The organism is Helicobacter sp. MIT 00-7814 (assembly GCF_003364115.1).
Lineage (GTDB): Bacteria > Campylobacterota > Campylobacteria > Campylobacterales > Helicobacteraceae > Helicobacter_F.
The window spans coordinates 1-115,343 of record NZ_NXLL01000002.1 but is presented as its reverse complement, the minus strand read 5'-3'; the positions used below and the strand labels follow the sequence as shown (position 1 = coordinate 115,343).

The 115,343-nt window shown below is 40.6% G+C and carries 103 protein-coding genes, 6 tRNA genes and 6 pseudogenes; 49 read left to right on the top strand and 66 right to left on the bottom strand.

Annotated elements, in window-relative coordinates; translation table 11 throughout:
• Nucleotides 1-197: 197 nt before the first annotated feature.
• From CQA49_RS01345 to CQA49_RS10405, 3 genes and pseudogenes are all read right to left on the bottom strand, one after another.
• Nucleotides 198-1,328 (bottom strand): UDP-N-acetylglucosamine--N-acetylmuramyl-(pentapeptide) pyrophosphoryl-undecaprenol N-acetylglucosamine transferase, encoded by a 1,131-nt coding sequence (locus tag CQA49_RS01345; RefSeq protein ID WP_115574163.1) that lies wholly within the window; start codon nt 1,326-1,328, stop codon nt 198-200.
• Nucleotides 1,328-1,891: pseudogene (locus CQA49_RS10410) on the bottom strand (rhodanese-like domain-containing protein); the annotation flags it as partial. The pseudogene CQA49_RS10410 and the gene CQA49_RS01345, both read right to left, overlap by 1 nt.
• A 279-nt stretch (nt 1,892-2,170) precedes the next feature.
• Nucleotides 2,171-2,833 (bottom strand): annotated as a pseudogene (locus CQA49_RS10405) (DedA family protein); the annotation flags it as partial.
• Between the two features lie 104 nt (nt 2,834-2,937).
• Between CQA49_RS10405 and CQA49_RS01335 the strand changes: the two are divergent.
• The 7 genes and pseudogenes from CQA49_RS01335 (at nt 2,938) to CQA49_RS10655 (ending at nt 8,588) form a co-directional block, all read left to right on the top strand.
• Nucleotides 2,938-3,591, top strand: a complete 654-nt coding sequence (locus tag CQA49_RS01335; RefSeq protein ID WP_115574161.1) for a carbonic anhydrase — start codon at nt 2,938-2,940, stop codon at nt 3,589-3,591.
• A 24-nt stretch (nt 3,592-3,615) separates the two neighbouring features.
• On the top strand, nt 3,616-4,437 hold the full coding sequence (kdsA, locus tag CQA49_RS01330; RefSeq protein WP_115574177.1) for a 3-deoxy-8-phosphooctulonate synthase: 822 nt from the start codon (nt 3,616-3,618) through the stop codon (nt 4,435-4,437).
• Nucleotides 4,438-4,467: 30 nt separating this feature from the next.
• Nucleotides 4,468-4,938, top strand: coding sequence for a 6,7-dimethyl-8-ribityllumazine synthase (gene ribH, locus CQA49_RS01325; RefSeq protein ID WP_115574160.1), 471 nt, complete (start codon nt 4,468-4,470; stop codon nt 4,936-4,938).
• Between the two features lies 1 nt (nt 4,939).
• Nucleotides 4,940-5,590: a transcription antitermination factor NusB gene (nusB, locus tag CQA49_RS10590; protein ID WP_115574159.1), complete on the top strand. Its 651-nt coding sequence runs from the start codon at nt 4,940-4,942 to the stop codon at nt 5,588-5,590.
• Between the two features lie 23 nt (nt 5,591-5,613).
• Nucleotides 5,614-6,306 carry an orotidine-5'-phosphate decarboxylase gene (gene pyrF, locus CQA49_RS01315; RefSeq protein ID WP_115574158.1) on the top strand — a complete coding sequence of 231 codons (693 nt, stop codon included), beginning with the start codon at nt 5,614-5,616 and terminating at the stop codon, nt 6,304-6,306.
• A 296-nt stretch (nt 6,307-6,602) separates the two neighbouring features.
• Nucleotides 6,603-7,412, top strand: a pseudogene (locus tag CQA49_RS10660) (cache domain-containing protein); the annotation flags it as partial.
• Nucleotides 7,413-7,415: 3 nt separating this feature from the next.
• Entirely contained in the window at nt 7,416-8,588 is a 1,173-nt protein-coding gene (locus tag CQA49_RS10655; RefSeq protein ID WP_408938895.1) for a methyl-accepting chemotaxis protein, read from the top strand.
• 180 nt (nt 8,589-8,768) lie between these two features.
• Here the strand turns inward: CQA49_RS10655 and CQA49_RS10650 are convergent, their stop codons facing one another.
• The 4 genes from CQA49_RS10650 to CQA49_RS01290 form a co-directional block, all read right to left on the bottom strand.
• Entirely contained in the window at nt 8,769-9,416 is a 648-nt protein-coding gene (locus CQA49_RS10650; protein WP_408938894.1) for a methyl-accepting chemotaxis protein, read from the bottom strand.
• 668 nt (nt 9,417-10,084) lie between these two features.
• Nucleotides 10,085-10,873 carry a polyphenol oxidase family protein gene (locus CQA49_RS01300; protein WP_115574155.1) on the bottom strand — a complete coding sequence of 263 codons (789 nt, stop codon included), beginning with the start codon at nt 10,871-10,873 and terminating at the stop codon, nt 10,085-10,087.
• Between the two features lie 85 nt (nt 10,874-10,958).
• The gene (locus tag CQA49_RS01295) at nt 10,959-12,182 is read right to left on the bottom strand and encodes an MFS transporter (protein WP_115574154.1); all 1,224 of its coding nucleotides are present in this window, start codon (nt 12,180-12,182) and stop codon (nt 10,959-10,961) included.
• A complete protein-coding gene (locus tag CQA49_RS01290) occupies nt 12,179-12,595 on the bottom strand; it encodes a MarR family winged helix-turn-helix transcriptional regulator (protein ID WP_115574153.1) in 417 nt (138 codons plus the stop codon). The genes CQA49_RS01295 and CQA49_RS01290 overlap by 4 nt, the downstream gene beginning before the upstream one ends.
• Nucleotides 12,596-12,943: 348 nt before the next feature.
• Here CQA49_RS01290 and nrfH point away from each other — a divergent pair, with 348 nt between their 5' ends.
• From nrfH to CQA49_RS01275, 3 genes and pseudogenes are all read left to right on the top strand, one after another.
• Nucleotides 12,944-13,453, top strand: a complete 510-nt coding sequence (gene nrfH / locus CQA49_RS01285; RefSeq protein ID WP_115574152.1) for a cytochrome c nitrite reductase small subunit — start codon at nt 12,944-12,946, stop codon at nt 13,451-13,453.
• 31 nt (nt 13,454-13,484) lie between these two features.
• Nucleotides 13,485-15,344, top strand: a pseudogene (locus tag CQA49_RS01280) (ammonia-forming cytochrome c nitrite reductase subunit c552).
• A gap of 158 nt (nt 15,345-15,502) precedes the next feature.
• Nucleotides 15,503-16,654 carry an ATP-binding protein gene (locus CQA49_RS01275; RefSeq protein WP_115574151.1) on the top strand — a complete coding sequence of 384 codons (1,152 nt, stop codon included), beginning with the start codon at nt 15,503-15,505 and terminating at the stop codon, nt 16,652-16,654.
• A gap of 93 nt (nt 16,655-16,747) precedes the next feature.
• On the opposite strand, the gene CQA49_RS01270 is transcribed toward CQA49_RS01275, so the two are convergent.
• Entirely contained in the window at nt 16,748-18,109 is a 1,362-nt protein-coding gene (locus CQA49_RS01270) for a patatin-like phospholipase family protein (protein WP_181882571.1), read from the bottom strand.
• Nucleotides 18,110-18,254: 145 nt separating this feature from the next.
• Between CQA49_RS01270 and CQA49_RS01265 the strand changes: the two genes are divergently transcribed.
• A complete protein-coding gene (locus tag CQA49_RS01265; RefSeq protein WP_115574149.1) occupies nt 18,255-18,758 on the top strand; it encodes a MerR family transcriptional regulator in 504 nt (167 codons plus the stop codon).
• Between the two features lie 19 nt (nt 18,759-18,777).
• Here CQA49_RS01265 and CQA49_RS01260 read toward each other — a convergent pair whose 3' ends face one another.
• From CQA49_RS01260 to CQA49_RS01235, 6 genes are read right to left on the bottom strand one after another with little or no spacing between them, the layout of a single operon-like run.
• Nucleotides 18,778-19,476, bottom strand: a complete 699-nt coding sequence (locus CQA49_RS01260; protein WP_115574148.1) for a 1-acylglycerol-3-phosphate O-acyltransferase — start codon at nt 19,474-19,476, stop codon at nt 18,778-18,780.
• Complete coding sequence (locus CQA49_RS01255) at nt 19,460-20,632, bottom strand: SH3 domain-containing protein (RefSeq protein ID WP_115574147.1); 1,173 nt, start codon at nt 20,630-20,632, stop codon at nt 19,460-19,462. Before CQA49_RS01255 ends, CQA49_RS01260 begins: the two co-directional genes overlap by 17 nt.
• Nucleotides 20,632-21,324: a phosphoribosylformylglycinamidine synthase subunit PurQ gene (gene purQ / locus CQA49_RS01250; protein WP_115574146.1), complete on the bottom strand. Its 693-nt coding sequence runs from the start codon at nt 21,322-21,324 to the stop codon at nt 20,632-20,634. The genes CQA49_RS01255 and purQ overlap by 1 nt, the downstream gene beginning before the upstream one ends.
• 9 nt (nt 21,325-21,333) lie before the next feature.
• Nucleotides 21,334-21,573: a phosphoribosylformylglycinamidine synthase subunit PurS gene (purS, locus tag CQA49_RS01245; RefSeq protein ID WP_115574145.1), complete on the bottom strand. Its 240-nt coding sequence runs from the start codon at nt 21,571-21,573 to the stop codon at nt 21,334-21,336.
• A gap of 23 nt (nt 21,574-21,596) precedes the next feature.
• Nucleotides 21,597-22,310: a phosphoribosylaminoimidazolesuccinocarboxamide synthase gene (purC, locus tag CQA49_RS01240; protein WP_115574144.1), complete on the bottom strand. Its 714-nt coding sequence runs from the start codon at nt 22,308-22,310 to the stop codon at nt 21,597-21,599.
• A 28-nt stretch (nt 22,311-22,338) separates the two neighbouring features.
• The gene (locus CQA49_RS01235; protein ID WP_115574143.1) at nt 22,339-23,679 is read right to left on the bottom strand and encodes a S41 family peptidase; all 1,341 of its coding nucleotides are present in this window, start codon (nt 23,677-23,679) and stop codon (nt 22,339-22,341) included.
• Between the two features lie 189 nt (nt 23,680-23,868).
• Between CQA49_RS01235 and CQA49_RS01230 the strand changes: the two genes are divergently transcribed.
• The gene (locus tag CQA49_RS01230; RefSeq protein WP_258864142.1) at nt 23,869-24,660 is read left to right on the top strand and encodes a phosphatidate cytidylyltransferase; all 792 of its coding nucleotides are present in this window, start codon (nt 23,869-23,871) and stop codon (nt 24,658-24,660) included.
• A gap of 12 nt (nt 24,661-24,672) precedes the next feature.
• Nucleotides 24,673-25,908 (top strand): 1-deoxy-D-xylulose-5-phosphate reductoisomerase, encoded by a 1,236-nt coding sequence (locus CQA49_RS01225; protein ID WP_115574141.1) that lies wholly within the window; start codon nt 24,673-24,675, stop codon nt 25,906-25,908.
• 11 nt (nt 25,909-25,919) lie between these two features.
• On the opposite strand, the gene CQA49_RS01220 is transcribed toward CQA49_RS01225, so the two are convergent.
• Nucleotides 25,920-28,613: a valine--tRNA ligase gene (locus CQA49_RS01220; RefSeq protein WP_115574140.1), complete on the bottom strand. Its 2,694-nt coding sequence runs from the start codon at nt 28,611-28,613 to the stop codon at nt 25,920-25,922.
• Nucleotides 28,614-28,683: 70 nt separating this feature from the next.
• Here CQA49_RS01220 and CQA49_RS09965 point away from each other — a divergent pair, with 70 nt between their 5' ends.
• The 11 genes from CQA49_RS09965 to CQA49_RS01165 all read left to right on the top strand — a co-directional run bounded on the left by CQA49_RS09965 (nt 28,684) and on the right by CQA49_RS01165 (nt 36,266).
• On the top strand, nt 28,684-30,042 hold the full coding sequence (locus CQA49_RS09965) for a hypothetical protein (protein ID WP_181882570.1): 1,359 nt from the start codon (nt 28,684-28,686) through the stop codon (nt 30,040-30,042).
• Nucleotides 30,043-30,114: 72 nt separating this feature from the next.
• Complete coding sequence (gene fliW, locus CQA49_RS01210) at nt 30,115-30,525, top strand: flagellar assembly protein FliW (protein WP_115574139.1); 411 nt, start codon at nt 30,115-30,117, stop codon at nt 30,523-30,525.
• A gap of 42 nt (nt 30,526-30,567) precedes the next feature.
• On the top strand, nt 30,568-32,601 hold the full coding sequence (locus CQA49_RS01205; protein ID WP_115574138.1) for an ATP-dependent helicase: 2,034 nt from the start codon (nt 30,568-30,570) through the stop codon (nt 32,599-32,601).
• Nucleotides 32,602-32,668: 67 nt separating this feature from the next.
• A tRNA-Lys gene (locus CQA49_RS01200) sits at nt 32,669-32,744 on the top strand.
• Between the two features lie 71 nt (nt 32,745-32,815).
• Nucleotides 32,816-32,890, top strand: a tRNA-Glu gene (locus tag CQA49_RS01195).
• A gap of 15 nt (nt 32,891-32,905) precedes the next feature.
• A tRNA-Val gene (locus CQA49_RS01190) sits at nt 32,906-32,981 on the top strand.
• A gap of 37 nt (nt 32,982-33,018) precedes the next feature.
• A tRNA-Asp gene (locus tag CQA49_RS01185) sits at nt 33,019-33,095 on the top strand.
• A 347-nt stretch (nt 33,096-33,442) separates the two neighbouring features.
• On the top strand, nt 33,443-34,774 hold the full coding sequence (locus tag CQA49_RS01180) for an outer membrane family protein (protein ID WP_115574137.1): 1,332 nt from the start codon (nt 33,443-33,445) through the stop codon (nt 34,772-34,774).
• Between the two features lie 30 nt (nt 34,775-34,804).
• Nucleotides 34,805-35,368, top strand: coding sequence for a GTP cyclohydrolase I FolE (gene folE / locus CQA49_RS01175; protein WP_115574136.1), 564 nt, complete (start codon nt 34,805-34,807; stop codon nt 35,366-35,368).
• A 59-nt stretch (nt 35,369-35,427) separates the two neighbouring features.
• Entirely contained in the window at nt 35,428-35,751 is a 324-nt protein-coding gene (locus CQA49_RS01170) for a methyltransferase domain-containing protein (RefSeq protein WP_115574135.1), read from the top strand.
• Between the two features lie 20 nt (nt 35,752-35,771).
• On the top strand, nt 35,772-36,266 hold the full coding sequence (locus tag CQA49_RS01165) for a methyltransferase type 11 (protein ID WP_115574134.1): 495 nt from the start codon (nt 35,772-35,774) through the stop codon (nt 36,264-36,266).
• A 1-nt stretch (nt 36,267) separates the two neighbouring features.
• Here the strand turns inward: CQA49_RS01165 and CQA49_RS01160 are convergent, their stop codons facing one another.
• The 5 genes and pseudogenes from CQA49_RS01160 to leuC all read right to left on the bottom strand — a co-directional run bounded on the left by CQA49_RS01160 (nt 36,268) and on the right by leuC (nt 40,830).
• Nucleotides 36,268-37,320: a hypothetical protein gene (locus CQA49_RS01160; protein WP_115574133.1), complete on the bottom strand. Its 1,053-nt coding sequence runs from the start codon at nt 37,318-37,320 to the stop codon at nt 36,268-36,270.
• Between the two features lie 196 nt (nt 37,321-37,516).
• A pseudogene (locus CQA49_RS01155) lies at nt 37,517-37,747 on the bottom strand (glycosyltransferase family A protein); the annotation flags it as partial.
• A 96-nt stretch (nt 37,748-37,843) separates the two neighbouring features.
• Complete coding sequence (gene leuB, locus CQA49_RS01150) at nt 37,844-38,914, bottom strand: 3-isopropylmalate dehydrogenase (RefSeq protein ID WP_115574132.1); 1,071 nt, start codon at nt 38,912-38,914, stop codon at nt 37,844-37,846.
• Nucleotides 38,915-38,916: 2 nt separating this feature from the next.
• Nucleotides 38,917-39,408, bottom strand: coding sequence for a 3-isopropylmalate dehydratase small subunit (gene leuD / locus CQA49_RS01145; RefSeq protein WP_115574131.1), 492 nt, complete (start codon nt 39,406-39,408; stop codon nt 38,917-38,919).
• A 153-nt stretch (nt 39,409-39,561) separates the two neighbouring features.
• Nucleotides 39,562-40,830, bottom strand: coding sequence for a 3-isopropylmalate dehydratase large subunit (gene leuC, locus CQA49_RS01140; RefSeq protein WP_258864141.1), 1,269 nt, complete (start codon nt 40,828-40,830; stop codon nt 39,562-39,564).
• A 130-nt stretch (nt 40,831-40,960) separates the two neighbouring features.
• On the opposite strand from leuC, the gene CQA49_RS01135 reads away from it, so the two are divergent.
• Nucleotides 40,961-42,436: an apolipoprotein N-acyltransferase gene (locus CQA49_RS01135; protein ID WP_115574130.1), complete on the top strand. Its 1,476-nt coding sequence runs from the start codon at nt 40,961-40,963 to the stop codon at nt 42,434-42,436.
• An 85-nt stretch (nt 42,437-42,521) separates the two neighbouring features.
• On the opposite strand, the gene CQA49_RS01130 is transcribed toward CQA49_RS01135, so the two are convergent.
• Nucleotides 42,522-43,796 (bottom strand): hypothetical protein, encoded by a 1,275-nt coding sequence (locus tag CQA49_RS01130; RefSeq protein ID WP_115574129.1) that lies wholly within the window; start codon nt 43,794-43,796, stop codon nt 42,522-42,524.
• Between the two features lie 91 nt (nt 43,797-43,887).
• Here CQA49_RS01130 and CQA49_RS01125 point away from each other — a divergent pair, with 91 nt between their 5' ends.
• The 3 genes from CQA49_RS01125 to coaE are packed head-to-tail and all read left to right on the top strand — an operon-like array spanning nt 43,888 to nt 46,559.
• A complete protein-coding gene (locus tag CQA49_RS01125) occupies nt 43,888-45,060 on the top strand; it encodes a glutathionylspermidine synthase family protein (RefSeq protein WP_115574128.1) in 1,173 nt (390 codons plus the stop codon).
• A gap of 3 nt (nt 45,061-45,063) precedes the next feature.
• A complete protein-coding gene (locus CQA49_RS01120; protein ID WP_115574127.1) occupies nt 45,064-45,897 on the top strand; it encodes a spermidine synthase in 834 nt (277 codons plus the stop codon).
• Nucleotides 45,898-45,902: 5 nt separating this feature from the next.
• Nucleotides 45,903-46,559, top strand: coding sequence for a dephospho-CoA kinase (gene coaE / locus CQA49_RS01115; protein ID WP_115574126.1), 657 nt, complete (start codon nt 45,903-45,905; stop codon nt 46,557-46,559).
• A 37-nt stretch (nt 46,560-46,596) separates the two neighbouring features.
• On the opposite strand, the gene CQA49_RS01110 is transcribed toward coaE, so the two are convergent.
• The gene (locus CQA49_RS01110) at nt 46,597-47,199 is read right to left on the bottom strand and encodes a hypothetical protein (RefSeq protein ID WP_115574125.1); all 603 of its coding nucleotides are present in this window, start codon (nt 47,197-47,199) and stop codon (nt 46,597-46,599) included.
• Nucleotides 47,200-47,288: 89 nt separating this feature from the next.
• Here CQA49_RS01110 and der point away from each other — a divergent pair, with 89 nt between their 5' ends.
• The 4 genes and pseudogenes from der to CQA49_RS01090 all read left to right on the top strand — a co-directional run bounded on the left by der (nt 47,289) and on the right by CQA49_RS01090 (nt 51,219).
• Complete coding sequence (der, locus tag CQA49_RS01105; protein WP_115574124.1) at nt 47,289-48,806, top strand: ribosome biogenesis GTPase Der; 1,518 nt, start codon at nt 47,289-47,291, stop codon at nt 48,804-48,806.
• Between the two features lie 88 nt (nt 48,807-48,894).
• On the top strand, nt 48,895-49,824 hold the full coding sequence (locus tag CQA49_RS01100; protein ID WP_115574123.1) for a ribose-phosphate pyrophosphokinase: 930 nt from the start codon (nt 48,895-48,897) through the stop codon (nt 49,822-49,824).
• A gap of 29 nt (nt 49,825-49,853) precedes the next feature.
• Nucleotides 49,854-50,133 (top strand): annotated as a pseudogene (locus CQA49_RS01095) (glycosyltransferase family A protein); the annotation flags it as partial.
• Nucleotides 50,134-50,445: 312 nt separating this feature from the next.
• Nucleotides 50,446-51,219, top strand: coding sequence for a hypothetical protein (locus CQA49_RS01090; protein ID WP_147288638.1), 774 nt, complete (start codon nt 50,446-50,448; stop codon nt 51,217-51,219).
• Nucleotides 51,220-51,263: 44 nt separating this feature from the next.
• On the opposite strand, the gene CQA49_RS01085 is transcribed toward CQA49_RS01090, so the two are convergent.
• The 16 genes from CQA49_RS01085 to CQA49_RS01010 all read right to left on the bottom strand — a co-directional run bounded on the left by CQA49_RS01085 (nt 51,264) and on the right by CQA49_RS01010 (nt 63,196).
• The gene (locus CQA49_RS01085; RefSeq protein ID WP_258864140.1) at nt 51,264-51,809 is read right to left on the bottom strand and encodes a YceI family protein; all 546 of its coding nucleotides are present in this window, start codon (nt 51,807-51,809) and stop codon (nt 51,264-51,266) included.
• An 84-nt stretch (nt 51,810-51,893) separates the two neighbouring features.
• A complete protein-coding gene (locus CQA49_RS01080; protein ID WP_258864146.1) occupies nt 51,894-52,304 on the bottom strand; it encodes a diacylglycerol kinase in 411 nt (136 codons plus the stop codon).
• A 98-nt stretch (nt 52,305-52,402) separates the two neighbouring features.
• Nucleotides 52,403-53,419, bottom strand: coding sequence for a hypothetical protein (locus tag CQA49_RS01075; protein ID WP_115574118.1), 1,017 nt, complete (start codon nt 53,417-53,419; stop codon nt 52,403-52,405).
• 2 nt (nt 53,420-53,421) lie between these two features.
• A complete protein-coding gene (gene lpxD, locus CQA49_RS01070) occupies nt 53,422-54,420 on the bottom strand; it encodes a UDP-3-O-(3-hydroxymyristoyl)glucosamine N-acyltransferase (protein WP_115574117.1) in 999 nt (332 codons plus the stop codon).
• Between the two features lie 53 nt (nt 54,421-54,473).
• Nucleotides 54,474-54,851 carry a 50S ribosomal protein L19 gene (rplS, locus tag CQA49_RS01065; RefSeq protein ID WP_115574116.1) on the bottom strand — a complete coding sequence of 126 codons (378 nt, stop codon included), beginning with the start codon at nt 54,849-54,851 and terminating at the stop codon, nt 54,474-54,476.
• Nucleotides 54,852-54,867: 16 nt separating this feature from the next.
• Nucleotides 54,868-55,620, bottom strand: coding sequence for a tRNA (guanosine(37)-N1)-methyltransferase TrmD (trmD, locus tag CQA49_RS01060; protein ID WP_115574115.1), 753 nt, complete (start codon nt 55,618-55,620; stop codon nt 54,868-54,870).
• A 3-nt stretch (nt 55,621-55,623) separates the two neighbouring features.
• Nucleotides 55,624-56,271: a ribosome maturation factor RimM gene (rimM, locus tag CQA49_RS01055; RefSeq protein WP_115574114.1), complete on the bottom strand. Its 648-nt coding sequence runs from the start codon at nt 56,269-56,271 to the stop codon at nt 55,624-55,626.
• On the bottom strand, nt 56,234-56,524 hold the full coding sequence (locus CQA49_RS01050; protein WP_258864139.1) for a KH domain-containing protein: 291 nt from the start codon (nt 56,522-56,524) through the stop codon (nt 56,234-56,236). The genes rimM and CQA49_RS01050 overlap by 38 nt, the downstream gene beginning before the upstream one ends.
• A 40-nt stretch (nt 56,525-56,564) precedes the next feature.
• Complete coding sequence (rpsP, locus tag CQA49_RS01045) at nt 56,565-56,789, bottom strand: 30S ribosomal protein S16 (protein ID WP_115574112.1); 225 nt, start codon at nt 56,787-56,789, stop codon at nt 56,565-56,567.
• Between the two features lie 88 nt (nt 56,790-56,877).
• A complete protein-coding gene (gene ffh / locus CQA49_RS01040) occupies nt 56,878-58,227 on the bottom strand; it encodes a signal recognition particle protein (RefSeq protein ID WP_115574111.1) in 1,350 nt (449 codons plus the stop codon).
• 24 nt (nt 58,228-58,251) lie between these two features.
• Nucleotides 58,252-58,650: a GtrA family protein gene (locus tag CQA49_RS01035; protein WP_258864138.1), complete on the bottom strand. Its 399-nt coding sequence runs from the start codon at nt 58,648-58,650 to the stop codon at nt 58,252-58,254.
• 56 nt (nt 58,651-58,706) lie between these two features.
• A complete protein-coding gene (locus CQA49_RS01030) occupies nt 58,707-60,542 on the bottom strand; it encodes a glucosyltransferase domain-containing protein (RefSeq protein ID WP_115574109.1) in 1,836 nt (611 codons plus the stop codon).
• A 212-nt stretch (nt 60,543-60,754) separates the two neighbouring features.
• Nucleotides 60,755-61,870: a glycosyltransferase family 2 protein gene (locus CQA49_RS01025; protein ID WP_115574108.1), complete on the bottom strand. Its 1,116-nt coding sequence runs from the start codon at nt 61,868-61,870 to the stop codon at nt 60,755-60,757.
• Nucleotides 61,871-61,953: 83 nt separating this feature from the next.
• The gene (locus CQA49_RS01020) at nt 61,954-62,793 is read right to left on the bottom strand and encodes a UDP-N-acetylmuramate dehydrogenase (RefSeq protein WP_115574107.1); all 840 of its coding nucleotides are present in this window, start codon (nt 62,791-62,793) and stop codon (nt 61,954-61,956) included.
• Nucleotides 62,794-63,060 carry a flagellar biosynthesis protein FliQ gene (gene fliQ, locus CQA49_RS01015; RefSeq protein WP_066387492.1) on the bottom strand — a complete coding sequence of 89 codons (267 nt, stop codon included), beginning with the start codon at nt 63,058-63,060 and terminating at the stop codon, nt 62,794-62,796.
• 38 nt (nt 63,061-63,098) lie between these two features.
• Nucleotides 63,099-63,196, bottom strand: a tRNA-Sec gene (locus tag CQA49_RS01010).
• A gap of 104 nt (nt 63,197-63,300) precedes the next feature.
• Here CQA49_RS01010 and selA point away from each other — a divergent pair.
• From selA to CQA49_RS00970, 8 genes are all read left to right on the top strand, one after another.
• Nucleotides 63,301-64,767 (top strand): L-seryl-tRNA(Sec) selenium transferase, encoded by a 1,467-nt coding sequence (gene selA / locus CQA49_RS01005; protein ID WP_115574106.1) that lies wholly within the window; start codon nt 63,301-63,303, stop codon nt 64,765-64,767.
• Nucleotides 64,768-64,866: 99 nt separating this feature from the next.
• On the top strand, nt 64,867-65,097 hold the full coding sequence (locus tag CQA49_RS01000; protein ID WP_115574105.1) for a hypothetical protein: 231 nt from the start codon (nt 64,867-64,869) through the stop codon (nt 65,095-65,097).
• On the top strand, nt 65,094-66,749 hold the full coding sequence (purN, locus tag CQA49_RS00995) for a phosphoribosylglycinamide formyltransferase (protein WP_115574104.1): 1,656 nt from the start codon (nt 65,094-65,096) through the stop codon (nt 66,747-66,749). Before CQA49_RS01000 ends, purN begins: the two co-directional genes overlap by 4 nt.
• A gap of 9 nt (nt 66,750-66,758) precedes the next feature.
• Entirely contained in the window at nt 66,759-67,712 is a 954-nt protein-coding gene (locus tag CQA49_RS00990; protein WP_115574103.1) for an AraC family transcriptional regulator, read from the top strand.
• Nucleotides 67,713-67,731: 19 nt separating this feature from the next.
• On the top strand, nt 67,732-69,009 hold the full coding sequence (gene eis, locus CQA49_RS00985; protein ID WP_115574102.1) for an enhanced intracellular survival protein Eis: 1,278 nt from the start codon (nt 67,732-67,734) through the stop codon (nt 69,007-69,009).
• 188 nt (nt 69,010-69,197) lie between these two features.
• Nucleotides 69,198-69,851, top strand: coding sequence for an asparagine synthetase B (locus tag CQA49_RS00980; RefSeq protein WP_115574101.1), 654 nt, complete (start codon nt 69,198-69,200; stop codon nt 69,849-69,851).
• Nucleotides 69,790-71,109, top strand: a complete 1,320-nt coding sequence (locus CQA49_RS00975) for an asparagine synthase C-terminal domain-containing protein (RefSeq protein WP_309544432.1) — start codon at nt 69,790-69,792, stop codon at nt 71,107-71,109. Before CQA49_RS00980 ends, CQA49_RS00975 begins: the two co-directional genes overlap by 62 nt.
• A gap of 206 nt (nt 71,110-71,315) precedes the next feature.
• Entirely contained in the window at nt 71,316-72,170 is an 855-nt protein-coding gene (locus CQA49_RS00970; RefSeq protein ID WP_115574099.1) for an ATP-binding protein, read from the top strand.
• Between the two features lie 116 nt (nt 72,171-72,286).
• Here the strand turns inward: CQA49_RS00970 and CQA49_RS00965 are convergent, their stop codons facing one another.
• A complete protein-coding gene (locus CQA49_RS00965) occupies nt 72,287-73,327 on the bottom strand; it encodes a YeiH family protein (protein ID WP_258864137.1) in 1,041 nt (346 codons plus the stop codon).
• A gap of 134 nt (nt 73,328-73,461) precedes the next feature.
• Between CQA49_RS00965 and CQA49_RS00960 the strand changes: the two genes are divergently transcribed.
• Nucleotides 73,462-75,126, top strand: a complete 1,665-nt coding sequence (locus tag CQA49_RS00960; RefSeq protein ID WP_115574098.1) for a glycosyltransferase — start codon at nt 73,462-73,464, stop codon at nt 75,124-75,126.
• A gap of 6 nt (nt 75,127-75,132) precedes the next feature.
• Here the strand turns inward: CQA49_RS00960 and CQA49_RS00955 are convergent, their stop codons facing one another.
• The 5 genes from CQA49_RS00955 to CQA49_RS00940 all read right to left on the bottom strand — a co-directional run bounded on the left by CQA49_RS00955 (nt 75,133) and on the right by CQA49_RS00940 (nt 78,860).
• On the bottom strand, nt 75,133-76,074 hold the full coding sequence (locus CQA49_RS00955) for a hypothetical protein (RefSeq protein ID WP_115574097.1): 942 nt from the start codon (nt 76,072-76,074) through the stop codon (nt 75,133-75,135).
• Nucleotides 76,071-77,255, bottom strand: a complete 1,185-nt coding sequence (locus CQA49_RS00950; protein WP_115574096.1) for a replication-associated recombination protein A — start codon at nt 77,253-77,255, stop codon at nt 76,071-76,073. Before CQA49_RS00950 ends, CQA49_RS00955 begins: the two co-directional genes overlap by 4 nt.
• 2 nt (nt 77,256-77,257) lie before the next feature.
• Nucleotides 77,258-77,599, bottom strand: a complete 342-nt coding sequence (locus CQA49_RS00945) for a heat shock protein transcriptional repressor HspR (RefSeq protein ID WP_066389062.1) — start codon at nt 77,597-77,599, stop codon at nt 77,258-77,260.
• 154 nt (nt 77,600-77,753) lie between these two features.
• Entirely contained in the window at nt 77,754-77,900 is a 147-nt protein-coding gene (locus CQA49_RS09960; protein WP_181882569.1) for a hypothetical protein, read from the bottom strand.
• 63 nt (nt 77,901-77,963) lie between these two features.
• Entirely contained in the window at nt 77,964-78,860 is an 897-nt protein-coding gene (locus CQA49_RS00940) for a DnaJ C-terminal domain-containing protein (protein WP_115574095.1), read from the bottom strand.
• 199 nt (nt 78,861-79,059) lie between these two features.
• Here CQA49_RS00940 and CQA49_RS10645 point away from each other — a divergent pair, with 199 nt between their 5' ends.
• Nucleotides 79,060-80,490 (top strand): hypothetical protein, encoded by a 1,431-nt coding sequence (locus tag CQA49_RS10645; protein ID WP_115574094.1) that lies wholly within the window; start codon nt 79,060-79,062, stop codon nt 80,488-80,490.
• A 159-nt stretch (nt 80,491-80,649) separates the two neighbouring features.
• Nucleotides 80,650-80,727 (top strand) — tRNA-Pro (locus CQA49_RS00930).
• 366 nt (nt 80,728-81,093) lie between these two features.
• Here the strand turns inward: CQA49_RS00930 and CQA49_RS00925 are convergent.
• The 22 genes from CQA49_RS00925 to CQA49_RS00820 all read right to left on the bottom strand — a co-directional run bounded on the left by CQA49_RS00925 (nt 81,094) and on the right by CQA49_RS00820 (nt 110,406).
• Nucleotides 81,094-82,344, bottom strand: coding sequence for an integrase arm-type DNA-binding domain-containing protein (locus tag CQA49_RS00925; RefSeq protein ID WP_115574093.1), 1,251 nt, complete (start codon nt 82,342-82,344; stop codon nt 81,094-81,096).
• An 11-nt stretch (nt 82,345-82,355) separates the two neighbouring features.
• Nucleotides 82,356-85,385: a hypothetical protein gene (locus tag CQA49_RS10380; RefSeq protein ID WP_258864136.1), complete on the bottom strand. Its 3,030-nt coding sequence runs from the start codon at nt 85,383-85,385 to the stop codon at nt 82,356-82,358.
• Nucleotides 85,361-90,418 carry a hypothetical protein gene (locus CQA49_RS00915; protein WP_115574092.1) on the bottom strand — a complete coding sequence of 1,686 codons (5,058 nt, stop codon included), beginning with the start codon at nt 90,416-90,418 and terminating at the stop codon, nt 85,361-85,363. Before CQA49_RS00915 ends, CQA49_RS10380 begins: the two co-directional genes overlap by 25 nt.
• The gene (locus CQA49_RS00910; RefSeq protein WP_115737580.1) at nt 90,418-91,002 is read right to left on the bottom strand and encodes a TrbC family F-type conjugative pilus assembly protein; all 585 of its coding nucleotides are present in this window, start codon (nt 91,000-91,002) and stop codon (nt 90,418-90,420) included. Before CQA49_RS00910 ends, CQA49_RS00915 begins: the two co-directional genes overlap by 1 nt.
• Entirely contained in the window at nt 90,996-92,030 is a 1,035-nt protein-coding gene (locus tag CQA49_RS00905; RefSeq protein ID WP_115574090.1) for a TraU family protein, read from the bottom strand. Before CQA49_RS00905 ends, CQA49_RS00910 begins: the two co-directional genes overlap by 7 nt.
• Nucleotides 92,020-92,610, bottom strand: a complete 591-nt coding sequence (locus CQA49_RS00900; protein WP_115574089.1) for a hypothetical protein — start codon at nt 92,608-92,610, stop codon at nt 92,020-92,022. The genes CQA49_RS00905 and CQA49_RS00900 overlap by 11 nt, the downstream gene beginning before the upstream one ends.
• Complete coding sequence (locus CQA49_RS00895; RefSeq protein ID WP_115574088.1) at nt 92,607-92,888, bottom strand: hypothetical protein; 282 nt, start codon at nt 92,886-92,888, stop codon at nt 92,607-92,609. Before CQA49_RS00895 ends, CQA49_RS00900 begins: the two co-directional genes overlap by 4 nt.
• On the bottom strand, nt 92,885-93,484 hold the full coding sequence (locus CQA49_RS00890; RefSeq protein ID WP_115574087.1) for a hypothetical protein: 600 nt from the start codon (nt 93,482-93,484) through the stop codon (nt 92,885-92,887). Before CQA49_RS00890 ends, CQA49_RS00895 begins: the two co-directional genes overlap by 4 nt.
• 4 nt (nt 93,485-93,488) lie before the next feature.
• Nucleotides 93,489-94,082: a hypothetical protein gene (locus CQA49_RS00885; protein ID WP_115574086.1), complete on the bottom strand. Its 594-nt coding sequence runs from the start codon at nt 94,080-94,082 to the stop codon at nt 93,489-93,491.
• A gap of 9 nt (nt 94,083-94,091) precedes the next feature.
• On the bottom strand, nt 94,092-94,751 hold the full coding sequence (locus tag CQA49_RS00880; RefSeq protein ID WP_115574085.1) for a hypothetical protein: 660 nt from the start codon (nt 94,749-94,751) through the stop codon (nt 94,092-94,094).
• Entirely contained in the window at nt 94,748-96,499 is a 1,752-nt protein-coding gene (locus tag CQA49_RS00875; RefSeq protein WP_115574084.1) for a conjugal transfer protein TraH, read from the bottom strand. Before CQA49_RS00875 ends, CQA49_RS00880 begins: the two co-directional genes overlap by 4 nt.
• A 17-nt stretch (nt 96,500-96,516) precedes the next feature.
• Nucleotides 96,517-97,662 carry a hypothetical protein gene (locus tag CQA49_RS00870; RefSeq protein ID WP_115574083.1) on the bottom strand — a complete coding sequence of 382 codons (1,146 nt, stop codon included), beginning with the start codon at nt 97,660-97,662 and terminating at the stop codon, nt 96,517-96,519.
• A 3-nt stretch (nt 97,663-97,665) separates the two neighbouring features.
• Nucleotides 97,666-98,949, bottom strand: a complete 1,284-nt coding sequence (locus CQA49_RS00865; protein ID WP_115574082.1) for a MoxR family ATPase — start codon at nt 98,947-98,949, stop codon at nt 97,666-97,668.
• A 9-nt stretch (nt 98,950-98,958) separates the two neighbouring features.
• Nucleotides 98,959-100,761: a type IV secretory system conjugative DNA transfer family protein gene (locus CQA49_RS00860; protein WP_115574081.1), complete on the bottom strand. Its 1,803-nt coding sequence runs from the start codon at nt 100,759-100,761 to the stop codon at nt 98,959-98,961.
• Entirely contained in the window at nt 100,761-104,312 is a 3,552-nt protein-coding gene (locus CQA49_RS00855) for an EAL domain-containing protein (protein ID WP_115574080.1), read from the bottom strand. The genes CQA49_RS00860 and CQA49_RS00855 overlap by 1 nt, the downstream gene beginning before the upstream one ends.
• 9 nt (nt 104,313-104,321) lie before the next feature.
• Nucleotides 104,322-104,897: a hypothetical protein gene (locus tag CQA49_RS00850; RefSeq protein ID WP_115574079.1), complete on the bottom strand. Its 576-nt coding sequence runs from the start codon at nt 104,895-104,897 to the stop codon at nt 104,322-104,324.
• 10 nt (nt 104,898-104,907) lie between these two features.
• A complete protein-coding gene (locus tag CQA49_RS00845; protein ID WP_115574078.1) occupies nt 104,908-105,399 on the bottom strand; it encodes a hypothetical protein in 492 nt (163 codons plus the stop codon).
• Nucleotides 105,384-105,593, bottom strand: a complete 210-nt coding sequence (locus tag CQA49_RS00840; RefSeq protein ID WP_115574077.1) for a hypothetical protein — start codon at nt 105,591-105,593, stop codon at nt 105,384-105,386. Before CQA49_RS00840 ends, CQA49_RS00845 begins: the two co-directional genes overlap by 16 nt.
• Nucleotides 105,577-107,187, bottom strand: coding sequence for a TraB/VirB10 family protein (locus CQA49_RS00835; protein WP_115574076.1), 1,611 nt, complete (start codon nt 107,185-107,187; stop codon nt 105,577-105,579). Before CQA49_RS00835 ends, CQA49_RS00840 begins: the two co-directional genes overlap by 17 nt.
• A gap of 2 nt (nt 107,188-107,189) precedes the next feature.
• On the bottom strand, nt 107,190-108,737 hold the full coding sequence (locus CQA49_RS00830; protein ID WP_115574075.1) for a UvrD-helicase domain-containing protein: 1,548 nt from the start codon (nt 108,735-108,737) through the stop codon (nt 107,190-107,192).
• A 168-nt stretch (nt 108,738-108,905) separates the two neighbouring features.
• Nucleotides 108,906-109,712, bottom strand: coding sequence for a hypothetical protein (locus CQA49_RS00825; protein WP_115574074.1), 807 nt, complete (start codon nt 109,710-109,712; stop codon nt 108,906-108,908).
• On the bottom strand, nt 109,693-110,406 hold the full coding sequence (locus tag CQA49_RS00820) for a hypothetical protein (RefSeq protein WP_115574073.1): 714 nt from the start codon (nt 110,404-110,406) through the stop codon (nt 109,693-109,695). Before CQA49_RS00820 ends, CQA49_RS00825 begins: the two co-directional genes overlap by 20 nt.
• A gap of 806 nt (nt 110,407-111,212) precedes the next feature.
• On the opposite strand from CQA49_RS00820, the gene CQA49_RS00815 reads away from it, so the two are divergent.
• The 6 genes from CQA49_RS00815 to CQA49_RS00790 all read left to right on the top strand — a co-directional run bounded on the left by CQA49_RS00815 (nt 111,213) and on the right by CQA49_RS00790 (nt 115,234).
• Nucleotides 111,213-111,653, top strand: coding sequence for a hypothetical protein (locus CQA49_RS00815; protein ID WP_258864135.1), 441 nt, complete (start codon nt 111,213-111,215; stop codon nt 111,651-111,653).
• Nucleotides 111,653-111,868: a hypothetical protein gene (locus tag CQA49_RS00810; protein ID WP_115574072.1), complete on the top strand. Its 216-nt coding sequence runs from the start codon at nt 111,653-111,655 to the stop codon at nt 111,866-111,868. Before CQA49_RS00815 ends, CQA49_RS00810 begins: the two co-directional genes overlap by 1 nt.
• Nucleotides 111,869-112,078: 210 nt before the next feature.
• The gene (locus CQA49_RS10375; protein WP_258864134.1) at nt 112,079-113,008 is read left to right on the top strand and encodes an HD domain-containing protein; all 930 of its coding nucleotides are present in this window, start codon (nt 112,079-112,081) and stop codon (nt 113,006-113,008) included.
• A gap of 166 nt (nt 113,009-113,174) precedes the next feature.
• Nucleotides 113,175-113,555, top strand: a complete 381-nt coding sequence (locus CQA49_RS00800; protein ID WP_115574071.1) for a hypothetical protein — start codon at nt 113,175-113,177, stop codon at nt 113,553-113,555.
• A 135-nt stretch (nt 113,556-113,690) separates the two neighbouring features.
• Nucleotides 113,691-114,242 (top strand): hypothetical protein, encoded by a 552-nt coding sequence (locus tag CQA49_RS00795; protein WP_115574070.1) that lies wholly within the window; start codon nt 113,691-113,693, stop codon nt 114,240-114,242.
• A 26-nt stretch (nt 114,243-114,268) separates the two neighbouring features.
• Entirely contained in the window at nt 114,269-115,234 is a 966-nt protein-coding gene (locus tag CQA49_RS00790; RefSeq protein WP_115574069.1) for a hypothetical protein, read from the top strand.
• Nucleotides 115,235-115,343: the final 109 nt, after the last annotated feature.

The following is a 115,343-nucleotide window of genomic DNA, read 5'->3' as shown; positions in this document are numbered from 1 at the left end:
CCTTAAAATAACTAAGAATGGCTTTCATAATTTGCAAAAATTAACAAATTGTAACATTTTCACAGAATCTTATGTAAAAAAATGGGGAAATGCTTAAAAGAATGCTAACAAATTGAGAATTAAAAAATGGCGATGAGTGATTTTATACCTTGCAATCTCTAAGCATGGACGCGCAAAAAGGGAAATAAAAATAGAATCTACAAGGCAGATTCTATTTTAGTGATGATTTCTTTTGCGCCATTTGGGGAAATTGTGGATTGCAGAGTTTGGGAAATTTGAGAAATTTTTGGCGCTAAGTTTTGCAAAAATGCCAAAACCTTTGCAGAATCTAGCTTATCTTCAGTGCAGATTTCCGCAAGCCCCTTTTTTTGGAACTCAAGGGCGTTGAAATACTGATGATTTTTGTGTGCATAAGGATAGGGGACAAAAAAGCAGGGCAAGCCATTTGCGCAGGTTTCCCACACGCTTGAAGCCCCTGAGCGCGAAATGCAAACATCGCTTTGCGCCATAAGCTCGACAAGATTTGGGTTGTAGCTAAAGGCATTCACACGCTCTAAAATCCCCTGCTTTGCGTAAGATTCTCTGACGCGCTCAAAGTCGTTTTTGCCACATTGATGAGAAATTTTTATCCCGTGCTCCAAAAGTTTTGGCGCAAGCTCTAAGGCGAGATTGTTTATCGCGCGCGCACCTTGCGAGCCTCCAAGGAATAGCACGGAATCTATTTTCTCCCTTACGCGCGCTTTGGAAAAAAACTCTTTGCGTATCGGATAGGCGCACTGCACGAAATTGCGCGCTTTGAAAAAGCCTGCGTCACTTTGAGGGAATGAGCTAAAAACTGCCTTTGCAAAGGGAGAAAGAATCTTATTCAAACTCCCGCTCGCCGCGTTTTGTTCGTGGATAAAAAGCGGAATCCTGCAAACTAGCGCGCCAATGCTCGCACCCGCTGCGCTAAATCCGCCAACGCTAATAACTGCGCGCACATTGTGTTTCTTAAAAATCTTGCGCGCTTGCTTTGCGGCGTTTGCGATTTTTAAAAGCGCGCCAAGTTTGGCTAAGCCTCTTTTATTCACCACGCCGGTGCTTTCCAAAAAATAGGTTTTTACAAAAAGCGCCTCGCTTGCGTTACTTGTGTTACTTGTGTCGCCCGCGTTGTTTGCGCTATTTGCCTTGTCTGCACTATCTGCGCTAGATTCCCCAAACCAAAGCTTGTCCTGCCCCAAAGTCGAGCCAATATACACGCAAGGAATATTGCGCGCTTTTAACTCTATGGCAAGTGCCTTTGCGATGGCTAAATGCCCGCCTGTGCCACCACCTGTGATAACAAACATTAGTGCTTGTGCTCGCTGTGGTCGTGTGCTTTATCATGTGCGCTATGTGCGTCGTGGTTATGCGTGTCATGCGCGCCATGCTCACTATGTTCGTGATTTGCGCCGTGTGTGCTGTGGTCGTGTGCCTTGTCATCGCTAAGCTCACAGCATTCAGGCATTTGCGTTGTGATAGGCTTGCCTAGCGCTTTCCACGCGCCAAAGCCCCCCACAAGGCGATAAAGCTCTGTGTATCCTAAATGTTGCGCCCAAAGTATGGCGGTATGCGCGCTCCCAGCGGGCGCAAAGATAGAATCTCCCTCGTCATAAAACACGATTTTTGCGCCCTTATTCGCGCCCAAAAACTCTACAAACTGCTTCATATCGCCATTTTGAGAATCCTCTTTCCAATTCCACTCACTGCCATCTTCATTTAAGCTTAGCGACTTGCTAAAGCCAAAATGTTTCGCATTTGGGATAAGTCCGAGGTTGTAAATCCCGCGTGGCAAAGTAGCGATAATCACAAAATCATTAAGCCCTGAAGCGAGACTTTCAGAATCAATAAGCTTGTAGTTGTTGTTATCCGCGCGCTGCTTGAGCGCGATTGCCTCCTCCATTGATTCTAATTGTGCTTGTGATTGCGCTCCTAATTGCGATTCTGCCGGCGCGCCATTTAACGCGCTGTTTTGCGCGCTAGATTCTGCATTTTTTTGAGAATCTAGCATTTGCAAATACGCCAAATGCAAAGCGACAAATTTATTATTAGAATCTATTTTTGGCGCCTTATTAGAAAGTGCAAAAAACGCTGTCCCACCGATAAATACACCCATCACAAGCACCACACTTATAATTCTTTTTAGCTTGCTTTCTTTAAACTTCTGCCAAAGCACATACGCCACGCCCACCGCACACACAAAAACTAATGTGGCATAGCCGGCAAGTTTTGCGTAGGATTTGATCGTGCTTTGCGCGCCATCAAGTTCTTTTGAAGTGAAAGCGTGGATAATGTTTTCCACCTCAAAGCCCGAGCCAAAAAGCTTGCCAATATACCAGCCAAGGATTGTCAAAATCACCACCCAAATACCCGCGCCAAGGCTTGTGTAAAAGCTAAATTTCGCAAGATTCATTCTTGCGAGTCCTGCTGGAAGCGAGATATATTGCCTAACGCCCATAATAAGCCGCCCAATAAAGGTGCTTACCTCGCCATGCTTTTTGAAGTAATTTTCCATTTTTTGCATTGTGGATTCTGTAAAGAAAAAATATTTACCAAAGCGGATAAGAAAATCCCTGCCAAACTTTATCGCCAAGTAGTAATTAAATAGCGCGCCTGCAAGTGAGCCCGCAATACCTGCAATCACCGCAATCACTGCATTCATCTCGCCTTTATACGCCAAATAGCCCGCAGGTATCATCACCACTTCTGAAGGGAAAGGCACAAAGCTAGATTCCAAAAACATCATCGCAAATATCCCAAGATACCCCGCTGCACTGACAAAATTCACAATAAAATCAACAATTTGCCCAAACATTGCAATCCTTTTTGTAGTTTGTTTAGAAAAATAAAGCCGCTATTATAAATGCTTTTGTTATAATTTAGCTTTAAATTTGCAACTACATTAAGGGTAAATATTTTATGAAAGAATTATTTGAAGGTGCGATTAGATTCCAAGAGGAGGATTTCCTCACGCACCAAGAGCTTTATGAAAGTTTGAAAAAATCTCAAAATCCCCATACGCTATTTATTAGCTGTGCGGATTCTCGTGTGGTGCCAAATCTCATCACAAGTTCTGATCCGGGCGATTTGTTTGTGGTGCGCAATGTGGGGAATATTATCCCACCTTACACAGAATCTAATCTTATGCGTAAGGGCTATCTTGCGACTACTTCAGCGATTGAGTATGCTTTGACGATTTTAGAAGTGCAAAATGTCATCATTTGCGGGCATAGTAATTGTGGCGCGTGCGCGGCGATTTATGAGCCACCACAAAAGCTTGAAAACGCGCCTTATGTCAAAAAGTGGATTGAGCTTTTAGAACCAGTCAAGCAAAAGGTGCTTGCGCTAAAGCCTTCTAGCAAATCAAAGCGTGTGTGGCTGACTGAGCAAATCAATGTCGAGCAGCAGCTTGAAAATCTGCTTACTTATCCTTTTGTGGAGGAACGCTTTGATAGAGGCGAGCTAAATGTATATGGTTGGTATTATATTATCGAAACAGGGGAGATTCTTAACTATAATATGATTAAGCGCGAGTTTAAACCAATCGTGCATAAAGAGAGCAAGAAAAAATAAAATTAAGGGGGTATTTGTATGCAAATGATTCTAATGAGCGGACCTTGCGTTATTGAAAGTTATGAGAATCTAAGCTCCACAGCAAAGGCATTGCAGCCAATCGCGCAAAATGAAAAAATCGACTTTTATTTCAAAGCAAGCTTTGATAAGGCAAATCGCACGAGTTTAGATTCTTACCGCGGACCGGGTTTGGAGAAGGGTTTGGAGCTTTTGGCAGAAATTAAAAAAGAATTTGGCTATAAAATCATTACGGATATCCATGAAAGTTGCCAAGCAGAAGCGATCGCAAAGGTGGCTGATGTGATACAGATTCCGGCGTTTTTGTGCCGACAGACGGATTTAGTAGTCAAAGTTGCAGAAACTGATAAAATCGTCAATATTAAAAAAGGGCAATTTATGAATCCCGCTGATATGCGCTATGTCGTGCTAAAGGCGATAAAAACGCGCGGTGGGAATGAAGCCACTTATGAAGAAAGCAAAAAATATGGTATCTGGCTTACCGAGCGAGGCAATAGCTTTGGGTATGGGAATCTTGTCGTTGATATGCGCTCTCTTGTGATTATGCGCGCGTTTGCGCCGGTGATTTTTGATGCGACACATAGCGTGCAAATGCCTGGAATGGCTGGTGGCAAAAGTGGCGGAGATAGCTCATTTGTCCCATATCTTGCGCGCGCAGCGGCAAGTGTGGGTGTAGATGGATTTTTTGCCGAAACACATTTAGATCCAAAATCTGCCCTAAGTGATGGGGCAAATATGGTCCCAACGGCTAAACTTTTTGGCTTGGTAGATGATTTATTGCGCTTGCAAGAGCTTTTACCAACGCTTAATTCCACACAAAATGCGTAAAAATTAATTTCACTAAAAAGGAGCAAAAAAATGAACATTATCGAAGGGAAATTACAACTACGAGGCGATGAGAAAATCGCAATCATCGCTTCTCGCTTTAATCACCTCATCACGGACAAGCTTATCGAGGGCGCGAAAGACTGCTTTTTGCGCCATGGGGGGAATGAGGAATTGCTAGATTTAATCCTTGTGCCCGGCGCGTATGAAGTGCCTTTTGCATTGCAAAAAGTGCTTTCACAAGGCGATTATGATGGAATCTGCTGTCTTGGTGCGATTATCCGAGGCTCTACGCCACATTTTGACTATGTCGCGGCGGAGGCGACAAAAGGCATTGCCAACACCACGCTAAAATACGGCGCGGCGGTGACTTTTGGCGTGCTTACTACTGATACTATCGAGCAAGCCATTGAGCGCGCAGGCACAAAAGCCGGTAACAAGGGCTTTGAAAGTATGAGCTCGCTTATTGAGCTTGTGAATTTGTATCAGAATCTAGGAGTGTAGTTTGGCGACACGCACGCAGGCGCGCAACGCGGTTATTGGCATTTTGTATGCGTATGATTTAGGAAATGAAGATGCGCTCAAAAATGCCAAAGAAATTTTAGAAGAAAAGAGAATCCGCCACAAACAGCAGGAATTCGCGCTGTGCCTAACTTTGGGCGTGGTGGAGCAAAAAGATGCGCTTGATAGCCTTATAAGTGCGCATTTGAAGGAATGGGATATTGAGCGACTGGGAAACATTGAGCGCGCGATTTTGCGACTTGGCGCGTATGAGATGTGCTACCAAAAAACTGATGTTCCGATTGTCATAAATGAGGCAATCGAGCTTAGCAAGGCATATGGCGATGATAACGCGCCAAAGCTCATTAATGGCGTGCTAGATTCTCTACAAAAAGCGCTCAAAGATAAAGATTTGCAAGAATATTTAAACGAAATAAAAGCCACGCAAAGTGCTTTGAAACAAGCCAGGCTAAATGCGTCGCAAGCGCGCATAGAATCCACGCAAAATTCTAAGCATAAAAAACAAGATTCTAAGCCACAAAAAAGAATCCATAATTCAAATCAATCAAAGAACACAACCCCTAAGCGCACACAGAGTCCAAAGCCTTACAAAAGCTTTAAGCGTGCAGAATCCACAAAACCTAAAAATCCCTAAACATAAAATTTTAAGGAGAAGTTATGCCAAAACTTTGCATCGCGCTAGATTTAGATTCTAAAGATGAGACTTTATCGCTGGTGCGCGATGTGAGGCGCTTTGACAAGGAATTGTGGCTAAAAATTGGCTTGAAAGCGTATTTGCGCGATGGGGCGAGCCTTTTAGAAGAAATCCGCGCTTTGGGGGATTTCAAGCTTTTTTTGGATTTGAAACTTTATGATATTCCAAATACGATGCTTGATGCGGTGTGTGAAATCGCAAAACTGCAGGTAAATATGCTCACAATCCACGCAAGCAGTGGTATCGAGGCGATGAAGCTTTTAAGCGCTCAATCGCGCGCGCAGGATAATTTCCCGCTGATTTTGGCAGTGAGTGCGCTCACAAGCTTTGATACGCAAGGCTTTGAGCTTGTTTATAACGCACCGCTTGCAAACCACGCGCGCAAAATGGCAATGCTCGCAGATTCTAGCGGGATTGATGGCGTGGTGTGCTCATGCTTTGAAGTGAGCGAGATTAAGGCTTACACAAATCCGAATTTTCTCACGCTCACACCCGGAATCCGCCCTTTTAATGAATCTAGCAACGATCAAAAACGCGTGGCAGATTTAGAGATGGCAAAGCGCGTGGGGAGTGATTTTATCGTCGTTGGACGCCCGATTTATCGTGCAAAAGAGCCTTTGGGCGTGGTAGAAAAAATCTTAGAAAATCTCTCATAATTTAAGCCATATGCGTTTATTTGTCTGCTAAAATATCTATCAAGTGCTTGATATTTAGATTTGGCATTTTTGTGGCGATATACAAGGTTTAGATAAATGCCAAGTCGTAGTTCAAAGCCCATGCTTTAAGGCTCACCAGCATGATGATTTAAACATGAAGCTATTTTGCAGTTTTTGCGACAAAAAATTAAGCTAAAATCTAATTAAAGGTTTAGATTCTGCTTAGATAAACAAAGCCTGCAAAACAGCTTTATATCGATGATGTATAGCGGTTTATCAACTTTTAAGGGGTGGTCATGAAAAACATGGGAATGCGACGCAAAATGTCGCTAATCACGCTTATCGCACTAGTGATAAGCTCGGTAATCATCGCAGTAATAAGTTACAACATAAGCAAACAAGGCATCATCGATAATATGACGCACTCAAGGCAGGAAAGTATCAAAGCTGGTATGCTGTTTATAGATGAGTTTTTCTCACCTAAGCACAAAAGTATGAAAGCTCTAGCGCAAAGCATCTCAGAAAAAGGCAATATATCTCGAGAATACACCACTAAACTTTTGCAAGATGTGTTACCGGTGATAGAATTTAGCGAGATTTTTATCGGGTTTGAATCTGATGGTTCTCTTATCAAAATAAGCGAAAGCAGAAACAATCCATACGCATATTTTGACTCTGCCACCAATAAATTTGACGCGCGCACACGCATATGGTATCAAGAGGCAAAAAGCAAGGGCAAATCTGGCTATTCTGAGCCGTATATGAATGTAGATGATGAGCTGGTTATGTCTGTGTATGCGCCTGTGTTTATAGATGATAAACTGGTCGCAGTCGTGGGCGGGAATGTGTTTTTGAGCGATTTGCAGATAGAATTTGATAGACTACGCGGAAGCGAATCGACTAATATTTTCCTAACAGATGACAGCGACAATGTCATATCGCATTCCAATCCTGATCTGATAAACACCGATGATCCGGGCGTGGCTAGCGTGATAAATCTTTTTCGCAATGAGCTAAAAAGTCTAAACACGCTAAGACCTACGGGTGTTATATTATATGAGTTTCAAGGCAGTCGTGTAGGCGTGTGTATCAAAGACAGCAAGGATTGGATGCTTTGCTCTTCTAGCCTTTTTTCTGATTATGATGACGCATTACGCACAACTCTTTATCAGCAAATCATCTCTTCAATTGTGATGATAATCGTGGTTATGGCGATAGTGAATTTTGTATTGTGGTATTATCTGAAAAACCTCCCTATCATACAAAATGGCTTGCATAATTTCTTCGCGTTTATCAACCATAAAAGTAGCGATTGCGATAATATACAAGTCAAATGCGATGGTGAGTTTGCCAAAATCGTCCAAGATATAAATGAAAATGTAGTGCATACCAAAGAATCTGTAAGGCGCGATGAAGAGGCGGTGGAGCAAACTATAGAAGCTGCCAAAGAGATAGAAGCGGGCAATTTTGGCGCGCGTATCTCTTGTAATCCGGGCAATCCGCAACTAAACGAGCTAAAAAATGTGCTAAATAATATGCTAGAGATTCTCGAGCAAAAAATCGGGCGCGATATGAATGACATAAATCGCGTGTTTGACTCGTATAAATCGTTAGATTTTACTAGCAAAATAGAAGACGCTAAAGGAAATGTAGAAATCACAGCAAATATGCTTGGCAAGGAAATTTGCGGAATGCTCGTAGCATCTAGCAACTTTGCCAAAGATCTAGCCAGCCAAAGCGAGCAACTAGCAGAATCTATGAATAAACTTATCTCTTGCTCGCAAACTCAAGCCTCATCGCTTGAGCAATCCGCTTCTGCAATAGAAGAGATAAGCGCATCTATGCAGCAAGTAAGCAATCAAACAACCGAGGCTACAAGGCAAGCAGATGATATACAAAATATCGTCGGAATTATCAAAGATATTGCCGATCAGACAAACTTGCTAGCGCTCAATGCCGCTATCGAAGCAGCGCGCGCAGGCGAGCATGGCAGGGGCTTTGCAGTCGTGGCAGATGAAGTGAGAAAGCTCGCAGAGCGCACACAAAAATCACTAGGCGAAATCGAAGCAAATGTAAATCTGCTAGTCCAAAGCATGAGCGAAATGGCACAATCCATACAAGAGCAAACAAGTGGCGTAAGTCAGATAAATGAGGCTATCACGCAGCTAGAATCCATCACACACGAAAATGTCGAGGTAGCACACGCCACCAACAACATCACAACTAAGGTAAATGCCATCGCTGAAGATATCCTAAGCGATGTAAATAAAAAGAAGTTTTAGCCTAGCGATAAATAATTTTTTAGTTTTATTTGGCAGGCTTGTCAGCAAAGCAATCTCCTAAAACACTAAAATATAAATTTGGTGTTTTGAGATTCTGCTTTGTGCTTTCTTTCCCCAAGCTTCAAGGTGCGCGTTAGAATCCGCCTGCCAAATAGCCATTAAAAAACGAGTAAAGCTATTTTAAACTTTATTACCAAAAAGAGCTATGCCCTTTTCAAGCTCGGCAAAATTGCCTTTAATCTCCTTAGAAATAGCCTTTATATTTTCAGAATTGCTTAAGTTTGTATCAGAAAAATGCACGATTTTTGAGACATCATCACAAACATTTTCCACGAGATTCTTAGCATCGTGGCTATTGGTGATGATGGTTTTAATGCTTTCAAAATTAAGATCAAAAATGTGCTTGAAAGTATTTAGCTTTTGCTCGGCATTTTGATTTTGCGCGATAAGCTCGCTCATCGTTTCTTTATTAGAATCAAGGGCTTGCGTGCTTTGATTTACCTCGCCGGTGATGCTTTTTACATTAGCATTGATTTCATCAAGTGAGTTTTGCGTAGATTCTGCAAGCTTGCGTATCTCATCTGCCACGACTGCAAAACCCCTGCCATGCTCGCCTGCACGCGCTGCTTCGATAGCGGCATTGAGCGCTAGCAAATTGGTTTGATCTGCGATGTTTGCCACGGTTTGCACCATATTTGTAATGGCATTTGTGCTATTTTGCAAGCTTTCAAAATGCTGAAGTAGATTTTCATTATGGTTGAAAAGCTCTTGGATTAGATTTTGTATCGAAGTCAAAAAATCTTGTATTTCTACGGTGATTTCTGACATTTGCCCTTGTCTTTCTTTGGTTTTGTCGATTTCCCCGATGAAATTATCCAAAAACTCATTCACTCTTTTTGTCTCTTGATAAGTTGCGTCAATCTTTTTTTGCATATCTTGGCTGCAAGTATCCAAAGAATTTGAGATAGATTCTAGGCTGTTGATATTTTTTTCGCTATTTTTGGCTGAAGCGATGATAAGCTCAATCACGCGCTTTATGCTGTTTTTGAAATTATCAACAAGCTTGAGTATGCTACCATTTTCCTTGCCCCATGTAGTATTGACATTTAGCTTAGAATCCAAATTCATATGACTTAGCTCTTTTTCCACTGTTTTGGTGAGATTCACACCCCATTTTTTCTCATCTACATCATGTAAAACTAGGGCAAAAACCAAAACCAGCTGTATGACTTGAGAGGTGATTTCCTCTGTGAAAAGAAAAGCATTGACAAGCAAAAGCACTATACCTATGATATGCACCAAACGCATACGAAAATACAAAAAATGAAACATTATTCTACTCCCTTACTTTGTGTTGTTGTGTTGTTTAAAATTAAAAAAGTTGGGATTATAGCTGTGCTTCTTTAATCTTTTGTAAAGGTTTTACTGGATAAATTTGGGTAAATCTGAATAATTTTTGCGTGCCGTTAGAGAAAGTTCTGCGCTAAATTTGGCTTTTAAAGAAGTCGCCCAAAAAGCCCAAAGCGACCTGTTGTGCCTTCACGCCGATAAGAGAAAAAAGATTTATCACAGCAACTACAGCCTTGCATAAATTCACTCTCCCCAACGCCTAGCTCGTGAAATTCAGATTCTAGCATTGCTTGTAAGTTAAGATAAGCTTTGCCCTCGCGCGTGGTGAGAAAAACCCTCGCGTTTTGTGTATATTTAGAATCTCTAGCCATCTGCGCCACATGTGAAGCAATCTCACTCCCCACCTCATAGCAGCACTCCCTAATGCCAACGCCCACAAACGCATACACATCGCGTGCGTGCGTGCCAAAGCGCTGATACATAGATTCTAGCGCATGCGTGCAGATTTTGCCAAAAACTCCCGCGCGCCCAGCGTGAATGAGCGAGAGGGCATTATTGCGCTTATCATACAAAAGCACAGGGTTGCAGTCCGCCACAAGCACGAGCAGTGCGCAATCCTTTCTATTTGTAAGCAAAAAATCGCCCTCGCCCAAATTTACAATCCCGCTTATCGCACTTGAAACGCACACGCCTTGCGTGCTGTGAATCTGCGTGAGATAAGCAAGAGATTTTGCAATCTTGCTACTTGGTTGCAATGCATAAAAGGCGCTAAGTGCGATTTGTAGATTCTGCTCCACAAGGTGCTTTTCATCGCCCACATGGAAGCCGAGATTCAGACTTTCAAAAGGCTTTTTACTCACGCCACCAAAGCGATTGCTAAGTGCAAACGAAACACCACCCGCAGAAGTTTTAATAGATTTTTCAAAAGCAAACACATTATTCCTTAAGAAAAAATTTTAAAAAGTATTATGCAGCCTTAAATTACAAAAACGCCACAAAGCCCTACAGTCCTTAAAGAATCTAACTCTGAAAAATTCTAGCCTTGTATTCTTTTAAGGAATTTCTAAAGCCCTTTTCCTTCCGCATGACAAATATAAAATACACAATAAGAGCTACAAAGACAATGCCAGAGGCGATTTCATAGATTCTTGCAAAGCCTACGATTGGCTCTAGCGTCCCTAAAAAATAAGGGCTTAAACCCAAACCAGAATCTAGCGCGATAAAATAAGTCGAAGTCGCAAGCCCCATTTTGTGCTTTGGCGCGAGCTTTACAGCGAGTGATTGCAACGCTGAACAGGCATTCCCATAACCCAGCGCGCACAGCATGGCAGAGAGAAAGATCATTGCGGAATTGCTCGCATACGCCAAAATCACAAGGCAAGCAATGAAAAACAAAATCGAAGGGATAACCACAAAATCCGCGCCTAATTTATCAAATATTTTCCCAGCTATAGGGCGAGAAAAAAGCGCGATACCAGCATAGATTCCAAAAAATAATGAGCCAGCGGAAGCTAAATTTAGGCTATTTGAATACACGCTAATAAACGCCAAAATAACGCCATACGCGCCACCTATGAGAAAAACGACAGCCGCTACGCCAATGCAATTTTTTTCTATATAGCTGTAAATGCTAAATTTTGAAGTTGTGGAATTTTGCGCTGTGCCTCTTTTTGCGCGCACTTTGAAAATGCTTGCGGCAATGATTGCAGCCACAATGCAACCAAGCGCGCAGGTAAAACTTACAAAAAATGCGCCTTTTGAATCTAGCTTGATAGCGATAAATGGACCGATGGCTGAAGCTAAAATCGCGCTTAAGGCGTAGTAGCCTATGCCAACTCCTAATTTATTGCTAGGGATAAGGCGTGCTATTGCCGCGCCACAGACGCATGAGCACGCGCCAAGAAAGACGCCCGAGACAAAGCGCAAAATAATCAAAACCAACGCTGTGTGGGCAAAAAAGTATAAGATATTTACCAAAAGCATACATGGCAGGATAATTAAAAGAGCTTTTTTAAGGTTGATATTATCAACTATTGAGCCAAAATAAATCCTTGAAAAAAGCGCACCAACAACAAATACACAAGTAACAAGTCCCGCGATACTTGTTTTTTCTCCTAACACATTCAAAGTGTAATCAGAACAGCTAATTGTGCTAAGATAAAACATTGTATAGAGAAAAAAATTCACCAAAAATATACAGATAAAATCGCGGTTAAAAATGTGATATTTTCTTTGTAAGCTCATTGTAAATCCTTTGAGTCAAAATTTTGGTTGATTTTATCAATTATTTGCACTAAAAATTCTCGCTCTTTGGATTCTAAATTATGCAGTATCTTAGCCTCATAATCCCTAATACAAAAATTTACATCATAATAAATCTCCTTGCCTTTTGAGCTTAGGGCGATAATTTTCTCCCTTTTATCTTGGGAATCTAAAAACTCTATAAAACCGAGTTTATGAAGCTTTGAAACTGCCCTTGTAAGGATTGCTTTATCCACACCATAAAATTCACAAATTGGCACAAGCGCGCTACTTTTTGCTTGACTAAGGTATAAAAAAACGCGCCAATCGCTTAGATTGAGACCAAAGGGCTTTAGAAGTTTATTGACATTAAAAACTATCTTGCGATGCAAAGAAGCTATTTTTTGAAAAAACATATTTTGTCCTTTTTGGTAAGTTATTTTTTATTAATTGATATTATCAACCTTTTATGCAAAAGTATAACAAAAATTTTGCGAAAAACTTGATAAACCTTAGAGAATCTTAAAGAAATTTTGCAACCAACCAAAATGCCACGCCAAAAAAATTATCTAAGATTCTAAAATTTATTTCAATTTGTGACTCTAGATTCTCAAAAAGTGTGTAAAAATGTCAAAAAGATTCCAAAAATACGCCAAAAGTAAATGTATTCTAAACAAAATTATATTGCTTTAAGAAAACTCACACTACAATCTTTCTCATATTAGAGCCAACTCTAATAAAACAACACAAATAAGGAGGGTTTTTTGAGTTCATACAACAATCAGCGTTCATCGGCGTTATCAAAGATTTTCGTTCTCTTGATTGTTGTCATACTTGTAAGTGGTGCATATACCTTCTACAACGCCAAAGGCTTTTCATATCTTAGCAATGACCCAGCAGCGTGTAATAATTGTCACATTATGAATGATGTGTATGATGATTATCTCGCTGGACCTCACTCGCAGAAAATCGCGGGGAAAGAAAGGGCGACTTGTGGCGACTGCCATTTGCCACATAGTTTTATTTCTAAGTGGATTGCAAAGGCTGAAAGTGGTGTAGGACACGCGTATGCTTTTACTTTCAAGCTTGATTCATTGCCTGTAAATCTCAGCGCAAATGACAAAAGCAAGAGAATAGTCCAAGATAATTGTATAAACTGCCACATAGACTATGCGGGGAATGCAGTCAATCCCACAACACACGCAGATGGAAAAGCGCAAAGTCTAAGCTGTGTATCTTGCCACGCAGGCGTAGGACATAAGCGTGGATTCTAAGATGACACAAACCACAAACTAAGGAGAAAAAATGCAAAAGAAAAGTAGTTTAATGCCCGTTCTTATCGTGCTAGCTATTGTTATAGTAGTTGGTATTTTTTGGCTCAACAATAGCATCAGTGATAACAAATCAATCACGACTACCGCAAGTAAAGAGTTAGTCGAGCTCACTGATGACAATCCGACTTTTGATTATTGGGGGAAAAACTACCCAGAATACCGCGATATGTATTTGAAAGTGGAGACAGAAGCACCAAAATATACAAATTATGGTGGGAATCTCGCTTACTCTAAGCTTATCCGCTAACCACAGCTTACCGTGCTTTGGGCGGGCTATCCATTTAGCTTAGATGCAAATGAAGAGAGGGGACACTTTTGGATCCAAGTCGATCAAATGGATACAGCAAGGAATAACAAAGACTTCCTAAACGCGCATGGTTTTGCGAAGTTTGGCGGACAACCTGCGGCTTGTATGAACTGCCACAGCGGTTGGACACCATGGCTTTACAAAAACGCAGCTAAAGGCGATTGGGTGCGCTTTAACTCTACGAAATACTGGACTATGATTAAAAATGTGCCAGCAGTAAATGGTATCGAGCCAAATTCTGAAGCACATAGAGGGCCACATGGCGGAACTAGAATGGGTGTAACCTGCGCTGACTGCCATAATCCTGACGGTATGGGACTTAGAATCACACGCCCAGCGCTTATCAATGCGCTTGTAGATTTTAGAGGTTATGAAAGAGATGATTATCAAGGTGTAAAAGCTGACAGAAAAGAGATGAGAACTCTTGTATGTGCGCAATGCCATGTGGAATACTATTTCCGCCCTACAGGCTCTAAAGTCAAAGTTGCAGGTGAAAGCATCGCAAAAGATCCAACCAAAAAATGGTGGAATGGCGAGCAAAAAACTTATGATGAGTTTGACTTGTGGAGAGATGGCAACCAGCCTACAGAAATCGAAGTTGATGGTATCGAGCTAGTGTTCCCATGGAGTGCATGGAAAAAAGGTGAATCTTTTAGAATAGAAATGTTTGATGATCACTATGATGCAGCACGCGAGAAAGGCATTTTTGCATCAGATTGGCAACATAAAATTACAAAAGCACCTATGCTTAAAATCCAGCATCCAGAAACTGAACTCTTTAGCGGTGGTGTGCATGCGCAAAATGGCGTAAGCTGTGCGGATTGCCATATGCCTTACACAAGAGGAGCAGGCGGTAAGAAAGTTACACAACATAACATTACTTCGCCTTTGCAAGACATTAACGCAGCGTGCAAAACTTGCCACTCACAACCAGAAGAGTATATCAAAGCACAAATTGCTGATATCCAACGCTCTGTGGCTTATGACTTAAGAAGTGCAGAATATGCGACAGTGAGCCTTATCCAAGATATCGGTAGATTGAGAACTGAGCTAGGCAAACTAAGCGCATACCAAACTGATGGCAAGCCAGATGATGCAAAAATCTCTAAAGCATTAGCAGAGCCACTAGAATTGCACCGCAGAGGACAAATGAGAGGTGACTTCGTAGGAGCGGAAAACTCTACAGGATTCCACAATCCACGCGAAGCAAGCAGAATGCTTCTCCAAGCGGTAGAAATGGCTAGAATGGGACAAACTAAGCTTGTAGAAATTGCAAATGCAAATGGCATCAAAGGCTTTACAACTTCAAATGTTGGCTTTGAAGAGATTCAAAAACTCAATCCGGGTGAAATCACTTACAAAGTCGATATGAACGGACATAAAGCAGGCGATCGCTACTATGAGCATCACAATGTCAATGGTCCAGCGCCAAAAGAATTGCTCGATCTAGATGCGAATACAAAACCTTATAACTACAAAAAAGTAGATAAGGTAACTTCTCATCTTACAACTTACAAGGATTAATCCTTTAGGTTTAAATCCTAAGCCCGCGTTTTCTCAACGCAGGGCTAGGATTCTTATTTTCCAAACTCACTTCTTTTTTTAAACCTATTTCAACCTCATTTTATTTTTTACACCCCTAATTTTAAATGCTATAATTTCCCAAAAACTCGGAGTTTGCAATGATTTTTAACGCTTTGAAAGAAAATCTTAGTGATCGCACGATTTTGCCCCGCCGTTATGGAATCTTGCCCGGACGCACCTTTCTTTTTGGCGCACCAAAATCAGGCAAAACCTCGCTCGCCCTGCAATTTGCACTCTCTTACAAAAAGCCTATGTATTTGGATTTGGACGATGTGCGGCTAGATTCTACGCAATTGCAAACCTACTTACTTAAAATGTTTTTGGAAAAAAAGCTCGATGTCCTTGTGCTTGATAATTTTAAGCCAACGCTCACTCTGCCAAACTTGCAAAATATTATCCTGCTGGGCGCGCGCGAGAATGCACCTAGTGATTTCACGCCAAAATGCATTATGCCACTTTGCTTTGAAGAGTTTGTGAGCTTTAGCGCGAAAAATTTTTCGCTAAAAAACCTCTTTGCCTTTTTTCTTAAAGATGGCAATATGCCCGAAATGCTAGAAACCCCGCATTACAAAAAAGAGCAGCGCCGAAGGGAAGTTCTCAAGCTTTATTTTGGTGCGGATTTAGAGATTTTTCTTTTTTTACTTCATTTTCAAGCTCAAGCTGTGAGTATTCATAGAATCTACACTGCGCTTAAAAAGCAGACAAAAATTTCAAAAGATAGAATCTATGCTTTGCTAAAAAAATGGGAGGAAAATGGCGTGCTGTTTTTTGTCCCGCATAGCCTTGAGCACACAAATGAGCCTATGCAAAAACTTGCTAAAAAGCTCTATTTTGCGGACTTTAGCCTTAGCTGGGTTGTGAAATTTGAAAACAATATTCCCGCGCAGTTTGAAAATATGCTGTTTTTAGAGCTTGTGAAAATGCGCGAGCTTGGCGGGGGCGCGATTAGCTACGAGGAAGGCATGCTTGTGTATAAGGACTGCGCGTATTTGCCTATCCCCTTTGCTACGCGCGAGCTTTGCGAAAAGCGCTTGCAAAAATGCACGCAAAATACCGCCTATATTATCACGCTTAGTTTTGAAGACAGCGGGGAATTCCAGCACAATGCACGCGGGAGAAAAGAGTATATAGAATCCACGCATAAAGATTCTCAAAAAATAGATCCCCAAAAAACACACGCAGATTCTCAAAAAATTTCTTGGCGTGCAATCAATTTTATCGACTTTGCGCTTGGCGAGCTGGCGTTTTAAGGCTTTAGTTTTACCTCACCTGCGCGAATTTGATTTATTGTCATCACATTATATGCAGTTTGTCGCAAAAGTTTTAAAACAATTAAAAATATTTTAGAGGTTTAAAATAATCTCTAAAAGCACGCAGGCGCTTATTTTCACACTTTTTGGCTCGAGTAATTCTGCATTTGGCTTGTATTCCAAAAGCTGTTTTTTGAAATGCTCAAAGCGCGCGCCACTCGCCATTCCACGCATCATATAAAGCATCATATCAAATGCGGATTTTGCCTCCTTTGTCTCCGTAGCAGAATCCATATCCCTAGCAGATTCTAGCACCTCGCTAAATGCGCCACTCTCAAAGTGCTTCCTTGCCATCGCCAAAACCTCACGCATATCCCACACCTTCGTGCGCTCAAAATTGCACAAACTCATATAAGATTCCACAAGAAAGAACAAAACTTCCTGCCAGCGCACCTTTGGCTCTTTGTGAAAATTTGCAAGTTGAAGTAATTTATCACAAAATGGCGTTTGCGAGGTGATTTTTGAAAAAAGCCCGGTGCTTGCCATTTGCGCGCCAAACTTTGCTGAAAGCGTCGTGGCTTCATAGCTTTTGTTAAGCTCTTGACTGAGAATCTGCCTTAAAAGCGTGTGGATTTTTGCCTCTAAAGCTTCATCAATACTTTTGGGCGCAAAGCAATAGCACTGCCCCACAAACTTCCCAAACGCGCGCATAGTCTCCAAATAGCCCAAAGTGATATTTTGCGCAATTGCATTTTTTGAAAAATCAAGCATACTGCCTAAATACATCGAAGGGCGAATGTGCGTCACCAGCGGATTTGTGTCGTATTTGCTTTCAAAATCCCAATTAAGCGAAACCGCCACAACCTCCTGCGCGCCCATTTTGTAAGCCAAATCAATAGGCACATTATCATAATAGCCCCCATCAATGAAACTTTTACCCTCAAACTCAAAAATCGGAAACGCCGGGAAGCACGATGCAGAGGCGAGCACCCACGAAGAGAGCGTGTCTTTAGTCATCATATTTTTTCGCACTTCATAGGGCGTGAGGCTTGGGATTTCAAGCGTTACAAGCCCAAAATCTAGCTTTGAAGATTCTATTCTTTCCCAATTTAAATAACTATTCAAAATCCCTTGCAGCGGGGAAGTATCCATGCCTTTATTTTGCGCGTAGGATTTGAGAAATGGTAGAATCTTTTGCGTGTTTGCAAAATAATAATCCATATCTTGCGTGAAATTAAGCCCATGCGAGATGACTTTTTCAACGCTGATTTTCTCCCACAGCTCGCACAAAAGCGCAAAGTCATTCTGCACGATAAGCGCGCCATTAAGCGCACCAATACTCGTGCCAACGACCAAATCAAAGCTATGTCCTAACTCCACAAGCGCCCTATACGCGCCCACTTGATACGCTCCTTTAGAGCCTCCACCGCCTAGCACCAACGCTTTTTTCGCCATCATTACCCTTTTAAATAGAAAATCTTAAAATTTTAAGGCGATTATAACAAATCTTGCGCGAGAGAATCCCGCAAACAAATCAACCAGAAAAGCTAAAATTTGTTATAATTTAGGATTTTAAACTAACTTTTTTAAGGATAAAATTATGGCATACACGATTATTGAGGTAGAAAGACAAACAGGCATCGCATCAAGGACTTTGCGCTTTTGGGCGAGCAAGGGGCTATTCCCAGCGTTGCAAAAAGATTCTAATAATATCCGCTATTTTAGTAAAAAAGATGTCGAGTGGGCGTGCTGGATAAACTGCTTCCGCGAAATGGGTATGAGCATAGATGAGCTGCGTCAATATATCGAGCTAGCCGAGCTTGGCGATGAGACTATTATGGAGCGTCGCGATATGATTGTGCGCCAAAAGCAAAATGTGCTAGAGGAGATTTCGCGCCTGCATACGATACTTGGGGTAATTGATAGGAAAATCGCGTATTATGATGAAATGCACTCGATACAAATGCTCGGAAACAATGAAAGCGAGGCGTTGCAAGGTCCTGTGCTTACTGCAAGTGAAGAGTATGAAACGCTCTACAAAGTGGCAAAACCTCGCTCATTTAGGAAATATAACGAGCGCCTTCATGCACATATAGCAAACTAAAGAATCCTAAAATCAACCCTTACGCATTGCATTCTGCGTAGTGTTTTGCGTAAGTTTCTTGCATTAATGTTTCTAGCTCTTCATACCATTGTGGATTTTCAAAATTTGGCACAAAAGATTCTAGCGCGACAAGCCTTGCCTTGTTTGTCTTTGAGGAAATAGGCGCGGTGTCATACATCTTGCGCGTGTTGATGAGCAAAATTGGCTGGATTTTGAGCTTAAGCTTTTCTGCTAGCACTTTTGCCCCGGGCTTAAAAGGAAGCAGTTTTTCTTTACCCTTCCCGCGTGTGCCTTCAGGGAATATCACAATCGGGCGCCCTTGCGCGAGCTTCTCCTTAGCCGCTTTTAGCAAAAACACAATCCCGCTTTTATCCTCTCTATTGATTAAAATCATCTCAGGCAAAGTCAGTGCATAGCCATAGAGCGGGATTTCACCTAGCTGTTTTTTAGCCACCCAGCAAATATTGCTCGGATGAAAACCTTCCAAAAACATAATATCGCTCACGCTTTGATGATTAAGCACAATAAGCTGTGCGCTTGTATCAAACTCCCCTATGCGCTCGATATGAAAGCCATTAACCTTGAAAAAAAAGCGACATTGCAAGCGCGCTTTGCGCCCATTTTGCTTTGTCCTTGTGAAATAAATCTGCAAAATGATGATAGGCAAATAAATCGCAATGCTAAGCGTGGCGATTAAACCCCTAATTTTTGACAACATACGCGCTCCTTACCCAGCCTATTTGAGAATCCCCGATTAGCACCTTATAAAACATGACATTTTCACCATCGATATTCACCTTGCGGGAATCTAGCACCTCAACTTGCATATCAGATTCTACAATGCGCACGATTGTGGATTTATTCATCGGTAGAATGCTCACCTGTGCGCCTTTTTTCAGCACGCCTTGGAAGCTACTAAGTGTGAGATTATACACAATCACGCCAATCAAAATCGCCATCGCAAAAAGCGCAAGTTTGCTACGCTTCCAAAGAAAAAGTCCAAAAAATAGCGCGACACCTAAGCCCAAAAAGACAAACTTAAACAGCGCATAGCTTACCTTTGGCTTTAAATCGCTCTGCGTACTAACAGAATCCGCACTCACCACAATCGGAATACTCACACTCTCAAAGCGCGAGGCTTGTAGGTTGAAATATTCAAAATTCAGCTCACGCAGGGACTTTGGCACAACAACATAATAAATCGCACCCACTTTTTCCTCGCCCATGCGCAATTCCTCAAAGCCCTGATTTGGCGCATTTGGGAAGCTCATATCGCGCACATTTGGGCTTTTGACTTGGAATTCAAAAATGACAATATTATTCGCGTCATCATAAATCTTGCTTTTGTGGCGTAGCACCTTGAAATCCTCGCCAAAAATGCCTATATAGCGCGGATTTGTTTTGAGATTGAGCGCTTTTAGCGGGATAGCGCCAACACTTGCAACCTCTTCATAGCTAGAATCCGCACTCAATGCGCGCACGCTTAAAGGCGGAATGCTGGCGTATTCATGCTTAATCTTAAAATAATAAGTTACTTGATAGCGATCCTGCCCGATAGCGCGCCACTGCGCGTTTTTATTGAGAATCTCAATGCGATCTTGAGCTACTTTATCAAAATTTGCGCCTACAAAACTCGCACCCGCATAAAATGTCGCCTCATAGCTTACGCTCACTTCCTGCCCGATATAGAGGCTTTCTTGCGGGGATTGTGTGACTTTGAGATAAACAATTTTTGCGCGCACTTGCTCAGAATCTGCTAAATCCTGCGCGCTCTGTGTTGAAGCTTCCTCTGCTAAAGCTTGCGTTCCTAACGCGCTTCCAAAAACAAGAGCGCAAAGAAAAAATCTCAAAAAACACAAAATAAAATTTTTCATTATGCTTGTGCCCCTGCTTTTTGCGCGAGTTTATTTTGTGCGACTTTGTAGATTGAAGCAAGCATTTGCGCACCATCAGTCCCGCCGAGCAAAGATTCTATCGCGCGCTCAGGGTGTGGCATAAGCCCAAAGACATTTTTTTCCTTATTGCAAATACCGGCTATATCGCTAATTGAGCCATTAGGATTTTCCACATAACGCAAAAGAATCTGCTCGTTTTGCTCTAGCTCTTTTAGCAATATTTCATCAGCAAAATAGCTTCCATCAGCATGCGCGATAGGAAGGCTAATAAGCGCACCTTTCGCGTAATCTTGCAAAAAAGCGTTGTTGGTATTCACCACGCGCAAGGTTTGATTCTGACTGATGAAATGCAAATTATCATTGCGCTTCAAAGCACCAGGCAAAAGTCCAGATTCACAGAGAATCTGAAAGCCATTGCAAATGCCAAGCACAAAACCACCATTTTTTGCAAACGCACTCACCGCGCGCATAATGGGCGAAAAGCGCGCAATCGCCCCGCTACGCAAATAATCCCCATAGCTAAAACCGCCCGGCACAATCACAAGCGCGCAAGAAGAGGGCAACGCCTCCTCTTTATGCCAAATAATCTTGCTTTCAATCCCTAGCCTCGCGTAGGCGTGCTGCATGTCCTTTTCGCAGTTTGTGCCCGGAAATTGTAAAATCGCTACCACATTTTTTCCTTACACGCGCTCAATCTGATATTCTTCAATCACCAAATTTGCAAGCAACTCTTCGCACATTTCTTTAGCAATTTTTAGCGCCTGCGCCTCATCGGTAATATCTAAATCCAGCACAATCTCGCGCGCCAAACGCACGCCCTTAAGAGATTCAAAACCATGCGCGTTTAATGCATGGTGGATTGCCTTTGCCTGCGGGTCAAGCACGCCATTTTTCAAACTCACAACAGCCTTTATTTGCATTATTTTCCTTTTATACACAGAATTTATTTAGACAAAATGCGCTTAAGCACTTCCTCATAGGCGACTTTCACGCTCCCTAGATTCTGTCTAAATCTATCCTTATCAAGCTTTTGATTTGTCTCTTTATCCCAGAATCTACAGCTATCAGGGCTAATCTCATCAGCCAAAATAATATTCCCTTCGCTATCCTTGCCAAATTCAAGCTTAAAATCAATCAGCTTCAAATCGCGCTCTAAAAAGAATTGCTTCAAAATCTCATTAATCTTGCGCGCTTGAGACTTCAAAAACTCCAGCTCTTTAGAATCTTGGGTGATATTTAAAATCTTGCAATGCTCATCATTAATGAGCGGATCGCCTAGCGCGTCATCTTTGTAGTAGAACTCCACCAGCGCGAAAGGTAGCTCCTTGCCCTCTTCAATGCCCAGCCTTTTTGTCAGCGAGCCAGTGGCGACATTACGCGTAACCACTTCAATTGGGATTATTGAAACTTTTTTACAAAGCATATGCGTTTCATCGATTTTTTTTACAAAATGCGTTTTGATGCCATCTTTTTCCAAAAGCTCAAAAAGCGCACTGCTAATGTGGCAATTTAGCGCGCCTTTGCCCTGCTCGCTACCTTTTTTCTCGGCATTAAACGCAGTCAAATCATCTTTAAACTCCGCAATCACTTCATTTGCATTTTCACTTGCAAAAAGCCTCTTACCCTTGCCTTCATACAACATCGCGCCCTTTTGCATCGCCCCTCCTTGTGTGAGATTCTAAAATTTATTTGCTTGGCTTAAAGATATTCCATGCCTTAAGAATATCAATCGCGCTTTTAAGCTGAATGTCCTTATACACATCTTCACTACTTATGATTTTTGCCTTAGAATCTTTAGAATCTTTTTGTGTGTCTTTAGAATCTTTGCTTTCCTTAGGATCTTGGATTTTTTCAAGCTCACCTTGCAAATGGCGCTTCAAATCCGCTTCTTTGATAGAAAAGCCATTGCTAGATTCTGGCACAGCTCCGGGATACACAAGCACATCAGGTTGCACACCTACAGCTTGGATTGTGCGCCCACTTGGAAGGTAATATTTTGCGATAGTAAGCTTAATGGCTTCATCATTATCAAGGCGGATCACCACCTGCACGCTCCCTTTGCCAAATGTAGGCTCACCAACCAAAATCGCGCGCTTGTGATCTTGCAAAGCACCCGCGACAATCTCGCTCGCACTCGCACTTCCACCATTGACTAGCACCACAAGCGGTAATTCCGCATACGGCGCGCTCCCGCTTGCTTTAAACTCGATATTTTCATTTTTATTGCGCCCTTTTTGAGAGACAATCACACCGCTTTTGATGAAAAGCTTTGAAAGATCCACTGCCTGATCGAGCAATCCACCCGGATTTGAGCGCAAATCAAGCACAACGCCTTCAACCTTACCTAGCGCTTTAAGCCCATTTTTCACCTCAAGCGTTACATTTTTATCAAAAGAAGTCACGCGCACATAGGCATAATTGCTTCCCTCAATCTTTTTTACTTTCACAGATTCCACGCGGATAATATCACGCACGAGATTAAAAGTGAGCGGTTTATTTTCGCCTGAACGCACAATGGTAAGCTCTAGCTTTGTTTTAGGCTTACCACGCATAAGATTTACCGCGCTATCTATTGGCATACCTAGCGTGCTTTCATCATTTATCTTTAAAATCACATCGCCACTTTTAATACCCGCCTTGTATGCTGGCGTATTATCAATGGGCGCAACGACGGTAAGCGCGCCATCTTTCATATCAAGTGAAAGCCCGATACCACCAAACTCGCCCTCTGTCTGGCTTTTTAAATCATCAAATTTCTTTTTATCTAAATATGCCGAGTGCGCGTCAAGATTGCTCAAAAGCCCATCGATTGCTTTATCCACAATCGCATCAATTTTTAGCTCATCGACATAGCCTTCCTCTATTGCGCTAATGACTTTGCGTAGCTTTTTATACGCATCAAGCCTATTTTGCTCTTTATCATCTGCTGCGTTTGCGTTGAATACTAGCCCAAGACACGCGATTACAAGAAAAATTCCTGTTAGCTTTTTTACACTTTTATAACTTATGCTTTTTTGCCAAAACATCTTTTCAAACCCCTTACCTTTTCTTTAAAGAACCCTTTTGCGGTGCTAAAATTTATACAATAGATACAATGCTTGTTTTAAAGGTTGGGATTCTACCAAAAAAACGCCACTTTTTAGCAAAAACTCAAAGAGAAAATTTGCTATAATACGCACTTATTTTTCAGAATAATTCCAAACCAAAGGATTTTCTTGCAAGCATTTTTACAAAAACTCAAAGCACTTTTTTTCAATTCCCCAAACAAACAGCGCTACATTACCGCGCTTTTGCTCATCGCAGTCTTAGCGCTTGTGTTGTTTTTAAATTACAAAGCCCTAACTTGGGCGATTTTGGGCGCACTTTTTATACTTGGTGTGAAAGAATCTTTTGGGCTTTTTAAGATTGAGGGCACATGGCATTTTTATGCTTTTTGCGCGCTACTTTGGATGGGCGCATATTTTAGCACAAAGCCGCTTTATTGCGGGCTTTTTGTCCTCTTGCTCTATGCTTCCTATCTTGCCTACACAAGAAAGATTAGCCCAAAAATGCTTCTGCCTTTTATCTATCCGACTTTGCCATTTCTCTGCATTTGGGAAGTGTATATAAACTTCGATAGATTGGGGCTTATAAGCCTCATTATGATAGTTGCGCTCACAGATACAGGCGCATATTTTGGCGGGAAGGCATTTGGCAGGACGCCATTTTGCCCCACTTCGCCTAAGAAAACCATTGAGGGCGTGATTGTAGGCGTGCTTTGTGGCGTGGTTGTGGGAAGTGTGTTTTTTGTAGGATTCTTCCCTAACTTTGCCTTAGCGCTTGTTGGCGCGTTTGTAGTCTCTGTGCTGGCTGTGTTTGGCGATTTGTTTGAAAGCTACTTAAAGCGCGCAGCCGAGATTAAAGATAGCGGTGCGATTTTGCCCGGACATGGGGGCATTTTAGATAGGGTTGATGCGATTTTATTTAGCGCGATTGGCATGCAGTTTGTGCTTTCATTTTTTGCGTAATTTTAAAACTTTATGATTCTCTTAGGCAGCACAGGCTCAATTGGTGTCAATACCATAAAAGTTGCAAAGGCTTTCAATATGCCTATAGAGGCGCTTTCAGCTGGACGCAATATTAACTTGCTAAACGCCCAAATGCGCGAGGTTTTGCCACAAAAAATTGCCATTGCAGATTCTAAAGATCTTCCAAAGCTTGATGACGCGTTTATTAAAAAGCATAAAATTAGCGTGTATTGCGGAGAATCTGGGATTTTAGAAATGATTGCAGATTCTCAAAGTGCGCTTGTTGTAAATGCACTCGTTGGCTTTGCTGGGCTTGCCCCGAGTTTGCAAGCAAAGCAATGTGGTAAAAAGCTTGCGCTTGCAAACAAAGAAAGCCTTGTCGTGGCGGGCTGGCTTTTGAAAGATTATAAAATCACGCCCATTGATAGCGAACATTTTGGGCTGTGGTATTTGGTGCAAAATACGCAATTTTCACACGCGCAAAATCTTAAGAATCCACAAAATCCATATGCGCAAGATTCTAAAAATTCCCAAAATACACAAGATTCTGCAAATTTTCAGAATCTACAAGATTTTCCCGCGCAAAATGGTATAAAACAGCTTTTGCTCACAGCTAGCGGGGGTGCGTTGCGTGATATGCCTTTAGGTAAGCTTGCAAATGCCACGCCACAAGAAGCGCTCAAGCACCCAAATTGGTCGATGGGACAGAAAATCACCATCGACAGCGCGACGATGACAAACAAGCTTTTTGAAGTGCTAGAAGCGCGCTGGCTTTTTGGGATAGAGCGCATTAACGCGCTGATTGAAAAAAACTCGCTAATCCATGCGCTTATAGAGTTTATCGATGGCTCGCTGTGCGCGCATATTTGCCACTCTGATATGCGCCTGCCTATCGCTTATGCGCTAAATCCAGCGCTTGCACGCACGCAAAATATCATCGCGCCACTTGATTTGAGCGCGCTCAGTAATCTCTCCCTTGCGCCTATTGATACAAAGCGCTATCCATTGTGGAATCTTAAAGGCACACTTTTGAGCGCGCCAAAACTAGGCGTGGCACTCAACGCAAGCAATGAAATCGCGGTGAGCGCGTTTTTAAGCGGGCGTATTAAATTTGGCGCGATTGAAAAGATTATTTTGCATGCACTTGAAAAGTTTGAATCAAGCAAGGACTGCGCGCTTGCAAATTTAGAGGAAATCAAAGAGCTAGATTCTGCTGTGCGAAAATATAGCCTCGCGTTTTGTGGTTAAAATAGAATCGCCTAAACTTGCAACGCTTTTAGCTCATTTTGCACTTTTTGTTGTAATTCCTGCGCGTTTTTTAATCCCGCTTTTGTCTGCTCTAAAACCTGCGCTGGGGCGTTTTTCACAAAGTTTGGATTTTCTAGCTGGGCTGAAAGTTTAGTGATTTCTTTTTGCAATTTAGCATCTTGAGCTTGAAGGCGCGTAATAATCGCGCTCAAATCAATGCCTTCCAACTTCACAAAACTTTGCACATACTCGCCCACATCGCTAATACAGCCCTGCGGTTTAGAATTTACAAGGCTAATTTTTTCAACCTTTGCAAGCTTGCATACAAAGCGTTCCAAAAGCGCGGAATCCACTTCCATATCAAGCTTGAAAAACGCCTGCGCGATTGTGGCATTCCCAAGCTCTAAAGTCGCTTTCAAACGACGCAAGGACACGATGCAATCTTTAATGCGCGCAAACTGCGCTTCCAAAAGAGAATCCGCGCCCTGCTCTGCTTGTGGGAATGGCTCAATCATAATCGAAGTAGAATCCGCAAGGCGCGTGCCTCTAAGCATTTGCCACAAATCCTCGCTTAAAAACGGCATAAATGGGTGCAAGAGTTTCAACGCCTGCATAAAAATCGCGCCAAGCTCAAAAATCGCCTCTTTTTGCGCCTTCGCAAGCTCGATACCCCAATCACAAAATTCATTCCACAAAAAGCGCTCGATAATGCTTGTAGCCTCATTGAAGCGATAAATTTCAAGAGAGGCGCGCAACTGCGTGATTGTGGCATTTAAGCGCGCGCGCAAATAGCGCCCAAGTGGCGTGCTAAAATCTTGCAACTCTGAAAAATTAGGATTTTCTGGGCGCAACTGCTTTGTGTAAAGCATCAAAAACTGCGCGGCGTTATAGATTTTGTTTGCGAAATTTTTTGACAAATCAAGCTGGGCGTAGGAAAGCTTAATATCGCGCCCCTGCGCGCAAAGGCTTGCAAGACAATAGCGCAAACAATCCGCGCCATGGCTTTTAATAATCTCAAGCGGATCGATGACATTGCCACGCGATTTGCTCATTTTATTGCCAAACTCATCGCGCACAAGCGCATGCAAATAAATATCCTTAAAAGGTAGCTTGCCAAGCAAAGATTCCCCGCTAAGAAGCATTCTAGCCACCCAGAAAAAGAGAATATCAAAGCCAGTGATAAGCAAAGAATTTGGATAAAAGCGCGCTAAGTCGTCACTTTCAAATAGAGAATTTTGCGCGTTGGCAGAATCTTTCGCACCATTTGCAACCTCTCCATTTCCCCAACCAAGCGTGCTAAACGCCCAAAGTGCAGAACTAAACCAAGTATCAAGCACATCAGGATCTTGCGTTTGAACGCGCGCGCCACATTTAGGACAAATGGGATTATCAACTTCGCTTGCGATTTTTTCCCCACATTCACAATACCACACCGGGATTCTATGCCCCCACCAAAGCTGGCGCGAAATGCACCAATCGCGTAATTCATTCATCCACGCATTATAGTTATTCAGCCACGCAGGCGGGAAAAACTGCGCTTCTTTGGCATTCACGCGCTTGATAGCATTTTGCGCGACTTCCTTTTTGACAAACCATTGCTTTGAAATGTAGGGCTCAATGACACTCCCGCAACGATAGCATTTACCGACTTTGTTTGTATAAGATTCTATTTTTTCTACAAAATTAAGCGCTTGAAGTTTTGTAATAATTTTTTCCCTCGCACTCAATCGCTCTAATCCTTCAAATTCCCCCGCAAGCGCGTTTAAGATTCCCTTTTCATCAAACACCACAAGTGAGGGCAAATTATGCGTTTTTCCTACTTGATAGTCGTTCATATCATGCGCGGGCGTTACTTTCACGCAACCTGTCCCAAACTCCATATCCACATGAGAATCCGCAATGATAGGAATCTCCCTTCCGCTCAAAGGTAGGCGCACAGACTTCCCTACCAAATGCTTATAGCGAGAATCTTGTGGATTTACCATCACCGCGCTATCGCCAAAAAATGTTTCTGGGCGCGTGGTGGCGACGACCACATATTCGCTAGGATTCTCAACCAAAAAATAGCGCAGATAATACAAACTGCCCTCATTCTCCTCATACTCGACTTCTATATCGCTTAGCGCGCCATCATGCACGCACCAATTTATCATATAAGAATCTTGCACGATAAACCCTTGATTATACCAATGCACGAACGCCTTTTTCACCGCATTTTGCAAGCCTTTATCCATTGTGAAGCGTAGCCTACTCCATGCTGGCGAAATCCCAAGCTTTCGCATTTGCTCTAGGATTTTCCCGCCAGATTCTTCTTTCCATTCCCACACTTTTTGCAAAAATGCCTCTCTGCCTAAATCCTGTCTATTTATGCCCTTTGCAAGAAGCTGTTTTTCTACGATATTTTGCGTAGCAATCCCGGCATGATCCATTCCGGGTTGATAAAGCGTAGCATAGCCATCCATGCGCTTATAGCGCGTGATAATATCTTGCAGGCTCAAAGTCAGCGCATGCCCGATATGTAGCACACCGGTGACATTTGGCGGGGGCATCATAATACAAAAATTTTTTTTCTTACTTCTATCTACTTCAAAATATCCGCGTTTCTGCCAAATCTCATAAATTTGAGATTCTATGCTTGCGGGATTGTAGCCCTTTTGGGTGGTAGGATTTGTGTCTTTGGTTTGTATTGAAAGATTTTCTTGCATAAAAGCGCCTTAAAGTCTTAGTGTTGTATAATTAAGCTTGCGATTATAGCTAAAAATCTAAGGAGAAAGAATGAAAAAACTATTTGTGATTTTAATCTTAAGCTTTACATGGTTTGAGGCTTTAGATCTTGATGAGATGATTAATCAACAAGAATACGAGAAAATGAGTCCCGCTGAGTGCGACATATTGCTAAGTGATAATACTAAGATATATATATGCAGTGATACTGGTGTTGGCGTATTTAGTGATTATAGCGATAAATACATCTTGATAGAGAATAATTTTTATTCAAGCTATATTGAATTTATCAGATCAAAACTTGATGCTAAAGATAGAAAAGAATTTGAAAAGCTGATTAAAGATATGGTTGAAGTTAAACAAGAAATGATGGAAGAAGCAGAAACCAGTTGGAATGAAAATATTAAATTGGGACATATACCAGAAGGTGCTAATCCTATAAATCTAACAACAAATATAGGCGAAGCAGAGGATGAAGCATATTTGCAATATTTCAAAAAAATGACAAATTTCATCTATGATAATCCTAAATATAAATATATCTTTGATGAGATATTTTCAACTAATCCTAAAGAATATTATGAGCTTATCAATTCAGATAAAGAATTTCTATTATCTAAAATCATCAAAAAAGCAGCCCAAGACAACCTCATAGATAAAACAGGAAAACTCATCGCTCACACAAATGAGCTTTCCAAGCCTAGCTTTGACTGCGCGAAGGCAAAGAGTGAGGTTGAAAAGCTTATTTGTAGCAATAAAGAAACAGCGAGTTTAGACAAACTTTATTCAAAACTTTATTTTGGCATACTTAATAGCATTCCAAAAGATACAAAGCTAGGGCAGGAAACAAGGGCAAATTTAAAAACATTTAATAAGAATCTTTTAGAATATAGAGATAATATGCGTTGCTTTTTTCTGGATTATAACAATGACGAAAAAGAGGTGCAAGAGACAAATGAGATACTAGGCGATAATGGAGTGCCTTTGTATGCATATTTAAGCATAGTGCGTTATGGTTTTAAAACCCAAGAGCAAAGGCAAGCTTGCGTGCAAAGAGTGTATCTTATGGGAATCTTGCTTCTTGCTACAAACACCTTGCAAGATAGCGCGGACTTGATAAAAGGAGAGTATTCAGATTCAGAGCCTTATTTCCTTGATATTTTTTCTATAAAATATCTTCATAACTTTGAGCTTTATGATACCTTTTTCCCAAAAGAATTTAAAGATAAGCTAAGTGATATAACTGAAACTTTAGGATATTTAAGTGATACTTCACGCTTTTCAGGGCATGGGTATTATTATGAAGAAGACACAGGCTTTATTTGCACTGGTGGAGAATGCGATATAAACACAATGAAAGATGAAGTGGAGAAGCCAGTGAAAGAATTTGTGAAAAAGATAAAATTTTAAGCGCGTCAAAAAATTAAAAATCTTAATCTTGTGTTATAATCATGGGGTTATAGCCAAAATAAAGGAGAATCCATGCAGTATGAAGTCAAATCGCCAATTTTAGGTTTTGAAAATGTCGCGCAGGTGGAGTTTGAAAAAATCGATGATGTGTTTTGCAAGATTAGCGCGCTTGATGGCTCGATGGGGCTTATTTTGATTAATCCTTACGCGCTTTTGAAGGAATATAACTTTAGCATTCCTACCGCTACAGAGCTAATGCTAGATTTAAAAGAAAGCGATAAAATCGAGGTGTATTGCGTGCTTGTGGTGCAAAGCCCGATTGAAGATTCTCAAGTGAGCTTCCTTTCACCAATCGTGTTTAATCCAAGCAAAAAATACGCCGCGCAAGTGGTGCTAAATCTCAAAGATTATCCGAGCTTTGGCATTACAAAGCCTATCAAAGAATTTTTACCAAAAGAATTGCTAGAATCTTTGCGTCCATAAAAGCCACAAAGCCCAATAACTTTGGAATCTACGCTCTAGCTAATGCCTATTTCGCTTCTAAACGCAGAACAGCGCGCTGCTGCAAGCGCGCCACGCGGATATAATCTCATCATCGCTTCGGCTGGCACGGGAAAAACCTCTACGATTGTTGGGCGAATCGCTCATCTTTTGCAAAGTGGTGTCGCGCCAAAGGAGATTCTCTTACTAACTTTCACAAACAAAGCAAGCCAAGAAATGATTGAGCGCGTGGGCAAGTTTTTCAGCCCAAAAGTTGCTGGCGAGATAGAATCTGGCACTTTCCACGCTGTGGCGTATCGCTATTTAAAGCAACATTCCCAAATCCGCTTAAAACAGCCAAAAGAGCTCAAAGTGCTTTTTAAAAGCCTCTATGAAAAGCGCGTTTTTCTCAATCGCTCAAGCCAACCGCCCTACTCAAGCCAATATCTTTATGATATTTACTCGCTTTTTGTTAATAGCAGTTTTAGCGGGAGCTTTGGCGAGTGGATTACCAAAAGGCAACCACAACAAGAGGACTACACGGCTATTTATGAAGATGTGCTTGCGGAATTTAGCGAGCTTAAAAAAGCCCATCATTACGCGGATTATAACGATTTACTGCTACTTTATCGCGAGGCGATTAGCCAAAAGACGCCAGATTTCGTCGAGGTGCTTTGCGATGAATACCAAGACACTAATCCCTTACAAGATTCTATCCTTAAAGCATTGCAGCCAAAAAGCCTTTTTTGCGTGGGCGATTACGACCAAAGCATTTATGCTTTTAATGGCGCGGACATTAGCATTATTAGCAGTTTTGCAAGCACTTATGAAAATGCAAGGGTTTTTAGTTTAAGTAAAAATTACCGCTCCAGCGCGCAGATTCTCGCGCTTGCAAACAAAGTCATCGAACACAATGAGAGAATCTACCCCAAAAAGCTTGAAGTCGTTAAAAGCGGGAATTTTGAAGCGCCAAAACTTTTGGGCTTTGATGAGCTGTTTTTGCAATATCAAGGGATCGCGCAGGCAATCGCGCAAAGCAAGCACACGCATTCTGATATCGCAATCATTTTCCGCAATAACTCAAGCGCTGATGGACTAGAAGCCAGCCTAAGGACGCTCAATATCCCATGCAAGCGCAAAGGAAGCTCGAGCTTTTTTGAAAGCAAAGAGGTTGTGTTGTTGCTTGATTTATGCGCGATTATCACGCATAAAAGCGATATGATGGCGTATATCAACGCGCTAAGCTATGGCAAAGGCATAGGAAGCGCGGTGGCAAGGGATTTGTTTGAATCTTTACTGCGACTTGGTGAAGGCAACGCATTGCAGGGACTTTTTGCGCCAAATCTTTCTGTGAGAAGTTTCGAGCAAAAGGCAAAAAACACGCAACTTGGGCTTTTTGATGATTTTTTTGCTTTGCAAGCAAAGGAGCGTTTTAATGCGCTGCTAGATAAAAATTTCGCCTCGCACCCACTCTTTGAACACCCAAAGCTAAATGCCCAAAGTGCGGAGTTTCTCAATGAATTTTACCTTTTACTTTCCCAAACAAAAGAAGTAAAAGTCCCAAAGCACCTTATTTTGCAAATTTCACAAAGCACATTTTTTCAAAAAATCATGCAAACACTCGCAATTGAGCGCGCAAAAAATAAAGATGGCAGCATAGATTCCCAAAGGGAGGAAAAGGCAAAGGAAAATATCGCGCGCAAAATCTCTCTACTGCACGACTTAGCGCGTAGTTATCAAGATATGCCAAGCTTCCTAAATGCGATGGTGCTTATCTCAACGGAAGCGAGTGAAGGCAATGGCGTGAATCTGCTAAGCGTGCATGCAAGCAAAGGGCTAGAGTTTAGAGATGTGTATGTGGTGGATTTGATGGAGGGTAGATTCCCAAATATTAAGCTTGTAAATAAGGGCGGGAGCATTGAAGAGGAGCGGCGGCTTTTTTATGTCGCGCTCACGCGTGCGAAGGAAAATCTCATTCTTTCTTACGCGCTCAAAGATGCGCTCAAAAACATTGACTATGCGCCCTCGCGTTTTTTGTATGAAGCAAATCTTTTGCAAAAAGGGAGCGAAACTTCTTGACAAAGGCGCATAAAATCACTATAATTTTGCCTTTTAAACAGCCACCTTTATTTTTACTTAATCAAATGACCCGTTAGCTCAGCTGGTAGAGCAATTCCCTTTTAAGGAATGGGCCGTTGGTTCGAATCCAACACGGGTCACCACCATTTCTAATTTTCCAAAGTTTTTAGGATTCTCTTAAGTTTTTCTAGCTTTGGTGTTTTTAAATAAAAGTGGCCCCGTCATCTAGCGGTTAGGATACCACCCTTTCACGGTGGCTACAGGGGTTCGAGTCCCCTCGGGGTCACCACTTTTATTTCCCTTTGGTCGCTTAGCTCAGTTGGTAGAGCGCCACCCTTACAAGGTGGATGTCATAAGTTCGAGTCTTATAGCGACCACCACTTTGTAACTTTTTAAGAATCTTGTGGAATATGTTTTGGAGCGGTAGTTCAGTTGGTTAGAATACCTGCCTGTCACGCAGGGGGTCGCGGGTTCGAGCCCCGTCCGTTCCGCCACTTTTTAGGCATTGCTTTTAAAATCTCGCGATTTATAATCTAAGTAAAATCTTTGCAAAAATCCACACAAAGCGTGTTCTTAAACATTTGATTCTCAAACACAGCTTAAAAGTCCCGCATTTAGCGCTAGAGAATCTATAATTTTTCACAAATAACTTAAAGATAACAAATAGATAACATATACTTTACAAACCCAAAAAAATTTAAAATTTTATGCAATAAAGTAACAAAAATCAAATCCCCTCTAGCATATTTTCGCAAAATAGACAATACCTTTTAAACTTTTTGCTAGACTTCTGCCTTGGACTACGAACTTTTCAACTTCAAATAATTAATGAGGAGCGGACATGAAAAAATTTATCTTTTCTCTTGTGCCTTTTGCGATAGCAAGCGCATTGCACGCGTTTGACTACAAAGTGAGTGGCACGGCAGAGACTTTCACAAAATGGGGCTTTAACAATCAAGCGCTCAATATCCAAAGAGGCATCGCGCCAACTGAAAGCTTCACAACGCTTTTTAGCCAGCTTAATATCAACGCAGATTTGGGCGCAGGGCTTGAAGTCGGGCTTGGCGGTGCGATAGGCGGACTTGCCTTTGACTCTACTGCCAACGCCCCAGCAACCACAAATAATGGCGTAGGCACGCCCGTGCAAAACTCATATTTTGGTCTCAAAGCAGACACAGGCACGATACAAAACTACATGGTGCAAAATGCCTTCGTGCAATACAACTCTAGCAATGTCTATCTCAAACTTGGACGCTATGAAGCAGGCAAAGTAGGCACATACTTTAGCGGCTACAATCAAGGCGCTGAGGGCTACATAACCTTTAGCGCGTTTAAAGTTTGGGGCTTTTGGTCTAACCGCAGGGCGTTTGCCTACAATCAATGGTTTAATGACTTTTTCCGCGTGCATGGGCAAGATTCCAAAGGGCATAATCGCCAAACCTACGCATTTGGTGTCGATGCGACATTTGGCGGATTTAGCACATCACTTTTCACCTACTTCGTGCCTACGAAATTTACAGCCCCCGGCATAAGTTTAAGCTATGATACAAACCCGCAATTTGATGGCAGTGGCGTGCGCACCATCATCAAAGCTAATGCACTTTTCCCACAAAAAAACGCCGGCTTTAACGCACTAGGGCGCAATTGGGGCACTATAGAATCAAGCACTGCCTCGCTTTTGGTGGATATAAAAACTCAAGTTAATAATTTCTCCTTTGGCGCAGGGATTTACAAAAACTTTGGCAATGCAAACGCGCTCATCGGAACTTGGGGAAGCCCGCTCAACGCCTTGCTTGACATTTGGACAGCAAGCGCATACGAGCAAGGACCAGCGCTCAATGACATCGTGGGTAAAGACGCATTTACAGGCTTTGGCTTTGTGGGCGCGACGCATGGCGCGCTAGATTGGCAGATTCTCGCGCGCGGGACAAACTCCCCTAGAAGCGCGGAATCTAGCCTCGCACTTATCCTCAAATACAAAATCCGCGAAGATATCAGCGTGGGCGGGAAGCTTGAAGGCTTTATCGACACGACAAAAGCCGGCTACAATCCGATTGTCGGCTACTATACAGTCAATGGTGGCACAGGCGGGATCGATAGCACCGGCGGACTTACACAAAAGCGCACAGATGATAGAAGCCACATATTCTTTTACATCGCGCATAGTTTTTAGGCATTTTACAAACACTAAAAGGGGCTAACCATGGGAAATGATCGCTTATTAGAGCAGTTTAGCGGATTTTTTCACACACTTTGTGAGAATCTCGGTGAAAACCCCGCGCGTGAGGGCTTGAAGCAAACACCACAGCGCGCAGTGCAGTCTTTTAGCGATTTATTAAGTGGCTATAAGCAGGATCCAAAGGAATTGCTGGGCGCGACTTTTCAAGAGGGCGTATGCGATGAAATGGTGATTGCCAAGGATATTGAGTTTTATTCCATGTGCGAGCATCATTTATTGCCCTTTTTTGGGCACATTAGCATCGGCTATATTCCTGATGGGCGTATCGCTGGGCTTAGCGCACTGGCTAGAGTGGTGGAGGCATATGCGCGAAGACTGCAGATTCAAGAAACGCTAACTGAGCAAATCGCGCAATGCCTCCTTGATACGCTCAAGCCAAAAGGCGTCATCGTCACCTCGCAAGCGCGCCATCTCTGTATGAGTATGCGTGGCGTGCAAAAAAATCCTATCATCATCACTTCCGCACTACGCGGACTTTTTAAAAGCGACCCCCGCACCCGCGCGGAATTTATGCAGTTGGTGAAGTGAGAATCTAGCATGCAAAAATGCTATAATACGCGCTTTAAATGAAATCTCAAGGAGAAATTATGAAAATGCTAAACTTTGCCTGTGGGGCGAGAATCGCTAAGGGCTGGGAGAATATCGACTTTAGCCCGATTGATAAAAATGTAAAAAAAGTTAATTTGCTCTCTCAATTACCCTATAAAGAAAATTACTTCGATGTGGCTTATAGCAGCCATTTTTTGGAGCATTTGACACCAGAGAATGCACGCAAGATTCTCGCTGAAATAAAGCGCATTTTGAAACCTAATGGGATTTTGCGTATTGTCGTGCCAGATTTAGAGAATCTTTGCGGCAATTACCTGCAAAGCCTAAATAAGCTTAAGCCTCTAATTGGGGGGGGGGGGTAAAGCCCACGCAAGATGAAGAGATGTATTATGATTGGTTGCTTATTGAGCTTTTCGATCAAATGGTGAGGATAAAAAGTGGCGGGGAGATGCTCGCTTGTTTTGAGAAAGTCAAGCAAACACAAAACACTAAGCTCGCAAATATTATCAAAAAGCGCGTGGGCGATGACCTTTTAGCGCAATCTCAACAGCCACAAACCACAAAACTTGCAAAAATTACGAAAGATAAAATCTTTAACAAATTTCTTTCTCTTTATCTCAAAACCTTGCGCGTACTTGTGCCACGCTCACTGCGCGATGAGGTGTTTATCGCCACGAGCATTGGTGAAAGACACAAGTGGATGTATGATGCGTTTTCGCTTTGGCGCGTGCTGGATTCTGTGGGCTTTAGGGATATAAAGGTGCTTGATTTTAAGACCTCTGATATTCCAAATTTTGAAACATATTTGCTCGATATGAATGCCGATGGAAGCCCATACAAAGGAGATTCAAGCCTTTATATGGAATGTATAAAGTAGCTTATTTAGCTGCTTTGCCTAGTTTGCACTTTACCTTTCTCCCTTTTCTCCACCACCTAAACCTTCTCTCTAAGTCTTTTTGCCATAGATAGAAATGATGGATTTTCACTGCAATTGGTCGTAAAAGTGGGTGAAAAGCTAAGATTCTCTCATAAAAGCTTAAAGGTGTGTTTTCTAAATAAGGCAATAAAAGTGGAAATTTTGGACGCAAATTTAGTGGATCAGCCCTGCACTCAAAGAGTAATAAAAACTGCTTTGCATAAAAAGGCATAAAGGCTTTTTCAAAACTTTGCGCTAATTCTTTATCCGCAAAATTTTGCAAAAACTCTAGTGTATGCAAAGCAATTAGCGCCCATGAGCTAGCCAAATTATATTGACTTACAAGTTTTGTGCTACCGTTAAAATAAGGCAAAATTTTTTCCAAATAAAAGGGTATTTTAACCGCTATGCTACCATAATTACAAATGCTACCAGCACGCAGGCGATAGTAGTAATATTTGTTTGGCAAAATTAAAATATTTTTAGCCTGCATAAAAAGTATCACACCAAAAAGTATATCTTCATGATAAATACCATTTAAAAATTTAAGCTTAATGGTTTGCAGAAAATTAAAATCAATCACAACCCCGCGTGTAACGCCAAAATAATCCGCTTTTGTCTGTATGGTTTTATCCAACCAAATAGATGGTGTTATAAAAGTTGCTTTTTTAAAGCCACAAGTTTCCTGCCATGTGTAAAGCGTTTGCTTCTCTATACCATCAAAGATATAGGCGTCCTCATAAAAAATTATCTGCGCCTGATTGTTTATGTTGGATTCTATACAGGATTGGATACATGCATGGTCGAGGTAGTCATCAGAATCTAAAAAGATAATGTAGTCAATGGGTTGAGATTGTGTTGTTTTTGTAGATTCTATATTTGTTTGAAAATCTTGTGAGTTTATAGTATTGTTAGCTTGTGTATAGACTTTCTTAATATGATAAGGATTAGAATCTATAACCTCATAAGTTTGCAGAGAATCTAAGGAAGTGGAATCTAAAGAGTTAAAATCCAAAGAGGTTTGAGAAATAGAATTTTGAGAATCTAAAGAATCTAAGGAAGTTTGAGAATTTAAAGAATTAGTAAAAGCATCTAAAGAATCTTTAGCTTTTAAGTTAGTATTATCCCCCCCCCCTTAGTTCATTATTTGGGTGATTAGAATCTACAGATTCTGCAATACCATTAATATTACTTTTTTGCAGTTTTATATTCCCACTAAAATATTCAATCCCTACATTTCTAGCACTGCTTAATCCTCCATTTTCTTTATCAAAGAGGATAAAGCGAGAATCTTTTAAAACATATTCTTTTGCAATTTTGAGATTCTCTTTTCTTGTGCTTCCATCATTGACTAAGATTACTTCTAGATTCTTATAAGTTTGATTAATTACAGAATCTAGGCATTCTCTTAAGTATTGTTCTACATTGTAGATGGGGATGATGACGCCGACTTTGGGGGTAGATTTTTTTTCACTGGGTTGGGAAGAGGGTTTTTGAGAATCAGCGGGAAAATTATTGCACATCTTAGAATCTCCCTTTTAGATTCTTTGGCTTACCAAATCGCCCATTTTTTCACAACCCACGCGCTGCTTCCCTTCGCTCATCATATCTGCGGTGCGATAGCCCTCATCTAGCGCCTTTTGCACCGCTTTTTGCACCGCTTGCGCTTCATCTTTCATCTCAAATGAAAGCTCCAACATCATCGCCACGCTTAAAATCGTGCCAAGTGGATTTGCCAAATCCTGCCCCGCGATATCCGGCGCGCTCCCATGTATAGGCTCATACAGCCCGATTTTGCTTTGCCCTAGCGAAGCAGATGGGATCACACCAATCGTGCCTGTAATCACACTCGCCTCATCGCTCAAAATATCGCCAAACATATTTTCCGTCAAAATCACATCAAACTGGCTGGGCGCGCGCACAATCTGCATCGCCGCATTATCCACATACATATGGCTTAGCTCCACATCGCTAAAATCCCTATGCACGCGCTCCACCACCTCGCGCCACAGCCTGCTGGAATCTAGCACATTTGCCTTATCCACGCTTGTGAGCCTTTTGCCCCGCTTGCGCGCCAGCTCAAAGCCCACGCGAGCAATTCGCTCGATTTCAGATTCACTATAGCACATATTATCGCTTGCCACGCGATTTCCTGCGTTTCCTTGCGTCGAGTGCTCGCCAAAATACACGCCACCTGTGAGCTCGCGCACGATAACAAAATCAATCCCATGCTCCAAAATTGAGGCTTTCAGCGGGCTAGATTCTCTTAATTGCGCAAAAAGCGTGGCTGGGCGGATATTTGCAAAGACTTCAAGCTCACTGCGGATTCTAAGCAATGCCTTTTCTGGGCGATTGTGGCTTGGCTCTTTGTCCCACTTTTCCCCACCTACTGCGCCCAAAAGCACACTATCACTTTTCTTGCAAAGCTTAATACTCTCCTGTGGTAGGCACTCTCCACACGCATCAATCGCCGCACCTCCAGCAAACACATCGTTATAGACAAACTTATGTCCGAACTTCTCCTCCACGCGCTTTAGCACTTTGAGCGCTTGATTTACCACCTCTGGACCTATGCCATCGCCCCTAATGAGCGCGATTGTCTTTTGCATTGCTACTCCTTGTTTGCGGCGATCCAGTTGAGATAGCCATTTGCGTTGATAATCTCTTGTATAAAAGGCGGGAAAGGCTCTGTGGCGTGGGATTTTTGCGTGTTAAGATTAGTGATAATGCCACTTTGAAAGTCAATCTCCACTTCATCGCCATTTGCGATAGAATCTGCAATTTCAGGGGATTCTATAATGGCAAGCCCGATGTTGATGGCGTTGCGATAGAAAATGCGCGCGAAAGATTTTGCGATGATACAGCTTATCCCGCTTGCTTTAATGGCGATTGGCGCGTGCTCTCGGCTCGAGCCACAGCCAAAGTTCCAGCCACCAACCATAATATCGCCCGCCCGCACTTTTTTGACAAACTCCTTGTCGATATCCTCCATGCAGTGGCTTGCAAGCTCCTTGTTGTCGGTGGTGTTGAGATAGCGCGCGGGGATAATCACATCTGTATCGACATTATCGCCGTATTTATGCGCAAAACCTTGTATTTTCATTGTTACTCCTTGAGGGGAAATTTTAAGAGGATTTTTTCGCGCTATTCTACAATAAAAGCCTTAAATTCTCTCACATGGGTGGCAAGATATGATAAAGGGAATCTGCAAAATTTTTGTGCCCTAATATTAAGGGTAATTAAGAACGCTAGTTTCTCACCCAAGCACATCTTCAGGTGCGGCGAGGATTCCAGCGATTGCGCTTGCGGCGGCGACTTCAGGCGAGGCAAGATACACTTCGCTTGTGGTGTGTCCCATGCGCCCGACGAAGTTGCGGTTTGTGGTGGAGACGCATTTTTCCCCCGCGGCTAAGATCCCCATATGTCCGCCAAGGCAAGGTCCGCAAGTTGGCGTTGAGACTACGCAGCCCGCTTCTATGAAGGTTTTTAAATGCCCTTTTGCAATGCATTCTAAATAAATATTTTGCGTGGCGGGGATTACGATACAGCGCGTGTTTTTGGCGATTTTTTTGCCGGAAAGAATCTTTGCTGCAGCCTCCATATCGCTAAAGCGCCCATTTGTGCATGAGCCGATGACGACTTGATCGATTTTGATTTCGCCCCATTGCTCTTTGGTGCGCGCGTTTTCTGGTAAATGCGGAAAAGCCACGGTGTGTTCAATCGCGCCTAAGTCAATGTCAAACACGCGCTCATATTCTGCGTTTTCATCTGCGCTAAAGATTCTAAACTCGCGATTGCTCCTGCCCTTCGCATAGGCGATTGTCACATCATCGACTTCAAAAATCCCATTTTTCGCACCTGCTTCAATCGCCATATTTGCGATACATAGCCTATCATCGATGCTAAGATTTTTTAGCCCGCTACCGCTAAACTCCATACTTTTATACAGCGCGCCATCAACGCCGATGAGCCCGATAATATGCAAAATCACATCTTTCCCGCTCACATAGGGTTTGAGCTTGCCGGTGAGGTTAAATTTGAGCGCGCTAGGGACTTTAAACCACGCCTTGCCACTTGCCATACCCACAGCCATATCCGTGCTTCCCACACCTGTAGAGAATGCCCCAAGTGCGCCATAAGTGCAAGTGTGAGAATCCGCGCCAATCACCACATCGCCGATTGTGACAATTCCCTGCTCTGGCAAAAGTGCATGCTCCACGCCCATATTTCCCACATCATAGTAATGTTTAATGTCAAATTCCTGCGCGAAATGTCGGCATTGCTGGCTTTGTGTGGCGGCTTTTATGTCCTTATTTGGCGCGAAGTGATCCATCACAAGCGAAACTTTACTTTTATCAAATACCTTCTCAAACTTCGCGCTTTTAAAGGCGTTAATCGCCACAGGCGTGGTAATGTCATTGCCCAGCACCATATCAAGCTTTGCCATGATAAGCTCGCCCGCTTTTACGGAATCTTTCCCCGCTGCATGCGCCAAAAGCTTTTGTGTCATCGTCATCGCACTCATTTTCTATCCTTATTGTGTTGCTTCTTTAAAAATTGCGATTGTAGCATTTTGCGCTTTATATAGGCTTAGATTTTTCAAACATATTTTTTAATTTTATTTTATAATACGCAAAAAATTTGGGGATTTTGTTATGAAAAAACTTACTACAGCGATGCGTCAGTTTAGAGAAAGCACGGAGATTCCGAGTTTTGAGAAAAATATAGAATTTTTGTTTGCAAAACTTTGTGGGATTTTTTTTCACACTTCTTTGGATTCTAAAGATTCTAGGAATCTCGCACAAAATTTAGCGCAAAATCCCGCACGCGCGCAGAATCTCACAAATCCTACACAAAATACCTTCAATCCCGCTTTCCCGCGTCTTTTTAAGCTCTTTCGCGTTTGTTTCATTATCTTAGTTGATTGTATCCTTGCATTTGCCTTCTGCGCGCCTTTGTATGGATTGCATTTGTTTGAGAGTGTATTTGGGCGCGAGATTCCGCTTTTTTTAGGTAGCATTTTGGGCGTGCTTAGCATTTATGTGTATTTGCGTATGCCTAAATCACGGCGTTTTGGCGTTGGGTTTTTTGTGGGGATTTTTTGTTTTTATTGGGTGGGGCTAAGCTTTCGCTTTATTGGGCTAAGCGCGCTTGTGCCGATTGTTAGCATCGCGGTGGCGCTTATTTATGGGGTGATTTTTTGGTTTATTGCGTTTTGTGAATGCCTTGTGGTGCGCCTTTTGGGCTTGTTGTTGCTTGGATTTATCGCGCCTTTTGGCTTTGATTGGCTAAATGTGCAGAGTTTTTTAGCCTATAGTTATTTTGACGTGGATTTTTTGCATTTTACTTTGCTTGTGTGCGCGCTGTATTGCTTTATCGCTTTTACACGCGCGAGGCTCATTATTGGCGCGCTTTGTCTTATTTTTGCGCTTGATTTTAAGACATTTAGGGAATCTAGCGTGCCAAAGGAATTTGAAAATATCGCGCTTGTCAGCACAAATGTGCCTCAGGAGTTCAAATGGAGCGCGCAAAAAATGCAAGAAATTGTAATTGAAAATTTCGCGCATATTTATGAAGCAAAAAATAATGACAAACGCGTGGTTGTGTTGCCAGAAAATGCCTTCCCGCTTTCACTTGAGGCGGATTTGAAAAATTATCCGAGCTTTTATGAATTGCTTTTAAATCTTTCAAAAGAGATTACAATCATCACAGGTGCGCTTTCTGTGCGGGATTCTCAATATTATAATAGTCTTTTTGTGTTTGCGGATTCTCAAGTTTTGCGCGTGGATAAGGTCGTGTTAGCGCCTTTTGGCGAGTATGTGCCACTGCCTGCGTTTGTCAAAAAGGCTTTTCCATTGCTAGAGGAGCTGGAATTTTCGCGTGGCAAGGACTTTGGGGACATTTCGCTTTTGGGATATGAGTTTCGCGTAGGGATTTGCTATGAGGCGACAGATAGAGCGCTGTATCGCGACTATCCGCGCTATGTGCTGGCTATTAGCAATAATGCGTGGTTTTATCCAAGTATCGAGCCCACTTTGCAAAAAATGCTTTTGAAATACTACGCGCGCAGGTTTGATAGTGTAATTTTACACGCAGCAAATGGGAGCGAAAGTTTTATCATCACGCCATAGGGATTTTTGAAAATCTAAAATACTGCTAAGAAGCTAATGAAAAAAGAATCTGCTTAAAAGGGAGAGTCCCTTTTAAGCGTGTGGGTTAGAGGGAGATTTTGAGGAAGGCAATCGCGTTGTTTCTGCGTTTGTTGAAATCTAGGTTGCTACTATCCCAATCATAACCGCGTGTGCTTACAAAACCGCCGCCAACTTTGATATTTGTGCCTTCGTTTGACCCATAAAGTCTAAACTGAGCCACTGCAGAGATTTCTGAATAATCGCCACCTGCATAAAGCAAATCAAGCTCTAAGCGTGAATCTGGTTTAATCCCACCAAAGACATACCAAGTGCTTGAGTTTCCACCATACACGAGCGGATTATTCGCTCTGCTAAACACATTGTTATATACATTGCTTCCGCGATAGCCGTAGAATCTGCTGTTATCATGTCCGTAGAGCAATGCATCACTTTTAGCTGTAGAGATATAACCTGCCCCGACTTTGAAAATCTCAGAGAATACCAACTCTTCATCTACCCATAGAAGTGTAGGATTGATAGTTTGATTTCCTACTTCATATTGTTGCCACAATCCACGCAAAGTAGTGATTGAGCGCAAACCATTGCCTTTGATATCAAGCACAGCTTTTGCACCCGCACTTAGCACGCTTGTTGTTCCTGAAAGGTTTGAATGCTGATAGTTTGTATCATACATTACATAAGGGCTAAATTTAAACACATCATAATCAAAATCTAGTCCGCCCATAAACACTTCGCCTGCATGATTGTGCTTCCACGCGCTGAAAGTGCCAAAGTTTGCCATTTCATACGCCATGCGGTTTTGGTTGCCATACACGCCTAGCTTTGAGTTCATCCATAAGCCCCAAACACCGATATGTTGCCCTTTGATATTAAGCGCTGCACCTTGGATATTTCCCCAAAGCCAATCCATACCTGAATACTCTTTTTTGTCTTTGCCATAGTAGAACTGCCCTACATCAAAGCGTCCTGCGACAAATGAAGTTGTTTTATTATCATACTTCAAATACGCATCAGAGACATCATATTGCTGTGGATAGTGTGCGTCACCCACGCCACGTATTTGTCCTATGCTGTAGTAGTTTTGATACACGGGAATTGCACCTTGCAATCCTACACCAAAGCTAAAGTTTTGTCCCAAACCGATATCTAAGCCCAAGCGCGCAGCTACAGCAGCATAAGATTCTTGCACGGATTTATCCTTAGAATCGAATGCTGGCATATTGCCTAGCCCTTGAGAATAATACGCACCTAAGAATCCAAAAGGTGTGATTTCTGCGCCAAAAGTCGCGCTCGCCGCAAGACTTGCTGCAAGTATAGTTGAAATATGTAGTTTTTTCATTTCTAACTCCTTGTTTTAAACTTGAAAGCCGAAAGTTATTATCGACTTCTTGTATAATACCTTAAATTTTATACATTTCAAGGACAACCAAATGGAAGTAACCAAACTGCAACCCCTAAGTAAAGAAGTGCTAGAGGAAATCGGGCTAGGCTGGCACACGGATTCTGATAACACGCCTTATATTGAAAATGAGCTTGTGCATATTAGCCAAGATGAGGCAGAGGCGTTTTATAACGCGGGCAATGAGCTCTACGATATGTATGTGGAGGCGGGCGAATATGTGCTAGAAAACGAGTTGCTTTTTGAGCTTGACATTCCGCCAAGCTTGCATGAGATGATTTACCAAAGCTGGGAGGAAGAGATCCACTGGCATTTGTATGGGCGCTTTGATTTGGCGGGTGGGCTTGATGGGAAGCCTATCAAATTGCTTGAGTTTAACGCCGACACACCGACAATGCTTTATGAATCCGCGCTCGTGCAATGGGCACTTTTGAAACACAATAACTTAAATGAGAATCTGCAGTTTAATGATATCGCTAATGCGTTGCGTGAAAATTTCAAGCGATTAATCACGCTAGATTCTGATACAAGCGCATTTGCAAGCTTATATGAAGGGTGGAAAATCCTTTTTTCAAGTGTGAAAGGCAATATCGAGGAGGAAACCACGACGCGATTTTTGGAGCAAATGGCGAGAGAAGCGGGCTTTGCAACGAATTTTGCCTACATTGATGAGGTGGGATTTTCTGCAGATGAGGGCGTGCTGTATGAAGGGCAAAATTACGAATTTCTTTTTAAACTCGTGCCATGGGAGTTTATTGCCATTGATGAGCCAGAAATGGCGCAGCTTATGAAAGAAATGATGCAAAATAAAAACGCGATTTTTCTCAATCCCGCTTACACGCTGATGTTTCAAAGCAAGCGCATGCTAAAGATTCTCTATGATTTGTTCCCAAAACACCCTTTGTTGTTAGAATCTAGCTTTGAGCCACTTAATATTAAGCAAGTGCGTAAGCGCTCTTTTGGCAGGGAGGGGGCGAATGTGGAGATTTTAGATTCTCATTCAAAGGTGCTAGAGGCAAAGGAGGGAATCTATGGCGCGCATAAGGAAGTCTATCAGCAATTTTTTGAGCTAAACGCGCACAATGGGAGCTTTTATCAGCCAAATGTCTTTTTTGCTTATGAATCTTGCGGGCTAGGATTCCGCAAGGGCGGGGCAATAGTGGATAATTTTTCAAAATTTGTTTCACACACGATTAAAGGATAAAAAATGTGGATATTACGCGAGCCAAGCCCAAATTTTCGGCAGGAATACGCCATCGATGAGCAGATTCTCACTTGTGTGAGCGCGCATAGTTTGGAGATTTTTAAAAGTAGCGATTTCGAGCAGGTAGCATTGATTGACAAAAAAGATTTGCTTTTGAAAAAATATCTTTTCGTGCATAGCGAGCTTTTAGGGCATATCGGAATCTGTACTTTGCCGCTAGATTCTACTTTTGCGCCACAAATTGAGAATCCCGACGCAAAGCCTTTGCACGTTTTGATTTATGATAGTTTCAATATTGAGATCGCCTTTGAGGCGCTTAAACATAGCGATGTGTGCGTGGATTTTGTGCAGGAGGATACAAAATGCTTAGATTCTCTCATTGATTTTTTCGAGCATTTTTCCTTGACGCGTCAAAACCCGCGCTTTAGGCTGTTTGAGAAGATTATCGATTTGGATATTATAAAATATGATGTGATTATTTCAGATTCTAAACTTAGCGCGCACAAAATCGATGGATTAGCGCGTATGCTAAGCGAGCGTGGGATTTTGCTCTATGCCAATAAGCATCCGATGCTTGATATGGAGGGCTTTAGGGAAGGCATCGCGCAGGCGAGGGATTTTTTTGAAGTGATATTGCCATTTTTCCCAAGTGTGAGTATTTTAAACGACAAAAGCTATGTGTTTGCCTCGCGCAAATACCACCCCACAAGCGATATGGTGCTTGCAAAGATTGATTTTATAGATGGGCTTAAATACTACAATGCCAGCGTGCATAAGCAGGTTTTTGCTCTGCCAAATTTCATAGATTCTGCGCTTAAACGCGTAGCGAAGTTTTAAGATTTATGCAAACTTTGCAATACGCCATTGCGCTCACAGGCTGTATCGGTAGCGGGAAAAGTAGCGTGGCAAGCCTTTTGAAGCTACATGGTTATAAGGTGATTTGTGCGGATTCTATCGCGCATGAGGTGCTAGAATCTTGCGCGGGCGAAGTGGTGGCGCGCTTTGGCGAAGGGATTTTGCAAGAAGATTTTGCAAGTCAAATTCCCACAAATAAAGAGCACGCAAAAGCTTCAAATATGAAGGTTGATAGAAAAAAGCTAGGCGCGCTTGTTTTTAGCGATGAAAACGCGCGTAAAGATTTAGAATCTATTTTGCACCCAAAAATTAAAGAGAATATTTTGACGCAAGCAAAAGAGCTTGAAAAATCCTGCGTGCCGTATTTCCTAGACATTCCGCTGTTTTTTGAATCTGGAGCAAAAGCGCGCTATCCTGTCGCCTTTGTCGCGGTGGTGTATGCGCCAAGGGAGCTGTGTTTGGCGCGTGTGAAAAAGCGCGATGGTTTAGATAAAAAAAGCATTAATGCGCGGCTAAATTCTCAAATTGATATTGAAAAAAAGCGCGAGTTGGCGGATTTTATCATCACAAACACGCAAGGTGTGAAAGAATTGCAAAATGAAGTCGAGGAATTTTTGCACGCGCTTGAAGCCAAATTTGCATAATCTTTAAAAAGCGTGCATGCGCTATTTAGGATAAAAATTACAAATATTCCTCGCTCTCATTTATCTCACATTCTAGGTGAAAAGTGATATTTTGTTCCTTTGGCGCGTAGTTTTTCTGCGCGTTTAAAATAAGCTCTTTTTTATCGCTTTGGCGCGTGAAAGTGTTGCTCCGCACGATATTGCACGAGGAAGGCACAATGTGGCGCGTGAAATTTTCAATTACAAAAATATTTGGTTCTACCTGCCTTAGCGCAAAACTCTTTGGCGCGATTTTTTCATAAAGCCTAGAATCCCGCGTGCTGTGGTAATAAAAGCTTTTATGTGGGTTTTTGAAATTTGTCCTTGTGGCGGTGAAGCCATTTTTTGTATAAATCGCGCTAATGGTGTCATCACCACTCTTTTTGCCTGCCACAAAGTCTTTCATGGCTTGAGATTGGATAAAAATTGCCGCGCGCTCTTTGTAAAGCCCAAATTTCACTTCCGCGCGCTTGTATTCATACGAGCCACCCTCGATAAAGCCCACGCGTTGCAGGATTTTTCCATTTTCACCTAAAGACAAAAAATTATCCCCAAATACAAAACTACTTGCTAAAATCATCATACAAAGCGCTATTTTATACGCATATAGCGTCTTTTTCATTGCTATCCTTTACATTTTTTTAGGCAAAACTTCGCTAACATATCGTTAAAAGTTTTTGAAAATTAAGCAAAATAAGGGGTTTTGGCAGAATGAAAACCATCGCGATTTTAGGCAAACCAAATGTTGGCAAAAGCTCGCTTTTCAATCGCTTATGTAAGGAGCAAAGCGCGATTACATCGGATTTTAGCGGGACTACAAGGGATATCAAAAAAGGCGTGTGTGTGATAAATGACACACCACTTACTTTGCTAGATTCTGGTGGGATTGATGCGAACCAAAACGCCGAGCTAGAATCTAACAAAAAAGCGCTCAAGCACGCACTCAAGCGCGCCGAGCTTTTCAAGCAAGTGAGCGAAGCGAGCCTTAAGGCAGGCGAAGATTCTGACTTGGTGCTATATGTCGTTGATGGGCGCGCGGAGATTGACGAGGAGGATACACGCATTATTCGATCCTTGCAAAAAAAGGTGCGCGTATTTTTGGTGCTAAACAAAATCGATAACGACAAGCTCAAACTTGAGGCGTGGAAGTTTAGCGCGCTTGGGGTGAAGGAACTGTTTTTTATCTCTGTGGCGCATAATCGTGGCATTAGCACACTGCAAGATTCTATCGCGCGCGCACTTGATTTGCAAAGCTTGCAAAATCAACAAAGTGCGCAAATGCAGAATCTAGCGACTTTGCAAAGTCAAGATTCAAATCAAGATTCAAGTATCGAGGAATTTATAGAATCTTTGGATTCTCTAAACCTTGCAAACCCCATGCCTGCGCACAATCAAAATGAAAATCAAGAAATCTATATCGGAATCATCGGGCGTGTCAATGTCGGCAAAAGCTCGCTACTAAACGCGCTTTTGGGGCAAAATCGAAGCATTGTAAGCGAAATCGCTGGCACGACAATCGATCCTGTTGATGAAAGCACAGAGTTTGAAAATGCCACTTTGCGTTTTATTGACACAGCTGGGATTAGGCGCGCGGGCAAGATTGAAGGCATTGAAAAATACGCGCTTGATAGGACAAATAAGGCGCTTGCAAAGTCTCATATCGCGCTTTTGGTGCTGGACTGCTCGCAAGGCTTTGTCGAGCTTGATGAAAAAATCACCTCCCTTGTGCCAAAGTATAATCTTGGCGTCATCATCGTGCTAAACAAATGGGACATCGCGCGCGCGGATTTTAAGAGCATAAAACAAGAGATTAAATATAAGTTCAAATTCCTTGATTACGCGCCTATGGTGTGTGTGAGCGCGAAAGATAAGCGCAATATTAACGCACTGAAAAAAAAGATTTTGGAAGTTTGGAGGAATTTCAACCACAGAATCCCAACCGCAAAGCTAAATGATATCATCTCAAAAGCCACCGCTAAGCACCATCTGCCAAGCGATAGAGGCAAGATTGTGAAAATCTACTACGCCACGCAGTTTGGGATCTGCCCGCCACAAATTAGCCTTGTGATGAATCGCCCAAATGCCCTGCATTTCAGCTACAAGCGCTATTTGGTAAATACTCTGCGTGAGGAATGCGATTTTAGCGGCGTGCCAATTATCATTGAAGCGAGGAAAAAATCAAGCCAAAAAAACGCAGAATCTGCAGAGGATTCTGCAGATTTGGAGTGAGTTTCATAGATTCTATAAGCAAAGTTAAGCAAAATTTCTTTACAATTCGCACTTTAAACCCATTAAATCCCACACAAAAAGGCAATATATGCGAAGTTATAAAATTTTTTGTGGCTCTGCGCACCCAGATTTTGGCGCGGAAATTAGCAAATACCTTGACATTGTGCTTTCAAATGCGAGCGTGACGCGCTTTAGCGATGGTGAGATAAATGTGCAAATCGGGGAATCTGTGCGTGGCAAAGATGTGTTTATTATCCAGCCCACATGCGCGCCGACAAATGACAATCTCATGGAGCTTCTCATTATGACAGACGCACTCAAGCGCAGTGCGGCAAATAGCATTAATGCGGTGGTGCCATACTTTGGCTATGCGCGCCAAGATAGGAAAGCCGCCCCGCGCGTGCCAATCAGCGCAAAGCTCGTGGCAAACCTTATCCAAAATGCCGGGATAAATCGCCTTATTACGATGGATTTGCACGCGGGGCAGATTCAGGGATTTTTTGACATTCCGGTGGATAATTTGTATGGCTCGATTGTGTTTAGGGACTATATCAAGGCTAAACATTTTGGCAATCCAATCGTTGCAAGCCCGGATATCGGCGGGGTTTCACGCGCACGCTATTTTGCGGATAAGCTGGGGCTTGATTTGGTAATCGTGGATAAAAAGCGCGAGCGCGCCAATGAAAGCGAGGTGATGAATATCATCGGCGATGTGAGCGGGAAAGATGTGATTTTGGTTGATGATATGATAGATACCGCTGGCACGATGTGCAAGGCTGCTGATGTGCTAAAATCGCGCGGGGCAAAAAGCGTGATGGCTATCGGTACACACCCAGTGCTAAGTGGTCCGGCGTTTGAGCGCATAGAAAAAAGCGCGCTTGATGAAGTCGTGGTGACAAACTCAATCCCACTGCGCGCGCAAAGCAAGAAAATAAAGGTGCTTAGTGTCGTCCCGCTTTTCGCAGAGGTAATCCGCAGAATCCACCATAGCGAAAGTGTGAATTCTTTGTTTATTTAGTTTTGATTTTTGAGTGAAAGGCTTTTCCAATGCGCAACACTTCCCCCAAAATTAATGAAAAAAAAGTCGGCGTCATTATCCCCATCTACAATGTAGAACAATATCTAAGAGAATGTCTAGATTCTGTAATTAATCAAACTTATAAGAATCTAGAAGTAGTCTTAGTCAATGATGGAAGCACAAGAAAAGAAAATCTCAAAATTGCAAAAGAATATGTTTTAAAAGATTCTAGATTTATCCTCTTTGTTAAAGAAAATGGAGGATTAAGCAGTGCTAGAAATGTAGGGATTGAATATTTTAGTGGGAGTATAAAGCTACAAAAAACTAGCAATAAACTAGGGGGGGGGGGATAATACTAACTTAAAAGCTAAAGATTACTTACAAACCTATGAGGTTATAGATTCTAATCCTTATCATATTAAACAAGTCTATACACAAACTAACAACACTATAAACTCACAAGATTTTCAAATAAACACAAAATCTTCAAAAACAATACAATCTCAACCTATTGACTATATTATCTTTTTGGATTCTGATGATTATTGGGAAAAGGAATGTGTGGAGGAGTGTATAAAAGCATTTGCTAAATGTGAGGAGCAGGGTAAAAATGTGGAGGTGGTGTGGTTTGAATTTTACTTTTTGACTAATGGTAAAATCACCACTGATGGCAACTGGATACAAATATATGGCGCAGAAGAAAGGATTTTGACGCCACAAGAATGGGCGCAAAAAACATACTATTTCTGGTTTTCTACCCTTGGACTAATTGATTTTAAATTTCTTAAATCTATCAAGCTTAAGTTTTTAAATGAAGTTTTGTATGAAGATGCAAATTTTGGAATTATGCTTTTTATGCAAGCACAAAGAATTTTTCGATTACCAAAAATGCTCTATTGCTACAGAATCCGTGAGCAAAGCACTATGCGTCCAACAACAATACAAATGCCACCTGCATATTTACAAAGTATTTATCTAAGTTTTAACAAAAACATTACATATCTTAATACTTACAATAGGGCTCGCAGTCTTTTTTTATTGACATTGCAGATAGTAGATTTTTTTAATTCATTGCCTCAAAATGAACCTACAAAAATAGCCAAACAAAGCTTTTTACCATACTATTTGAAGCAATCATTTTATATTTTTGATTTTTACAACGATCCATTAGAACTACAAAAGCAATTTTACAAACTTTTACCTTATATGGATTACATAAAACCTTCTTTTTACCAAAAACTAGTTATCCATTGCCCCATTTCTTTATATCCTCTTTTGACAAAGTTTAGAGCGGCTTATCTTTGGCAGCGAGACTTTGAGCGCAAATTTAGGCGGTGGTGGAAGAGTATTTTGAAATGCAAAAAAAGATTAAAAAGTTATTCTAATTTTGAGTAAAAAGTGGTGCTACGCCTTAAAGCTCTAAGGCATAGCTCAAAAAATTATTTCGCAACGGCTTCGATTTCGATATTAATACCTACAAGCTCGCTCACGCTTGAATCACCTGTGCTCTCACCCACTTTGAAATCCTTGCGGTTAAGCGCACCCTTCAAAGAAATAGAAATCAAATCTTTGCCAGTTTGTGGATGCTTCACAGGACCGCTCACATCGACATCAAACGCGATATTTTTTGTCACATCACGGATTGTGATATCTGCGTAAAGTTTGTTTTTTTCAAGTTTTGTCATTTTGAAAGTCGCTGCTGGGAATTTTTTCGCATCAAAAAAATCTGGCGCATTCAAATGCTTGTCCCTCGCGTCATTATTTGTATTGATATCAGCGATTTTTACCTGTCCTTCGAGTTTTGTAAGCTTTTTGCCATCAAACTCTACTTCACCGCTAAAATTCTTAAAATTCCCTTTTACCTTGCTCACCATAAGATGTTTTACTTCAAATCCAACTGATGAATGCGGAACATCAACTTGAAAAGTCGCCGCGCTCAAACTCCCAGCCAAAGCCAATGCTGCTACAAATGAAACTACTTTCATATTCACTCCTTAAAGTATTTTATGTTTATACTTACTTTTTGAAAGGTAAGTATAATTTACATTATAGGTTCAAAAAATAAACAATTAGCAAAAGCGCGCAATTAAATACCACCCCCACACAAGCACCCAAAATGCGAGCGCAAGTAGCTGCACAGCACTTCCCATATCTTTTGCTTTCTTTGCAAGCGGGTGGATTTGCGTGCTTGTGAAATCGATGGCGTTTTCAATAGCAGAATTGATAAGCTCCACTATAAGCGCCAAAAAGCAAGGCAGCAAAAGCAAAATTCCCTCATTCCAACTGCGCGCCAAAAAAATGCCAAGCGGGATACAAACGCACGCAAGTAAGCTCACTTGACGAAACGCTGCCTCATCGCTCCACGCGGCTTTCACACCATCGATTGAGTAAAAAAACGCATTCACAATGCGCTTAAAGCCTTTTTTGCCTTTTTTTGCATTGCGAAAAGGCGCTGGGGATTCTGTGTTTTGGGATTTTATGTTTTGAGATTCTGGCGCGCCTGTGTTTTGAGCGTCTATGCTTTGTAGGTTTTTATCCTGCGAGTCCGCGTTTTGTAAATTTGACATAATTTTCGCCCCTACTCTGCGTTATTTTCAAGTGTTTGCGCGCTAGAATCTATTGCATAGTGCTTTGCAAGCCATTCAAGGGTGATGCGCTCTTCAATCTCGGGAAGCAAAATCGGCTCATAATCGGCCTTTTTAGCCACCTCGATATTTAGCGCATTCCCGCCATCAAAGGCGCTTAAAACACTCTCTAGCGCGTTTAGAAGCGCGGATTCAAACTCCTTAATCTCCTCATCGCTCTGCTCTTGCAACTCATTTTGCAACATATGACTAAACAACACAAATCCAAAAAGCATGCCTTCCAGCATGCCCTCATTTTCCGCTCCAAGCGCCTTTTTATACACACTAAACAAATCATTTGCGCGCTCATTTATCGCTAGAGAATCTAGCCTCACGCCAAGCGCGTTGCGCTTCTCTTCGCCATCCTTGCCATCATCCGCGCTTTTATCGCCCTCTTTATTTATGTCAAGCAAAATAGCCAACGCATCTTGAATCTTGCCTGTAAAATCCTTGTGCGTAAGGCTAAAATGCGCCTTAGCAAAGCCATTGTATGCGAACTCCTCATTTTTCCCATAGCACTCAATGCCCGCACGCACAGCGTTTTTAGATTCTGAATCTAGCGAAGCGTCGCATGTGATTTTAAACGCAATTTCGCTATTTCTTGCAAGGAATTGCGCGCTCGCATTTGCTTGAGAATCCCTCCCGCTCAAATCAAGCTCAATGTCTTCAAACCGCCAAGATTCCGCCTGTGTCTGCTTAGACTGCGTATCTTCCTCAATGCCTAGCAAATCAGGCGCGCCAAACACAATAGCCTTTGACTTGCAAGCAATTTCCGTTTTCCCCGAGCACACAAAAGGCTCAAAGCTCAAAATTTCAGAATCCGCACTCGCCACCTTTTCTTGCAAAAAATGATTGATTTGTTTTTCTAAATTCGCATTCATTTTTTTTGAAAGCACAAACACTATCACAAGAAGCGCAATCACAACCACCGCGCCCGTGCCAATCAGCCCAAATGCCACTTTTTTTTTCATTTTTACTTCTCCTTTTTTTGCTTGAGCAATCGGCGCAAGCTTACATAAAACTTCATCCACTCATCAAGCTCCATAAGCGGGTGTCCGCCCCACTTTGTATTTGGGGGGAGATTTTTCCCCACAGCCCCGCGCCCAGCCACTTGCACAAAGTCGCCAATATGTATATGCCCGCCTGTGCCTGCCTGCCCGCCCATGACGACATTGCGCCCGGTGGTGGTAGAGCCTGCCAAGCCAACTTGTGAAACTAAAATCGTATTTTCGCCAACCACGCAGTTATGCCCCACCTGCACGAGATTATCGATAATTGCGCCACTTTTGATACGCGTTTCCCCAAACACAGCGCGATCGATGGTGTTGTTTGCGCCAATTTCTACGCGAGATTCTATCACCACGCGCCCGCTATGCTCGATTTTGATATGTTTGCCTTCATTTGTGTGTGCGTAGCCAAAGCCATCGCTTCCTATCACACTGCCTGCGTGGATTGAGACATTATCACCGATTTGCGTATCGCGATAAATCACCACATTTGGATAAATCTTGCAATGCGCGCCGATTGAGACATTATCACTTATCACCACACCGGGCAAAATCTGCGTATGAGCGCCGATACTGACATTTGCACCGATAAAAACATTTGGCGCGATGGTAAGTGTGGGGTTAGATTCCAAAAGTTCTTGGGCGTAGTTTTTGCGAAGATTTGCAAATTCTGGCTTTGCAAAAAGATGGCTTAAGTAGGCAAATGCGAGATGAGGATTTGCAACTTCTAAGCCTTGAATGTGCGCTGGGACAAGGTTTGCGTGATTTGGGCGCACCAAAACCGCACCAACGCGAGAATCCGCAAGAGAAGCAAGGTATTTTTCTTGATCAATGTAGCTAATCTGCGTTTGAGTAGCCTGCTCTAGCGGGGCTAAAGCGCTCAATTCAAAGTCTTTGCTTGCATTAAAATGACGCACCGCAATATTTTTTGATTCTAAAAATTCTATCGCTTCTTGCAAACGCATAGCTTTTCCTTAAAAAGTAATCAAAGCGCTAGACGCACGCGCTAAGGCTTAGATTATGCTTTATTTGTTCTTGTATCCTTGCGAAGTTCTTTGATACGCGCTGCTTTACCGCTTCTATTGCGCAAATAATAAAGCTTCGCTCTGCGCACGCGCCCGATTCTTAGCACTTGGATAGAATCTAGACTCTCGCTATAAAGTGGGAAAGTTTTTTCCACGCCGATATTATTTGCGCCGATTTTACGCACCGTGAAAGTCCTATCTACACCATTTCCACGGATAGCGATACACACGCCTTCAAAGTTCTGAATCCTGCTTTTATCGCCTTCCATAATCTTAATACCAAGCTTGATTGTGTCGCCTGCTTTAAAATGTGGCACTTTTTTCTCACCAATTTGGGCTTTTTGGAAGCTCTCAATATATCTATTTTTCATCTTAAAACTCCTTCTTTTATTTTGCCTTGTGTGCTTTGCTCTTGCGCGCCTTAGGCTCATAAGCAGTGCTTTGCGCCTTCAATGTAATATACAAATCTGGGCGAAAATACTTTGTCTTTGCAGTTGCAAGGCTTGTTTTTAAGCCCGCGATTTTACTATGATTTCCCTTTGAATACTCTGAAGGTGTATGCAATTTTTGAGAATTTTGCAAAAATTTTTCAACTTTTGGGCTACTTTTGGCAAAATTTGGCGCTTCCAAAAGATGAGATTCAAAACTTTCACCTTTGAGAGAATCTTTATTCCCAAGCACGCCTTCAATCTGCCTTGCAATGCTATCGGCTAAACTTAGCGCGCCAAGCTCGCCACCTGTCAAAATAAAATCCCCAATGCTAAAAACCTCGTCCGCAAAAAGCTCAATCGCGCGCTCATCAAAGCCCTCATAACGCCCGCATACAAAGCTAATATGCCTTTTTTTGCTAAGACGCAAGGAGTCATTTTGACAAAATGGCTTCCCGCAAGGACTTAAAAAAATAATATGAGAATCCTTAAGATTCTGCAACGCTAAAGAGAGTATTTCTAAATGTAGCACCTGCCCTGCTCCACCACTAATAGGCGCGGAATCCGCCTTAAAATGCGGTGGCGAAGTAAAATCGCGCATATTGATACACTCAAACTCAATGATCCCCTTTTCACACGCGCGCTTAAGGATAGAATCTGCAAAATAAGGCGCGATGAGCTGTGGAAAAAGGCTCAAAAAACTAAATTTCATTTCCTAGCTCTCTTCTAAAATCTCGCGCGCACCTTGCGTGAAAATGCTTTTTATCTCAATTTGCGTATTTAAAATGTAGCGCTCAATATAAGGAAGCAAAAAGCGCTTTGGCAATTTTATCTTAGAATCTGCGCTCAAAAGATTCTCACTTGTTTCAATAATGAGATAATCTACACTCCCTATGCGCTCTATCTCGCTCACAATGCCAAGCTCTGCGCCTTCTTCGATAATCTTGCAACCAATAATATCAAACCAAAAAAACTCGCCCTCTTTCAATTCGCAAGCTGCGCGCGTAGAATCCACGCTGCTAAAAAGCAAGGTGTTTGTAAGCTGGCTTGCCTCTTCTTTTGAAGTGATATTTTTAAAGGTAATAAGCGCGCTAGGCGCTGTGTTGTGGTGGGATTCTGATTTGTGGGATTGTGTTTTGATAGAACCCTGCGCGCTTTGAAAGTCTAAGATTTCAAGCGTAGGATACAATGGGTGGGAAGTGCTAAGAACTACGCCTTGTTTTAAAAACTGCGGAAAATCTGTCTGCAAAAAAACACGCAACATGCCATTTACGCCGACACTGCGCCCGAGCTTGCCAATGTAAATACGCCCAGAATCCGCCTGCTTAGGAAGATTCAATGGTGATTTTGTAGTTTTGCCCATCTTTTGCTTTTGCTCCGGATATGAGAGTTTTAAGAGAGCTTATCATCTTGCCTTCTTTGCCTATCAAGCGTCCTACATCATCTGGGTGCGCATATACCAAAATATCCTTTAGCTTATTGCCCTGCGCATCTTGCGTGCAAGTGCTTTGCACCTTAATGCATTGCGGTTGGGTTACAATCTTTTTGGCATATTTTTCGATAAAATCCTCTATCTTGCCTTCATTATTCATATCTATATCTCTATGTATTCTCAAAATGCAACAGCCCGCGATTTTGCAAGCTGTAATTTTAAGATTATTTTGTAAGCTTTGCTACGCGCTCGCTCATTTTTGCGCCAACGCTTTTCCAATACGCCAAGCGCTCTTTGTCAAATTTCACGGTTTCAGGCTGTGTAAGCGGATTGTAATATCCTAGAGATTCTATCCAGCCACCATCACGCTTTTTGCGAGAATCTGTAACAACAATACGATAAAAAGGCTTTTTCTTGCGTCCCATTCTTGTTAAACGAATTACGGTCATTGCTTGTGTGCTCCTTATTGTGTGAAAAAATATGTCAATTAAGCGGGCAATTATAAAGATTCTTTGCTTAAAAAAGCTTTATTTTGGCTCATCGTGGGAATTTTGCATTTCCAAGCATGCTCATAAAGTCCTGCATACCGCCTTTTTGGCTCATTCTCTTTGCCATTTTTGCAGCATTATCAAACTGCTTGACAATGCGATTTATACTCGCGACATCAAGCCCACTACCTTGTGCTATCCTTTTGCGCCTTGAGCCATTGAGTAAATCTGGGTTAGCGCGCTCTTTTGGCGTCATAGAATTCACCATCGCGCGGATATTTTTTATCTCGCTTGAATTATCCAAATCCACATTTTTCAGCGCACTTGCCATATTCCCAAGCCCCGGGATCATTGAGACAATCGAGCTCATCGAGCCTAGTTTTTTAATGTTTTCAATTTGATTTAAAAAATCTTCAAAGCTAAATTGCCCTTTTTTGAGCTTTTTAGTGATATTTTTTGCTTCTTTTTCATCAATCACACTTGCGGTTTTTTCTGCCAATGAGGCGATATCTCCCGCTCCCATAAGGCGCGAGACAATGCGTTCTGGCAAGAAAATATCCAAATCCGCCACCTTCTCACCACTTCCAATAAAGCGCAATGGCACGCCGATTTGAAACGCCACAGAAAGCGCGATACCACCTTTTGAATCGCTATCAAATTTTGTCAAAATCACGCCATCAATGCCTATTTTTTCATTAAAAAGCGCGGCTGTTTTCACGCCCTCCTGTCCCACGAGAGAATCTGCCACATAAAAGCACTCTGTGGGATTTATGGATTTTTTAATCGCGCTTAGCTCCTCCATTAATTCAGAATCTATCGCCAAGCGCCCAGCTGTATCAATCAAAAGCACATCAAAATGCCCGCTGATAGCCTTTTGCTTAGCCTCTTTAGCCACTTCTAAAGCCACTTTTGGCGCATTTAGATTCTCTTGCGTGGGCGCAAAAACTTCTACTTCTATGCTTTGCCCTAATTGCTTGAGTTGCTCCACAGCAGCCAAACGTTGCAAATCGCACGCCGCCATCAAAACTTTTTTTCCGCGACTTTTGAGATAGTTTGCAAGCTTTGCGGTGGTGGTGGTTTTCCCGCTTCCTTGCAAACCCATCATCAAAATAATCGTAGGCGGTGTGGGCGCGTAGGTAAAACCATAATGCTTTGAAGTGTGCAAAATCTCAAGCAGGCTCTGCTCTAGCGCCTTATTAAAGCTCTGCTTGCCAATGCCCTGCGCCTTTGTCTTAGATTCCACAGATTGCAAAATCTCTTTTGTGGCTTTGTGATAGACATCATTGCGCAGTAAGATTCTCTTTAACTCCTCCAGCGCGCTTTTTAGCGCTCTTTCATCATCGCTAAAGCGAATTTTATTCGCGACATTTTTAAATGATTGCGTTAGCGTGTCAAACAAGTTTGCTCCTTAAATTTTGATTTATTACCTTTGCTTAAACGCCCAAAATCGGCTGATAAGATAGCCTGTGATGGTGTAAGCCACGCTGGCGATAAGAATAGAAATATATTCATTAATCCCCAAAATGCGGAAACTGAGCGTAAAAATAAGCATATTTACCGCGTAAGAAATCCCCATCGCAATGCAGAATCTCACAAAATCACTTTTATGGGAATTTTGCGATTTGAAAGTAAAGCGCTTGTTAAGAAAGTAGGAATTTATCATGCCAGCGATGATTCCAAGCGTGTTTGCAAGCTCGGGCAAAACACCAATAAAAACAAGAAAAAAACTAAACCCAAGCCCTACAATCGTATTTGCCACGCCCACAAGTCCATAGCGCACGGCAGAATGCGACAAAAGCACTTGCAATTTTTGTTTTGACAATTTTTGGCTCATTTAGATTCTCGCATTTTGGCTCTGCTACTTCATTTTATTTCGCTCTATTTGGCGTGTGGCGCGGGCTTAGAATCTATGTTAGATTCTTTAGATTCTAGCGCATTTTCTTGCGTTGGGGAATCTAGCGTAGGATCTTCGTTCCCCGCATTCAAGCGCTCTTCAAAGTCCTTTGTCACTTCCTTATCAAATGTGTGGATATAGCGTTCCTTGCCTTTAAACTCAATCAGTGTGCATTGCGGATAGACTTCGATTTTATGATAAATATTATCGACAAGTTTTAAGCGTTTGCCAGCAGTTGCTGGATCGCAGCGCGGATCTTCTTTGAGCGCGTTAAAATCCTCTGCTTCAGGCGTAGTTTTCAGCTGCTCTTCAGGCACTTCGCCCCAGCCATAGTGCTTCATCGCAGTTCTTACCCAATATTTAGAATCTGTAATCGTCACAAGGCGCTTCATTATCGGATAGTGCTTTGAGGCGTTCTCAAGCGCGGGCGATGCTGTCACCCAGCCTTTGATTCTATAAAGGTAATTATCCGCGTCAGCATAGTGCGGCGTGGCATTTACCAAATCATTTAAAAGCACGGTTAGGCGGAATTTTTGGTATTCATTTTGTTGTGAAAGCGCGTTGCCATAGGAGTTTGCAAACACCACAAGCGACCAAGAGCAAAAGCCAACAATCACCGCACTCAAAATATAAAACGCCCTTTGTGGCAATGGGCGGGAAACATAGCGCGTGGAGTTGGTGCGGGATTGATCTTTTTGCTTATACGCCCAGCCACGCCACGCGCTCACCACATACACGCTCAAAGCCGCGACAAATACGCCAATGCCAATAAACGCACGCGGGCGCGTAAGCGGCTGCTCTAGCACAAGATAAGTGCCGTAACTTAGGCAGATTCCAATGCAGAGCACCGCAAGCGCTAAGATGAGAGAGAGAATCTTATTTATCCGCGCTTGATATATCGCAGAAATGACAAAAAACCCAAGCAATGCCAGCACGCAGATTTTCACCCCTGCCAAGCCAAAGTCACTCCAAAGGTAGTTTAGATACATATCAAGGTTTCGCAAAAAGCCACTTATCAAATCGCTCCCCTTTAGCATCGCAGTGCTTGCTTGAGAATGCGAGTTTTCATGCATGATAAAAAACTTAAAAATGCTAAGCGCGATAATGTAGTTAAGTGCAGAAACACCTATGAAAGTAAAAGCCTTTTTCACGCCAGCATTTGTTTGATTAAATATCAAAAACGCAAAAAATAGCACCAAAATCACTTCAATCCCGCTACTTGCTTGATAAGTCATACACATACCAAGCGAACAAAGAATCGAAATAGGGATATACGCGCGAATGTGGTGGATAAACACAAATGGAATCACGCTAAAAAGCACGCTTAGCGCCATATAAGGCGAGTCGTATTTAAAAGAAAGCTCCTCTAAAAAGTAAGGCGAAAGCCCAAGCGGAATGGAAGCGATGATGCCTAGCACTGTTAGGCGCTTTTTGTATGGAATCTCGCTAGATTCCCAATTAGAATCTTCATTTTTCCAGATAACTTCGCGCACACTCCATACCAAAATAAGGCTCGCAAAGCTTAGGAAAGCAATCGCCACAAGCTGCGTAAGTGGCGAAACATCAGAGAGCACAGAATCCATATGCATAAAGGTAGAGAGAAACCAGCTAATATAGCGCGAGAAATTCTCCCATTCCTTGTAGCCGATAATCGCACGATTTAAATCATCGATATAATACACATCTGCGCGGATAAGGCTCAAAATCCCCAAGCCATAAAGGCTAAAAGCGATAAGAAAATACTTCCAAAAACCTTGCGTGTGGAAAAACGCCCAAGAGGCGACTTTAAATTCCCTAAATGAGCGGGATAAGATATTCATACTAAGCTCCTTTGTTCTATTATAAGTTGTATCACTTTTCCTATTCCTTTGAACGTATCACTCACAAGAGCAAAGCCCTTGTGAGCTCCGCTACGCTTCCAACTGCGCGGAAATAAATTCCGCTTTGTTTCCAGCTTCGCGTTCATGTTTTACCATTTTTGGCAGATAAGATTCTGCGGATTCTGCAACGCGGTGCAGCAGCTTAAAGATCTTTATGGATTGCCACGCTCCACTGCGTTGCGCTCGCAATGACTATCAGAATCTAGCGCAGATTCTGCATTTTCTTTAGAATCTGCAACTTTTGCAACCTTCACACTCCCGCGATTTTCCAAAATATAAATCGGGCGCATTTTCACTTGCTCATAGATTCTAGCGATATACTCGCCAATCACGCCCAAAAGCATAAGCTGTATCCCGCCAATGAAGGTAATGACGACAATAAGGCTCGGATAGCCCGGCACCGGGTTGCCATACATTATTGTATCCACAATGCGATAGATTCCATACAGCACGGCAAAAATAGAAATCAGCGCGCCAATGACAAAGGCGATTCTCAAAGGCATCGTGCTAAAGCTCACAATCCCTTCAATCGCGTATTTAAACAGCTTCCAAAAGCTCCAGCTCGAGCTTTCTTTGAAATGCGGGATATACTCATATTCCAAGCATTCGCGCTTGAAGCCCACCCACGCAAACATCGCCTTTGAAAAGCGATGATATTCTTTCATCTCTAAAAGCGCGTCGATAACCTCCCTGTCCATAAGGCGGAAGTCGCGCACGCCAGATTCTATTTTTACTTCAGAAATCCAATTTGAAAGCTTGTAAAATGCCTCGCTCAAAGCCGCGCGGATTTTGGATTCTCCAGCGCGTGTGGTGCGGCGCGCGTAGATGACTTTGATTTCGCGTTTAGAATCTAGCCAGATTTTTATCATTTTTGGGATCAGATTTGGCGGATCTTGCAAATCCGCATCAAGGAGTATCACGCCCTCCCCGCGCGCTTTTTGTAGTCCTGCTAAAATCGCGGCTTCTTTGCCAAAATTGCGCGAAAAAGAAAATATACCAATCTCGCATTCTTTTTGCGTGCTACTTTTTTGCCCATCATTTTTGCTTTGCAGAGAATCTAAAATCTCTAGCGTCTTATCTTTTGAGCCATCATTGACAAAGATAAGCTCGTAAAATGGTGCGTTTTTAGGCAAAAGATTATGACTTGCGAGCAGACTTTTTGATTCATTCATCACTTTTGTGATTTCATCATAAAATCGTGGCAGCGAAACCTCTTCATTATAGCAAGGCACGACAATAGAGATGATAGGCTTTATTTTTTGCTCCATATTTTGCCTCCAAAATTTCAAAATAAGCGCGGATTCTATAACTTTTTAAATAATGGTTTTATTAAGTCATTTTGCTTGTGATTTTAAGAAATTATCTGCACTTCGCACTCAAGCATAATGCCAAAAGCCTCAAACACGCGCTTTTTGGCAAGCTCAATAAGAGCAAGCGCATCTTCAAAGCTCCCACCGCCGAGATTTACCAAAAAATTTGCATGTTGCGCGCTAAAGCCCACACCACCGATACTAAAGCCCTTAAGCCCTACAGATTCTAAAAGCCTACCGGCAAAATCGCCCTTTGGATTCTTAAAGCAACTCCCACAGCTGGGCATTTTTGGGTGTTTGGCGCGGATAGCTAGAAAATCCTTGCTAAGCGCGTCATTAAAGCCTTGTATTTTTTTAAGGCACGCTTGCAAAATCACCCCGCTAATCCCACTAGAACGATAGCTAAAAGGGATTTTTTCCGCGTCTATCCACTCGCCATTGATATTGATAGAATCTAGCATTTCACAAATTTCATAATTTTGCCCACTGCTACTTTTTAACCCCGCATTCATCTTAATAATGCCCCCAAGCGAACCGGGCAAGCCTTGCAAAAATTCCACACCGCCTAAATTTTGTGCTTTAAAAAAACTAAAAATTTTTGATGAACTTAGCGCCGCACCCACAAGCACGCTATTTTCTTGCGCGCCATTTGTGGTATTTTCTCTGCTTTCAATACTTATTTGGCTAAAAATTTCTTTATCAAGCATTGCAAGATTTTTGGCATGTGGGGAAATGAGGAGATTCTGCGCTTTTCCAATGAGAGAAAAGCCACGCGCTACGCATTCTTGCGCGTCTTTGCTTGAGCGGATAAGATGCACTTCTATGGGCGCGCCAATCCGCAAGCTAGAATATTTTGAAAAATCAATAAGGCGCGTCTGCACTTAAAATTTCACATCTGGAATCATATTTATAAGCATCGTCGCATAATCTGTAATCATGCTAATCATCCAAGGCATCGTAAAAATAATCACAGCCACGACAGCAAGGATCTTTGGGACGAAGCTTAAAGTCATTTCATTAATCTGCGTGGTGGCTTGAAAAATACTCACCAAAAGCCCCACAATAAGCCCGGCTAGCAACATCGGAAGGGAAAGAATAAGAGTAAGCTTGTAGGTTTGCACAGCAAGAGACATAAGTTGAGATTCCATAATTTGCGCCTTTTTAAGAGTTTAGAAATTTTAGGATTTGGCGAGAAGGCGAGAGAATCGAACTCCCCAAGGACTAGTCATCTAGCCCTACATTAGGTTTGAAGCCTAAGGTGCGCACCAGCTACACTTGCCTCCCAAAAACCGCGCGTATTATAAGCTATTGCAGTTAAAAATAACTTTATGCGTTATAATCAAACTTTCTAAACAGCCAAAAAATCACAAAAAATAAAGGTGTAAGTTATGCACGCACAAGAATTGTTTCAAGCCCTGCCAAAGATGGATACACTCCTTAATCATAAAAATTTTGCAAAGGCAAACAAAACCCTTTTAAAGCCACTTATTTCAAAGCATTTGCAAGAGCTCCGAGAAGAAATCCAGAATCTCATAGAATCTCACGCGCAAAGCACGCTAGATTCTCACGCAGTAGCGCAAATACAAGAAAAAATCCGCAATATTCCAACAACGATACAAAACGCCTATAACGCGCTTTTCACTCCCACACTCATTCCTGTGGTGAATGCCAGCGGTGTGGTGCTACAAACAAACCTCGGGCGTAGCGTGCTTAGCCAACAAGTGGCACAAAAACTATTGCCACTTCTCACGCGCTATTGCACGCTTGAATACGACCTAGACAAAGGCGCGCGCTCAAGTCGCTACACGCACGCAAATGCGCTTTTTCAGGCGCTTTTCCAAACAGACTATGAATTTTTGGTGGTGAATAATAACGCCGCAGCGGTGCTTTTAATCCTGCAGACTTTTGCGAAAAATAAAAAAGTGCTTATCTCGCGCGGGGAATTAGTAGAAATTGGCGGGGGCTTTAGAATCCCAGAAGTGATGAAGCAAGCGGGTTGCGAACTACTTGAAGTTGGCGCGACAAATAAAACGCATTTAAGCGATTATGAAAATGCGCTAAGTGCGGAATGTGCGATGATTTTAAAGGCGCATAAGAGCAATTTTTCACAGATTGGATTCTGCGCGGAAGTGGCGATGAAAGACTTAAGCGCGCTCGCGCAAAGGGAAGGCATGATTGATTATTATGATTTAGGAAGCGGATATGTAAGCGGGCTAGAATCCCTGCCCCACGCGCATTACACGAGCGAAAACTCGCAAGAGCCAAGTTTGAAAGAAATTTTTAGCGCACCCCCATCATTACTTAGCTTTAGTGGGGATAAACTCTTTGGAAGCGCGCAGGCTGGCATTATCGCGGGTAAAAAAGAGCTTATTGAAAGGTTGAAAAAAAATCAGCTTTTACGTGCCTTGCGCGTGGATAAGCTGTGCTTAGGCGTCTTGCAAGCAAGTTTAGAAGCGTATTTGCAAAATGATTTTGATGCAATCCCCACACTTCGCATGCTTAGAATCTCCCCGGATTCTCTTTTGTCTCGCGCGCAGCAGTTTTTGAAAATATTGCGCCCTTTGGAATCTGCGTATGATTTTGAGGTTAAAAAGGTAGATTCTCTCTCAGGTGGCGGGAGTTTGCCGGATATGAAGTTTGAAAGCTATGGCATTGCGATAAGTGCGAAGGCTTTTTCTTGCGCGCAGTTAGAAGAACGCTTGCGAAGGGATTTTAGCATTATTACGCGCATTATCGCAGACAAAGTGCTGTGTGATATGCGCACGCTTTTAGATAATGACGAAATGCGCATTTTTGAAGCCTTGGAAAGCTTAGATTCCACACATCACGCAAAAAATAAAAATGCAAAGTTTTAAGCGCTAAATCTTTTCAAAACCTTATTCAGTCAAAAAATGCTACAATACGCGCGCAAGTGGGATTTATTCTCGCGCAGAGATTTTAAAAAGGACAAAATTATGGAATCAGATTTTTCACTCCAAGAGCTTGCCGAACAGCTTGTTGATAGTTTGGGTGCGGCGCTGTATTTTGCGGGGGTAAAAAAAGACAAAATACAAGAGGCACTAGAAGCGTATGAGGCGCTACTTGATGATGAGAGCTTTGATGAAAATGCGCCCTATGGGATTGATGAGATTATTGAGACAATCAATCTCTTGCGCCAAAAAAGAGCGGATCTTTTTACAAAATGAGTCAAAGCACATTGCGCCTCGTGGTGCTTTTCAGCGGGAATGGCACAAATATGCTAAACCTCATCGACAAGCTTCACAACAAAGAGTTTTTGGATTCTCAAAATGTGGCGCGCAGGATTTGCATTAGCGCGTGTTTTTGCAATAACCCGCAAGCCAAAGGGATTGAGCGCGTGGAAGAACGCGGGATTGAATGCGTGGTGATCCCTAGCAAGGGGAAAGCGCGCGAAGAGTTTGATAAAGAATTAGTTGCGCAAATTGAGACTTTCAAGCCGGATTTATGCGTGCTTAGCGGATTTATGAGAATCTTAACGCCCTATTTTACTACGCATTTAAAAGCGCTCAATATCCACCCTTCGTTTTTGCCCCTGCATAAGGGCGCGCACGCCATAGAGCAAAGCTTTCAATCAAATGAGGATTTTGGCGGTGTGAGTGTGCATTGGGTGAGCGAGGAGCTAGATTCTGGGGAAATTATTTTGCAAGAAAAGTTGCCAAAAATCCAAGGTGAGAGCCTCGCAGAGTTTGAGGCAAGAATCCACAAGCTAGAATACGAGCTTTTCCCAAAGGCTATTTTGCGCGCGCTTAGTCTGCGCCCAGCCCCTCCATATTCCCACTGCGCGGATTCTCATAAAAAATCAAAGACAACAAAAACAAGCGGAAGCTTTCAATCAGACTTTGGCGCGGTGGTGTATGACATTTATGAGCCAGATTCTGGCGCAAGTGGCGCAAATATCATTATCCAAATCGCGCATGGCATGGTCGAGCACAGAGGGCGCTTTGAGTGGGTGGCGCGCGAACTAGCGCAAAATGGCTACATCGTAGCAATCAACGATCACCGCGGGCATGGCGATAGCATAAGCGCACAATCTGCGATGGGACGCGATATATCTAAAGAAGTAAGCCCCGCAAACGCCAACAGCGCAGAATCTACAAATCCCATCACCTCACTTGGCGAAATGGGCGAGCAAGGATTTGAGCGCGCCGTGCAGGATATGCACGCGTTTAATCGCCTTTTGCACTCCCTCTATCCGCACGCGCAAATCGTGCTACTTGGGCATTCTATGGGCTCATTGCTATCACGCCGCTATGTGAGTTTGTATGAAGATTCTGTGATCGGGTTAATTTTGAGCGGAAGTCCGGCTTACAATCCGCTTTCATCGCTTGGCATTGCGCTTGGCAAGTTTTTTCACGCTATTGGCGCAAGGGATTTTGGTGCAAAGATTCTCAACACCTTATCTTTTGGTGGATTTAATGCGAAATTCCGCGCAGAAGGCAGTCCCTACGCGTGGCTATGTAGCGATAAAAGCGTGGTGAGCGCGTATGAGAATGACAAAAAATGCGGTTTTATTTTCACAACGCAAAGCTTTATCAACCTTTTTGGTGGGTTAAAGCGCGTTTATGGTGCGTTGCAACCTCCCAAAAATCCGCGCTTTCCTGTGCTTATCATCAGCGGGCGAGACGATGCGTGCGGGGATTTTGGTAAGGGCGTGGAAAAACTGCAAATATTTTTGCAAGAAAAAGGCTACCAAAACACGCAACTTATCCTCTACAATGATGCGAGGCATGAGATTTTGAATGATTTTTGCAAGAAAAAAGTCTTGCAAGATATTTTGCTTTGGATTAAAAACACTTGCGCAAATAGCGCGCAAAATTAGGATTTGCAAATGCTCTATCTTCCAAATGATTTAGGATTTTTCCCAAACTCAAGCGAACAAAATCTGCAGATTCACACGCTTGGGCGTTGCACCTTTGCGCGCTATCAGCAAAGTGATAGCAGCCACCGCCTGCCTGTTTTTATGCAAGAGCATGTGCTAATTTTTGTGCGAAATGGTGAAAAGATTTTTCACAATGGCACGCAGGAATTGCACCTAACAAAGGGCGAATGCACGCTGTTAAAAGCTGGGAGCTACACGCTTAGCAATATCACTGCGCACGGGCTTTATGAGGCGTATTTGTTCTTTTTTAACGCCCCGCTTTTAACCGCGCTTGCCCACAAACATAAGGATTTGCTGCCGCTAGAGGCGATAAAGGCGCGCGAGATTCCAAAAAATATGGCAAAAAATGAGAATCCGCAAGGCAAAACCACTGCGCATAGAATCCAAACTGCGGATAATCAAGAAACTGGCGTAATCTCTGACCCCGCACTGCAGGGCATAATCGAGGGCTTTAGCGCGCATTTTGAATACAACACGCGCTATTTGGAGCCGATGATTGAGCTAAAATTTGAGGAGCTGTTTTTGCATTTGGCACTAAGCAAGAATCCAACATTTTTGGGCTTCATCCGCGAGTTGTTCGCGGCTACGAGGCTTGGGCTTGGCGAGCTTTTTGCATATTGCGAGCAGGAGTTTTTGAGCGTTGCGGAGATGGCGAAGTTCGCACGGCTGGATAATGCGAGCTTTTCGCGCGAGTTTAAGCAGTATTTTAAGGTTTCGCCCAAAAAATGGCTTGATGAAAAACGTCTTTTAAAGGCGCGATTTTTGCTTCAATATGCGGATAAAAATGTGAATGAAATTTGCAGTGATTGTGGCTTCAGCTCGCCTGCGTGGTTTATCGCGCGCTTCAAAGAGCAGTTTAACCAAACGCCAAAGCAGTATCAAAAATCGTTGCAAAAAGCCTAAGGGATACAAAAGGACTTGCATGACAAGGCAAAATTTACGCACAAAGCTTACGATGAAAACGCTTGATACCACGCATATCGAGCAGTTTAACGCCCTTTTACGCTATGCGTTTCAAGTGACGGATAGCGTGCTTTCAGAGCTTGGCTACAATGCGGAGAGTATCAAGCAGGCGAAATATCCGATTTTGCAAAATGCGCGCGTGCTGGGCTGGTTTGACAAAGATAAGCTCATCTCGCAAATCGCGCTGTATTCGATGAAAATGAATATCCACAATCGCATTTTTGAGATGGGCGGGATTACAGGCGTGGCGACTTATCCAGAGTATTCTGGCATGGGGCTTATGGCGGATTTGATGAAGGAGACTTTAAGCATTATGCGCACGCAAAAGCAGAGCATTTCTTGCCTTTATCCCTACTCGATTCCTTATTATCGCTCGCGTGGCTGGGAGATTATCAGCGATAAGATGACTTTTAGCATCAAAGACCATCAGCTGCCAAATATAAGCGCGCAAAATGGCATGATACGGCGCATTGAGCGCGATGATGACGAGGAGTTAATCGCGCTGTATGATAGATTTGCCAAATCCACGCATGGCGCGCTGGTGCGCGATAAGCTCGCGTGGGACGAGTATTGGCGCTGGGATAGCGATGATGAGATGGTCGCGCTGTATTATGATAAAAACGATGTGCCACAGGGCTATATCGCGTATTTGCTTGAAGATGATGTGTTTAAGATTAAGGAAATGCTTTATTGCAACGAGGAGGCGCGGCGCGGGCTTTGGGGCTATGTCAATGCGCATAAATCGATGTTTGATAAGGTTGAGGGGAATAATTTTAGCAACAACACGCTGGCGTTTTTGCTCGAAGATGGGCATATCAAGGAGAGTATCCAGCCCTATTTTATGGGGCGCATTGTGGATATTGAGCAGTTTTTGAGGGATTATCCATTCGCGCTAGATGCGGAATCTAGGGGGCATATTTTTGCTTTTATCATCAAAGACCCTTTGCTAGAGTGGAATAACCGCGTGTTTGTGCTAAATTTTAGCGCGCAAAAAGTGGAGCTTAAGGTGCTAGAATCTGCGCAGGAGCTAGATTCTATGCAAATACACTCGCAGGCAAAGAATGAAAGAATCCCAAGCGTTAAAACTGATATACAAACGCTCACAACGATGTTTTTTGGCTATAAACGCCCAAGCTATCTCGCTAAAATCAAGCGCCTTGAAGCCTCGCAAGATATGATAAATTTGCTAGAATCTATCATTCCACGCGCTAAGCCTTATTTTAGTGATTATTTTTAAAAGTTAATATTTATGCACTTAAACCTTAATATTCACTTTATCTATGAGATAAAACTCAGCACACTTACTTAAACCAATTCTCTTAAAATAGCTGTTATTTTTCAAATCCATAAAAATATTTTCTTTCACAACCTTAATCATTAATGCTATAATCCAAACCTTAAAATTTTACAATCTAAAGGATTATTATGTGTGGCATACTTGGAAGCATCCCAGCGACAAATGAGCATGATTTCGCCAAATCGCTTCATACTCTAGCCCATAGGGGTCCAGATGATTTTGGGATATATATTGATGAGGATATTAGCTTGGGGCATCGGCGATTGTCAATCGTCGATCTTAGTCATAATGCCAGCCAACCTATGCACTATCAAGTACCAGAATCTGTAGGTGGTGGGCGATATAGCATAGTTTTTAATGGCGAGGTGTATAATTTTATCGAGCTAAGAAAAGAGCTAGAAAAATTAGGGCATAGATTCCGCACGCATTCTGATACAGAAGTGGTGGTGGCAAGCTTTTCGCAATGGGGTGAAAAATGCCTAAATCGCTTCAATGGAATGTGGGCGCTTGGCATTTGGGATCACAAGAGGAAGCGACTTTTCTTAGCGCGCGATAGGTTTGGCAAAAAGCCGCTGTTTTATGCTTTTGTAAAAAATGAGTATGGTGTGCAGTTTGTATTTGCTTCTGAGATGAAAGCGATTTATCCATATCTAAAAGAGCTTAAACCCGCAAAAGATTTTGTGGGCATGGTAAGTATTTATAATATTTTTGCCTATGAAAATGGGGGGGGCACTTATCAATGGGATAGAGCGCTTTCCTCACTCGCATTTTGCATATTATGAACCTTCAAAACACAAATCTTCCAACGCCACGCCAACCCTGCAATTTATCAGATATTACAATATTTTAGATCATCTTGTAAGCGCGCCAAAATATAGCGATGCGATAGAGCATTTTAGAGAGCTATTTTTGGATGCGGTGCATTTGCGGATGCGTTCAGATGTGCCTATTGGCACGGCACTAAGTGGCGGGCTAGATTCTAGCTCTACAATATGTGCGATGGCGCATATTGCCAAACAAACACCCGATAAATATACAAAAGATTGGCAGCATGCTTTTGTGGCTTGCTTCAAAGATACGCCTCTTGATGAGAGTGAATATGCGCGCGCAGTGGTGGATTATATAGGTATCAAGGCAGATTTTTTAGAGATAAATCCGCTTGAGTTTTGGGATAGATTGGAGGAGTATTTTTATCTTTTTGAAGATGTGTATATCACAAGTCCAATTCCCATGATAGCAACTTATGGCGCGGTAAAATCACGCGGTGTAAGCGTCACGCTTGATGGACATGGAGCAGATGAGCTTTTTAGCGGATATGGTCATTTGATAGAGGCTTTGTGGGATTGTAAGTTTAACCCCAAAATGATTGCAAATGTGCTAAATACACTTAATGAAACGCGCGAAGTAAAATCTAGTAAATTACCTCTTTTTAAAGAAGGAGCGAGATTTTTAACAAAAATGGCTATAAAAAAGCTAACAGGCTACAAGCTCAAGCACAGCAGGGATGCCAATCATCCTAATTTCAAAAAAATGGATCATTTTAGTCAACAGCTTTATGGTATTTTTTATGAGACTATTTTACCAACGCTACTTAGAAACTATGATAGATATTCCATGATAAATGGCGTAGAAATTCGTATGCCTTTTATGGATCACAGGCTGGTGGAGTTTGTGTTTTCTCTACCCTTTTCATATAAGTTTGGCGGCGGATACACTAAGCGGCTTATTCGCGATAGTGTGGATAGTTTCATGCCAAGCAATGTCACTTGGCGCAAAAGCAAAATAGGCTTCAACTCGCCTATAATCCAATGGCTTCAGCGAGATAAAAAGCATAATGGCTTGAAAGAATGGGCGCTAGATTTAGTGCATTCGCAAGACTTTTTGCAATGTGCGCTGGTGGAGAATCCTAAGCAAACACAACAAGAAGTTATGGATATATGCTCTGGTAAGGTAAATTCGTTTCATATCGGCGAAAAAGTATGGTGCGAGCTTAATCCATATATTTGGGAAAAATCACTTAAAAAGGCAGTTAGATTCTAACTGCCTTTTATATTCTCTATTTTGTTATTTATACTTAATTTTAGCAACCTGTTTATATTATTAAGGCTGTAAAATATAGAGTTGTTCTTGCTGCACGATCTTATAAAAACAAATCAAAAAACTTGTATTTTTCCCCAAATAACTAGCACATTCATCGCGCGCTTTTTTCTATACTTCTGGCTCAATTTTATTCCAAAGGAGACAAAATGAAGTTTTTCACAGGTGTAGTTTTAGGAGTTAGTTTGTGCTGTGCTCAAGCGCTGGCAAATGAGACTAAGGATTTAGAAGGTTTTGGCGCGCCGGAGAGCGTGTTTGTGGATTCTAACTTTATCTATGTCAGCAATATTGGCGCAAAGCCCGAGCCTCTAGCAAAAGATAATGATGGCTTTATCTCAAAGCTTGATAAAAATGGCAAGTTCATTGAGCGCGCGTTCATACAGAATCTCAACGCCCCAAAAGGCATGGCAAGGCTTGATAATCGCCTATTTGTTGTGGATATTGACACGCTTTACGCCTTTGATGTCAATAGCAAAAAGCAAAGCTTAAAGCTTCCAATAAGTGGCGCGGTGTTTTTGAATGATATCGCTGTGCTAGATTCTAAAACTTTGCTGATAAGCGACACTGGCACGGGGATAATACATAAAATTAACCTTACAAACAACGCAATCGAGGAGTTTTATAAGCTTGATTTGAGCGAGTTTGGCGGCGGCAATGGGCTAGCGATTGACAAGCAAAATAACGCGCTCATCATCGCGGGCTATCACCCAGATGGCGTGAGTGGCGGCAAGGTTGTGCGCCTAAATCTGGCGAGCAAAAAGCTTGAGACTTTGCTTGAGACAAAAGGCGCGTATGATGGCGTTGCAGTGCTTGAAAATGGCGATATTTTGGTAAGCTCATGGGGCGAGAATCTGCAAGGTGTGATTTATCGCATAAGCAAAGGCAAAGTAAGCGCGCTAGAACTTCCATTTCTGCAAGGTCCGGCGGATTTCTTTGTGGATAAAAACACGCTTTATATCCCAAAAATGCTCGAAAACAAGGTGCTAAAAGTTGAGCTAAAATAGCTTTTGGCACGCTTTTTCATACAAACTCTTTGCGCGCAAGATTATGTATATTTTGTGCGTGCGGATTCTCTTTGAAAATTTGAGAATCTACCTTTCTTTTTCCTCTCAATAATCCCCTACGCAATCACGCGTACAAGGACATAGCCACCAATAATAAGCGCGACAAAAAGTATCAACGCCAACACAAAAGCTTGCGCACCAAAATTTGCGAACTTTTTAAAATCAATTTGCAAGCCTAGCGCACTCATCGCCATACTCAAGCACAGCACACAAAGCGTGTTAAAAAACTCCACAACCTGCGCAGGCAAGGAAATAACAGAGTTTAGCACCACCATTGCTAAAAATCCAAAAGCAAAATATGGGATATGTAATTTGCGCGATTTACCCGCATCTGTGCTTGAAAAAAATAGCGGTATAAGCAGTAGCACAGGGATAAGCAACAGCACGCGTATCATTTTGATAATCACCGCAACAGCGCTTCCCTCATCGCTTAGCGCGCTCCCAGCGCCCACGACATTTGCCACTTCATGCAAACTCGCGCCGATATACATACCCCACTGACTTTCGCTTAGCCCCAAATCGCTCAAAGAATGCACCAGCGGATAGGCAAACATTCCCACAAGCCCAAAAAGCACCACGCACGCAAGCGCGATGATACTTTTATGCGGGGCGGATTTTATGGCAGATTCCACAGCCAAGACTGCCGCAGCACCGCAAATCGCGCTCCCTGAACTTATCAAAAGTGCCAACTCCTTATCCATTTTCAGAATCTTCACGCCCACAAACACGCCAAGAACTAAGATTCCAACAACGACAAGCACGCTTATAAGCACGCCATGTAGCCCCACGCTCATAAGCCCATCAACGCTTACGCGCAGTCCATACAGCACGATGCCAAGGCGCAACAATCTCTTCGCGCTGAAATTTATCCCAAACTCGCACTGCGCGCGCGTGCTTGCATACAATGGCGAAAAGACAATGCCAAGCAAAATGCCAATGATGAGCGCGGAGATGTGATATTGCGCCACTTGCGGGATTGTAGCGATATAAAGGCTTGCAAGGCTTAAGATAAGCGTCAAGGAAATGCCCCAAAATGCGCTTTTTGCGCCCTCTTTCATAATATGCAACGCGTGAAAAAATTTACTAAATCCACTCATTTTTCCTACTTTTTTTGAATTTTCTTAAATCTGGCATTGTAGCCAATCACGCGCAAAATCTGCTATAATCGCGCGCAAAATCCTAAAAATTTGCAACCAAAAACTTGCAATCAAACAATTTTCAAAGGCTAGCCATGCTACAAATAAGCGCTTGTATTTTAGTCAAAAACGCCCAAGAGACGCTAAGAGAGTGCTTAGAATCTCTGCGCGTATTTGATGAGATTATTTTGCTTGATAATAAAAGCACGGATAGCACGCTTGAGATTGCGCGCGCGTTTAATGAAAGCTATGGGAATCTGCGCGTGTTTGAGAGTGAGTTTATCGGCTTTGGCGCGCTGAAAAATCTTTGTGCGAGCTTTGCACGCAATGAGTGGATTTGTATTGTAGATTCTGATGAAGTAGTGGAATCTAGCGCGTTAGCGGAGTTGGAGCACATTTTTGGGGCGCAAAACACGACGCAAAAAACTTCGCAAAACACAACGCAAAGCACGCACGAGATTCCAAAAGAGACAATCTTAGCCTTCAGTCGCAAGAATCTCTACAATGGCGAGTGGATAAAGGCGTGCGGGTGGTATCCAGACTTCGTGTGGCGCGTGTATAACAAAACCTACACGCGCTTTAATGAAAATCTCGTGCATGAAAGCCTCATAATCCCAAAAGACGCGCGCGCAATCAAACTCCCGCCACAGGCAAGTTTGAAGCATTATGCCTTTAAAGACATTACGCATTTGCTTGATAAAATGCAACACTACACAAGCCTTTATGTCAAGCAAAATCCACACAAAAAAAGCTCGATTTTTAAAGCATTGACGCATGGCGCATGGAGCTTTGTAAGAAATTATTTTTTCAAAAAAGGCTTTTTGTTTGGATACAAGGGCTTTGTGATTAGCACTTGCAACGCATTGGGCGCGTTTTTCAAATATATGAAACTTTATGAATCCCACAACGCACGCCCGCAGAGCTGTTCGCTCATCATCACAACTTACAACCAAAAAGAGCGCCTTTCGCTCGTGCTAGATTCTGTCCTAGGACTGCAAACCTTGCCAAATGAAGTTCTCATCGCTGATGATGGGAGTAAAGAGGACACAAGGGAATTGATAGAATCTTATAAGCGCATTTTCCCTTGCGAGTTGCGTCATATTTGGCAGGAGGACAAGGGCTTTCGCCTTAGCAAAATCCGCAATCACGCCCTACATGAGGCGCGCGGGGAATACATCATCATCATTGATGGTGATATGGTGCTAGAATCTCACTTTATTGATGATCATTTGCGTTTCGCACGCAAAGGCGTGTTTGTGCAGGGCTCAAGGGTGATTTTAGATTCTATAATTACGCAAGAGATTATGCAAACACACACGACAGATTCTAAAAATTTTGCTGGGCTTAGTGTGGATTCTTATAAAAAAGCCTTTAGCACGCGCTCTTTTAAAAGCCACAGAATCGCCTTTTTAGCAAAATTTCTCTTTACATTTTCAAGCAAAAATGCCCGCTATTTCAAGCGCAAGGATTTTATCAAAGGGATTCGCGGGTGCAATATGGGATTTTTCAAAAGTGATTGCGTGGCGATAAATGGCTTTAATGAAGATTTTGTAGGCTGGGGGCGCGAAGATTCTGAATTTGTGGCGCGCTTTTTGTTTAATGGCGGGGAATTGCGCCCGCTAAAATTTAGCGCGATTGCCTACCATCTCTACCATGCTGAAAACACACGAGAAATGCTAGAATCTAACCACAACATTTACCTTGACACCATCGCAAACAAGCGTAAGTTTTGCAAAAATGGCTTGTATAAAAAATCCTAAAGCCCCCTATTTCTCCACAATCTCAAATGGTGCTTCGCGCAGAATTTTGCCAAAGGAAAACACCATGCCAAGCATTACATTGCTTCCGCTTCTATCAAAGTATTTCCCCTGCAGCGCATAGACTTTCATAAAAGGCGCGATATTGAGATTCTTATACAAGCTCAAATCATAGCGCAGCTCAAACTCCAGCGAGTATTTGGGATCATACGCGCTTGAAGTAGTGCTAAAAATATAATCGCGCGCATTCAGCATATAATACAGCTTCCCGCTGTTTTTAAACTTCTTTTCATACACCATTCCAAGCTCCATTCCTAGGCTTTGGGCTTGAATGTTTGGGTTAAAATCCTTTTCGCCAAAAAGTGTAAGCGCAAAATCCTTTAGCACCAATCCGCTAAAAAGCTTCACGCCGATATTTGCACGCACAATCTGCCTGCGCCCAAGCGTGCTTGAAGCCACAAACTCCGTCTGATACGCAAGCTTGCTATAAGGTCCTAGCTCAAAATACCAGCTTGAAAATCCCAAAAATGAGTCAAACTCCCAAAGGCGTTGCGTATAATCCGAGCTTAGCAAGATTCTATCAAGCGTCTTGTTATCCACGCTGGGCGCATTTTTGGGGAAAATGATTGTGCGCCCATATTCCGCAAGAAGCGAGTTAAAAATCACAAAATTTGGCGTGTAATAATCCATATTGAGATTCAAATACCCTTGCGCGACAATTTGAGAATCCCCTTGCAAGCGCGTATCCGCCGCGATACTATAGATATCTTGATTACGCAAAGTGGTAGAGGAAAAGTTAATCGAAATGCGCTTTAAATCAATCTGCCAGCCAACTTTTTGCTCTTTGAAAATCGCGTCATCATCAGCCAGCGCACAAGTTTTTGGGATTAAAAAAATAAGCGCAAAAATCGCGCAAAAATGCTTTGCTAAAAATCCACTGCGCGCGCTCATTCCTGCCCTTTTTTACTCTTAATTTTTGCCAGCCACTCATTAAGCGTTTTTTCAAAGCCTTTTGCGGTGGATTCTACAAATTCCAAATCCTCTTGCAAATAGCGCTGCTCCACAAAGCCCCCAAAATCGTGCGGATAGAGATATTCCTTTGAGTGTGGCAAAATATTTGACACAATGGGAAAAATCTTGCCTTCTTTCACGCAGGAAATCGCCTTATTTATGGCTTTGTAGGCGGTGTTGCTTTTTGGCGAAGAGGCGAGATAGATCACGCATTGCGAAAGGATAATGCGCGCTTCAGGATAGCCGATTTTTTCCACACTTAAAAGCGTGGAAGTGGCGAGATTGAGCGCATTTGGGTTGGCATTGCCAATATCTTCACTTGCTAAAATCACTAGGCGACGCGCGATAAATTCTGGATTCTCCCCGCCTTCAATCAAGCGCGCAAGGTAGTAAATCGCGGCATTGACATCGCTTCCGCGGATGGATTTAATAAGCGCGCTTGCAAGGTTGTAATGCGTGTCATCTTCGCTCGCGCCATCATGCAGGCTAAAAGGACGCAGGGCTTTGAGATTTTCGATATTTATAGATTCTAAATCAAGCGCGCAGTCAAGCAAATTTAGCATTGCCCTTGCATCGCCTCCGCTAGATTCTATCAAATACGCTTTAGCATTAGAATCTAGCGCTTTTGGATAGAGTGTAAGCGCCTTTTGTAACAAACGCTCCAAATCCGCGTGGCTCAAAGGCTTAAACTCAAACAAAAAGCACCTTGAGCGGATAGCATTTGTGAGCGTGTAGAAAGGATTATTCGTGCTTGCACCAAAAATAAGCGTCTCGCCCTCCTCCATAATAGGAAGCAAAAACTCCTGCTGTGGCTTTGAAAGGCGGTGGATCTCATCAATAAACACCGCGCTTTTTAGTAAGCTCCCGCTAAAGCGCGCAAGAAAATTTTTTAGTTCTTCAAGCTTAAATGCTGTGGCGTTAAAATAGCCAATCTCGCGCCCTAGCTGCTTGCAAATGATTTGTGCTAAAGTCGTTTTCCCACAGCCGGGCGGTCCATAAAAAATGCAATGAGGCGGGGAAGAAAGATTTTTACGCAAGGGGGCATTCTCCCCGATGATATGCCCCTGCCCGATGAACTCATCGAGGCTCTTTGGGCGCAAGAGCTTAGCGAGATTACGCATAGCTATTTCTTAAAAAGGATGATTTCATACGAGCTTTGCTTGACTTTGACGGAATTTTCCGCCTTACCCTTAAACTCATCAAGCATAGAATCTAGCTCATCTAAGCGCTCTTTTAAGCGCAAAATAATATCCACGCCCGCGAGATTGACGCCCAAATCCCTTGTGAGGCGCAAAATCGTCTTAATCTTGTCAATATCGCGTTGAGAATACAGGCGCATTTTCCCATCAGTGCGCCCGGGCGCGATGAGCCCTTCTTTTTCGTATTGACGCAGGGTTTGGGGGTGGATTTCTAAGATTCTCGCTACCACGCTAATGAGATAAACCGGCTCATCGTAGCTATTCATTGTTGCCTCCTAATTCCTTTTTATTGTATCACTTTGGCAAGTGAAACTCGCCAAAGCTCCGCTGCGCTTCCAACTTCGCAGAAATAAATTCTGCTTTGTTTTCAGCTCCGCGTGCATATTTTACCTTTTCTAATTGTTAAAGTTTAAAGATTCTCTAACGCGATGCGGTAGTTTGAGAATCTATTCCTTTTAAATTATATCGTCTTCGCGGAAGTGAATTCCGCTCCGCCTCCGCTTCGCATGCATATTTTACCTTTTTTGGTTGATAAGATTCTGCAGATTCTCTAACGCGTTTTAGCAATCCTAGAATCTTTTTAGGTTACCTCGCTTATTTTAACTTGCTTGCAATGATAAACCACGCCCTCTACTCTGGCAATCCCTCCTGTAGCGCCGTTTTAAGGCTTTCATTTAGCTCCTCTAGCTTTGGCAACACCACATTTACGCGCAGATACAAATCGCCCACTTTCTTACTCTTGCGGTTTTTAAGCCCAAGCTCTTTTATGCGAAGCTTTTGCCCGTTTTTGGTATTTTGCGGGATAGTTAGGGTGAATTCTTTCTGCAATGTTTGGACTTTGATTTTCCCACCAAAAAGCGCGGTTTTTAGCGGAATATCAAGCGTTTTTATCAAATCATCGCCATCTATTTCATATGCATCATTTGGCGCGACACGCACCTTTAGTAGCAAGTCGCCCACGCCAAATTGCGAGCTTTTGCCTTTACCCTTTAGTCGGATAGTGTCATTATCGCGCGTGCCTTGCGGGATTTTGATATTAAAATCCCCACCTTTGCCCCTGTAGTGGTAGCTGCTGCCCTCAATCAAGGTGCTTTCAAAAGGAATGGTGATGCTATCATGCAAGTCATTATCCACCATCTCTTCGCCAAAGCCACCAAATCCATTGAATCCGCCAAAGCCCCCGCGCGAGGTAAAGTTAAAGTTCTGATTTCTGCCCGCACCAAAGCCACCCTGCCCAAAAATCGAGGCTAAAATATCATCGATATTCATATTCCCCTGCGAGCGGGTGAAGTCGTGGAAATTCTGCCCGCCAAACATAGAATCCCCAAACTGATCATACTGCGCCTTTTTCTGCGCATCGCTTAGCACCTCATACGCGGCATTAATCTCTTTAAACTTCTCCTCCGCGCCCGGATCCTTATTCACATCAGGGTGGTATTTGCGCGCAAGTTTGCGATAAGCTTTTTTGATCTCATCGGCACTTGCGGATTCTGAAACTTCGAGCGTTTGATACAAACTTTTTGCCATAATTACTCCTTTAAGAAAATAGTTAAAATTAAAAAATATATGAAAATTAAGCGGCATTATATCATAAAACTTTAGCTTAGGTTAATCAAGTTTAACGCTTTTTCAAGTTTAGCACTTTTTATTGAAGTTTCACAACAAAATAAAGTCCTATGCTATAATGGCGCTACTTGATAAATCCACATCTACAGGAAATCCCGCAATGATACTTAGCATAGAATCTAGCTGCGATGACAGCTCGCTTGCGCTCACTTCTTTAGAAACTTGCGAGCTTTTATTTGCGCGCAAAATCTCGCAAGACTTAGCGCACACGCGCTTTGGCGGTGTCGTGCCAGAGATCGCCTCACGCCTACACGCGCAGAATCTCCCGCTTTTGTTAGAACAGCTTAAAAATTTTCTTTTGGAATCTAGCGCACAAAGGGCGCAAAACCAAGTGCAAAATATAGAATCTTGCAAAGAAAATCCCTTCGCGCCCATTAAAGCCATCGCAGTTACCAACCGCCCCGGACTTAGCGTCACGCTAAGTGAAGGCGTATGCATGGCAAATGCGTTAGCGCTAAGTCTCAATGTCCCGCTTTTGTATCTCAACCACCTCAAAGGGCATATTTACTCGCTTTTCATCGGGCAAATGGAAGCAAAAATCGGCAAAGGACTTGGGATTTTGCTTGTGAGTGGCGGACATACGCAGCTACTTTTGATGCGCGATTTTTCGCATATTGCGCTTATTTCTCAAAGCCTTGATGACAGCTTTGGGGAAAGTTTTGACAAAGTGGCAAAAATGCTTTCCCTTGGTTATCCGGGCGGTGGAGTTGTAGAATCTTTTGCGCGCAAATATGATGGCGCACTTCTCCCCTTGCCACTTCCACTCAAACACGATAAGGGATTAAATTTTAGCTTTTCAGGATTAAAAAACGCCGTGCGCTTGGAAATCCAAAAATACGCAAAAAATGTAGATTCTATAGAATCTAAAAAGTCAAAAGATATCGAGTATGTGCGCGAAGCACAGCTCGGCGGAGGCGAAGCGGAATTCACTTCCGCGCAGATGATACAAATTGATGGAATAGATTCTCGACAACCAAAAAACATTGCAGATTCTACAGAATCTAAAAAGTCAAAAAATATCAGACATGAACGCGAGCAAAGCTCGGCGGAGGCAAAGCGGAATTCACTTCCGCGAGACGATACGATTAATGGAATAGGAGCGGAGCCGAGCGGAATTCACTTCCGCGAAGGTGATACATTAAAATGGAATAAAAACTTTATCGCTCAAATTTGCGCAAGCTTTCAAAGTGCTGCCTGTGCGCATTTACTTGATAAGACAAGGAAATTTTTTGCGCACTTTGGCGATAAGTTTGAATATTTTGGCGTGGTTGGCGGAGCGAGCGCAAATCTCACTTTGCGCACACATATAGAATCTCTTTGCAAAGAGTTTGGCAAAACGCCTCTTTATGCCCCGCTAGAGTTTTGCTCGGATAATGCTGCGATGATGGGGCGCCTTGGGATAGAAGCCTATAAGCACGCGCTCAAAAATGCGCCAAAAAACACAAACGCAAATAGCTTTGATCCGCTTAGCGATGCGATTTATCCAAAAAGTTTGGAAGAGGATTTTATCAAAGGGGATTTTATTTCTTAAAAGATTTGTTTGATAAGAATCTCACGCGCAAGCCACTTTTACAAACTCACACACAAATTCTAAAAACCTTAGAATCCTTAGAAACTCTCGGTATTGCCTATCAGCTAAGATTAAAGATTTTCTTTGTTTTCTCTTGCTATAATGCCAAATTTTAGAAATCGGAGTATAGCGCAGTCTGGCTAGCGCACACCCTTGGGGTGGGTGAGGTCGTGGGTTCAAGTCCCGCTACTCCGACCACTTTTTGTTGAAAATACTAACTTTTGAAATACAAATAATAACACATTCAAACACTTCAAAGCCATATAGTAGCATATTTGAGCCATTTTAATTTCAATTTTTTGCCCACTTTGAATTTTCTTGCAACGAGCAAAATTTGGCAACAAATTTGGTTACAGATAAGCTTAAAGTGTTGAAATTTTCAAAATTTGTTACCACTTTTTTTGAAAACCCTACGCAAAGGGACTTGAAAAAATTTTTTTTAGAAAAATGCAAAATTTTGGCATTTGTAGGGTAAAGATACGATCAAAAGTTACAAAATGGATTTAAAGACATTTTTTGTGAAGTATTTTTTCTTGAATATGCAGTAAAATTTACTGCTATATTTTATCTCTTTTTAATTTCATCTAAGAAGTTAGCCCACCAACAAAACAATGGTCTCATTTGCTCTGTGTATTCTGCCTTATGAAAATAAGCTAATGCAACTTTATTTCCAAATCTGTGGTCTAGTGCCGCTTCCTTAATTTCGTAGCTTACATTGTGTTCTTTATGATAGGTGTCGCATAAACTCCTAAAGGTTCCGCGAAATGAGTGTATTGTTTGTTTTCTGCCCCTCTTTTCATCACCAAAGCCTAAAGATCGTAAAACTTTATTGAGACTTTCATGGACAACAGGACTATGAATTTTTGTAGCAGCATGGAAAACCCACTCACCCCAACCTGTGTAAATCCTTATCTCCTCAAGCACTTTCATTGCCTGTGGAGATAAGGGCAAAGAAAAATCTGGATAAGAATTATTTTTTACTTTCATCTCATTTCTTGGAATGGTAAGAGTTTTTTTCTCGAAATTTATATATTTCCATCTAAGCTTTGCTAGATTCTCTGCTCTCAAGGGAACAAGAACAACAAATTGTAGGGCGCACCTATGAATAATAGAATGTTTGTAGGTGTCTATAGCCCTTAGGAGTTCTCCTAATATGGCAATATCTGTAATTTTTGCATAGTGTTTCTTTTGTTGAGGGAGAAGCACACTATTTTTATCTATGTTTTTGATTATATTGTTTTCTACAAATTCGTTTGATACGGCATATTGCCATATATTTTCTGTATGGTTAAGTAATCTTCTTGCTGTTTCTGGAAGTTTGTTTTGCAAATTCGATACTATTTTTATAATGTCTCTTTGTTTAATGTCAGAAATTTTCATAGATGAAATAATATTTTTATTCTCGTCATACTTGCAAAAATGTGGTAGGAAATATCTATTCAATAGCGACTCTAAACGATTGGCTGTCTTTTCCGCTAGTTTTGTTTTGTAAATTTGAAACCACTCTGCAATAACTATGTGAATTTGTCCATCTAGCTGAGACATTTCTTTTCTTGCAATTTCCTTCACATGTTCTTGTGGATCAATACCCCTGTCAATAAGTATCTTGTATTCTTCAGCCTTATTTCTGGCTTCCAATAGGCTCATGGCTGGATATGAACCAATGGTGATAATTTTCCTTTTTTCTTTAAAGGTGTATCTCATTTGAAATGTTTTTGATCCATTTGTTCCTATGCGAACTCTTAATCCACCCCTCTCACTTAAAAAATACTCCTTGTCTTTTGCTTTTGCATTTTTTATTACTATATCAGTCATGGCTCCCCCCCCTATTGTTGTGTAGCTTCGTTTAAGTTAAACATAGAATCAATAACGCCTTTTACTGCTTCGTCCATTCCTATTTGTGCACCCGACATAAAGGCATCAGTTAATTCTGCGAATTTATTAGCTGGGAAACAATTGTTCTTTTTAGGATCTTCGCCAGCCTTACAAGATCTAAATGAAACATTGTTTAAATCTTGAACCGTTATAGGAGCGCAATTATTCATAGATACAGATTTGCCTATTTGAGGTTGTATTCCCTCTGCCATAATTCTAGTGCTTTGCTGATCGTAACAGCAGTAGTGGTGTCTTTTTTTGGTTACCTTGCCGCCTATTTTGCCTAGCTCCTCAGTGGCAACTTTTGTGCAAAGTCCTAGGCTAATGCGTTTGTTTGCTGTGATATATTCTGTATCTTTTCTTTTTTCTGCAAATTCCATATCTGTGCAGGTATTGCCGTATTCATTGAGCATATCATACAGATCTACCAATAAGCTAGCAGCCATGTTATAAGGGAAAGGCAATGCGCCAACAAGAGTTTCTGCGATCTTCACACCAACATCTTCAAGTGTAAAACCATTATCCGCAGAGGGTGCATTACTATCTTGTGTGAGCCCTGGCAAAGCTTCCTCTTTTGTAGTAAGCATATTTGAAGATGGGTATTCAGATTCTGCTGTTGGTTCGGCTAGTTTAGTGTCTAAAAATCTCGCTGCATATTTTTCGCGTATTACATTAAGTGCATCTATACCTCCACATATTGTTTCAGCTGCAACAATAAGATCTTCACCCTTAAGGGAATAAAGTGGATAGGCGGTTTTACCATTGACTTTACCTGTGCTTTTTTCTACATTGTATCTAGCATAGAAATACTTATCTATGTTATTCACATCATTTGTGGTTGTGTTTTCCATTACTTTTTTAAGCATAGCAAGCTCTTCTCCAGTTACCAACACTGGATTTTTCCACGCATAGTGCAAAGCAGTAACTTCAGCTGTTCCCATTTGGTAATTTAAAATGTCTTGATATGTAATACCAAATCTTCCAACCATACAGGTAACATAATCAACAGCAACCTTATCTAGTTCATCGGTAGCTCCCCCGAGTTCATTATTTGAGAGTATGCCTTCTGTTGTTCCAGTAGCAAATGCTTGCTGTCTTGCAACATTTTTCTCTTTGTCCTCAGAAAATATTTCTTTTCCTATGGCTACGGTAATTTGTGTCGCATAGCTTATTGCAAGATTCTTAAAAATCTCTTCAGCTACATCTTTAGTAATTTTTCTTGTAAAGTTGTTTGCAAATTGTTTAAATCCTGCCTTAGCAGCTTCTTTGAGTCCTGTTGTTACTGAGGTTTCTGCTACCTCCATAGTGGCTCCATACGCACTTGATCCTGCGCTAATGGAATCAGCCACTGGTCCTGCTAACATTGTTGCATATTTAATAAGCACCGTCCAATCTGGAATATCCACAAATAAGCCACTATCACAATAATTATGCTCTCCACTAAAGATATGTGTCATATTTTCCGCCATAGAAGCCGCCCCAAAAACATCTACTGCTTTGGAAAAGTCATGATTCTTTTTGTTTGTCTGAATGGTTGGTATTCCACCTTTTAATAGATTCTCAAAATTTGGAGACACCGTAGTAGTTGTTTGGTATTGAGAACAGCCTGTTTGCTTGGTTGTAGTAACTTGACACTTCTTTGTAACCTTTCTGCTTAGATACATTGTGTTACCATTCATATCAGTAACTGGAGAAAGAAACTCAGAGGATATGATGGTGCAATTACTTGAGCCATTGTTATTGCTATCACCTACGGTTACGCAATTTGTAGTAACTTTACATTGTGATTTGCAAGAAGCTTCTGAGGAAAAAGCATTTTGTCCAAGATCTCCTGTAAGGGAACTATTAAAAGGACACGAATACCTATCTGGTAGGTTTTGAGTGATAATTTCAATTTGAAAATCTCCCTGAAGCCTAGAAGTATCTTGTGTAACAGCATAGCTATAGTTGCTTTGATCTTTTGGATCACCATATACAATTACTTTAAAAGTTAATGTGTTGCTCCCTACACTTATTATATTGTTACTTTCTCCTTCTATATCGATAATTTCCTCTCCATAGCCATTTTGGAGCTTTATTGATACATTTTTGACAGCAGTTTTTCCGCTTTCATTAATATCTTGCGTAAAAAATGAAACATTACTTGAAGATATGGTAATGCCTACCAATGGGGCTAATGCTACATGTCTATCTATTGTTTGTGTACCACCATTTTCTTTTGTTATTTTGGTGCAAGGAGAATCTACCTCTTTTGTTGTAACAAGTTTTGGGGGAGTAAGTCCAAAGATACTTCCACTGCTAATTTTCTTGTTGTATTCCTCTAGCTCTTTGTTATATTTGTCTTTTGCTGCATCTAATTCTGCACTAGTAAGATTAACTACTTTCTTGCAGGTTGTATGCTCTGCTTGCACCATGCCATTTGCTTGAGTGTATCCCATGGCTGTGTTTCCGTTGACATAGGCTATTTGGGATTGTTCGCCCTCTGCCATTCCTTGTATATCAACATTGTTTCCACTAACGCTGGCAGAATAGCCTGTTTTTTTGTAATCACTTGGTCCTAAAGGCTTAAACAATTGAGGGACACTAAAAGTAGCGTTGTCTGATAGAACATAATGTTCAAATCCGCCCACTAAAACCCTCAGTGTTAAAATATTGGGGTAGCTGGCTATCTTTTTATTTATGGCATCAATATCAACTGGGCTATCTTGTTTTATGTCCCCAACTATTACAGAATTTGTTGTAAATGGAGAAAAACTGCAATCCCTTTGTGTCTGGCAAGTAGCTTCACAGCTTGCCTGTGTCGAGAACGAGGGAACGCTTTCAATTTTTATTTTTCCACTCTGATATTCTTTATAGGCTGCATTTGTTGGGCAATAATATTTTTGTGTATTGCTCGTTTGGGTGCCTTGTGTGTTTGCAGCATGAGCTACATATAGCACACAGCCGAAAGCTAAAGCTATTTTGTGAAGTCTTGGCAACATTGGTATCTCCTTGATTCTACAGATTGAGCATAGGTGTAATAAATTCTATTGATAAATGGAAGCGGATAAGTTAGCTTTTTGGTTGTTGCTACTTGAGTTTCTAAATCCACAACTACCACGGTAGCAAGCGAATTGTTTCTTATAAAATCTAAACTCTTTGCTGCCTGACACTTTGCCTTTGTTGTGGAGTGTATGCCATATAGCGTTCCCCCACCAACAGGTGAAAAATCATCATCAGCGCAATCATTTCTTTTTGTTGTTTCTACCCCATTTTCATAAAGCTTGACTTTGTCTGCAAGTCTTAAGGCGTTTGCTTGTCCTGGGCTTTTTGTAGTCATTCTTGATTTATCTATTCTTTCAGTGTGCATTAACTGCCCAGCTGTGTTAAAGAAGTGTAACTCATAGGTAGATGGGGTTGGGAAGAGTATGGTTAAACCTACACCAGAATTTGTAAAGAGCTTAAACTCTTTTTCATGAGATACATTCCAGTGGTTACTGAATATGTCATGATCCTCACAACCAGAGATCATTGTTGCAACAGGATATTTAAAGCCCCATTTATGTGGTTTCCAACCACTATGAAGATGTGCGCCCGCCTTTTGTTTATATGCCTTATCTAAATCTGCTATATTGATCCAACTTGGAACAACAAATCCTAAGGGATTTAAAAAATTAGCACCAAGCTGATCTCCAAACATTAGTCCTGCCATTGCACCCCAAATTTTATTTTTTGGTTGATAATATCCTCTACATGGAACATGCCCAGCTTCTTTGACTTGTTGGTAATTAGGAACTTTGACATTTGGAGCCGAACAATAACGCCAACTAAACGCGACATTTGTTGTATCAACAATTGGGAAGATGTTGATTGTGTTTGTCCCAGCAGTGCCGCTGATAATAGAGGTTTTTGAATAGTTGTTTCCAGAATACGCAAATAAGGCTGGGATTACATCACCATTCCCATTTAAGTTATTTACTCTTTTGTCATTGCAGGTTCCATACACATAGTTCGCAGTAGTCATACTATCTGGACTCCACGCTGATATATCTGCTCCACCATCTGTTTTTGTGATTTGCTCGGCAAAAATTATTTCCTGCGAATCTTTGAGTGTTGAAGTAAAGTTCATGGCGGTTTTACCATTGTTAGCATTACAATTGCCTTGCATTTTGCCCTGAGAGCCATTATAGGTGCAATATTCTGTAGTTTGTGCGCTTTCTTTGTTTTTTGTTATGACAAGCCCCATAACATCTATGTTGCTTCTAAAGCTTATAATAACATTGCCTTTTCTAGAATCTGCAGCAGTGTTTGCTCTATAGCATTTTGGGTCATCTTTATAAATATCTACTTCTCCAGCAGCAATATTTACATATACATCGTTGCAAATTCTTTGCTCATCTGTTGTGGAGAGAACTTCCTCTGTAACTTGTTGCAGCACTGGAGATACACAGGTTTTTGTTGTGATTTGCATTTCATCAAAGCCACAAATAACCTCTTGTCTAGTTCCAGGACAAATGCCTTTAAAGCCACTTAGCACACCAGCCGTAATAATAGGCTTGCCTGTATCACAATAAATCACATTGCTTTTTCCATTAAGCACATCACCTACTGTCGCATTGTCTGTTGTGTTGCCAGTGCTAGAGTTAAATAAATCTCCAGTATTGTTTTGATTTTGTGTAGAGGTTGTTCCAGATGTCGCTTTTTTTGTACCATTAGTTGAGCCTGTAGTTGGATTTGTTGTGCCAGAAGCTTGGCAAACAGCTGGTTGCATCATCACGGTTTGTTCTTTTATACAAACTTTATTAAGCTCCAAATCCATTGTTGCAGGGCATTTATATCCATAAGTTTTTACGCTTAGTCTTGTTGGCTTTAGTTTATTAATATCTTGCCCAGTCGCTTGAACATCATCTACTTGAACAACAGATTGCAAATCACTAAAACCTATGGTGTTGGTTAATGTGCAGGTTTCTTTAATCTTTGCGGGGCAATTATCATAAAAACATTTTTTCTGATAAGGGTTGTCATAGCAGTCCTCTCCTGCCAACATATTGTAATAGCTTGTGCAGGTTACAATTTGTTCATTTCCTGTTATAACATTCCCAAAACTATCAAAACAAGCATTTCCAACTTTCTTGGCACATGTCGTGCTATTGTATATAGCATTTGAATATGGATCTACTTCTGTGCATACGGTTACTTGTTTTCCTTGTGCTGGTAATTTCATAGATGATAAAAGATTCCTAAAGCTCGTATTTTGAATGCTTTTGTCTATTTTGGCATCATATTCTCTTTCAATACGCCACCATGGTAAGCAAATTCTCTTTGCTTTCCCATCAACGGTAAATGTTCTACAATCAGCATCAGAATCGTAATTACCTGTGCCATAGCCAAATTTTAAACTATTCATTGCGTTTGATGAAAAGTTTTTGTTTTTAAATATTTCATAATCTTGCACGCTTGCTGGCATAAACTCTTTAAACTCCCTGATTTCTTGGGAATCTGGCTTTAGGTTATAGATAGAGCTTTGTTGTGGATCTGCTGGTAAATCATCAAACCAATAAAAGAAAGAGGCATTTTCCCCTACATCTTCCGTCTTGGCAGTAACATTTGCGTAAGCACTGAGTTTTTGTGTATTACCAACAAGATAGACATCTATATAATCTTTACCCATAATGCCATCTCCATTAAGCTTGTGGATAAAGTATTGAGTCTGCATACCAAGAGAGTTATATACAGCATGTTGCTTTTCATTTTTAGCAGCATTAACGATGAATTGCTCGGCTATCTCGGCATTTGTAAGCTGTCTATCTGATAAGATTGTATAAATCACATACATAATTGGTGTTTCTTTACCAGAGAGAAGAGGTTTTCTGCCAACATTCGCAGATATTATATGTGATGGTATTTGATTAACATTTTTTATCTCCTCATAAATTTCACCAATAATCGCGCCCGTGTTGGCTGTGTTGTTTATGTATGGGTTTGAGAGATAAGCCCTTATCCTTGGTAAGCCCTCAGTTCCATAAAACAATGTATTTTGGCTATCCTCAAAGAGTTTTTCCTCAATAAAGTATTTATTTTTCTCAACTTCAGCAAGAACATTGTTGTATGTTTTAAAGGCATAAGCTTGATTTCCACTTCCACCCTCAACCCATCTTTGCCCATTAAATGTTTGAAATTTATCTCCATTTTGTGTGTATTCTGCACGATTATAGCCTTGATGGCGATAAAAGCCTTTTGGTGTGCCTGTAGAATCTATCATAAAGTAGTGTCTGCTTTTAAAATCCTGCTCTTTGTATTTTGTGCAGGCAGTAGAGCTAGATGAATTAGAACCTGTAGAGGAGTTAGAACCTGTAGAGGTTGTATTATCATCGCATACTTTAGGCAAAAAGTCTTTCGAATTACTTTCTACCATCATCATCACATAAAGATAGGCTGGCTTGTCATACAGAGTATCGCTAGGCTTTATTCTTATGAATACGCGGTCTTTGTTTGTTGCATTTGAGGTATAGGTTTCCACTCTATGCGCATAGCTTGTTTCTCTTTTAGCACTTAGTGCTAGTGTTTTATTGTAGGTTTGGTTTTTAACCATATTTGCAAAAGAAAGAGCTTTGCCTTCCTCTTGAATCTTTTTATTAAAGTCAGAAAGTGTATCGGCAATAATGCGTGGTCTTACCACTCCAGAGACAGGAACACCATTGACAATGGTCTCCTTTTTATTACCTTTGCCATCATAAACAACCTCATTGAGGATTGGAGCATTTTGCTCCCTTGAATCCTTACAGCCATTAACGGTGCAATTATCGGTATTTGCAATACAACCCTCTGTAAAACCAAAGAATGATTGCGCATTCATAACAGGAGCTTTATAAACGCATTCTCCTTGTAATCTACAGCTTGCTTGACAAGCTCCTTCTGTAGAAAATGTGCCATCATCATTATCTCCCATGCTGTCGCTTTTACAAATCTCCACTGGTCCGCCTGAGGTTTGTAGAGTTACGCGTTGATTTGCATTACAATTTTTCCTATTGGCATCTTTAAAGTAAAGGTTATCTGCGCTACATACATACCTATTGACTTTTGGGATTAAAAGCTGAATGTTATCTATTGTTGGGGTGTGTTCTTGTTTCCCATTTACAAAATTAGGTTTTGCACCATTTTCCACACTAAGTTTAAAAGACATTTCAAAGCTTTTTACTATTTGGCTCAGATTGAATCTTTTTGTTATTGTTTTCTTGTCGGTAGCAGATAAAATCATATTATCTGCCATTACCCTACGAAAACCTTGCTCGTCTGTATAGGCAAAGTTAAAAATAATATCCACATCAGAATTTATAGTAAAGCTCAATTCCTTTGCTTTGTTATTGTGAGGGAGAGTTTTAACAATTCTTTCCTCTTGTGTGTAATTGCCTTTGCCTTGCTGATCGAGTTTAAATTCTATTTTGCCACTTAGTTTCTCATGGAGATCTTGAGTTTGCGTATCTTTTGGATTTGTTGCTACATAGCATTGACTTGCGCGATAGCATTTATCATCGCATGCTTGTTTTGCTTTGGTTGGAGATTGAGTATTGTCTGGATCTCCATAAGTAACACCATTAAGACTGCATTGATAATTAAAAAATGATTGTCCTCTGGCTAAGTAGCAAGTAGCTTTGCCTGTGGTTTTTGCTGAATTGCCTATGGCATTTATCGAATTTTGAACAGCCTTATCAATTGCGCCACTTCTTTCAGCTTTTACAAAACTTTGCACACCAGGTGTGTTGATGTTAGTTATGTTGGCATCTGCCATAGATTCTATATTGCCTGAATTTGCTCTATCAACAGCTTCTTGCCCAAACATATCTTGCGTGATACCTTGAACCTGAAAATCGCTAACACCCTTGCTGTTGCCATAAAGCTTGCTAACATCAACGCTATTTTTTTGCGTAGTGGTATTAGAGCTACTTGAACCAGAAGTAGTATTAGAGGTGCCATCAGCAGAATAAACAACACCACAAAATCCCAACCATACAGCTAATAACAATATCTTTTTCATTATTTATTGTCCTTTTTGTCTGAAGTAGTGCCTATAAGGGCAAAGTAATAAGGTTCATACTTCTTGTCTTTGTTGCTTATGTGTCGCATAACATCACTTAGCGTTATGTCCCCTGCGATAAAATAGGCAAATTCACAAGTTTTAAGAGAGAAATTTTCTCCACTTTGGCAGTAAGCAAGCGCGTAGGCTGGAACTCTTTGCAGGTTGAACTTCCTAAAAAGAAATGGGTGTATTTTTAATTCACCACCTATATCTTTCTCATAGAGATCTGATACATATTTTCTAAAGTCTTTTGGGAATCCTCTTAGCACAATCATTCCTTGCGTTGCATAGCCTTTGTCATTAAGCCTTTTAACAGAAGCCTTAAAAGCTTTTGAGGCTTCAACGCCCATACTTTTTGAGGTCATATAAAAGAGAGTAAGCTCTTTTTTCTTGCTTTGGTCCAACAACGCTCTTTTCTCCAAATACACTTCTTTTTGTCTCTTTGTTAATAAGGTATCAACAATTTCCTCTTTAGGAAAATCCGCCCCAAGGCACAATGAGCATAATGCTAAAATTACTAATTTATATTTTGCTACTAACATTTTGTCTGCCCCATACAAAAATCTCTTTTTCTCCAAATCCAAAAGAAATGAGCATCTTGGTCCTCTGGAGAGCTTTTAAATTCATAGTGAAAGCGCATAGCCCCAAAGGATTTGGCATCTCCATAGGCTAGCTGAATGTAGTATTGGGATTTGATAAGCATTGGAAATATCTTATCCCCGCACATTGTAGATGGTAGGCTATTTCCTCCAGTGTAGGTAAAGCTAGCGTTGCTTGTCTTTAAAAGCCTAAATGTTTCGTGCTGCAAAGCAAGCTGTTTTAACGCAATGATTTCGCTGTTTTCTATTGGATCTCCCATTTTTGTCCAGCCAGTGTCATGTCCGCCCATATTTCCCCTACAACCATCACAAAAGTAAAGAGAATTCATAGGATAACCAGCAGTTGCAGCAGCACAATCAGCTAAACAAGCCACATCTGCAACGGGGTTATTAAAAATAGTCCTAGTAGTAGGCTTCTTGCCATTTGTAGAGTTTGAGAGAATGTCGTTGTTATAAATTGGATCTACATCGCTTAACCAACTGGAGGTAATCTCACTTGTCCTATCAAAGCAAATAATATCAGGTAAAAAGCTTGCTACAACTGCAAGTATAGGGAATGTAACGATATTTGATTGTCTAAAAGAAGCTTGATCGTGGTTGCTTTCATTGCCATCTCTACTAGTTCCTCTTTTTGATAAGACATCGCTTTCTAGCTCCATTCCAAGCCCGACAAGGTGCATTGGTTTGTTTGAGGCTGAAAATCCTATAAGAGGCTCTACAAGACTTGCTTTTGTGCCAAGAGGCAAATCACTACTACTGCCAGCGCAACTGCATAAATTAAATGTGATTGAAAATTTATCGTAGAAAAACTCCCAATCAACACTGCTCATAAAATCTAACATAGGGCTTTTTGAACCCTTATGATCGCTTAGTTGCCCGCTTGTGTCTCCAGAGCTTGAGCCAGAAGAATCCTGAGCTGCAAATGCTAGTGTTCCTAGAGAAAACAATAGCACACATAATTTATTTCGCATTACTACCCTCCCTTTTTAAATAGACTTCCTTAACCTCCAAGATTCCATTGCGAAGAGTAACAATGCTTGGCGTGCAGGTAATTCCAAGTTGTCTAGCTAAATCTGTATCAAGTATAAATTTCTCTACAACCTTTTTTATCCTCTCATCTCTCACATCTCCAGTGGCAATAAGTAAAGATTGTTGCGGTCTATTTTTTCTGTAATATTCAAATTCCTCTTTACTATTTAAATTGATTGTTAGATAAGCATAAGTCCCATAATCTAAGCTTGTATCAACAGTGCCTTCAGGAATATAAATATCTCCTTCTGGTATGACTACGCTTTGCTTTAGAATAGCTCTCACATCTCTTGATTTTGTAAGATCCTTTTTGCAAAACCCAAGATTTAAATCAGCATGTAGATTCTTTTCTATTGCAGCAAGAATCTTGTATTGCAACTCTTTTTTATTGACTTTGTCTGCATTTTTTTGAAACTCTTCCATTGCATCTGCTTCTTCAATGTTGTATGTCTTACCCACAACACCTAAATCCTGATATGCAAAAAGAAATGTTTGTAGCAGGAGTAAATAAATCAATTTCATTTAAAATGCTCCTTTCTTACTTTTATAATATAAACAATAATACAAAGTAGAATTATTAGTAAAAAAATCATAAACATAATTCTAGAATCATGGACACCTACAAATAGCCCAATAAAGAATATTAAAGTCCTTTCAAACACCTCAAAAGAGCCATTTAGAAACTTTAAAATCTTTTGATTGCGCACTGCTGGATCTTTTTCTCCATTAAAGAATATAAAACTTATTGCTTGAATTTGCCAATATAAGGCTTTCGCATAAAGCTTCTTTAAGAGATTCATTTTTTAGCCTTTTTGTTTTTTGATTGAGCCTGTTCCTCTGCAGTTAGTTTGTTAAGCTCGTTAAGTATTTGATAGGCATAAATAGATTGTGTGCATTTCTTTTTTCCAGCCAAAAGAATGCTTTTGCCCTGTTTCTTATCTACAGCAATATCTCCTTTGCCATAGATAAAATACTTGGCACTCTCCAAAAAGCCCTTGCAATTACCTTCCTTTGCTAGAGCGGTTACCACGCTAAAATAATCAATTTGTGTTTTTAAGGAGCGCATATCCTCAAAGGTCTCAAAGAAGTAGGCTGCTGAAGTTAATCCAGCCACATTCTTTTCCTCTAGGTAGCTTTGAATAAACAAAAGCCTAATTTGCTTAAAATCTGGAAAGCCAACTAAAGCTTTACCTAGCTTCTCTTTCTTGTATTGCTTTTTATCAGTATAAAGTTCGATAGCCTTGTTATATAGAGGTGTTTTTTTGAATGTTTTATTGGCATTATCTGGCAGGGAAGTAAAATAATATTCCTCAAGTATGCCTTTCTTAACACTCGCATCATCAGCCATGCACAAAGAAAAAATACCTACACATAAAATACTCAAAAAAACTCTCATTATATTACTCCTCGTTGATTGTAAGTTTTAGCACAACGCGCTTAAGTGGCTTGTCTTTTAATGCCAACCTTTCTGCTTCTTTAACCTTGGCTTCTGCTTGGGATTTCTCCCAATAAGCCTTAAGTCGTTTTTGATACGCAAGGTTGTTCTCTTTTTTCTTTGAATGGTATTTGGCTATACTCTCCCAGCTCCAACCATGCCGATCTTTGATTTTTGTAAGAATCTCACAAGCTCTTTGCTTGCTCTTTTCAAAATCAAAATACTCTTCTGGGTTGTATTGCCAAAATCTAGGGTTAATTTGGAATGCACCTAAATCTATGTCTTTAATGCCCAAATCTCTAATTTCAGAATACACCGCTAAACACCTATCAGTATCAAGGCAATCAATAGTTCTAGAATCTATAGAAAACCACCTGTCATCTTCGGTGAGCTTATAAATATCACTCTTTTTATTGAAGCTTATGATGTATGGATACCCTAAATCTCTTTTTGGGTGTCCCTCTATTGTTGCAATGCCAAATAGCACATCATCGTGTATTTGGCACTCAGCAAAAGCATGGCAATAAAACAAAAAAGGAAGCGCAAATAAGATTTTCATCATAGGCTACTACCAATCTATATTTTCTCTATTCAAACTAGCAGAGTTCGCGCAAAACTCAAAAACGCTATTGTCTATTTGTGGATTGTTGCACGCCTTATTGAGATAAAAATCAGCCAAATCTGTTCTTTTTAACTGCAAATAGTTAAACGCTATATAAAGTTGCGCTAGAGATCGCTCTGAGACATATTGCGAGTTTAGAACTTTAATACTTTCATTGTATTTGTTTTGAGAAAAAAGGTAGATTCCATAAGCAATCCTATTGAGATTGGAGATTTCCTCGTATCTTACTTCCTTGTTCCACTCAGAACCATTTTTTAGATACTTCTCTGGATTAAGCCCATCAATTTTTTTAAGCTCATTGATGATGTTTTTTTCTACGGAATTTTTATTCTCTTGGTACATCCACGCAAGCATTCCTAACTTATAAGAAGCGACAGGGTTTTTGCTTTGATAGAGCTTTCCATAAGCCTTCAAAGAACGAAGAAGATCTGGCTCTATACCATTTTCTGGGTCCCCAATTTCATAATATGTTGCCTCAATCAATAAGGAATCGCCACCTATATTTTGTTGAATGAAAGCAAAATCTTGGTTCAGCTGGGCTTTAAAGTTGCTCGGGTTGCAGTAACCCAAGCTTAAGAGCGCAAGGCATAAAATGACTACTCTCATTTTGAAACCTTTCTAGCTGTATCTTTTTGCATTGTTTGAATAATGTCATCGATAACCTTTTTAAGCCCATCAGAAACTTTTGAGTGATCAATGATTTGCTTTGCTATCTCTTGTCTGTATTTATCGATAGTTTTTTTCATGTTCTCATACATCTCTATTTTTTGAGATTTATCTGAGTTATTATTGCTATTTCCTACCACAATCAGATTTTCAAGGTATGACAAGAAATATTCAGCAAAATAATACGCATTTGCCTCAGCAAGTCTATTTATAATATTTTCTGCCTGAGCCAATTTAGTCCCTTTTTCTGGCGCACTTTTTTTCGAGCTATGTTTTCCCTCAAGTTTAAGCGTTACAACCGTTTGTAGTATGTCAGGATACCCTGGCACCAACAAACTTATCCCATTAGTTGAAGTGCAGTTTGGAGCAGATCCATTTACCAAGGCATTGACATAGCACTCAATAAGATCTCTACTTTCCTTTTCTAAGCCCTTCCATTGGATTGTGGTAGTTTTTGGGTTTTGCTGTCCTAATCTACCTGGAATAACAAGGGTGAATATTCTTTTGCCAGAAGAAGGTTTCGCTGCTCCATACCAGACATTAGCCGTTTTTACCTCTATCTTTCCATTGTCTCCGCGAAGCAGTTTCTTTAAGAGGTCTTTTGCTTCCTTTGCTGGATATTCATAATTGTATGTAAATGAATTTCCTCCAAAGGTTGGATTATCACCCTTAGTCATCGCATAACTCTCTCCTGCCATTACTTCAGCCACTTTTTCATTTGAAACCTTTCCTGTCGCTACATATTCCGCAATGGATTCTCCCATAGCACCATTGATGGAAACAAAAAACGCATCTAGGTTTTGAGGAGCAACTTCATATTCTCCAAAAATTGCCCTTATAAGAAGATACATCTTTTCTGCATTTGTTTTGCCTTCAACAAATTTAGATGAAATTCCAACATATCCCTTATTTTCAATTAAAGATGCAGGAAGAAGCTCTGGTGTTAGTATGAGTCCAGCAAATCCTCTAGTCTTAAAAAGTAACTCATAAGCAGCTACACCTTCTTTAGAAGCATCTTCTTGGCTTGCTCCAGTAGCACTACCAGTTTTTCCCATAATTTTTTCTTTTGCATTATTAATCCATTTAGTTGGTTCATCAACCAAATATTTTTCTGCACCTTCTGCAGCTTCTACCACACCTTTACCAACAGTGCCTATTCCTCGTGCAAAGCTTGTATCTTTTGTGAGTTGCTTACCAAAGTTACAAGCATTCCTTAGGGCATTTTGTATTTGGGCAATCATTTCTTTGATTTTTGAGAATACATGCTCAATTGAAGGGACTGAATTTACAAGTCCTATAAGAAGTCCATAAACTAGCGCACCGCTTGCAGAGCCAAGTTGTTGTCCTATATCTTCAAGCCCTAAAAATTTTATAAATCCACCATCAAGAGAGAAGCCATTGCAATCAAATTTCATGCTTGGTGGTTGAAAGTCCATCCATGGTGCATATTGCGTGCCTTGAACATTGAAAGTAAAATTTACACTTCCACCATAATACGCTCCGCTTCCACCTTTTTGCGGGTTGGTAACATTAGCAAAGTTAGAGCCAGCACTCCCATCATCAGCAAAATCCACAACAGCACCCATTGGCGAATTTTGCCAGCCCTTCATAAGCCCGTCCCAAAAGCTAGCGTGCAAACTGCTTGTAATCATGCTACATGACAGCACTAATGCGATTAATCGTTTCATAACCTATCTCCTTTCTTTTATTTATTAGTGCTTTTTTGTTGCACTTGCGAATTTTTAGCCCCTCTCTCAATCATTTCGATAAATGCTGGAGCCATACGCTTGCCTTCTTCATCATTGATAAAGGTTCTTCCTTGAACTTCTCTTATCATCTCCTCAGCTCGATATTTTTGAGCCTTTGTTCCACTAAACTCAGTAGGTTTTACAACACCAAAGAGGATAAGGGCTTTATTTACAGAGCGTTGCATATCTTCAGGTCTTTCTCTACCAACACCTATAATTTGACTAAATGCCTTAGAATTAGCAATGTCGTTGTAGCGTAGAATAAACATGGGTGTCATGTGGACATCTATCTTGTTGTCTCTAAAGGTGTTTGGTGATATAACCTTAGATTCTTTTGGAATGCTTGCCCACTTATCTCTAAGCATAGGGTTTAGGGCTTTTTTATGAAACTCTGCAAAAGTATTTAGGCTCTCTTGATTTTCAAATATAAACCTAGTTTTAATCCCCATAGCCTTAAAGTCATCATAGGCTCTAAAGAGGTATGTTGTGTATTCAGTATCAAATCCAAAATTTCTACCGATGAGAATTGAGATCTCCATATTTTTGGCGTATTTGCTGGAGATAACCTCTTTTGCGAGCTTTTCTCGTTGTGTAGCTGCAGAGTTTGTTCCATCGGAGAGATGACTAGGAACATTGGCAAAAGGATTCTCCGTGCTTTTTGAAGCAAACTCTAGCGAATAACCAACATTAAAGATATGGTTGAGATATTTTGACTGCCATTTGTAGTATGCAAGCGCATTTTCTACGGTTGGATTTTCTAGCCATTGCTTCATTACAGGGATTCTTGCACCATCTCCTATGATAGGCATAACAAAGCATTCTTCAGAAGAGTTAGAAAGACACTTTTTACCATTGACAACGACTTCTCTAGGCAAGTCATTAGTAACAAGCATAATTTCTAACATTTTTTCTTGAATCTGTGTTTGTTTCTTTTGTTCCTTGAGAATATCCTCTAAAAGCTGTTTCTCTGTCTTTTGTCCTTGTTGTGGAGAACTATTTTGTTCATAGTTAATCCACCCAGTCCTGCTGTCTTTTGCTTCTTGTGGTGCAGCAAAAAGACAGGCACATGCAGCGAGGCTACAAATTAAAAACTTTTTGTTCATACATTACTCCTTTGGTGTGATTTTTTGTGCGTAGAGATTTTGTTGATACTGATAAGAATCGCTATAAAGCCTCAAGAAATCATTAATCTTTTTAAGCTCAATCTCTACTTCGTAGCGAATATCCTCCATTGCAGCGATAATAGTTTCCGTAAAAGGGAAATTTCTTACCTCGCAAATTAGGATATTGTCATTTGCTTGTTGTAGCACCTCCTTTGAATGCTCATAATGGGCAAATATGTCCATTATGTATTGATGCACCTCAGAGGCATTTTGCTGAAACTCTTGACAATAGTTCAAGCATTCATTAAAGATATTGGTGTTGTAGTCTATTCGAAAATTTACGAAATTAAAACAGCGTGCATCATATTGAGCAAAAAGCTCTTTAAATGCAGTTTTTGCCTTAATAATGCTTCCGCTAATGTTATTTTCATTACCAAAAATAATATTATTTACAACCTCTGCAACCTTTGTTCTCTCATCATAAGTTGTCCAGCTCATGTGTCGTAGCAGCAAGAGATCTGAGAGGTTTAAAGCATCTCTATCATTTAAAACAGCAGCTACTTTTAGTGATTTGACGATAAAATCTGGTCCAAACTTTCTATCGCTGGCTTTAATACCGTAGGTAAGTATTTCTGATTGCAACCTCAAATAATAATCAAGCACTTCATCATTTATTTCTACCTTGCTAGCAAGTTCTTGAACCTTATCAATATCCGCCATAGTAAAAGATACCGTGCTTTCCTTGCTTCTATTAAATTTAGCCCTTACATAATTTTCTTTGTTTTCTCTACTCTTAATGCGTTGGACTTCATACCACACTAGAATCCTGTCTGAAAATGGTTCAATCTTTTCACCAAAAGGCAACTCATTAGAGGCAGAAAATAAGGAATTTAAGGGGACAGGAACGCCTTTCCCTCCGATTGTCCATCGCCTCTCATTCAATAAAGCCAAAAGCGCAACCAAAAGCTCATCGGTAGCCTTAAACATCTCATCAAAAAATATAAATGGATGCACCAAAAGTGTTTGCTCTCTTGGAGTATCTTCGGTCCCAACAAGTTGTTTTTCTTGTGTTTCTTTTGTCATCAGGATTTCCCAATATGAGCCATCACTAATTATCTTGCTAATAATTTGTATCGCATAGGTTTTACCAACCCCTGGTTTTCCTATTAGAAACATGTGGTGTTTGGCAAAAATACAAAGTAATGTAAGCCTAATAAGCTCCTCGCGCTCAATAAGTTTTGTTTCGAGTTCGCCTATAGCCTGCAATACTCTCTCTTTAAAAAGCATGTATTCTCCTTATGCTGGCTGTGTGTTGGCATGCAAACCAAATTTGGTATCTAATGCCACTAAACGACTAAATGTGCGTTCAACTTCGATCTCGTCCATAACAATAACCCCCTGAGTTTGATCTACATCTGGGACAAAAGCACAAGAAATTTGGTATCTCCTATCTAAGTTTTTCAAAAAACACTCCGCTGGTCTTAAGTTTGAAAGAGACTTTGTTGTTACAAGGGACTGAATGTTTGCTGAAAAGTTAATCCTTGCTTCTCCGTTGCCATGCACAATATTTGTACTTGTAACAGAAGTCTCACCAAACATATCTTTAATCGTATCTATAGAATCTGTATCATTCATTTTAAACACAAAATAAGTGTTAAGTGAATCTTGGGATACCTTGGCAATAGTTTTACCCAATTTAGATTCCAAGTCCGCAATAGACTGGGTGTATATATTAAGAGTAAAGCCAAGTCCAGCCAATTTGTTAAGCACAGATTCTATTCCTGGATATAAAGAACTCTCTCCTTCATCTAAATGAGCATAAAGTCTGCGATGATTAAGTTTTCGCCCAGTAACTGAGACAACACCATACGCAGATTCAATCATTTTCATAAAGATTTTATTCACGGTTTCAGCAACTTTTTTAAATTTCAATGGAGATGGGTGTATAAGCATCGCAAATCCTCTTTTTGGGTCAGAAAGCCTCGCCAATAAAGGATTTATTCTCACAGTGCAAAACATAGCTCCCAATAATCCATTTGCAACATCAGAAATAAAGTTCGTTAAAGAAAGCGCAACTTTAGCGTGGTGTTCTTTTGGTATCTCCATTAGCTTTTCAAACAAGGATAAGACTTCATCTTTCATAACAATAAGTCTTGGCTCATCAACAACAACAGAAGTTATTGTGCTTTGCAAATCTTCCATTCTCCCCCAAGACAAATAATGCAAAATGTCTTTAAATGTTACGAATGTCCTGTTGAAAGCATTTTTGTTATCTAACTCTGTGTATGTCATATCCGAAAATATTCTTTCAGCAACATCAGGGTTAGCCAAGTTGTTTTCTATGTCAAAATTCAAAAGTTCTTTGCCACGGAGTTTCTTAATGCGCAAATACTTCTCTTGCTCTTTTTTCTCTAAGGCAGCAACGCTAGCTCCTGTTGGATCCATAGCTGTTTCTAAAAAACGCAATGAGTAAAGAAGCGTTTTTAAAATAGCAAAGGCATAACCAGAATAAAAGGCTGCATCTCCTTGTGCATTTGGGTAAAGGATAGTCGAAAGCAAGGAGGCAATATCATCATCGCCCAATCCATAAATTGGGTTGAAGTATTCTGTTGCATTCGGATACACAGGGTTAATGTAAATCAGCTCATCTAATCTATCAGATTCCCTTAGGAATAACACAAGCTGGTTGAGTATTTCGTGGTCTATGCCTCCCTTTGGGTCATTGATAATTACATTGTCCCCATGCAGAAGGTTTTGTCGGATAATGTTCAACATCATTTTGGTTTTACCCATACGGGTAGTGCCATAAATAATGGAGTGGTTAATCCAATCTTCCCACGGCAGAATTATAGCTTTTTTATCAAAAGTTTCCAAATTGACTCCAACACCCAAATAGACACCGCGTTTTATATTTTTTAGTATGTATTTTGTTTCGACATCATACTGCTTGCGCTCGAGAGCATTGAGCTTTGAGGACATTTTTTTAATTTGAAATTTAAACACACTTCCTTTGTGTTTCATTTCCTTAAACTCTTTTCTTGCGCGTTTCAGTTCTTTGTCATTATTGATTATCTTATCTTCCAGAGATGAAAAAAACATTATTCTGCCTCCTCCAAAATAAGGTTATCAATCATCGTTGTCGGAACATTGATGTAGTGTCCTTGGTAAAATTCAAATCCCAATCGTTGTGCTACTTCAAAAAGCTCCTCATTTTCTACATGCACTGCTGCAACCTTAAATCCAAGGGCTTTGGCTATAATAGGGAATACTTCTAATTCTTTAATCTTTTCCTCATTGTTTTGGATAGCAAGAATAAGCTCGCCATCAATCTTTATAAGTTCTGGAGAAATTTCTTTGATAAAACCAAGAGAAAAATTTTCCAAAGTTAGATGATCTATAGTTATCATAAAACCATACTCTTTTGCTTTTTTACAAAATTCCATTGTTTTTTTCCTCGTACCTTTTTCACTAAGCACGCCTGCTGGAATCTCTAAAAAGATATACGGAGCAAAGTTGTCAGCAATGTCTTTCAACATATCGCAATACTGCAAGGATATGTCTTCCATAGAAATATTGAAGGAAAACATAGTTTCTCTGGGTCGATAAAATTCAACAGCTTTTTCTATAAATTTTTTATTTAGCAAAGGCATAAGATCTTGTTCTCTTGCTACTTCTCCGAAATCTTTAAGTGTATAGAGTTCTTTTGTTGCTTCGTCTTGAATACATAAATATGTCTCATAAAACACTGGATCTTTGTTTTCATCAAGGACAAGCTGTGATTGCGGGATAATGAGATCTTTGTTTATAGCTGTCCTGATTTTTTCCACCCAATATTTGGTCGTATAGCTTCTATCGCCTTCTTTTAGGCGTTGCAATATTTCCTTGATTTCAAGCCCTTCTTTTGTATATCCGAGCATTCTTGTGGATTCTTGTGGTGTTAAGCCATACTCTTTTTGGAATGCCCTTTTCATATTTTTCTCTTCAGGGTTTGTTGTAAACATTGCAGCTTCTTGTGGTGTTGCCTTTAAGAGTAAAACTTCAGAGAGTTTATCTGCATAAATGTAGAGAAGTTCAGAATATTGCGGTGCGCGATTTTTAACCGAAGCCATTTGCCTTTTTGTAAATTCACTATAACCATAAAAAAGCCCATCTTTTGCAAAGTTTTTCTCAACTTTTGCAGTATTAAGCTCAAGGATAAATTTATGTGTGGTATTGCTCCATATAGCCTTTGAATTGGAATTTGCTAAAAAGTCCTCTGGGTTTTGAGTGATAATTGTAAGAGAGCCATTATATTTTCTAATCCTTCTTGCAAAGTCATCAAGATATTTAGCAAACATAGTGCTACCCAAAATTGGCGCAGCTTCATCTATAACAACGCTTTTTCTTTTGCCTTCTGTAAAATACATCTCTTGAGCCGCTCGTTCAAGCATGGACATAAACACAATATAATACAAAACGCCTTTTTGGGTTAGTTCCTCAAGCTCAACAACAAAGAAATCATTTTTCACATTGATATTGTATGCACCATTGTAGTACGAATAGAATTTACCACCCTCGGCAATATAAGGCTCTAGGGCAATCACCATGTCTTGTAAAAGAAGAACAATATCATTATGCCTTCGCACTTCTGCTTCACGCATAAAATTTTTTAGAGCTTCGCCTACATCACGCATTCCAGCTTCTCTTTTTCTCCTAAAAAAGGCTACCCTGATTGCCGACTCCAAAAGAGAAGCTATCTGTGCTGTTCGCTCTGTGTTGTCCATATTGTTTTTAATGCTTAAATCCACGCCACACATTGCGCCAACAATGATAAGAATAGAAGAAAAAGAATCCTCGTGGATACTCTCAACCATACCATCTTTTGTTAGTTCCATTAGCGGGAATGTTTCATATCCTACCGTAATGCTTTCTCCTTGAAAGCTATCGGCTGGAGTTTTTGTTGTAACGATATTTGTAAAGAAATTAAGACATTTTTTGTTTGGCGTTCCATCTGGGTTTGTATCAGCAAAATGTGTAAATTCCCCGCCTATCTCATTGCAAAGAGGCAAATAACTGCGCCCTATATCAAAGATAATGCTTCTTACGCCAGCTTGTGCATTTGAAGCTTGAATAGAGTTTGAAAGGAATGATTTACCTGTTCCAGATGGTCCGATAATACAAGCATTGTAGTTTGAATCGCTACGCCACAAATCTAATCCTACAACCTGCCCACTCCTAGAGAAAAATCTTAGTATAGGCGAACCAATTCCCTTAAAGCTACCAATTAGCGGAACGATTGCTGATATATTGCTAGAAAACATGAGGTTGTATCTATTAAGCCAGCGTTTGGTTTCATTATCAAACTGGAAAGGCAAACTCCATAGCAATATTTGAAGAGCAATAATTCCAAAATCCTCTTCACCTATATCCCAGCCTCCAAAATCTATACCACTAAATTTAGTTTTAATCCTACCAATGGCTTGATCTAACTTTTCCTCGCTATTTTCAAAAATAGTAAGAGAGTACATGCCCTCATAAATGGATTCGTTATCCTCTTCGATATATTGAATTATTTCTTTTGATTCATCGATAGTTTTTTGTGTTTTTGGGAACATTGTTGCTGTGCCTGCTGGCATTTTAGCTTCATTTTTTACATTTGCGCGAGCGCGCTTTAGTATCCTTTCTTTCAATTTTTCTGGATTCTCCATGTGTATTGTAAGTGAAGTTAAAAATCTACAAGGCAAAGGGTTTTGATATTCACCATCTATTGGAAAAAAGGCATCTTGCACATTAATAGGGAAAGTATGCACAGGATATTTATTTGTTGTCAAAACCTTAGCGTAGGTTTTTTTGCCTATTTCTATAAGGCTATTATTTGCATTAATTCTTATATGCGCACCTTTTGCCAGCTGCGTATTCATTCTTTGATGAATATCGTAATCTGATAGCGAAGAATCCTCTTTTAAAATTTCACCATAAATTGAAGCCACAAGCTTGGGGCTTAATGCTTCTGGATTTAAATCTGTTAATATCCCTTCAATTTGCTTGTAGGCAGTTTTAATGGTAGGAATAGAGGTGTCTTTTGGAAATATAAAAATAACCATAGAAATAAGATTTCTTGCCCTAAAATCAGCACCATTACTAAGCATTGTGTCATTAGCCCATTTTTTGAGCTTCTGAATACGATCATCTCTCATTGTTTTAAGGCTAGAGATACTAGAGACATTTGTATCACATTGACATGATGTTTCAATGCCATCAAGATATTCAGAAATATCATTAGAGGCGTAAGTCATAATTTGAACAGCAGTATCTTTTACTGTGATTGTTTTAAGTGTTGATTTAACAAGATTAATCACATTTTCCGTAACAAAAGGTGGTGGTGTTATTTTAAATCCAATAGCCCTTCGCCCTGTGGAGAGATTGTATATTCCATAACCTTCTGCTTTGTGTTCGTAAGAATGTAACAAAAGCATTCTTGAGATACTACTTGTGTCATTAAGGGCTTTAATAACGCTTTTTGTAAGTCCTAGTTGTTTTTGTTCCCATTCAAAAGGCACGAGCCATTCCCATATCCTTCTGAGTATGGGCATAACTTTTTGCAGTCTTTTTGGTTTTCTAATGTAGAAAAAGAATAAGACAATAACTGCGATAATACTTAAAATAACCATTTATTTTCCCTACTTCATCTCAGATTCTGGAATCGAGCATCCGCAATTTTCAAACTTCTTTTCTAGCTCATAGAGCCTTCTCTCCAGAAGCTCCAATGCAGCTGAAGATGCCTTATTGTTTTGATTAAGTATCTCCTCCTTAGTCTTAGCTTGCTCTTTTCTGAGTTTTGCAACATCACCAAGCATAAGGTTTTTAAAATCAGTAAATTCTTTTTGCGTTGTGTAGGTTTTTAATAAAACATCATCACTTTTATTGGTATTAAGCGTTTTATTTTCTGGATCAAGCTCTAGTATTGCAGCCTGTATTTTGGATAATTCATCGCCTAATTTATTCATGTCCTCTTTAAGCAATGCCTGAGCAGCACTTTGAGCTTCATTTAAGTCATAGTTGTCTTTGTTCATGTCTGAGATTGATTTTATGCGTTGCTCTATGATAAGAAGCTTGTCCTCGGCTTGCTTTTTATGGGTTAGCAGAATTTGAATTACCTCCTTTATGTCTGACATATTGGCGATGTTTTGTGGAGAAGCCTGCAAACTTCCTGCGAGTAGCGATAGCATTAAACTAGTGATAATGGCTTTTTTCATATATTACTCCTTACTTTTTCTTTTTAGCTTTCTCTTCATCAGCTTTGTTTTTTGCTTCTATCCTGTCCATAATCTTTTCTGTAGGTACAGAGCGTGTATCATTGACATATTGTTGAATATTGGCATCGTTGCTAAGATCACTTCTATCAATTTCATTTGGCGAAAGGCTAAATGGCAAAGAGCTTGTTTGTGTAGGGATACTCTTACCGCTAGCAGGAACACTCGGGACAGCAGATCCTGGTATAAAATCTGGTCTTTCAAGCCAAACATAAATATCATGTCCAGCCACTAAAACACCATGCTGGTCTTTGTATGGTGCAACCCAAAGTTTAGCGACAACACCAAAATCAATCACAGTTCTAGCATCATTGTTTCTGCTGCCGATTATAGGCTTGTAGCGAGAGACATAGTCTTGTTGATTAACAATAATAACTTCTTTCTTTGATGAGCAGGCACTTAAACCTAACAACAAGAGAACAGCTAAAATTATTTGTTTTTGCATGCAATACCTTTATAAGCTCTATCTATACTTCCTGAGCGATCAGCAAATATGTCATACGCGCTCCCACAAACACCAGCTTCCTTATAGTTACAGCCTTCTGATTCGCAGAAACTTTTGCTTCTACCTATTGAACACCCACTTAATGCAATAGCCAACAAAATAGTTGCTAAAACAGCTTTATTCCATAAACGCATTTTTATCCTCCTGATAAGTGTATTTTTCGTCCCCAAGTCCTATGTCATCGCTATTGAATTCATTTCCAAGTCCTTGGTCCTTGTATGGGATAAGGGTAATTTTCTCTCCACCCTGAAACAGCACAGCCACCTCTCTGCCAGCTTTAAAGTTGATGACAGGTACTTGTGCTTGTATCATTCTTTCATAGATTTGAGTTATCTTTCCAAGCGTGCTGTTTGCTGCATTTGAGCTACCTGTCCCAAATGCAGCATTGAAGTTTGAATATCCAGTAGCTGATCCAGTTGGAATAACCACATTTGTTGCACTTCTGGTTACATAATCAAGTGCTGTTTGTATTGCTGCTAAAGGAAGGGCAGATCTAATAATGCGCCCTTCTTGCGTAATTAGCCCGCCAGAAACCCCAAGCTGTCCATTTTCATCAGTTACCCAACCCTTAACTTGTCCTTCTGCAAGGAATTTATCACCCTCTAGGTTTGTGAATATACAGCTAATTTTCTCAAGCCTAATTTGCGCTCTTTCTGTTGTCATGCTGCCAATTGCACTACCTAAAAGCAAACAATCTTTGAGGTTACTATACTCGCCATTAGCTATGCTTACTTTGCTAAGTAAAGATATAGCAACTGGAGCTTCCTCTTGTCTCCCAAAACCAAGAATACTAGCATCAGCACCATTAAGAATGATTCCCTTGCTTATGCCAAGCAAGATATTAAAGGTAACCTCTTTTTCATCAATTGGTCTATCATCACCGCTTGTATCAGGTTCCTTGTTGTCGACGGTAAGCTTTATTTTGCGAGTAACACGCCCGCTAGCTTGCAGTTGTATTGCATCTCCATCTGATGACACACCAAGCGTAACAGGTTCATTGTTTTCATCTGAAGTTGGGAATCCTACTTTATTTTCATTTTGAGCTGTATTTGTGTTTTCTCCCTGTTGGGGTTGAGTGTTTGTTGGAGGCACATTAGGAGTTGCTGCAAGTTTATTTTCTAGCTCTTTTATTTGGTTTTTAAGCTCATCACTACCCTGTTCAGCATACTTGATGATTTCCTCTTTGATAGCATCTATAATATTTTTCTGTCCCTTAACTTCTTTGTCTATCGTATTTATCTTTTCATTTGTAGATTTTTCTATGTTTTCAATGCTTTTATTAAGGTTTGCAATGGCACTTTTGTTTTCCCTAAATCCCTCAATTAAAACATCAGATAAATCTTGAAGGCTGCTTTTAATATCATCTATAGCTAATCCTTGTTTTGTGAAATTCTGCTTAGATTGCGTTTCTATGTCATTCATTCGCTGTTCAGCTCCTGCTTGCCAAATCGCAAAGTTATCAGTTTGTATATCAACGCTTTTTCTCTCTTCTTTAGCAGCATATTCTCTTTGGCTGTCTTTGTAGCTATTAAATGCACTAATTAACACTAGGATTATAAAGATTACAATAGCTGCAACAACGAAGATAATGATTTTTTTGTTTCTAGATTCCTTAAAGCTTTGCCTAATCTTATCTCTAGAATCCATATCATCTAAGGCAGAACCTGTTTTGGTTTTTAACCCGTCCATGATTGCTGAAAAAATGTTTTGCTTTTTCTTTTTGTCCATTTTTATTCCTCTACAAGTATAATAGCTTTAGATATTTCTGACATTTCATTGCCCACCAAATATTGCTCTGGAATATCCACATATTTTTTGGCTCTAGTAATTGCGACATACAACAAATTTAACTCCTCTTTAGGAACCTTGATAGGGAGTGGAAAATTTGGCTTTTCCATTGCTTCTTTATAACGCTCTTTAATGCTGTAAAAATCATCTTCTATTCTTACATAATCCCACTCAAGCCCTTTGCTTTTATGGGCAGAAGTAATAATAAAATCAGCTTCGGAAACAGAATATTGTTTTATTCCCTTGATGGTTTTAAAAAGGTTACATACCTTGCAATATTTATAAAAGATCATCAATCGAGTTTTTGCTTCGACATCATTAGATTCTTTGATATGCAGCGCGAGTTCTTTGTGATCCATAAAATTGGCATAAAACTTGTTCTTTATGAACCGTCTATACTCTAAATTTTTGGAATGTAACAGCGCAATATCTAAAATATCGTTAAAGTTGTAGCCTTCTGTGCCACCAACAAAATGGAATTTAATGTGTGAATTGGAAACAACATAATCAAACACTCTCGCGTTTGTTCTGCATATTATACATTCTTTGTGAGCCTTTTGCAACACATTCTTATCAAATAAGATCTCTTTCCCAACTAAAGGTTTTTGCGCTTTAAGTAAAAATAAATAAGGGTTTGCATCTTTAACTATATAGGAGGGGCATCTAAAGGTTTGCGTTAGGAAAAATATTTCTGAGGCTGGGTTATCTTTTAGCAGCTCAAGGGCGTTGATACAATTTCTGAAGCCATATATTTTTTGATAGGTATCCCCAATAAATACCCTGATAGCAGTTTGTTTATAAACAATATCATACATAACTGGATTTAGATCTTGAGCTTCATCAACAAGGATATATTCAAACTCAGATAAATCTGGGCGAGACAATTGATAAAGTTTAAGATAAAAATCATGCTCAAATGGCATATCCTCATTCGTGAGAATATCTGCCCATAATTTAGGTAAATAATCTGCAATTTTTCTTTCTTCATCATTGCACTGCTTTAGCACCTCTTCTATGGTATATTCCGAGTTAATAAACTTTTTTAACAGCTTTAATAATAGATTCCCAAAGAAGTATGGGTATTTTGTGTTTAGGAAGTATTTATGAGTATCTACAGCGGTTAGACTAGCTTTGCCTATTCGTTTTTTATAAGCTTTAATTTCATCGCCCAACTTAGAATAAGCCAAGGAATGGATAGTGGTGCAAAAAACATTTTTAAGTCCAGAGAATTTTTTCCTAGCTTCTTTAGCCATAGAGGAGTTGTATGCTAGGTAAAGCATTTTCTTGTCTTTTCTAGCCTTGCAGTATTCAACAAGTGTTGAAGTTTTGCCTGTTCCAGCATAAGCATTCACAAGGACAATTCTACTTTTACTCTCTACTATTTCTCTTTGTTCTTGTGTTAATTCCAAGAAAAAACTCCTCTTATTTTCCTCTAAATTATCGTGCTTTTTTTGAGGGGTGCAAAAAAAATCGCTGTAACGCCCTAGCATAGGTTGAAAGATAGCCCTTGTTTGAAACACTTCATTTTCAAAAAGTGCAAAATAAGGGACAGCAAATATCCTCTGTAGTCCCCTAAAGTAGGCAAATATTGCAAAAAAATTGTAATATTACAATTTTTGCGTATTTTAGGGCTTTTCAGGGGGTATCAATTTTCTTATTTAAAAGGGAAGTGGTAGCTCATCTACTGGTTCTGTATTACCTTGTTGAGTAACATTTTCCTGTGTATTTTTATCACTAGCAAATATATTATCCTCTACAACATACGAATCGTCTTGTTGTGGGGTTGATATAGTATTTGTTTCTGGTGTATATTCCCTCTGTGCTTGGGGTTGCAATTGAGGCTGTTGTGATGTCATAGGCTGCTGTGGCGCATACTGCTGAACTTGCTCCTCGTGCTTTGTGGGGGCATAATTGCTAGATGGGTAAGTAGTGCCAGTTATCACCGACAAAGCTTTCTCATACTGAGAAACCTGTTTTCTTGCGTCCTCCTCGATTGTTTTTAGCAATTCACTATGCAAGCTCGGATTTTCTGTTACAATAGAACCTGTACTGATTTGATTTCTAGCATCTGCCACGCTTCTTTTGATAGATGCTAATTTTCTTTGAAGCAAAACAGCCGCATCATTTTCGCTCAAAATCAACTTGTATGCACCTAATTTAGCCTCAAGCTCTTTGATTTTATCTAGCTCTGCTTTCTGGGCTTCCTGTACAACTTCTTGCGGTGGAGTTAAAGCTGCTTCTTGGATCTGTTCTGTATTAACACTGCTTGCTTTCCCAAAAAAGATTCCCACGATAAAGCCTAAAAGCACAAAGAGATACACTTTGTATTTTTTTAACCCACCTTCTACATTTGTTGTGTTTTTTGATTTGAAAAAACTACCAAATTGCTTGTTCTTGAACTTTTCTCTTGCTTGCTTGATTTTTCCATAATCAATATTTTCCAAGTTATTTTCCTGCTGATTCATCATATTCTCCTTTTTTGACAGATTGTTTTTTGTTTTCCATTGATTTTAGAATCTTTATCTTTTCTCGCAAATCCATTCGCTGGGAATAAGCCATTAAAAGAAGGGATAGTAAAATCAATGGTGTAACCCAAAATATCTTTGTTCCAAGATCATTATTTGCAAAATCTGCAAAACTTAAAACATCAACATTATGAGCAAAGCCCCAGTAAATCATATAAAATACGCCAATGTAAAAAATAAGCTCAAGACAATAAGCTATATTTTTTGCAAGCAAGAGTCCTTTACCTATCTTTATTTTTAGCTCCTCGCAGGATAGCTCTTGCCTCTTTCTTAGTTTAGCTAGAAAGTCTGGGTATTTTCGAGGAGCCATTATAGTGCAAATAGCCTCTTTAAATCCAATGCTATTTTTACCAGAAGGCTTAATGTGCTTGTTTTCTTTATATTTTTGCACAAAAGAGCTTTCTGAGATTGGAACATCGGTAAGTATGGTCCTATCCCTATAATATTTTCTTTGGATTTTTCCATTGACAATATAAAAGATAGGGTAAAGCCATACAGCAATAAGGACAATGCCCATATTTTGATAGTAATTGCCCGCAAAGTAAAGAGCAGTTGCATTGATAACAACTAAATTACAAATACGGATTAAAGCATTATTAAGCCTATAAAAAAAGGCAGCAAAAAACCCTTTCATAAAAAATCCTTTATTGTAGGTGATACGAAGTGGGTGTGAAAATTATATATCTTTACTTTCTTGTTGTCAATGAAAAACATATTTACTTTCCCAAACTATAATAACCCCATAATTTTATTTTCATTTCATCATTTGATGATTTGCACGGTCTCACAAATATTTCTTTTTGAGAACCCTATAGCCTAGAGCTATAAAAGCAAGCCACCTTGCAGACAAGCAGATTACCTTCTGTTCTCTTTAATTAGAGAGATTTTACTTTCTCAAGTAAAGTTTTGTTATTAGGGCGTAGGATAACCTACATCGCAAGTTTAAAACGATTTAGATTTCTTTTCTAAATCAAAGGAAACTCTTTTAGAGTTTGAAAAGAGCCTAGCTCTTCTACAGGATAACTATGTCCGAAAAAATACATTAACACCCAGCAACTTAACTCAGAATTTAGTGCATTCCTCAGAGGGAAAAAGATTACTTATTTCCTCTAGGGAATTAAGTGTTTTCTTTCTCAGGAGTTCATTAGACTTCATAAAAAAACAAAAAAGGAGACACTATGTCTAAAATCGTTAAGAGAGATGCCGCAATACAAGCTAACTTTAGGAGAGAAATCTCTTTGCAAACACGAATTGTTCGTGATAGGAGCAAGTATTGTCGCAAGGAAAAGCATAAAAACAAACTTTATGCGTAATCAGCACAAGGTGGCTTATTAAAAGCCTGTAACTTTGCCCTAAAGGGAGATAATCTTATTTCCCTTAGAGGGTAATAGTGATATATCTTTCTTTTTTGTGGCTCACAGTCAATAGAAGGATAAATCAATGTTACAAACAAACTTTGTAAATGTAAGCACTATTACAATGCTTGCGATAGAGAAAGTGGCTAAAGCTCTCACTAAAAAAGAGCTAAAAGCAAAAGGTGGAAATGAGATTGTTGTTAAGAATCTGATTTCTAAACAAGTTGGCGATGGTTTAAAACTATCAGCGCATTTTGAAGAGAGAGTTGTTCAAAGATTCTCTGCAGATGAAAGTGAATTGCTTGCTGGCGCGATTTCTCGTGCTATCAGACAAACAAAACCCCTTGAACTTGGCACACATCACTTACCAAAATCACAAAAATTTATCGATGAGAGCGGCATTGTAATAGTGCTTGAGCGAATTGGTAGATTTGGTGCAGTTCTTGTAACAAGCTATATGCTTGGAAAAGAAAATTTATTGAGCGATATAGAGCTGAGAGAACTTAAATTAAGGGGGATTTTGTAATGATGTTTTTTACCATCGTAGGAATGATTACCGTGGCGTATTTGGTGCTTTCTTTATTGTTAGTTTATAGAACCATCAAAAAAAATGGTTTTAAAAACTTCAAAGAAGAAATGTATCCATTGCTTTTTGTGAGATTAGTGCTAACTATGCCTATTTTATGGCTAGATGAAGCATTGGTCGCATTCTTGAAGAAAAGAGAGCAAGATAAGGAATAATATTTCTTTGCTTGTTGTCTTTGTTAAAATATTCCAACAAGGGATTTGTTTTGCTTATCCCTTGTGGAAAAAACAATCCTTTTATGGAGTTTTTTAACTCTTAGATTTCTAGCCCTGCGTTGGAGTAGATTATTTTTTACTCCAAATGGGAGGTAAAGTATCTATTCTTGTTTTTGCGAATTTTTCGCTACTGCATAAAAAGGATACAATATGACAAGAGAAGAAATACACGAAAATGCGACAGCAATATGCCTATCAAATGAGGAGATAGATAGACTTCCACCGCTTGATAAAAAAGCGTATCTTATTGTTGAGTATATGGAGCTTATGCCATATAAAATCAATAGAGGTGGAAAAGATTTTATTTTCCTCTACGATCAACAAACTGGCTATGTTCGCGATGGTGGCAATGAAGATTTAAAAGACTATTCAGTTTTTGCAATCAAAGATCTCACCCAGCTCATTAGCTATAGTTTTTTTGATGATTATGGATTTGATATGGACAAGGTGCTTGATGATAAAATTTTGACATACGAAGAATGCTTGCTTGATTATGAAGACGATGAGGAAGAAGAGGTCAATCATACACCATCTTTGGTTATGAATGCTTCTGGCAAACTCATTGATCCATTTAATCTCAAAGAAAGCGATTTTGATGTCAATGTTATCGCTCAAACTTTAAGTAGGATCTGCAGATTCTGGGGACAAACAAGTCGTTTTTATAGTGTTGCACAACACTGCCTTGTTATGGTTGAAATCTTTGATGGACAACCAGAACTTCAAAAATGGGCTTTGTTGCACGAAGTGTATGAAGGCTTAACAGGTATGGATATTCCAAGTCCTATTAAACATTCTCCACACATGCAAAACTATAGATTAGCCGAAGAAAAAGCCCTAGAACAAATGGCAAAGATTTTTGGCTTAACTCCACCTATGCCAGAGGCAATAAAAACTGCAGATAAAAGACTAATGGTTACAGAAGCTTTAGAGCTAATGAATACAACCAATTACGATTGGACTGCAATCCAAAAGCCTTATGGTAAAAAAATCAGAAAGCTTATTAAAGAAGAATCTCGTGATAATGACATGAGCCTAGTTGAACTACGCTTTTTGCGTAAGTTTAACGAACTCTTTAATTAGCTTCTCAAAAAATTCCTAGAGGGAATATTTAGCTCCCTCTTGGAAGCAATATTCTCTTTGTGGAGTTTTTTAACTCTAAGGATTTCAGCCCGCGTTGGGAACACTAACTTCCCGCAAGGGTTGTTTTGTTCTAGGATTAAATATGCTATACTACAAGGAGAATAAAATGAAAGGAGTTGCAATGCAACAAACTAATTCTTTGAATGTCGCAGCAGAAAAAGTTATCCATGACTTTCTAAAAAGATTCACAGATAACAAACACTTTGCTACAGACAAAGAAAAAGAGGAGTTTATTGAAGAAACCATAAAGGTTGTAAATATTGTGGTTGATGACACAAAATCTTCTAACAATATTCGCGTTAATGAACTCAAACAAGAAATAGTTGATGAGCTTAGAAATGAGCTTGCTACAAAGGCTGATATGAAAGCTGAATTTGCCAAAATGAGGCAAGAAATAGCTGAGTCAAAAACTGACATTATCAAGTGGCTGTCTGCTTTCCAAATCACCGTAGTTAGTGTAGCTGTAGCAATCATCAAACTTTTCTAAAGGGTTTAACTCTTTAGAGCTTATTAACTTCTTACCGCCACTAGTTGGGGAATATTTTAGAATTTCCCCAACAGGGGGTGTATTCTACCTATTCTCCTAGGATTTAGTTTTTTAAAGTCCATTAAGGAGGACAACATGAACCAAGTTCTAATCAATCAAGACAAACTTAATGATAGTGCTATGGCATTTATGGAGATGTTTAGCGATCTAGCTCAATATCACTTTTTTATCGACAAAGAGTTGGTAAAAGTCGCTATGCGTGAAGCACTCTATAGAGGCATAGCAAAACAAGAAAGTTTAGCTGATGACTTATATCGCATTGTGTTTGAAGATGGCTTTAAATCCATGTATGAAGCAGAATTGCCTAGTGATGATCTCTCTGAACTTGCAGACGATTTTAATCAAAATCTTGTTTGGTATGTTAGGAGCGAAAGCTTAAATCACTTCCAAATATGCTTTGTAGAATTTTTTAGCTTGGCTTATGGACTTAGTTACAAAAATGCTGAGATTTATAGCTACACAAGTGATGATATTGTAGTCGTAACAGACTTAGATTGTGAGGAGTATCTTTATGAATACATAGAGAACAGAGTAGCTCAAGATGTAAAAGAAGGGAGACACCATAACTATAATCGCGCCACTATTGCGATTTTAAAAGATATGGGTATAGATCCTTTCAATTCATAACAGCCTAAAATGTTGAAGGAGTGGAAATGAAAGCAACGAGAGAAGCTATGGCAACCGCTTTAACATCTTTGGGGTATAGCATTACGCGTACTTGGCACTTTGCAATTCGCGAAGAACGAACACCTAGTGCTTATATCAACCAAGATGGCTCTATTCACGACTTTGGTAGCGACTTTCATGGCGACTTGGTTACTTTTTTACAAGAGTTTCATAACTTTTGTAATGTTGGGGAAGCTATCAATGAAGCTAAGAGGTTGTTGAATAAGCCTATAGAAATTGATTTTTCAAACTTCGAAAGAAGGGAGAAAAAGACAAAAAGCGGTTTTATTGGTGAAAAATGGTTGGTTCAATACAAAGAGCATAGGCAAAAAAACTTCAAAGCGTATTCAGAACTTCTTAAGGGCTTAATGCCTTCTGTTGCTTCTGCTCAAAAACGCAAAGAAATTGCCTTGAAGTTTGATATTGGCTTTAATCCAGCTAGCGCTTACAATGGGAAAGAGTTTCCAGCAAGATTAATTATGCCCATACGCAATGCGGAAGGTAAAATTATCACACTTTGGAAATACAATCCTTTTTTAAAGAGTAATGACAAATTGCGTTATACGCAAGATCGTCCTAGAAGCTCTTTTAATCTTTGCGATCTCAAAAACTTCATAAATGAGCCTGAAAAACTTGTTTTTGTTTGTGAGGGAGAAAAAGATGTAATCAATGCAACAGGGAATGGCTTAAGAGCTATAACACCTGGTAGCGCAACTTCACTATTTAAAGATGATGAGCTTCCTTATTTTAGGGGCTTGAGAGTGGTTATTGTTGGAGACAATGATGAAGCTGGAAAATCTTTTAATAGTGCTTTACTGGAGCAATTAAGCCCTCTTGCAAAAAGCGTTAGAGCAATAGAATGGAATACATTCTTGCGCAATAAAGGTTACAAGGGAACAATCAAGAAAGGTTTCGATCTTAGTGATTGGCTTACAATCGCACACAAAAAATAAGAAAAAAGCCTCCTAGAGGGAATATTTAGCTCCCTCTTGGAAGCAATATTCTCTTTGTGGAGTTTTTTAACTCTAAGGATTTCAGCCCGCGTTGGGAACACTAACTTCC

Excerpts from the sequence above, each read along its gene's own strand:
- CQA49_RS01345 (WP_115574163.1), bottom strand. The coding sequence starts at position 1,328 with ATGTTTGTTATCACAGGTGGTGGCACAGGCGGGCATTTAGCCATCGCA.
- CQA49_RS01335 (WP_115574161.1), top strand. The coding sequence starts at position 2,938 with ATGAAAGAATTATTTGAAGGTGCGATTAGATTCCAAGAGGAGGATTTC.
- kdsA (WP_115574177.1), top strand. The coding sequence starts at position 3,616 with ATGATTCTAATGAGCGGACCTTGCGTTATTGAAAGTTATGAGAATCTA.
- ribH (WP_115574160.1), top strand. The coding sequence starts at position 4,468 with ATGAACATTATCGAAGGGAAATTACAACTACGAGGCGATGAGAAAATC.
- pyrF (WP_115574158.1), top strand. The coding sequence starts at position 5,614 with ATGCCAAAACTTTGCATCGCGCTAGATTTAGATTCTAAAGATGAGACT.
- CQA49_RS10655 (WP_408938895.1), top strand. The coding sequence starts at position 7,416 with ATGCTTTGCTCTTCTAGCCTTTTTTCTGATTATGATGACGCATTACGC.
- CQA49_RS10650 (WP_408938894.1), bottom strand. The coding sequence starts at position 9,416 with ATGTCAGAAATCACCGTAGAAATACAAGATTTTTTGACTTCGATACAA.
- CQA49_RS01295 (WP_115574154.1), bottom strand. The coding sequence starts at position 12,182 with ATGAGCTTACAAAGAAAATATCACATTTTTAACCGCGATTTTATCTGT.
- CQA49_RS01290 (WP_115574153.1), bottom strand. The coding sequence starts at position 12,595 with ATGTTTTTTCAAAAAATAGCTTCTTTGCATCGCAAGATAGTTTTTAAT.
- CQA49_RS01275 (WP_115574151.1), top strand. The coding sequence starts at position 15,503 with ATGATTTTTAACGCTTTGAAAGAAAATCTTAGTGATCGCACGATTTTG.
- CQA49_RS01270 (WP_181882571.1), bottom strand. The coding sequence starts at position 18,109 with ATGGCGAAAAAAGCGTTGGTGCTAGGCGGTGGAGGCTCTAAAGGAGCG.
- CQA49_RS01265 (WP_115574149.1), top strand. The coding sequence starts at position 18,255 with ATGGCATACACGATTATTGAGGTAGAAAGACAAACAGGCATCGCATCA.
- CQA49_RS01260 (WP_115574148.1), bottom strand. The coding sequence starts at position 19,476 with ATGTTGTCAAAAATTAGGGGTTTAATCGCCACGCTTAGCATTGCGATT.
- CQA49_RS01255 (WP_115574147.1), bottom strand. The coding sequence starts at position 20,632 with ATGAAAAATTTTATTTTGTGTTTTTTGAGATTTTTTCTTTGCGCTCTT.
- purS (WP_115574145.1), bottom strand. The coding sequence starts at position 21,573 with ATGCAAATAAAGGCTGTTGTGAGTTTGAAAAATGGCGTGCTTGACCCG.
- purC (WP_115574144.1), bottom strand. The coding sequence starts at position 22,310 with ATGCAAAAGGGCGCGATGTTGTATGAAGGCAAGGGTAAGAGGCTTTTT.
- CQA49_RS01235 (WP_115574143.1), bottom strand. The coding sequence starts at position 23,679 with ATGTTTTGGCAAAAAAGCATAAGTTATAAAAGTGTAAAAAAGCTAACA.
- CQA49_RS01225 (WP_115574141.1), top strand. The coding sequence starts at position 24,673 with ATGATTCTCTTAGGCAGCACAGGCTCAATTGGTGTCAATACCATAAAA.
- CQA49_RS01220 (WP_115574140.1), bottom strand. The coding sequence starts at position 28,613 with ATGCAAGAAAATCTTTCAATACAAACCAAAGACACAAATCCTACCACC.
- CQA49_RS09965 (WP_181882570.1), top strand. The coding sequence starts at position 28,684 with ATGAAAAAACTATTTGTGATTTTAATCTTAAGCTTTACATGGTTTGAG.
- fliW (WP_115574139.1), top strand. The coding sequence starts at position 30,115 with ATGCAGTATGAAGTCAAATCGCCAATTTTAGGTTTTGAAAATGTCGCG.
- CQA49_RS01205 (WP_115574138.1), top strand. The coding sequence starts at position 30,568 with ATGCCTATTTCGCTTCTAAACGCAGAACAGCGCGCTGCTGCAAGCGCG.
- CQA49_RS01180 (WP_115574137.1), top strand. The coding sequence starts at position 33,443 with ATGAAAAAATTTATCTTTTCTCTTGTGCCTTTTGCGATAGCAAGCGCA.
- folE (WP_115574136.1), top strand. The coding sequence starts at position 34,805 with ATGGGAAATGATCGCTTATTAGAGCAGTTTAGCGGATTTTTTCACACA.
- CQA49_RS01170 (WP_115574135.1), top strand. The coding sequence starts at position 35,428 with ATGAAAATGCTAAACTTTGCCTGTGGGGCGAGAATCGCTAAGGGCTGG.
- CQA49_RS01165 (WP_115574134.1), top strand. The coding sequence starts at position 35,772 with ATGTATTATGATTGGTTGCTTATTGAGCTTTTCGATCAAATGGTGAGG.
- leuB (WP_115574132.1), bottom strand. The coding sequence starts at position 38,914 with ATGCAAAAGACAATCGCGCTCATTAGGGGCGATGGCATAGGTCCAGAG.
- leuD (WP_115574131.1), bottom strand. The coding sequence starts at position 39,408 with ATGAAAATACAAGGTTTTGCGCATAAATACGGCGATAATGTCGATACA.
- leuC (WP_258864141.1), bottom strand. The coding sequence starts at position 40,830 with ATGAGTGCGATGACGATGACACAAAAGCTTTTGGCGCATGCAGCGGGG.
- CQA49_RS01135 (WP_115574130.1), top strand. The coding sequence starts at position 40,961 with ATGAAAAAACTTACTACAGCGATGCGTCAGTTTAGAGAAAGCACGGAG.
- CQA49_RS01130 (WP_115574129.1), bottom strand. The coding sequence starts at position 43,796 with ATGAAAAAACTACATATTTCAACTATACTTGCAGCAAGTCTTGCGGCG.
- CQA49_RS01125 (WP_115574128.1), top strand. The coding sequence starts at position 43,888 with ATGGAAGTAACCAAACTGCAACCCCTAAGTAAAGAAGTGCTAGAGGAA.
- CQA49_RS01120 (WP_115574127.1), top strand. The coding sequence starts at position 45,064 with ATGTGGATATTACGCGAGCCAAGCCCAAATTTTCGGCAGGAATACGCC.
- coaE (WP_115574126.1), top strand. The coding sequence starts at position 45,903 with ATGCAAACTTTGCAATACGCCATTGCGCTCACAGGCTGTATCGGTAGC.
- CQA49_RS01110 (WP_115574125.1), bottom strand. The coding sequence starts at position 47,199 with ATGAAAAAGACGCTATATGCGTATAAAATAGCGCTTTGTATGATGATT.
- der (WP_115574124.1), top strand. The coding sequence starts at position 47,289 with ATGAAAACCATCGCGATTTTAGGCAAACCAAATGTTGGCAAAAGCTCG.
- CQA49_RS01100 (WP_115574123.1), top strand. The coding sequence starts at position 48,895 with ATGCGAAGTTATAAAATTTTTTGTGGCTCTGCGCACCCAGATTTTGGC.
- CQA49_RS01085 (WP_258864140.1), bottom strand. The coding sequence starts at position 51,809 with ATGAAAGTAGTTTCATTTGTAGCAGCATTGGCTTTGGCTGGGAGTTTG.
- CQA49_RS01075 (WP_115574118.1), bottom strand. The coding sequence starts at position 53,419 with ATGAAAAAAAAAGTGGCATTTGGGCTGATTGGCACGGGCGCGGTGGTT.
- lpxD (WP_115574117.1), bottom strand. The coding sequence starts at position 54,420 with ATGCGTTTGCAAGAAGCGATAGAATTTTTAGAATCAAAAAATATTGCG.
- rplS (WP_115574116.1), bottom strand. The coding sequence starts at position 54,851 with ATGAAAAATAGATATATTGAGAGCTTCCAAAAAGCCCAAATTGGTGAG.
- trmD (WP_115574115.1), bottom strand. The coding sequence starts at position 55,620 with ATGAAATTTAGTTTTTTGAGCCTTTTTCCACAGCTCATCGCGCCTTAT.
- rimM (WP_115574114.1), bottom strand. The coding sequence starts at position 56,271 with ATGGGCAAAACTACAAAATCACCATTGAATCTTCCTAAGCAGGCGGAT.
- rpsP (WP_115574112.1), bottom strand. The coding sequence starts at position 56,789 with ATGACCGTAATTCGTTTAACAAGAATGGGACGCAAGAAAAAGCCTTTT.
- CQA49_RS01030 (WP_115574109.1), bottom strand. The coding sequence starts at position 60,542 with ATGAATATCTTATCCCGCTCATTTAGGGAATTTAAAGTCGCCTCTTGG.
- CQA49_RS01025 (WP_115574108.1), bottom strand. The coding sequence starts at position 61,870 with ATGGAGCAAAAAATAAAGCCTATCATCTCTATTGTCGTGCCTTGCTAT.
- fliQ (WP_066387492.1), bottom strand. The coding sequence starts at position 63,060 with ATGGAATCTCAACTTATGTCTCTTGCTGTGCAAACCTACAAGCTTACT.
- selA (WP_115574106.1), top strand. The coding sequence starts at position 63,301 with ATGCACGCACAAGAATTGTTTCAAGCCCTGCCAAAGATGGATACACTC.
- CQA49_RS01000 (WP_115574105.1), top strand. The coding sequence starts at position 64,867 with ATGGAATCAGATTTTTCACTCCAAGAGCTTGCCGAACAGCTTGTTGAT.
- purN (WP_115574104.1), top strand. The coding sequence starts at position 65,094 with ATGAGTCAAAGCACATTGCGCCTCGTGGTGCTTTTCAGCGGGAATGGC.
- CQA49_RS00990 (WP_115574103.1), top strand. The coding sequence starts at position 66,759 with ATGCTCTATCTTCCAAATGATTTAGGATTTTTCCCAAACTCAAGCGAA.
- eis (WP_115574102.1), top strand. The coding sequence starts at position 67,732 with ATGACAAGGCAAAATTTACGCACAAAGCTTACGATGAAAACGCTTGAT.
- CQA49_RS00980 (WP_115574101.1), top strand. The coding sequence starts at position 69,198 with ATGTGTGGCATACTTGGAAGCATCCCAGCGACAAATGAGCATGATTTC.
- CQA49_RS00975 (WP_309544432.1), top strand. The coding sequence starts at position 69,790 with ATGGGGGGGGCACTTATCAATGGGATAGAGCGCTTTCCTCACTCGCAT.
- CQA49_RS00970 (WP_115574099.1), top strand. The coding sequence starts at position 71,316 with ATGAAGTTTTTCACAGGTGTAGTTTTAGGAGTTAGTTTGTGCTGTGCT.
- CQA49_RS00965 (WP_258864137.1), bottom strand. The coding sequence starts at position 73,327 with ATGAGTGGATTTAGTAAATTTTTTCACGCGTTGCATATTATGAAAGAG.
- CQA49_RS00960 (WP_115574098.1), top strand. The coding sequence starts at position 73,462 with ATGCTACAAATAAGCGCTTGTATTTTAGTCAAAAACGCCCAAGAGACG.
- CQA49_RS00955 (WP_115574097.1), bottom strand. The coding sequence starts at position 76,074 with ATGAGCGCGCGCAGTGGATTTTTAGCAAAGCATTTTTGCGCGATTTTT.
- CQA49_RS00950 (WP_115574096.1), bottom strand. The coding sequence starts at position 77,255 with ATGCGTAATCTCGCTAAGCTCTTGCGCCCAAAGAGCCTCGATGAGTTC.
- CQA49_RS00945 (WP_066389062.1), bottom strand. The coding sequence starts at position 77,599 with ATGAATAGCTACGATGAGCCGGTTTATCTCATTAGCGTGGTAGCGAGA.
- CQA49_RS00940 (WP_115574095.1), bottom strand. The coding sequence starts at position 78,860 with ATGGCAAAAAGTTTGTATCAAACGCTCGAAGTTTCAGAATCCGCAAGT.
- CQA49_RS10645 (WP_115574094.1), top strand. The coding sequence starts at position 79,060 with ATGATACTTAGCATAGAATCTAGCTGCGATGACAGCTCGCTTGCGCTC.
- CQA49_RS00925 (WP_115574093.1), bottom strand. The coding sequence starts at position 82,344 with ATGACTGATATAGTAATAAAAAATGCAAAAGCAAAAGACAAGGAGTAT.
- CQA49_RS10380 (WP_258864136.1), bottom strand. The coding sequence starts at position 85,385 with ATGTTGCCAAGACTTCACAAAATAGCTTTAGCTTTCGGCTGTGTGCTA.
- CQA49_RS00915 (WP_115574092.1), bottom strand. The coding sequence starts at position 90,418 with ATGAAAAAGATATTGTTATTAGCTGTATGGTTGGGATTTTGTGGTGTT.
- CQA49_RS00910 (WP_115737580.1), bottom strand. The coding sequence starts at position 91,002 with ATGTTAGTAGCAAAATATAAATTAGTAATTTTAGCATTATGCTCATTG.
- CQA49_RS00905 (WP_115574090.1), bottom strand. The coding sequence starts at position 92,030 with ATGCGAAATAAATTATGTGTGCTATTGTTTTCTCTAGGAACACTAGCA.
- CQA49_RS00900 (WP_115574089.1), bottom strand. The coding sequence starts at position 92,610 with ATGAAATTGATTTATTTACTCCTGCTACAAACATTTCTTTTTGCATAT.
- CQA49_RS00895 (WP_115574088.1), bottom strand. The coding sequence starts at position 92,888 with ATGAATCTCTTAAAGAAGCTTTATGCGAAAGCCTTATATTGGCAAATT.
- CQA49_RS00890 (WP_115574087.1), bottom strand. The coding sequence starts at position 93,484 with ATGAGAGTTTTTTTGAGTATTTTATGTGTAGGTATTTTTTCTTTGTGC.
- CQA49_RS00885 (WP_115574086.1), bottom strand. The coding sequence starts at position 94,082 with ATGAAAATCTTATTTGCGCTTCCTTTTTTGTTTTATTGCCATGCTTTT.
- CQA49_RS00880 (WP_115574085.1), bottom strand. The coding sequence starts at position 94,751 with ATGAGAGTAGTCATTTTATGCCTTGCGCTCTTAAGCTTGGGTTACTGC.
- CQA49_RS00875 (WP_115574084.1), bottom strand. The coding sequence starts at position 96,499 with ATGAAACGATTAATCGCATTAGTGCTGTCATGTAGCATGATTACAAGC.
- CQA49_RS00870 (WP_115574083.1), bottom strand. The coding sequence starts at position 97,662 with ATGAACAAAAAGTTTTTAATTTGTAGCCTCGCTGCATGTGCCTGTCTT.
- CQA49_RS00865 (WP_115574082.1), bottom strand. The coding sequence starts at position 98,949 with ATGCTTTTTAAAGAGAGAGTATTGCAGGCTATAGGCGAACTCGAAACA.
- CQA49_RS00860 (WP_115574081.1), bottom strand. The coding sequence starts at position 100,761 with ATGTTTTTTTCATCTCTGGAAGATAAGATAATCAATAATGACAAAGAA.
- CQA49_RS00855 (WP_115574080.1), bottom strand. The coding sequence starts at position 104,312 with ATGGTTATTTTAAGTATTATCGCAGTTATTGTCTTATTCTTTTTCTAC.
- CQA49_RS00850 (WP_115574079.1), bottom strand. The coding sequence starts at position 104,897 with ATGAAAAAAGCCATTATCACTAGTTTAATGCTATCGCTACTCGCAGGA.
- CQA49_RS00845 (WP_115574078.1), bottom strand. The coding sequence starts at position 105,399 with ATGCAAAAACAAATAATTTTAGCTGTTCTCTTGTTGTTAGGTTTAAGT.
- CQA49_RS00840 (WP_115574077.1), bottom strand. The coding sequence starts at position 105,593 with ATGCGTTTATGGAATAAAGCTGTTTTAGCAACTATTTTGTTGGCTATT.
- CQA49_RS00835 (WP_115574076.1), bottom strand. The coding sequence starts at position 107,187 with ATGGACAAAAAGAAAAAGCAAAACATTTTTTCAGCAATCATGGACGGG.
- CQA49_RS00830 (WP_115574075.1), bottom strand. The coding sequence starts at position 108,737 with ATGCTAGGGCGTTACAGCGATTTTTTTTGCACCCCTCAAAAAAAGCAC.
- CQA49_RS00825 (WP_115574074.1), bottom strand. The coding sequence starts at position 109,712 with ATGAATCAGCAGGAAAATAACTTGGAAAATATTGATTATGGAAAAATC.
- CQA49_RS00820 (WP_115574073.1), bottom strand. The coding sequence starts at position 110,406 with ATGAAAGGGTTTTTTGCTGCCTTTTTTTATAGGCTTAATAATGCTTTA.
- CQA49_RS00815 (WP_258864135.1), top strand. The coding sequence starts at position 111,213 with ATGTTACAAACAAACTTTGTAAATGTAAGCACTATTACAATGCTTGCG.
- CQA49_RS00810 (WP_115574072.1), top strand. The coding sequence starts at position 111,653 with ATGATGTTTTTTACCATCGTAGGAATGATTACCGTGGCGTATTTGGTG.
- CQA49_RS10375 (WP_258864134.1), top strand. The coding sequence starts at position 112,079 with ATGACAAGAGAAGAAATACACGAAAATGCGACAGCAATATGCCTATCA.
- CQA49_RS00800 (WP_115574071.1), top strand. The coding sequence starts at position 113,175 with ATGAAAGGAGTTGCAATGCAACAAACTAATTCTTTGAATGTCGCAGCA.
- CQA49_RS00795 (WP_115574070.1), top strand. The coding sequence starts at position 113,691 with ATGAACCAAGTTCTAATCAATCAAGACAAACTTAATGATAGTGCTATG.
- CQA49_RS00790 (WP_115574069.1), top strand. The coding sequence starts at position 114,269 with ATGAAAGCAACGAGAGAAGCTATGGCAACCGCTTTAACATCTTTGGGG.